This is a genomic window from Acidaminococcus timonensis, assembly GCF_900106585.1.
GTDB lineage: Bacteria > Bacillota > Negativicutes > Acidaminococcales > Acidaminococcaceae > Acidaminococcus > Acidaminococcus timonensis.
In genome coordinates this window covers 57,672-173,014 of record NZ_FNWH01000006.1, presented here as the reverse complement: position 1 = coordinate 173,014, position 115,343 = coordinate 57,672, and the positions used below count along the sequence as shown (strand labels likewise).

General features: G+C 54.4%; 95 protein-coding genes, 9 tRNA genes, 1 rRNA gene, 1 pseudogene, 1 riboswitch and 1 other annotated feature (1 of these 108 only partly in view). Of the genes and pseudogenes, 18 read left to right on the top strand and 88 right to left on the bottom strand.

Annotation, left to right across the window (positions count from 1 at the left end; genetic code table 11):
- Positions 1–35 precede the first annotated feature (35 nt).
- The 14 genes from BQ5462_RS04725 to uvrB all read right to left on the bottom strand — a co-directional run bounded on the left by BQ5462_RS04725 (position 36) and on the right by uvrB (position 15,834).
- Positions 36–111: transfer RNA gene (locus tag BQ5462_RS04725), tRNA-Ala, on the bottom strand.
- A 66-nt stretch (positions 112–177) separates the two neighbouring features.
- Positions 178–254 (bottom strand) — tRNA-Ile (locus BQ5462_RS04720).
- Between the two features lie 102 nt (positions 255–356).
- Positions 357–1,913: ribosomal RNA gene (locus BQ5462_RS04715) — 16S ribosomal RNA — on the bottom strand.
- A gap of 269 nt (positions 1,914–2,182) precedes the next feature.
- Complete coding sequence (gene scfB / locus BQ5462_RS04710) at positions 2,183–3,604, bottom strand: thioether cross-link-forming SCIFF peptide maturase (protein ID WP_083378073.1); 1,422 nt, start codon at positions 3,602–3,604, stop codon at positions 2,183–2,185.
- 78 nt (positions 3,605–3,682) lie between these two features.
- Positions 3,683–3,826 (bottom strand): six-cysteine ranthipeptide SCIFF, encoded by a 144-nt coding sequence (gene scfA / locus BQ5462_RS04705; RefSeq protein ID WP_071142269.1) that lies wholly within the window; start codon positions 3,824–3,826, stop codon positions 3,683–3,685.
- 94 nt (positions 3,827–3,920) lie between these two features.
- Positions 3,921–4,775, bottom strand: a complete 855-nt coding sequence (locus BQ5462_RS04700; protein WP_071142268.1) for a polysaccharide deacetylase family protein — start codon at positions 4,773–4,775, stop codon at positions 3,921–3,923.
- On the bottom strand, positions 4,772–5,701 hold the full coding sequence (gene whiA / locus BQ5462_RS04695; protein WP_071142267.1) for a DNA-binding protein WhiA: 930 nt from the start codon (positions 5,699–5,701) through the stop codon (positions 4,772–4,774). Before whiA ends, BQ5462_RS04700 begins: the two co-directional genes overlap by 4 nt.
- Before the next feature lie 2 nt (positions 5,702–5,703).
- Positions 5,704–7,077, bottom strand: coding sequence for a gluconeogenesis factor YvcK family protein (locus tag BQ5462_RS04690; protein WP_071142266.1), 1,374 nt, complete (start codon positions 7,075–7,077; stop codon positions 5,704–5,706).
- Positions 7,078–7,087: 10 nt separating this feature from the next.
- Complete coding sequence (gene rapZ, locus BQ5462_RS04685; protein ID WP_071142265.1) at positions 7,088–7,954, bottom strand: RNase adapter RapZ; 867 nt, start codon at positions 7,952–7,954, stop codon at positions 7,088–7,090.
- Between the two features lie 67 nt (positions 7,955–8,021).
- Positions 8,022–8,834: a Cof-type HAD-IIB family hydrolase gene (locus BQ5462_RS04680; RefSeq protein WP_071142264.1), complete on the bottom strand. Its 813-nt coding sequence runs from the start codon at positions 8,832–8,834 to the stop codon at positions 8,022–8,024.
- Between the two features lie 65 nt (positions 8,835–8,899).
- On the bottom strand, positions 8,900–9,061 hold the full coding sequence (rd, locus tag BQ5462_RS04675) for a rubredoxin (protein WP_071142263.1): 162 nt from the start codon (positions 9,059–9,061) through the stop codon (positions 8,900–8,902).
- 116 nt (positions 9,062–9,177) lie between these two features.
- Complete coding sequence (gene uvrC, locus BQ5462_RS04670) at positions 9,178–11,031, bottom strand: excinuclease ABC subunit UvrC (RefSeq protein WP_071142262.1); 1,854 nt, start codon at positions 11,029–11,031, stop codon at positions 9,178–9,180.
- Positions 11,028–13,847 (bottom strand): excinuclease ABC subunit UvrA, encoded by a 2,820-nt coding sequence (uvrA, locus tag BQ5462_RS04665; RefSeq protein WP_071142261.1) that lies wholly within the window; start codon positions 13,845–13,847, stop codon positions 11,028–11,030. Before uvrA ends, uvrC begins: the two co-directional genes overlap by 4 nt.
- Positions 13,840–15,834, bottom strand: a complete 1,995-nt coding sequence (gene uvrB, locus BQ5462_RS04660) for an excinuclease ABC subunit UvrB (protein WP_071142260.1) — start codon at positions 15,832–15,834, stop codon at positions 13,840–13,842. Before uvrB ends, uvrA begins: the two co-directional genes overlap by 8 nt.
- A 128-nt stretch (positions 15,835–15,962) precedes the next feature.
- Between uvrB and BQ5462_RS04655 the strand changes: the two genes are divergently transcribed.
- Complete coding sequence (locus BQ5462_RS04655; RefSeq protein WP_071142259.1) at positions 15,963–17,519, top strand: DUF4127 family protein; 1,557 nt, start codon at positions 15,963–15,965, stop codon at positions 17,517–17,519.
- Between the two features lie 128 nt (positions 17,520–17,647).
- Positions 17,648–18,139, top strand: a complete 492-nt coding sequence (locus tag BQ5462_RS04650) for a YajQ family cyclic di-GMP-binding protein (protein WP_071142258.1) — start codon at positions 17,648–17,650, stop codon at positions 18,137–18,139.
- A gap of 159 nt (positions 18,140–18,298) precedes the next feature.
- On the opposite strand, the gene BQ5462_RS04645 is transcribed toward BQ5462_RS04650, so the two are convergent.
- The gene (locus tag BQ5462_RS04645; RefSeq protein WP_071142257.1) at positions 18,299–18,949 is read right to left on the bottom strand and encodes a trimeric intracellular cation channel family protein; all 651 of its coding nucleotides are present in this window, start codon (positions 18,947–18,949) and stop codon (positions 18,299–18,301) included.
- 10 nt (positions 18,950–18,959) lie between these two features.
- Positions 18,960–20,192, bottom strand: a complete 1,233-nt coding sequence (locus tag BQ5462_RS04640; protein WP_071142256.1) for a GspE/PulE family protein — start codon at positions 20,190–20,192, stop codon at positions 18,960–18,962.
- Between the two features lie 143 nt (positions 20,193–20,335).
- Between BQ5462_RS04640 and BQ5462_RS04635 the strand changes: the two genes are divergently transcribed.
- Together BQ5462_RS04635 and BQ5462_RS04630 are read left to right on the top strand one after the other, a co-directional pair.
- Complete coding sequence (locus BQ5462_RS04635) at positions 20,336–20,845, top strand: hypothetical protein (protein ID WP_071142255.1); 510 nt, start codon at positions 20,336–20,338, stop codon at positions 20,843–20,845.
- Positions 20,842–22,086, top strand: a complete 1,245-nt coding sequence (locus BQ5462_RS04630; protein ID WP_083378072.1) for a type II secretion system protein GspD — start codon at positions 20,842–20,844, stop codon at positions 22,084–22,086. The genes BQ5462_RS04635 and BQ5462_RS04630 overlap by 4 nt, the downstream gene beginning before the upstream one ends.
- Here the strand turns inward: BQ5462_RS04630 and BQ5462_RS04625 are convergent.
- The 23 genes from BQ5462_RS04625 to nifJ all read right to left on the bottom strand — a co-directional run bounded on the left by BQ5462_RS04625 (position 22,013) and on the right by nifJ (position 49,605).
- On the bottom strand, positions 22,013–22,672 hold the full coding sequence (locus BQ5462_RS04625; protein WP_083378071.1) for an NUDIX hydrolase: 660 nt from the start codon (positions 22,670–22,672) through the stop codon (positions 22,013–22,015). The genes BQ5462_RS04630 and BQ5462_RS04625 overlap by 74 nt on opposite strands.
- Before the next feature lie 105 nt (positions 22,673–22,777).
- Positions 22,778–23,407: a ribosome biogenesis GTP-binding protein YihA/YsxC gene (yihA, locus tag BQ5462_RS04620; protein ID WP_071142254.1), complete on the bottom strand. Its 630-nt coding sequence runs from the start codon at positions 23,405–23,407 to the stop codon at positions 22,778–22,780.
- A gap of 1 nt (position 23,408) precedes the next feature.
- Positions 23,409–25,727: an endopeptidase La gene (gene lon, locus BQ5462_RS04615; protein WP_071142253.1), complete on the bottom strand. Its 2,319-nt coding sequence runs from the start codon at positions 25,725–25,727 to the stop codon at positions 23,409–23,411.
- A gap of 69 nt (positions 25,728–25,796) precedes the next feature.
- Complete coding sequence (gene clpX, locus BQ5462_RS04610) at positions 25,797–27,074, bottom strand: ATP-dependent Clp protease ATP-binding subunit ClpX (protein ID WP_071142252.1); 1,278 nt, start codon at positions 27,072–27,074, stop codon at positions 25,797–25,799.
- Between the two features lie 47 nt (positions 27,075–27,121).
- Positions 27,122–27,715: an ATP-dependent Clp endopeptidase proteolytic subunit ClpP gene (clpP, locus tag BQ5462_RS04605; protein ID WP_071142251.1), complete on the bottom strand. Its 594-nt coding sequence runs from the start codon at positions 27,713–27,715 to the stop codon at positions 27,122–27,124.
- A 21-nt stretch (positions 27,716–27,736) separates the two neighbouring features.
- Entirely contained in the window at positions 27,737–29,059 is a 1,323-nt protein-coding gene (gene tig / locus BQ5462_RS04600; RefSeq protein ID WP_071142250.1) for a trigger factor, read from the bottom strand.
- Positions 29,060–29,243: 184 nt separating this feature from the next.
- Positions 29,244–30,650: an alanine/glycine:cation symporter family protein gene (locus BQ5462_RS04595; RefSeq protein WP_071142249.1), complete on the bottom strand. Its 1,407-nt coding sequence runs from the start codon at positions 30,648–30,650 to the stop codon at positions 29,244–29,246.
- A gap of 135 nt (positions 30,651–30,785) precedes the next feature.
- The gene (locus BQ5462_RS04590; protein ID WP_071142248.1) at positions 30,786–31,619 is read right to left on the bottom strand and encodes a carbon-nitrogen hydrolase family protein; all 834 of its coding nucleotides are present in this window, start codon (positions 31,617–31,619) and stop codon (positions 30,786–30,788) included.
- Between the two features lie 143 nt (positions 31,620–31,762).
- Positions 31,763–32,761: an NAD-dependent epimerase gene (locus tag BQ5462_RS04585; RefSeq protein WP_071142247.1), complete on the bottom strand. Its 999-nt coding sequence runs from the start codon at positions 32,759–32,761 to the stop codon at positions 31,763–31,765.
- Between the two features lie 9 nt (positions 32,762–32,770).
- Positions 32,771–33,937: a nucleotide sugar dehydrogenase gene (locus BQ5462_RS04580; RefSeq protein WP_071142246.1), complete on the bottom strand. Its 1,167-nt coding sequence runs from the start codon at positions 33,935–33,937 to the stop codon at positions 32,771–32,773.
- 225 nt (positions 33,938–34,162) lie between these two features.
- Entirely contained in the window at positions 34,163–36,190 is a 2,028-nt protein-coding gene (locus BQ5462_RS04575) for an LTA synthase family protein (protein WP_071142245.1), read from the bottom strand.
- A gap of 117 nt (positions 36,191–36,307) precedes the next feature.
- On the bottom strand, positions 36,308–36,691 hold the full coding sequence (locus tag BQ5462_RS04570; RefSeq protein ID WP_071142244.1) for an HI0074 family nucleotidyltransferase substrate-binding subunit: 384 nt from the start codon (positions 36,689–36,691) through the stop codon (positions 36,308–36,310).
- Positions 36,646–36,972 (bottom strand): nucleotidyltransferase family protein, encoded by a 327-nt coding sequence (locus BQ5462_RS04565; protein WP_071142243.1) that lies wholly within the window; start codon positions 36,970–36,972, stop codon positions 36,646–36,648. Before BQ5462_RS04565 ends, BQ5462_RS04570 begins: the two co-directional genes overlap by 46 nt.
- A gap of 556 nt (positions 36,973–37,528) precedes the next feature.
- Complete coding sequence (locus BQ5462_RS04560; protein WP_071142242.1) at positions 37,529–38,524, bottom strand: glycosyltransferase family 8 protein; 996 nt, start codon at positions 38,522–38,524, stop codon at positions 37,529–37,531.
- Positions 38,521–39,594 (bottom strand): glycosyltransferase family 9 protein, encoded by a 1,074-nt coding sequence (locus tag BQ5462_RS04555; RefSeq protein WP_071142241.1) that lies wholly within the window; start codon positions 39,592–39,594, stop codon positions 38,521–38,523. Before BQ5462_RS04555 ends, BQ5462_RS04560 begins: the two co-directional genes overlap by 4 nt.
- The gene (locus tag BQ5462_RS04550) at positions 39,578–40,369 is read right to left on the bottom strand and encodes a glycosyltransferase family 25 protein (RefSeq protein WP_083378070.1); all 792 of its coding nucleotides are present in this window, start codon (positions 40,367–40,369) and stop codon (positions 39,578–39,580) included. The genes BQ5462_RS04555 and BQ5462_RS04550 overlap by 17 nt, the downstream gene beginning before the upstream one ends.
- 32 nt (positions 40,370–40,401) lie before the next feature.
- On the bottom strand, positions 40,402–41,391 hold the full coding sequence (locus tag BQ5462_RS04545) for an O-antigen ligase family protein (protein ID WP_159429673.1): 990 nt from the start codon (positions 41,389–41,391) through the stop codon (positions 40,402–40,404).
- 233 nt (positions 41,392–41,624) lie between these two features.
- Positions 41,625–42,554, bottom strand: a complete 930-nt coding sequence (locus BQ5462_RS04540; RefSeq protein ID WP_071142239.1) for a glycosyltransferase family 8 protein — start codon at positions 42,552–42,554, stop codon at positions 41,625–41,627.
- A 19-nt stretch (positions 42,555–42,573) separates the two neighbouring features.
- Positions 42,574–43,326 (bottom strand): glycosyltransferase family 2 protein, encoded by a 753-nt coding sequence (locus tag BQ5462_RS04535; RefSeq protein ID WP_071142238.1) that lies wholly within the window; start codon positions 43,324–43,326, stop codon positions 42,574–42,576.
- Positions 43,327–43,433: 107 nt separating this feature from the next.
- Positions 43,434–43,508 (bottom strand) — tRNA-Gly (locus tag BQ5462_RS04530).
- Positions 43,509–43,530: 22 nt separating this feature from the next.
- Entirely contained in the window at positions 43,531–44,079 is a 549-nt protein-coding gene (locus BQ5462_RS04525) for an LOG family protein (protein ID WP_071142237.1), read from the bottom strand.
- Between the two features lie 179 nt (positions 44,080–44,258).
- Positions 44,259–45,863, bottom strand: a complete 1,605-nt coding sequence (locus BQ5462_RS04520) for a Na/Pi cotransporter family protein (RefSeq protein ID WP_083378068.1) — start codon at positions 45,861–45,863, stop codon at positions 44,259–44,261.
- 220 nt (positions 45,864–46,083) lie between these two features.
- Complete coding sequence (nifJ, locus tag BQ5462_RS04515; protein WP_071142236.1) at positions 46,084–49,605, bottom strand: pyruvate:ferredoxin (flavodoxin) oxidoreductase; 3,522 nt, start codon at positions 49,603–49,605, stop codon at positions 46,084–46,086.
- A gap of 230 nt (positions 49,606–49,835) precedes the next feature.
- Positions 49,836–49,932: riboswitch (TPP riboswitch) on the top strand.
- Between the two features lie 72 nt (positions 49,933–50,004).
- Between nifJ and thiC the strand changes: the two genes are divergently transcribed.
- Positions 50,005–51,312, top strand: coding sequence for a phosphomethylpyrimidine synthase ThiC (gene thiC / locus BQ5462_RS04510; RefSeq protein ID WP_071142235.1), 1,308 nt, complete (start codon positions 50,005–50,007; stop codon positions 51,310–51,312).
- 132 nt (positions 51,313–51,444) lie between these two features.
- Here the strand turns inward: thiC and BQ5462_RS04505 are convergent, their stop codons facing one another.
- The 4 genes from BQ5462_RS04505 to BQ5462_RS04490 form a co-directional block, all read right to left on the bottom strand.
- Positions 51,445–51,900: a DUF340 domain-containing protein gene (locus BQ5462_RS04505; RefSeq protein WP_071142234.1), complete on the bottom strand. Its 456-nt coding sequence runs from the start codon at positions 51,898–51,900 to the stop codon at positions 51,445–51,447.
- Entirely contained in the window at positions 51,897–52,697 is an 801-nt protein-coding gene (locus tag BQ5462_RS04500; RefSeq protein ID WP_071142233.1) for a DUF3100 domain-containing protein, read from the bottom strand. The genes BQ5462_RS04505 and BQ5462_RS04500 overlap by 4 nt, the downstream gene beginning before the upstream one ends.
- Positions 52,694–53,977: an amidohydrolase gene (locus BQ5462_RS04495; RefSeq protein ID WP_071143305.1), complete on the bottom strand. Its 1,284-nt coding sequence runs from the start codon at positions 53,975–53,977 to the stop codon at positions 52,694–52,696. The genes BQ5462_RS04500 and BQ5462_RS04495 overlap by 4 nt, the downstream gene beginning before the upstream one ends.
- 214 nt (positions 53,978–54,191) lie before the next feature.
- Positions 54,192–55,427 carry a glycerate kinase type-2 family protein gene (locus tag BQ5462_RS04490; protein ID WP_071142232.1) on the bottom strand — a complete coding sequence of 412 codons (1,236 nt, stop codon included), beginning with the start codon at positions 55,425–55,427 and terminating at the stop codon, positions 54,192–54,194.
- A gap of 168 nt (positions 55,428–55,595) precedes the next feature.
- Here BQ5462_RS04490 and BQ5462_RS04485 point away from each other — a divergent pair, with 168 nt between their 5' ends.
- Complete coding sequence (locus tag BQ5462_RS04485) at positions 55,596–56,645, top strand: mechanosensitive ion channel family protein (protein ID WP_071142231.1); 1,050 nt, start codon at positions 55,596–55,598, stop codon at positions 56,643–56,645.
- Between the two features lie 87 nt (positions 56,646–56,732).
- Here the strand turns inward: BQ5462_RS04485 and BQ5462_RS04480 are convergent, their stop codons facing one another.
- From BQ5462_RS04480 to BQ5462_RS04440, 9 genes are all read right to left on the bottom strand, one after another.
- A complete protein-coding gene (locus tag BQ5462_RS04480; RefSeq protein ID WP_071142230.1) occupies positions 56,733–57,233 on the bottom strand; it encodes a shikimate kinase in 501 nt (166 codons plus the stop codon).
- Entirely contained in the window at positions 57,226–58,050 is an 825-nt protein-coding gene (locus BQ5462_RS04475) for a shikimate dehydrogenase family protein (protein ID WP_071142229.1), read from the bottom strand. The genes BQ5462_RS04480 and BQ5462_RS04475 overlap by 8 nt, the downstream gene beginning before the upstream one ends.
- Positions 58,047–58,898, bottom strand: a complete 852-nt coding sequence (pheA, locus tag BQ5462_RS04470) for a prephenate dehydratase (protein ID WP_071142228.1) — start codon at positions 58,896–58,898, stop codon at positions 58,047–58,049. Before pheA ends, BQ5462_RS04475 begins: the two co-directional genes overlap by 4 nt.
- A 4-nt stretch (positions 58,899–58,902) precedes the next feature.
- Entirely contained in the window at positions 58,903–59,991 is a 1,089-nt protein-coding gene (aroC, locus tag BQ5462_RS04465; RefSeq protein WP_071142227.1) for a chorismate synthase, read from the bottom strand.
- Positions 59,972–61,264 (bottom strand): 3-phosphoshikimate 1-carboxyvinyltransferase, encoded by a 1,293-nt coding sequence (gene aroA, locus BQ5462_RS04460; protein WP_071142226.1) that lies wholly within the window; start codon positions 61,262–61,264, stop codon positions 59,972–59,974. The genes aroC and aroA overlap by 20 nt, the downstream gene beginning before the upstream one ends.
- Before the next feature lie 4 nt (positions 61,265–61,268).
- Entirely contained in the window at positions 61,269–62,333 is a 1,065-nt protein-coding gene (gene aroB, locus BQ5462_RS04455) for a 3-dehydroquinate synthase (protein ID WP_071142225.1), read from the bottom strand.
- Positions 62,314–63,186, bottom strand: coding sequence for a prephenate dehydrogenase (locus BQ5462_RS04450; RefSeq protein WP_071142224.1), 873 nt, complete (start codon positions 63,184–63,186; stop codon positions 62,314–62,316). Before BQ5462_RS04450 ends, aroB begins: the two co-directional genes overlap by 20 nt.
- Positions 63,186–64,199, bottom strand: a complete 1,014-nt coding sequence (gene aroF / locus BQ5462_RS04445) for a 3-deoxy-7-phosphoheptulonate synthase (RefSeq protein WP_071142223.1) — start codon at positions 64,197–64,199, stop codon at positions 63,186–63,188. The genes BQ5462_RS04450 and aroF overlap by 1 nt, the downstream gene beginning before the upstream one ends.
- Positions 64,200–64,628: 429 nt before the next feature.
- The gene (locus BQ5462_RS04440) at positions 64,629–65,237 is read right to left on the bottom strand and encodes a hypothetical protein (RefSeq protein WP_071142222.1); all 609 of its coding nucleotides are present in this window, start codon (positions 65,235–65,237) and stop codon (positions 64,629–64,631) included.
- A 166-nt stretch (positions 65,238–65,403) separates the two neighbouring features.
- Between BQ5462_RS04440 and BQ5462_RS04435 the strand changes: the two genes are divergently transcribed.
- Entirely contained in the window at positions 65,404–66,252 is an 849-nt protein-coding gene (locus tag BQ5462_RS04435; RefSeq protein ID WP_071142221.1) for an Mrp/NBP35 family ATP-binding protein, read from the top strand.
- A gap of 195 nt (positions 66,253–66,447) precedes the next feature.
- On the opposite strand, the gene BQ5462_RS04430 is transcribed toward BQ5462_RS04435, so the two are convergent.
- From BQ5462_RS04430 to BQ5462_RS04415, 3 genes are all read right to left on the bottom strand, one after another.
- Positions 66,448–67,500: a PD-(D/E)XK nuclease family transposase gene (locus tag BQ5462_RS04430; protein WP_143038020.1), complete on the bottom strand. Its 1,053-nt coding sequence runs from the start codon at positions 67,498–67,500 to the stop codon at positions 66,448–66,450.
- A gap of 401 nt (positions 67,501–67,901) precedes the next feature.
- Positions 67,902–69,281 carry a citrate lyase holo-[acyl-carrier protein] synthase gene (gene citX / locus BQ5462_RS11495; protein ID WP_071142218.1) on the bottom strand — a complete coding sequence of 460 codons (1,380 nt, stop codon included), beginning with the start codon at positions 69,279–69,281 and terminating at the stop codon, positions 67,902–67,904.
- The gene (locus tag BQ5462_RS04415) at positions 69,278–70,201 is read right to left on the bottom strand and encodes a LysR family transcriptional regulator (protein ID WP_071142217.1); all 924 of its coding nucleotides are present in this window, start codon (positions 70,199–70,201) and stop codon (positions 69,278–69,280) included. Before BQ5462_RS04415 ends, citX begins: the two co-directional genes overlap by 4 nt.
- 248 nt (positions 70,202–70,449) lie before the next feature.
- Between BQ5462_RS04415 and citD the strand changes: the two genes are divergently transcribed.
- The 5 genes from citD to BQ5462_RS04390 all read left to right on the top strand — a co-directional run bounded on the left by citD (position 70,450) and on the right by BQ5462_RS04390 (position 76,591).
- Complete coding sequence (gene citD, locus BQ5462_RS04410) at positions 70,450–70,749, top strand: citrate lyase acyl carrier protein (RefSeq protein ID WP_071142216.1); 300 nt, start codon at positions 70,450–70,452, stop codon at positions 70,747–70,749.
- 1 nt (position 70,750) lies between these two features.
- Positions 70,751–71,665 (top strand): aldolase/citrate lyase family protein, encoded by a 915-nt coding sequence (locus BQ5462_RS04405; RefSeq protein WP_071142215.1) that lies wholly within the window; start codon positions 70,751–70,753, stop codon positions 71,663–71,665.
- Position 71,666: 1 nt separating this feature from the next.
- Entirely contained in the window at positions 71,667–73,229 is a 1,563-nt protein-coding gene (gene citF / locus BQ5462_RS04400) for a citrate lyase subunit alpha (RefSeq protein WP_071142214.1), read from the top strand.
- Positions 73,230–73,574: 345 nt separating this feature from the next.
- Complete coding sequence (locus BQ5462_RS04395) at positions 73,575–74,909, top strand: CitMHS family transporter (RefSeq protein WP_071142213.1); 1,335 nt, start codon at positions 73,575–73,577, stop codon at positions 74,907–74,909.
- A gap of 347 nt (positions 74,910–75,256) precedes the next feature.
- Positions 75,257–76,591: a CitMHS family transporter gene (locus tag BQ5462_RS04390; protein ID WP_071142212.1), complete on the top strand. Its 1,335-nt coding sequence runs from the start codon at positions 75,257–75,259 to the stop codon at positions 76,589–76,591.
- A gap of 52 nt (positions 76,592–76,643) precedes the next feature.
- Here BQ5462_RS04390 and BQ5462_RS04385 read toward each other — a convergent pair whose 3' ends face one another.
- From BQ5462_RS04385 to BQ5462_RS04320, 14 genes are all read right to left on the bottom strand, one after another.
- Positions 76,644–77,912 carry an O-antigen ligase family protein gene (locus BQ5462_RS04385; RefSeq protein ID WP_071142211.1) on the bottom strand — a complete coding sequence of 423 codons (1,269 nt, stop codon included), beginning with the start codon at positions 77,910–77,912 and terminating at the stop codon, positions 76,644–76,646.
- Between the two features lie 4 nt (positions 77,913–77,916).
- Positions 77,917–79,197 (bottom strand): bifunctional folylpolyglutamate synthase/dihydrofolate synthase, encoded by a 1,281-nt coding sequence (locus tag BQ5462_RS04380; RefSeq protein WP_071142210.1) that lies wholly within the window; start codon positions 79,195–79,197, stop codon positions 77,917–77,919.
- 19 nt (positions 79,198–79,216) lie between these two features.
- Positions 79,217–81,871 (bottom strand): valine--tRNA ligase, encoded by a 2,655-nt coding sequence (locus BQ5462_RS04375; RefSeq protein WP_071142209.1) that lies wholly within the window; start codon positions 81,869–81,871, stop codon positions 79,217–79,219.
- 35 nt (positions 81,872–81,906) lie between these two features.
- Positions 81,907–82,107: a binding site (T-box leader), on the bottom strand.
- A 54-nt stretch (positions 82,108–82,161) separates the two neighbouring features.
- Entirely contained in the window at positions 82,162–83,886 is a 1,725-nt protein-coding gene (locus BQ5462_RS04370; RefSeq protein ID WP_071142208.1) for a vWA domain-containing protein, read from the bottom strand.
- 6 nt (positions 83,887–83,892) lie between these two features.
- Complete coding sequence (locus BQ5462_RS04365; RefSeq protein WP_071142207.1) at positions 83,893–84,807, bottom strand: AAA family ATPase; 915 nt, start codon at positions 84,805–84,807, stop codon at positions 83,893–83,895.
- 119 nt (positions 84,808–84,926) lie between these two features.
- On the bottom strand, positions 84,927–85,397 hold the full coding sequence (locus BQ5462_RS04360; RefSeq protein WP_159429672.1) for a DUF805 domain-containing protein: 471 nt from the start codon (positions 85,395–85,397) through the stop codon (positions 84,927–84,929).
- 148 nt (positions 85,398–85,545) lie between these two features.
- Positions 85,546–86,079: a transcription repressor NadR gene (locus BQ5462_RS04355; RefSeq protein ID WP_071142205.1), complete on the bottom strand. Its 534-nt coding sequence runs from the start codon at positions 86,077–86,079 to the stop codon at positions 85,546–85,548.
- 442 nt (positions 86,080–86,521) lie between these two features.
- On the bottom strand, positions 86,522–86,941 hold the full coding sequence (locus BQ5462_RS04350) for a hypothetical protein (RefSeq protein WP_071142204.1): 420 nt from the start codon (positions 86,939–86,941) through the stop codon (positions 86,522–86,524).
- A 59-nt stretch (positions 86,942–87,000) separates the two neighbouring features.
- The gene (locus BQ5462_RS04345; RefSeq protein ID WP_143038019.1) at positions 87,001–87,669 is read right to left on the bottom strand and encodes a hypothetical protein; all 669 of its coding nucleotides are present in this window, start codon (positions 87,667–87,669) and stop codon (positions 87,001–87,003) included.
- A 78-nt stretch (positions 87,670–87,747) separates the two neighbouring features.
- Positions 87,748–88,830 (bottom strand): type ISP restriction/modification enzyme, encoded by a 1,083-nt coding sequence (locus tag BQ5462_RS11235; RefSeq protein ID WP_159429671.1) that lies wholly within the window; start codon positions 88,828–88,830, stop codon positions 87,748–87,750.
- Positions 88,831–88,933: 103 nt separating this feature from the next.
- Complete coding sequence (gene istB, locus BQ5462_RS04335; protein WP_071141678.1) at positions 88,934–89,689, bottom strand: IS21-like element helper ATPase IstB; 756 nt, start codon at positions 89,687–89,689, stop codon at positions 88,934–88,936.
- Positions 89,671–91,113, bottom strand: a complete 1,443-nt coding sequence (istA, locus tag BQ5462_RS04330; RefSeq protein ID WP_071141677.1) for an IS21 family transposase — start codon at positions 91,111–91,113, stop codon at positions 89,671–89,673. Before istA ends, istB begins: the two co-directional genes overlap by 19 nt.
- A 111-nt stretch (positions 91,114–91,224) precedes the next feature.
- Positions 91,225–95,016, bottom strand: a complete 3,792-nt coding sequence (locus tag BQ5462_RS04325) for a restriction endonuclease (protein ID WP_235819629.1) — start codon at positions 95,014–95,016, stop codon at positions 91,225–91,227.
- A 247-nt stretch (positions 95,017–95,263) separates the two neighbouring features.
- Complete coding sequence (locus BQ5462_RS04320) at positions 95,264–96,139, bottom strand: helix-turn-helix domain-containing protein (protein WP_071142200.1); 876 nt, start codon at positions 96,137–96,139, stop codon at positions 95,264–95,266.
- A gap of 155 nt (positions 96,140–96,294) precedes the next feature.
- Here BQ5462_RS04320 and BQ5462_RS04315 point away from each other — a divergent pair, with 155 nt between their 5' ends.
- The 6 genes and pseudogenes from BQ5462_RS04315 (at position 96,295) to BQ5462_RS11420 (ending at position 102,924) form a co-directional block, all read left to right on the top strand.
- Positions 96,295–96,504 (top strand): helix-turn-helix domain-containing protein, encoded by a 210-nt coding sequence (locus BQ5462_RS04315; protein WP_071142199.1) that lies wholly within the window; start codon positions 96,295–96,297, stop codon positions 96,502–96,504.
- Positions 96,505–96,955: 451 nt separating this feature from the next.
- Positions 96,956–97,243, top strand: coding sequence for a type II toxin-antitoxin system TacA family antitoxin (locus BQ5462_RS11145; protein ID WP_071142198.1), 288 nt, complete (start codon positions 96,956–96,958; stop codon positions 97,241–97,243).
- On the top strand, positions 97,236–99,098 hold the full coding sequence (locus BQ5462_RS04305; protein ID WP_071142197.1) for a type IV secretion system DNA-binding domain-containing protein: 1,863 nt from the start codon (positions 97,236–97,238) through the stop codon (positions 99,096–99,098). The genes BQ5462_RS11145 and BQ5462_RS04305 overlap by 8 nt, the downstream gene beginning before the upstream one ends.
- A gap of 3 nt (positions 99,099–99,101) precedes the next feature.
- Positions 99,102–101,735, top strand: coding sequence for a MobF family relaxase (gene mobF / locus BQ5462_RS04300; protein WP_071142196.1), 2,634 nt, complete (start codon positions 99,102–99,104; stop codon positions 101,733–101,735).
- Positions 101,689–102,084: pseudogene (locus tag BQ5462_RS11655) on the top strand (tyrosine-type recombinase/integrase); the annotation flags it as partial. The gene mobF and the pseudogene BQ5462_RS11655, both read left to right, overlap by 47 nt.
- A 117-nt stretch (positions 102,085–102,201) precedes the next feature.
- Entirely contained in the window at positions 102,202–102,924 is a 723-nt protein-coding gene (locus BQ5462_RS11420) for a site-specific integrase (RefSeq protein WP_235819573.1), read from the top strand.
- Between the two features lie 129 nt (positions 102,925–103,053).
- On the opposite strand, the gene BQ5462_RS04290 is transcribed toward BQ5462_RS11420, so the two are convergent.
- From BQ5462_RS04290 to BQ5462_RS04200, 19 genes are all read right to left on the bottom strand, one after another.
- Positions 103,054–103,130 (bottom strand) — tRNA-Arg (locus BQ5462_RS04290).
- Between the two features lie 8 nt (positions 103,131–103,138).
- Positions 103,139–103,212, bottom strand: a tRNA-Gly gene (locus BQ5462_RS04285).
- Positions 103,213–103,223: 11 nt separating this feature from the next.
- Positions 103,224–103,300 (bottom strand) — tRNA-Pro (locus BQ5462_RS04280).
- A 51-nt stretch (positions 103,301–103,351) separates the two neighbouring features.
- Positions 103,352–103,427: transfer RNA gene (locus BQ5462_RS04275), tRNA-Val, on the bottom strand.
- Positions 103,428–103,435: 8 nt separating this feature from the next.
- Positions 103,436–103,510 (bottom strand) — tRNA-Glu (locus tag BQ5462_RS04270).
- A 3-nt stretch (positions 103,511–103,513) separates the two neighbouring features.
- Positions 103,514–103,588, bottom strand: a tRNA-Asn gene (locus tag BQ5462_RS04265).
- 117 nt (positions 103,589–103,705) lie between these two features.
- Positions 103,706–104,176 (bottom strand): hypothetical protein, encoded by a 471-nt coding sequence (locus tag BQ5462_RS04260; protein ID WP_143038018.1) that lies wholly within the window; start codon positions 104,174–104,176, stop codon positions 103,706–103,708.
- A gap of 61 nt (positions 104,177–104,237) precedes the next feature.
- A complete protein-coding gene (locus BQ5462_RS04255) occupies positions 104,238–104,702 on the bottom strand; it encodes a MotA/TolQ/ExbB proton channel family protein (protein ID WP_235819572.1) in 465 nt (154 codons plus the stop codon).
- A gap of 152 nt (positions 104,703–104,854) precedes the next feature.
- Positions 104,855–105,130, bottom strand: a complete 276-nt coding sequence (locus BQ5462_RS04250) for an ATP-binding cassette domain-containing protein (RefSeq protein ID WP_143038017.1) — start codon at positions 105,128–105,130, stop codon at positions 104,855–104,857.
- A gap of 401 nt (positions 105,131–105,531) precedes the next feature.
- Positions 105,532–107,469, bottom strand: coding sequence for a TonB-dependent receptor plug domain-containing protein (locus BQ5462_RS04245; protein ID WP_071142192.1), 1,938 nt, complete (start codon positions 107,467–107,469; stop codon positions 105,532–105,534).
- Between the two features lie 4 nt (positions 107,470–107,473).
- Positions 107,474–107,938, bottom strand: coding sequence for a NanQ anomerase/TabA/YiaL family protein (locus BQ5462_RS04240; protein ID WP_071142191.1), 465 nt, complete (start codon positions 107,936–107,938; stop codon positions 107,474–107,476).
- On the bottom strand, positions 107,935–108,831 hold the full coding sequence (locus BQ5462_RS04235) for an amidohydrolase family protein (protein ID WP_071142190.1): 897 nt from the start codon (positions 108,829–108,831) through the stop codon (positions 107,935–107,937). Before BQ5462_RS04235 ends, BQ5462_RS04240 begins: the two co-directional genes overlap by 4 nt.
- Positions 108,818–110,239 (bottom strand): lipase family protein, encoded by a 1,422-nt coding sequence (locus tag BQ5462_RS04230; protein ID WP_071142189.1) that lies wholly within the window; start codon positions 110,237–110,239, stop codon positions 108,818–108,820. The genes BQ5462_RS04235 and BQ5462_RS04230 overlap by 14 nt, the downstream gene beginning before the upstream one ends.
- A 1-nt stretch (position 110,240) precedes the next feature.
- Positions 110,241–110,861, bottom strand: a complete 621-nt coding sequence (locus BQ5462_RS04225; protein ID WP_071142188.1) for a polysaccharide deacetylase family protein — start codon at positions 110,859–110,861, stop codon at positions 110,241–110,243.
- Positions 110,862–110,954: 93 nt separating this feature from the next.
- Entirely contained in the window at positions 110,955–112,082 is a 1,128-nt protein-coding gene (locus tag BQ5462_RS04220) for an NAD(P)/FAD-dependent oxidoreductase (protein ID WP_071142187.1), read from the bottom strand.
- Between the two features lie 87 nt (positions 112,083–112,169).
- Positions 112,170–112,871, bottom strand: coding sequence for a tRNA (N6-threonylcarbamoyladenosine(37)-N6)-methyltransferase TrmO (tsaA, locus tag BQ5462_RS04215; protein ID WP_071142186.1), 702 nt, complete (start codon positions 112,869–112,871; stop codon positions 112,170–112,172).
- Complete coding sequence (locus BQ5462_RS04210; RefSeq protein WP_071142185.1) at positions 112,871–113,515, bottom strand: YSC84-related protein; 645 nt, start codon at positions 113,513–113,515, stop codon at positions 112,871–112,873. The genes tsaA and BQ5462_RS04210 overlap by 1 nt, the downstream gene beginning before the upstream one ends.
- Before the next feature lie 160 nt (positions 113,516–113,675).
- Complete coding sequence (locus tag BQ5462_RS04205) at positions 113,676–115,145, bottom strand: hypothetical protein (RefSeq protein WP_071142184.1); 1,470 nt, start codon at positions 115,143–115,145, stop codon at positions 113,676–113,678.
- A gap of 152 nt (positions 115,146–115,297) precedes the next feature.
- Positions 115,298–115,343, bottom strand: partial view of an AMP-binding protein gene (locus BQ5462_RS04200; protein ID WP_071142183.1) — the 3' end only. The gene runs 1,268 nt beyond the window's last position; 46 of the gene's 1,314 nt are visible here — the last part of the coding sequence; the start codon falls outside the window, past its right edge; its stop codon occupies positions 115,298–115,300.

Below are 115,343 nucleotides of genomic sequence, written 5' to 3'. Positions count from 1 at the left end.
TGTCTCTTCTATGAAGTTTTCAAGGTTCATGAGGTTGGTGGAGACGAGGAGAATCGAACTCCTGACCCCCTGCTTGCAAGGCAGGTGCTCTCCCAGCTGAGCTACGCCCCCAGCCTGTATATTTCTACCATCTTTCGATGGAAGAAAACATATTGAACAATCCATTTCCACAAAAATTGGTGGGCCTAAGAGGACTCGGACCTCTGACCTCACGCTTATCAGGCGTGCGCTCTAACCAGCTGAGCTATAGGCCCATTGGATTGCTGAGGGAAAACCCTCAAAACCAAATATTGTTATGACAGATGTGCGTCGACGAGAATAGAAGCAAGCCCTCGGGCTCCTTCGGTTCTCCATAGAAAGGAGGTGATCCAGCCGCTCGTTCTCGAACGGCTACCTTGTTACGACTTCACCCCAATCGTCGGCCCCACCTTAGACAGCTGACTCCTAAAAGGTTATCTCACCGGCTTCGGGTGTTACCAACTTTCGTGGTGTGACGGGCGGTGTGTACAAGGCCCGGGAACGTATTCACCGCAGTATGCTGACCTGCGATTACTAGCGATTCCAACTTCACGCAGGCGGGTTGCAGCCTGCGATCCGAACTGGGGTCGGGTTTCTGGGATTTGCTCCACCTCGCGGCTTCGCTGCCCTTTGTTGCCGACCATTGTAGTACGTGTGTAGCCCAAGACATAAGGGGCATGATGACTTGACGTCATCCCCGCCTTCCTCCAGGTTATCCCTGGCAGTCTCCTATGAGTCCCCACCATTACGTGCTGGTAACATAGGATAAGGGTTGCGCTCGTTGCGGGACTTAACCCAACATCTCACGACACGAGCTGACGACAGCCATGCACCACCTGTTTTCGTGTCTCCGAAGAGAGGGACTTATCTCTAAGTCTTTCACTCAATGTCAAGCCTTGGTAAGGTTCTTCGCGTTGCGTCGAATTAAACCACATACTCCACCGCTTGTGCGGGCCCCCGTCAATTCCTTTGAGTTTCAATCTTGCGATCGTAGTCCCCAGGCGGGGTACTTATTGCGTTAACTCCGGCACAGAAGGGGTCGATACCTCCTACACCTAGTACCCATCGTTTACGGCCAGGACTACCGGGGTATCTAATCCCGTTTGCTTCCCTGGCTTTCGCATCTCAGCGTCAGACACAGTCCAGAAAGGCGCCTTCGCCACTGGTGTTCCTCCCAATATCTACGCATTTCACCGCTACACTGGGAATTCCCCTTTCCTCTCCTGCACTCAAGACTTCCAGTATCCAACGCCATACGGGGTTAAGCCCCGCATTTTCACGTCGGACTTAAAAGCCCGCCTACATGCTCTTTACGCCCAATAATTCCGGACAACGCTTGCCACCTACGTATTACCGCGGCTGCTGGCACGTAGTTAGCCGTGGCTTCCTCGTCAGGTACCGTCAATACCGAAGTGTATTGTAAATCAGTACATTCGTCCCTGACAACAGAGTTTTACAATCCGAAGACCTTCATCACTCACGCGGCGTTGCTCCGTCAGACTTTCGTCCATTGCGGAAGATTCCCCACTGCTGCCTCCCGTAGGAGTTTGGGCCGTGTCTCAGTCCCAATGTGGCCGTTCATCCTCTCAGACCGGCTACTGATCATCGCCTAGGTGAGCCGTTACCCCACCTACCAGCTAATCAGACGCAGGCCCATCTTCTGGCGATAGCTTACAAGTAGAGGCCATCTTTCCTCCCGCCTCCATGCGGAGGCGGGAGCACATTCGGTATTAGCATCCCTTTCGGAATGTTGTCCCCAACCAGAGGGCAGGTTGCCTACGCGTTACTCACCCGTTCGCCACTAAGAATTCACCGAAGCAAATTCTCCGTTCGACTTGCATGTGTTAAGCACGCCGCCAGCGTTCGTCCTGAGCCAGGATCAAACTCTCCAAAATAGATTATTTTGAAGAGCCGCTTGGCTCTCAAATACTAGTTTTGATTTTTTAACCTGGTTTTCATCCAGGTGACTCGATCTCATCACTAAAAGTGACTTGACCCGCACATCTGTCAACAATATTTAGTTTTCAAGGTTCACCCTTGCCGCCTCATCGGCGACTTGATTATAATAGCACGGGTTTTTGTTTTTGTCAACAACAAAATTAAAAAAGGTGGCGAAAAATTTTCGCCACCTTTTCACCTCTTGTCACTACCCACTACTCAATAATCACTTAGCAGGTGCCTGTTTCTCCACCTGGAATTTGAAATTGTCGATGACAGGACGGTGATCCGTGCCACCTTCTTTCACATCTTCGGTCAGCAGTGCCTGCACGATGATGGCCATCTCCAGCCGTTTCTTCTGGATCCTGCAGCCATAGGCATAGGGCTTCTCAATGGTCCCGTTCACCAGATCGGCGTTGGCATGGCAGCCACCGCTGCAGAAGAACCGTGCCCAGCAGGTACGGCAGTCTTCTTTCTTCATCACATGCATATGACGGAAGTACTGCACCATATCCTTTTTCACGATTCCCGTATCCAGGGTGCCCATTTTGTATTTCTCCCGTCCCACGAACTGGTGGCAGGGATAGATATCCCCTTCCGGTGTGATGGCGAAATATTCATGTCCCGCCCCGCAGCCGGCCAGCCGTTTGGCTACGCAGGGTCCGTTGTCCAGGGCCACGTTGAAGTGGAAGAAATCGAAGGGTTCCCCGGCCCGTTTCTTTGCCAGGTAGGCCCGGGCCAGTTTTTCATATTCCTTGTCCAGGATGGTCCAGTCTTCCTCCGTCAGTACCCAGGGTTCCGTAGTGCCCACCACCGGTTCCATGGAGATTTCGGAACCTACATCCAGCATGGCCAGTACGTCCTCACAGAAGTGAGGATTGTAATGGGTGTAGGTACCTCTCAGGTAGTAATTCTTTCCGTGACGGGATTCGATGACCTTCCGGAATCCTTTGACAGCTGCGTCATAGGAACCCACGTGGCCGGGATAAGGCCGCATATGGTCATGGGTCTTCTTGCTGCCGTCCAGGCTCAATACCAGCATCACCCGATTGTCGTTCAGGTACTTCACGATTTCGTCCGTGAGCAGGGTCCCGTTGGTGGTCAGGGTCAGTTTGATGTTCTTGCCAGTTTCTTTTTCCCGCTGCCGTACATAATCCACGATGTATTTCACCACGGGCATGTTCATCAGAGGTTCGCCGCCGAACAGGTCCAGCTCCAGGTTATGGCGCTGCTTGCTGCCTTTGATGGCGAATTCGATGGCCTTCCGGGCCACTTCCCTGCTCATGAGGGCACGATGGCCCCCGAAATCCCCGGTATCGGCAAAGCAGTAGCCGCACCGCAGGTTGCAGTCATGAGCCACATGCAGGCACAGGGATTTCAGAACCGGTTCATCCGAAAAGGTATCAGGCACCGGGAAATCCGGAGAAAACAGCAGCCCGGCCTTCTGCAGGTCCTGCAGTTCATCCATGGCTTCGTCCACATCCTTTTGAGGATATTTACCAGCAAAGTGTGCCTTGGTCTCCTCTACATTCTTGCCATCGTAAAAGCCCAACAAGTCATAAATCATGGCGTCGATGATGTGTACGGCGCCGCTGTTCACGTCCAGGACCACATAGTTGTCGTCCAGATGCATTCTATGGATCAGCAAAATTATCCGCCCTTCTGTTACAAGTTACAAGAAAATGGCTCCCCGCTCATGCAGGGAGCCTCCATTGCATAACCGAAATTATGCTTTTTCGCAAACCTGGTTGCCTACCGTGCAGGAAGTTTTGCAGGCAGATTGGCAGGATGCCGGGCATTCGCCGCAGCCGCCGGTTCTCAGAGTTTTCTTCAGCATTTCTTTATTCACAGTTTTGATTCTCTTAGCCATCATCGTTTCCTCCCTATCTCAAGTGTATAATTCATTTTATATGTTTTTGGCCCAGAACGCAAGTCTTTCTCCCGGATATTCTTTTTCTGTGCCTTCAGTTCAGGTGCAGTTTGGCCCGCAGCTTGTAATAATTCGTGATGATCCAGTTGGAATCGATTCCGGTCTGATCAATATAGCCCTGGATCTGGGCCCGTTTCAGATCATACTGGAAGCAGCCCAGATTTTCCGGTTTGTTCTGGAATACATTCACCCGGCGCAGCCGCATGAGCGGGGTCTTGTCGGTATTCACCCCTACCCGGCCGTCCACTCCGGCGATGTAACCGGCTTTCGCCACCTGGGCAGCAATGGCCTCGCTGGCAGAACCATTGGGGTAGGAGAAGGTCAGCCCTTCCGGCGGATTGTAGATTCCCCTCATGTGCTGCATGGAGGTGGTCAGTTCGTAATCCACCTGCTCCGGCGTCAGGCTTTCCAACGGTTTGTGGTTGAAAGTATGGGAGCCCAGGGCCCAACCATACTTCAGAAGTTCATGTTCCTGGTTCCAGTCCAGATACCCGGGCCAGCCTTCATATTTCACAGCCATGTACATATTGCCCACAAAGCCATATTTCTTCAGGATGGGAGCTGCATAGGTCAGGTTGTCCAGGTACCCGTCATCGAAGATCAGGACGCAGGTCTTATGGAATTTCTTCCCTTCCTTGCGGCCCTTTACATAGTCTGCCAGGGTAATGGTCTTCCAGCCTTCATCTTTCAGATATTTCATCTGTTCTTCAAATGCTTCCGGCGGCATGGTATAGGGGTCATCATGGCCCGGTTCCACCCGATGATAGGCGAAGATCGGGACCGATTCTTCACAGAAGCGAGGAAAGTCCGCTTTTACATATTCATACCCGCCATATCCGATTCCACACAGCACTGCCAGAATTGCCAACACGATGATCAGTTTTTTCATTGCTCCCCATCCTTCAATTTCTCTGCTATCTGTTCCAATTTTTTCAGCCGGTGGTTAAAACCGGATTTGCCCACATTGTCTTCCGTCAAAGCAGCCAGTTCCCCCACCGAAAGATCCTGGTGCTCCCGCCGGAGACGGGCCGCCTCCTGCAACGCCTCCGGCAGGGTGCTAAGCCCCACCGTATCTTCGATGACGCGGATGGCTCGCAGGGTCCGCACCGCCGCCTTCACCACCTTGTTCAAATTGGCGGTTTCACAGTTCACCTGCCGGTTCACCTGGTTGCGCATATCCTTCAATACCCGCACATTTTCGAACTCCAGATACGAATGCTGGGCTCCGATCAGCGACAGGAACGAGGCAATGGCATTGCCTTCTTTCAGATATACGATATACGAATTCTTACGATCCACGATCCGGGCCGGAAGGCTGAAGCCCTTCATGATTTTCTGGATGAACTGGCCCATGTCCATGCTGTCACAGATCAGCTCCAGATGATAATCGCTGATAGGCTTATTCACAGATCCCCCTGCCAGGAAGACTCCCCGCAGGAAAGACCGTTTCTCCCCTTCTTTCCGCAGCAGGACCCGGCCGGCCTCGTCCAACGGAGTCAGCAGGCGGAGCCGGCTGAGAGCGGTCCGGGCTTCGTCCGAAGGGATCACGTGGACCTGGTACCGGTTGTTCTTCTTCAACCGACGGCTCCGGGTGACAATCACCTCCGTCTGTACCGGAAAGTTATTTTTCAAAAGCCGCAGCACCCGCCGAGCCAGGGCTGCATTTTCTGTGGTGAAGTGGATGCCCACCTTGCGGCCGCTGAGAGAGACGGATCCGCTGATCCGCAGCAGGCCGAACAGTTCAGCCTGTTCGCAGCCATGATCTTCTCCCTCCAGCCGGGCCACCTCATTTTTCACATCATGGGAAAATGACATGGTCAACCCTCCTTATGGGCATGCTTCCGCAGTTCCTGCATGGTCTGCCGGGCAAAGAAATAGTCAAAGAACCGGATTCCCTTGCCGAACAGTTTCAGACGGTAGATCAGGGCGATGATGGCCTTGGCCAGCTTCAGGGGATTGTGCCGCACCAGGTCGCTGTCATTCAGCAGCTTGGCAGGCACACAATCGATGCCCAGCTTCTCGATTTTCTCCACATCCGGTGTCACCGGCATGGCTCCTTCTTTTTCGTATTTGGCCAGGGTGTCCGGCGCCGCTTTCTGTTCGTTGACGATTACATAATCCAGGCACTGACACCCCATATGCCGGATGATGGCCTGTACATGCTCGTAGGCTCCATACCCATCGGTTTCCCCGGGCTGGGTCATCACGTTGCACACATAAATCTTCACCGCTTTGGACTTGATCACAGCATCCCGGATCCCGGGCACGATCAGGCTGGCCAGCACACTGGTGTACAAGCTGCCCGGCCCCAGGATGATGGCATCCGCCTTCAGGATGGCATCCACCGCCCGTTGGGAAGCCCTTGGGTTTTCCGGTTCCGTCATCAGCTTCACGATTTTATGAGGGGAAGCCGTGATGGAGCTTTCCCCGACGACCGTACTGCCATCGTCCATCAGTGCCTTCAGCTGGATATTGTCCGTGGTGTTGGGCCACACATGGCCCCGCACTTTCAGGATTTCACAGGTGGCAGCAATGCCTTTTTCCATATCGCCACCTTCCACATCGCTCATAGCCGCAATGAACAGATTGCCCAGATTATGGCCGCTGAGGGCGCTGCTCTTGAACCGGTACTGCATCACTTTTTCCATCAGGGGTTCCGTATCGGACAGGGCCACCAGACAGTTCCGCATATCCCCGGGGGGCAGGATGCCCAGTTCTTTCCGCAGCCGGCCGGAAGAGCCCCCGTCATCGGCGGTGGTCACCACAGCCGTACAGTTGTTGGTGATCAGCTTGATGCCCCGAAGCAGCACGGAAAGACCGGTACCACCGCCGATGACCACCACGCTGGGCCCTTTATCCAGCTTCTGCTGGGTGAAGATCAGTTCCCGCAGAGATTCCTTTTCCCCGGGCATCACAGCGTTGATCACCGTCTTGATCACATGGGCGGACCCAAGTGCCATGCACACCAGACCCACGAACACACTGAAAGCCCCCAGCGCCGTAATGGTGGACCGGTAGTATTCTCCTCCGAAATAATTGATGAAATTCAGGACCAGCGTTTCCAGAAGACCCACGAACTGGTAGTTAAAGATTAAAGTGACCCCCACGCAAGCCAGCACCGTTCCCAGCGCAAAAAGAAACAACCAGCGCTTCAGGTTCAGCCCCGGGTATAACCACTTTATCCATTTCATATGCGTTCACCTATTTCTTGATCAAATCTCGATGGATGACCTGCGAACCGTACCCGCAGGATTCGATGAATTTCCCCAGCTGGTTGGCAATGAATACGCTCCGGTGCCGTCCGCCGGTACAGCCCACACCGATCATCAGCTGGCTCTTTCCTTCCTGTACGTATTGGGGCAGCAGGAACTGGATCAGCGCAAACAGCCGTTTTTCGAATTCTTCCGTCACGGGTTTTTCCTGGATGTAGTCCATGACCGGCTGGTCATTGCCGCACAGGTTCTTCAATTCCGGGATATAGAACGGATTGGGGAGGAACCGGACGTCAAAAACCATGTCGCAATCCAGGGGGATACCATATTTGAACCCGAAGGACTGGACCACGATGTTCATGGGAGGCAGTTCTCCTCCCTTGCCGAACAGCTGGATGATTTTGCTGCGCAACTGCTTGGTGGTGGTACGGGAGGTATCGATGATGGTGGTGGCCCGCTGCCGTACCTGGCTCAGGATATCCCGTTCTCTGGCGATATCAGCGCTGAGGCCGTTCTCCCCGGCCAGTGGATGCCGTCTCCGGGTCTCCTTATACCGCCGCACCAATGTTGCATCGTCCGCATCCAGAAAGACCAGTTCATAATGGATGCCGCCCTTGGTCAGTTGATCCAGCACCTTGCTGAAATCCTTGAAGAATTTCCCGCCCCGGATATCCACCACCAACGCCAGCTGTGCGTTCTGATTCTTGGTGGTGAGACACAACTCGATGAATTTCGGGATAAAGGTCGGGGGAAGATTGTCCACGCAAAAATAACCCAGATCTTCCAGCGTACGCATTACCTGCGTCTTCCCCGCGCCGGACATTCCTGTGATGAGTAAGGTTCTCGTCATTGGCATTCCACCCCCTGAAATCAAAAGATTGATACAAAATATTATACAATGATAAAAAACTGTATGTAAAGTTTTATTCTACGGGGACCTGTACCTGCCGGGTCAGGATGCTGTTCAGGATGACGGCCACCCCGTGGCGTTCGTTGGGAGCCGTCACCACCCGGGCTGCCCGGCAGACACTGTCTCTGGCGTTTCCCATGGCCACGCCCAGACCGGCGTGGGTAATCATGTCCAGATCATTGTCCGAATCCCCCACACACATGATTTCCTCGTCCGTAAATCCTTCTCTCCCGGCCAGCACCTGCAGGGCATGCCACTTGTTGGTGCCCGGTGCCGTGATTTCCAGGAACCCTTTGGAAGAGCTGACGATCTTGATCCGGCCGGCATACTTCTGTTCCAGTTCTGCCCGCAGTTCCTTCACCTGTTTCGAGATGACCAGCAGTTTGTGGGGTGCCTGGGGCAGATGATGGATGGCATCCCCCTTCACCTCATAAGGTACCCGGGAGAACCGGGAGTAGAACCTGACTTCCTCACAGTCTCTTTCCGTCCATAATGTATCGTCCACATAGGCCTGGATGTAGATACCCCGGCTCAGGCAATCATCCAATAGAGGCTGGGCCACTTCCAGTGGCAGCGGCCAGGCCCCCAGGACCTCTCCGCTCAGGGGATCTTTCAGCCAGGCCCCATTATAGACCACCAGAGGATGGGTCATGCCCAGCTCTTTGGCATAGGGCAGGGCTGACCGGTACATCCGACCGGTGGCCAATGTCACATAGTACCCGGCAGCAATGGCTTTTTTTACCGCTTCCGCATCCTCCGGAGCGATGTCCTTATTTTTGTCCAGCAGGGTATCGTCCAGATCCAGGGCGATGCATTTGATGCTCATGGAATTCCTCCTTCTCTCAACAAAAAAGAGCTGCCGCTTTCGTGCGACAGCTCCTTCCGGCACTATTACGCTTCTTCAGAGAATTGATCCTTGCCTACACCGCAGATGGGGCAAACCCAGTCTTCCGGCAGATCTTCGAATTTGGTGCCAGGAGCAATGTTGTGTTCCGGATCACCAGCAGCTTCATCGTACACATAACCGCAAACTTCGCAAACGTATTTTTTCATTATCTTTTCCCCCCTCAAGGTATTTGTTCTTTTGGTTAGGATTATACCAGAGTCATCTGCGGAGTGCAATAGGTTTTCCTGACTTTTTAGTAAAAGTTATTGAATAGGAATATTCATTATTTCTTATCCGGAGCAGCGGTTCCATTGACCAGCAATTCCTGTTTCTTCTGCAGATCTCCCTGAAGAAAGGTATGGACCCGTTCTGCCACCACCCGGTTCATGCCCTCCACGGCCGCCAGGTCGTCGATGCCGGCTGCCCGCATGGCATCCAGGGAGCCGAACCGTTTCCACAGAGCGGCCCTCCGTTTGGGCCCCATGCCTTCCAGATGGTCCAGCACGGATACCAGGTTCCGTTTGGCCAGCCGTTTCCGGTGGTAGGTGATGGCAAACCGGTGGGCCTCATCCCGGATATGCTGGATCAGATGCAGGGCCGGGGACATCTTATCCAGCAGGATGCTGGTATGGGCCCCTTCCTTGAAGATTTCTTCCTCCCGCTTGGCCAGGCCGATCACCGGCACCTCACTGATTCCCAGCCCCCGGATCACCTCCAGGGCCGAGCTCAGCTGTCCCTTGCCGCCGTCGATCACAATCAGACTGGGCAAATCCTCCAGGTCCTTATAGCGACGATACACCACTTCCTGCATGGATTTGAAGTCGTCCGGCTTCCCTTCCGTCGAACGGAGCTTGTACCGCCGGTAATCCTTTTTGCTGGGGCTGCCGTTGCGGAACACCACCATGGAGGCCACCGTTTCCCGTCCCTGATTGTGGGAGATATCGAAACAGTCCATCCTCTCCAGGGGGGTCGTAAGCCCCAGGGCCTTCTGCAGCTGTTCTGCCGCATCCAGATCCGTTTCCAGGGAGGCATGGCCGCGGCGCAGCCGTTCCTCCAGGTTCTTTCTGGCATTGTTCACAGCCATGAGCACCAGATCATGCTTCAGGCCCCGCTGAGGTACCAGCAGGTTCACCGTCTTTTCATTCAAGGTGCTCAGCCACCGGGAGAGCAGCGTCCGGTCGCTGTCTTCCAGCTCCTGGCTCACCAGGATTTCCCGGGGCGGCCGATGGTTCTCATGGTAGTACTGTTTCAGGAAATCCGCCAGGATCTCGCTGCCCGGTTCCCCCACTTCCTGGTCCAGGAAGAAGCTGTCCCGTCCCAGGATCTTGCCGCCCCGGATGAAGAACACCTGCACACAGACACCGCTGTCATCCATGGCCAGACCCACCACATCCCGGTCACCGCTTTCCGTGGTGGCCTTCTGTTTTTCGGCCAGTTTTTTCAGGTTCAGCAGGGAATCCCGGTACCGTGCCGCCGCTTCAAACTCCATGCGGTCTGAAGCCGCATACATCTTTTCCTTCAGGTCCTTTTCCAGCTGGCTCACCTTGCCATCCAGCAGCATCAGCACAGAATCCACCAGTTGCCGGTACTCGCTGACCGGTACTTTCCCCGTGCAGGGAGCCAGACACCGGTGGAGATGATACTGGAGGCAGGGCCGTTTGGCGTTCAGGTTCCGGCAGTGCCGCAGGGGAAACATGGTACGGATCAGCTTCATGGTGTCCCGCAGGGCACCGGCATCCGCAAAGGGGCCGTAGTATCGGGCCCCGTCCTTCAGCACCCGCCGGGTGAGCACCATCCGGGGATAGGCTTCCTGCACCGTGATTTTCAGGTATGGATAGGTCTTGTCATCTTTCAGGTCGATGTTATACCGGGGCCGGTATTTCTTGATCAGGTTGCACTCCAGGATCAGTGCTTCCATCTCGCTGGCGGTGACAATGGTCTCGATGGAAGCCACATGGGCGTTGATGGCCCGTACCTTGGGGGACACCTGACTGGCCGGACGGAAATAGCTCCGCACCCGGTTTTTCAGGATCACTGCCTTGCCCACATAGATGACCTTGCCCTCAGCATCATGCATGATATAGACCCCCGGCGCATTGGGCAAGACGGCCAGGGTCTCCTTGATGGCTTCGTTCATGACAGGACCTTCTTCACATACTGACCTGTATAGGATTCCGGCACCCGGGCCACTTCCTCCGGAGTCCCGGTGGCGATCACCGTACCACCCCGGTCGCCCCCCTCCGGTCCCAGGTCGATCAGGTAATCGGCACTTTTGATCACGTCCAGGTTGTGTTCGATGACCACCACCGTGCTGCCTGCATCCACAAGCCGCTGGAGCACTTCCAGCAGCTTGTGCACATCGGCCATGTGGAGCCCCGTAGTGGGTTCGTCCAAAATATATAGGGTCCGTCCCGTATTCACTTTGGCCAGTTCCGTAGCCAGTTTCACCCGCTGGGCTTCGCCGCCCGAAAGGGTGGTGGCTGCCTGGCCCAGTCGGATGTAGCCCAGTCCCACGTCCTCCAGCACCTGAAGTTTCCGCAGGATCCGCTGCTGGTTGCTGAAGAACTGGCAGGCCTCGCTGACAGTCATATCCAGGACCTGGGCGATGTTCCTGCCCTTATAGTGCACTTCCAGGGTCTCCCGGTTGTAGCGGGTGCCTTTGCACACCTCGCAGGGCACATAGACATCGGGCAGGAAGTTCATTTCGATTTTCAACAGTCCGTCCCCGCGGCAGGCCTCACAGCGGCCGCCCTTGACATTAAAGCTGAACCGGCCCGGTTTGTAGCCCCGCAGCTTGGCGTCATTGGTGGTGCTGAACAGGGTGCGGATCAGATCGAAGGTCCCTGTATAGGTGGCCGGGTTGGACCGGGGCGTACGCCCGATGGGGCTCTGGTCGATGTTGATGACCTTATCGATGTTCTGGATCCCCAGGATCCGGTCGTGAAGGGCCGGACGCTCCCGGGCCCCCATGAGTTTCTTGGCCAGGGCCTTGTACAGGATATCGTTCACCAGGGTACTCTTGCCGCTGCCGCTGACCCCGGTGACCACGGTCAGGGTCCCCAGAGGGATGGACACGTCGATGTCCTTCAGGTTGTTGGCGCGGGCCCCTTTGATGAGCAGCTTCTTGCCATTGCCCTTCCGCCTCTTTTCCGGCACCGGGATCTTCCTGGCGCCGCTCAGGTACTGGCCTGTGATGGATTCAGGCACCTGGCTGATTTCCTCCGCTGTGCCCTGGGCCACCACATAGCCCCCGTTTTCGCCGGCGCCGGGTCCGATGTCGATGATCTGGTCCGCAGCCCGCATGGTGTCCTCATCATGTTCCACCACGATCAGAGTGTTGCCCATATCCCGCAGGTTCTTCAAGGTTTCCAGCAGCTTGTCATTATCCCGCTGGTGCAGGCCGATGCTGGGTTCATCCAGGATGTAGAGGACCCCCACCAGGCCGGAGCCGATCTGGGTGGCCAGCCGGATCCTCTGGGCTTCACCGCCGGACAGGGTGGCCGCCGCCCGGTTCAGGGTCAGGTAGTCCAGCCCCACATTGTTCAAAAAACTGAGCCGGGCCCGGATCTCCTTCAAGATCTGTTTGGCAATGAACGCATCCCGGTCCGACAGCTGCAGGTTGTTGAAGAAATCCAGGCATTCCCGCACCGGCAGGTCACACACCTGACGGATATTCTGATCTCCCACGGTGATGCCCAGCACTTCCGGACGCAGCCGGGCCCCATGGCAAGTGGAACACTCAATGGCGGTCATGAAAGACTCGTAGTCCAGGCGCTGGCTTTCGCTCATGGCGTCCCGCAGCCGCCGTTTCAGCAGGGGGATGATGCCCTCAAAGGGCGTATGGTGCTCGTTGGTCTCTCCCATCATATTCTCGTAGGTGAAGGTGAACGTCTCGTCAGGGATGCCCTCCAGCAGCTCCCTCTGGAACTTCTTCGGCAGGTCCTTCCAGCAATTCTGCAGCGTGAACCCGCGGCTCTTCAGTACCGCGTCCAGTTGCCGCAGAAAATAGGATTTCACATTGGAGCTCACGGCTGCAATGCCCCCCTGGTCGAAAGGACGAGTCTTATCCGGGATGATCAGGTCCGGATCGAATTCCATGTGCTGTCCCAATCCCATGCAGTCCGGGCAGGCCCCATAGGGGGCATTGAACGAGAACAGCCGAGGTTCGATTTCCGGCAGGCTGATGCCGCATTCTGCACAGGCGAATTTTTCACTGTACACCTGGGTGGGACCGCCGACCTGCTCCACAGCCACAGTCCCCTCCCCCAGCTTCAGAGCCGTCTCCAGAGAGTCCGTCAGCCGGCTGCCCAGGTTGGGCCGGGCCACCAGACGGTCCACCACCACGGAGATGGAGTGCTTCTTCTTTTTGTCCAGTTCGATGTCCTCGTCCAGATTCAGGATCTGGTCATCCACCTTCACCCGCACGTAGCCGGCCCGGCGGATCCGTTCCAGCACATTCTTATGCTCACCCTTGCGGCCCCACACCACCGGGGCCAGGAGCATGAACCGGGTCCCCTCCGGCAGCTCAAGAACCTTGTCAGCGATCTGCTGGGGGCTCTGGCGTTCGATCACCTTCCCGCACCTGGGACAATGGGGCACCCCGATCCGGGCAAAGAGCAGCCGCAGGTAGTCGTAGATTTCCGTCACCGTCCCCACCGTGGAACGGGGGTTCCGGCTGGTAGTCTTCTGATCGATGGAAATTGCCGGAGACAGGCCCCCGATGTAATCCACATCCGGTTTGTCCATCTGGCCCAGGAACTGCCGGGCATAGGCCGACAGGCTCTCCACATACCGTCTCTGGCCCTCTGCATAGATGGTATCAAAAGCCAGGGAGGATTTGCCGCTGCCCGAAAGGCCGGTGATCACCACCAGCTTATTCCGGGGGATCTTCAAGGAAATATTTTTCAGGTTGTGCTGCCGCGCACCCTGGATCACAATGTAGTCTTCATTCATGAGCTTTCCGCTGCTCTCCTTTCAGCAAAATCAGCTGATCCCGGTATTCCGCTGCCAGTTCGAAGTCCAGCTCTCTGGCCGCTTCCTTCATTTTCTTTTCCAGCAGTTTGATCTGTTTGTCCCGATCCCTGGGCGTCAGTTTCTTCACGGATCTGGCCGTGTACCCTTTGGTAGCCGTATCGTCCTCTTCCACTTTGGTCAGCTTGATCAGGTCCACCACCTTCTTCTGGATGGTTTTGGGGATGATGCCATGGGCCTTGTTGAAAGCCTCCTGTTTTTCCCGCCGCCGGGCTGTCTCGCTGATGGCCCGTTCCATGGAACCGGTGATGGTATCCGCATACATGATGACCCGTCCGTGGGCATTCCGCGCCGCCCGTCCGATGGTCTGGACCATGGCGGTATCGCTGCGCAGAAAGCCTTCCTTATCAGCATCCAGGATGGCCACCAGGCTCACTTCCGGCATATCCAGTCCTTCCCGCAGCAGGTTGATGCCCACCAGCACGTCAAACTTGCCGGCCCGCAGGTCGTGGATGATTTCCGCCCGTTCGATGGTGGCAATGTCCGAATGGAGGTAGCGCACCCGCACCCCGGCAGTGGTCAGATATTCCGTCAGGTCTTCGGCCATTTTCTTCGTCAGGGTGGTGACCAGGACCCGTTCCTTCTGGGCCGTCACCTTATGGATTTCGCCCATCAGGTCGTCGATCTGTCCCTTGATGGGCCGCACTTCGATTTTGGGATCCAGAAGGCCCGTGGGCCGGATGATCTGCTCCACCACATTGTCCGTGGTCTCCATTTCGTAGGGACCGGGGGTGGCCGAAACGTAGATGATCTGCTTCCGCCGGGCCTGGAACTCATCAAAGGTCAGAGGCCGGTTGTCCAGCGCGGAAGGCAGACGGAACCCGTACTTCACCAGCTGCTGTTTCCGGCTCTGGTCCCCGGCGTACATGGCCCGCAGCTGGGGCAGTGTCACGTGGCTTTCGTCCACCACGGTCAGGAAATCCTCCGGAAAATAATCCACCAGGGTAAAGGGTGGTTCTCCAGGTTTCCGGCCCGTGAGGTGGCGGGAATAATTCTCGATGCCGCTGCAGTATCCCAGTTCCTGCATCATTTCCAGATCGTAGTTGGTCCGCTGTTCCAGCCGCTGGGCCTCCAGCAGCTTGTTCTCGCTTTTCAGGACCTTCAGCCGCTGGTTCAATTCCCTGCGGATGTCCTGGCGGGCCCGTTCCATGTTCTCGTCGCTGGTTACATAATGACTGGCCGGGAAGATGGCCACATGGGTCCGCCGGTCGATCACATCCCCGTTCAGGATGTCGATTTCGCTAATGGTGTCCACCTCATCCCCGAACAGCTCGATGCGGATGGCCTTTTCCCCATAGCTGGAGGGGACCACTTCGATCACATCCCCCCGGACCCGAAACTTGCCCCGTTCCAGCACCAGATCGTTGCGGTCGTAGCGGATCTTCACCAGTTTCTCCAGGATGGCGTCCCGGTCTACCTGCTGACCCACCCGCAGGGACAGCACGCTGTCGTAGTAGTCTTTCGGGGCCCCCAGGCCGTAGATACAGGAAACGGACGCCACCACGATCACATCCCGCCGCTCCATCAGGGCCGAGGTGGCCGAGTGGCGCAGTTTATCGATCTCATCGTTGATGGAAGAATCTTTTTCGATATAGGTATCCGTAGCCGGTATATAAGCTTCCGGCTGGTAAAAATCGTAGTAGGAAACGAAATATTCCACTGCATTGTCAGGGAAGAATTCCTTGAATTCACTGCACAGCTGGGCAGCCAGCGTCTTATTATGGGCGATGACCAGGGTGGGCTTCTGCACCTTCTGGATCACCTGGGCAATGGTATAGGTCTTGCCCGTCCCTGTAGCCCCCAGCAGGACCTGGGTATGGAGTCCCTTCTCCACCCCTCTGGCCAGGGCATCGATGGCTTCCGGCTGGTCCCCGGCAGGAGCAAAGGGCGCATGGATTGTAAATGGCATGATGTTTCTCCTTTGGTAATCGATTCAAATCCAATTATATCATATGAGAGAAGGCTGCTGACCGGAGAGTCTTTCTTTTCCATGGAGAGATAGTGTATAATAAAACGATACGAAAAAAGGAGGAAGACATGCATTTTTCATTAAAATCCCTTCTGACTGCCGGTTTTCTCTGTTTTGTGCTGGGATCCGGGGCAGAAGCTTCGCCCAAGATCCTGTATGTGCCCCTGGACAACCGTCCGGTCTGCCTGGAATATACAGTGGATACGGCCAGAGCGGCCGGCTATCCCCTGACGGTACCCCCGGAAAAGGATCTGTCAGACCAGAAAAGCGAGGGCAATAACGAAGCCCTGTGGAACTGGCTGGAACAGGAGGCCCCCCATGCAGAAGCAGCGGTCATTGCCACGGACAGCCTGAACTATGGCGGGCTGGTGGCCTCCCGAAAGCACCACCATCTGGAGAAATACCTGAAAGAGAAGATCCAGCGCCTGGAAAAGCTGAAGAAGGACAATCCGGGACTGAAGATGTACGCATTCAGCACCATCATGCGGACCCCCAAACAGAGCATCGGCAAAGTGGAACCGGGCTACTACCAGGAATACGGACCGAAAATCTTCCGGTTGTCCCAGCTGCAGGATAAGGAAGACCAGGACGGCTCCCTGACCTATGGGGAAAACCAGGAACGGCAGACCCTGCTGGCCCAGATTCCCAATTCGGTGATGCAGGACTGGAAGACACGCCGTCTGATGAATTTCCAGACCAACAAGCGGCTGATCCGTCTGTGCCAGAATGGCGTTTTCCACTACTTTGCCCTGGGCAAAGATGATGATGCGCCCCTGTCCCAGACCCATATGGAAGCCCGCCACCTGAAATACGTGGGCGATGGGATCACGGAGAACCGGTTCCAGATCCTGCCCGGTGTGGACCAGGTGGGTCTCCTGCTGGTGACCCGTGCCATCAACGAACTCCGGGGCGAAAAGCCCAGGGTCTATCCCCTGTTCGCACCGGGTGCAGGGGGCAGCACCATCCCCCTGTACTCGGATGAACGGGCGGAAGAGTCCGTGCGCAACCAGATCCTGGCCAGCGGCAGCACGGAAACCAGCCATCTGGAAAAGGCCGACCTGGTGCTGGCCGTGAATACCCCGGAAGACGGCAGCTGCCTGGACTCCACCGCCAACGACAACGCGCCCTATCCCAGCCGGGCCAACCGGGAATTCGCCAATGAACTGGCAGATCTGGAGGAAAAGAAGCCGGTGGCCCTGGCAGATATCTCCTTTGCCAACGGAGCGGACAACGGCTTCATGCAGGCCATGACCGAATCGGAAGCGCTGCTGGGCCTGACGGCCTATTCCGGCTGGAACACTGCCGACAACAGCATCGGGTTCGCCCTCAGCCAGGGCATCCTGAGCAAGCGGATGAAACCGACGGACCGGGAGCGGCTGCTGAAGACCCGGCTGCTGGACGACTGGATCTACCAGGCCAACGTGCGGTACCGGATCAGCCTGGGCATCGATCAGCACGATTTCATGTTGAAATATGACCTGGGAAAATATTATAATCGGATCCTGAGTGGGACCAACCGGTTGCTGCGGCAGTACGTGGAAGACGAACCCACCCTGAAGGGAACATCCTATACGGTGGAATTCCCCTGGAACCGGATGTTCGAGGTGGATGTGAGAGTCAAATAGCAGGAACTCTGCTGAGTCCCTGCGGCGGATCAGGCCCTGCGGCCCGGTCCCTGTAAACTGGTTACAGGCAGGCCTGCTTCACAGGCCTGCTCATTGATGAAAATAAGAAAAGCCTATAGGAGGAAAACATGGCAAAAAACAGCTCTTTCGACATTGTTTCCCAAATCGACATGCAGGAACTGGACAATGCATTGAACCAGACCCGGAAGGAAATCTCCCAGCGGTATGATTTCCGCGGGTCCAATGCCTCCCTGGAACTGAATGGCGACGAACTGAAACTGGCGGCCGAGGATGAATACAAACTGGGAGCCATCCTGGACATCCTGCGGCAGCGGATGGCCAAGCGCGGATTATCCCTGCGTGCCCTGGAACCGGGCAAGGTGGAACCGGCCGCCAAGGGCAGTGTCCGCCAGACAGTAAAACTGAAACAGGGTATCGACAAGGAAACAGCCAAGAAAATCACTGCTGCCATCAAAGCAGCCAAGATCAAGGTGACGGCCCAGGTGCAGGACAATCAAGTCCGGGTTTCCGGTCCGAAAAAGGACGACCTGCAGGCCGTGATCCAGTTGGTGAGAGGCCAGGATTTCGGCATCGATCTGCAGTTCATCAACTTGCGGTAAGCCACTAGTCTGCAGTCACTAGTCACTAGCGAAAGGAAAGAACCCGTCCTCACATGATGAGGACGGGTTCTTTTGATTATATGGACCAACAGCCACACAGATATATCTTTTCTGTCGCTGGCAGCTGGCTTCCTTTGGCTAGTGACTGTAAGCTAGTGACTAGTGACTGTTTTTTCTCTTTTCCATGGGATGCACCAGCTGCCAGCGATAGCGGATGGCGAAGAAACGGAGGGCGATCACCATGAAGGCTCCCAAAAAAGGTGCCAGGTCCTGGCTTTCGAAATGCCAGCACAGGCACATCACCAGGCTGCCGGCCAGGGATGCGGTGGCGTACACATCGGCCGTAAGCACACTGGGCACCCGCTGGGCCATCAGGTCCCGCATCACCCCGCCGCCCACGGCGGTGATCAGCCCCAGCAGCACCGGATACACGTAGGTGTGGAGGGTCCCCTGGGACAGTCCGGTCAGGGTTCCGGTCACCGTAAAGGAAGCCAGCCCCACCGTATCCGCAGCTACATAGAAAAACGTGACAATCTGCTTCTTGCGCCCAGCGATCCGATAGGAAGCGAACAGCCAGGACATGGCCAGGGCCGTCAATACGGACAATAACAGGTTCCCCGGGTTCTCCAGTGCCATGGGCGGCGTATACCCGGCCAGCACATCCCGGATCATGCCCCCGCCTACAGCGGTAAGGACAGCCAATACGGTGATGCCGAACACGTCCATATTCTTCACCATACCCACGATGGCACCGGAGACCGCAAAAGAAATGGTCCCGGCAATTTCAAACAGATTCCATAACTGAAGCATGAATTCCTCCTTAGCCCAATACCCGCAACAGTTCTGCGCAGCTGGTCATCCCCACCAGCACTTTCTCTTTCCCGTCTTCCCACAGAGGCCGCAGCCCCTCCTTACAGGCAATGGCGGTCAGTTCCCCTTCGCTCAGGCAACGGCAGATGCCCTGGCGCAGGGCATCTGTCACCAGCAGGACTTCCTGCAGAGGAAGGCGGCCGACGTACCCGGTATGGCGGCACTGCTCGCAGCCCGCAGCCTGATAAAGGGTATGGTTCCCTTCCAGCCCCAGATACCGGCTTTCCCAGTCTGATTCTCCCACTTCATAGGCTTTTTTGCAATGGGGACACAGCCGGCGCACCAAAAGCTGCCCGGCCACCGCCTGGAGAGCAGACGCTGCCAGATAGGGTTCCATCCCCATATCAAGCAGCCGGTTCACAGCCCCCACCGCTGTATTGGTATGGAGGGTGCTGAACACCCGATGCCCGGTGAGCGCCGCCTGGATGCTGATGGCTGCCGTCTCTCCATCCCGGATCTCTCCCACCATGATGGTATCCGGATCCTGCCGCAGGATGCTGCGCAGGCAGCGGGCAAAGGTCAGCCCCACCTTCGGTTTCACCGACACCTGGCTGATGCCTGCCATCTGATATTCCACCGGATCCTCCACGGTAATGATGTTCTGTCCCTTCCGGTCCAGGGACGCCAGGGCCGCATACAGGGTGGTGGATTTCCCGCTGCCTGTGGGCCCGGTTACCAGGAACAGCCCGTGAGGCTGGTGCAGGACCTGCTGCAGGGCATCCAGGTTGGCCTGGCTGAACCCCAGACCCTCCAGTTCCAGCTGGAGGGCTTCCCGGTCCAGCAGCCGCAGCACCAGTTTTTCGCCGAACAGAGTAGGCAGGGAGGACACCCGCACATCCACCGGACGTCCCTGCCAGCTGCCCTGGAAGCGGCCATCCTGGGGCAGCCGTTTTTCTCCGATATCCATACCGGCCAGGATCTTGAACCGGGACAACACCGGTTCCTGGAGATTTTTCGGGACAGGAGGCAGGGGCTGCAGGACCCCATCTACCCGGCAACGCACCCCCAGCTGCTCTTTGGCCGGTTCCAGGTGAATGTCACTGGCCCCCTGATCCAGGGCCGTCTCCAGAATCTGGTGGGTCCACCGTACCGCCGGTGCCCCGGCGTCCCCCTGGCAGCGCTGTCCGGAAAGAGACGAAAACTGGAAATAAGGCTGTGATTGATGGCTGATTGAATGGAACATCAAGAGGACTCCCTTCACACGATTGTCGATTTTGACCTTCTTTTTGCACTTGCTGCCGGTTGGGGTAGGAACACCGGCCGCTTTTCCCTATAATGGGATTGGAAAAGCAAGAATAACCTGATAATTCACAAAGGAGGTATCCCATGTTCTCTCTTTTTCCTGCCTTCCAATCTCTTTCCGCATCCCGCCGGTTCCTGGTGCTGCTGCCCCTTCCTCTGGCCCTGGCCGGTGCTCTGGCCTGGCCCGGGGAGGGAGAAGCTCCCCTCTTTCCTCCTGTCCCCACCCTGGCAGATCAGGATGGGGACAGGACTCCCGGAAAACAAGCCAAAGCCCGGAAACCGGTCCTGCCCCGGCGTGACCCTTTCCGGCCCCTGAACCATCCTGTCCACAAAAAGAAGCTCCCCGCTCCCGCAGCCGTTCCTCCAGCCGCCCCCGGGAAACCGGTCTCATCCTCGTCTCCGGCCTCTCCATACCGCCTGCTGGGCATCCTGACGGTCAACGGTGAAAGACGGGCACTGGTGGCCAGTCCCCGGGGAACGGTCCTGGCTGCCCTGGGGGAAGCCCTGCCGGGAAAAGGACCGGTCACGGCCTTCCACAGTTCCTCCCTGGAATGTGACGGACGAGAGCTGTCTGTAGGGGAGGTATGGCCATGAAAAGTTTCCTGTTGGCCTGCCTGTTCTGTCTCCTGAACCCGGTGCGCTGGGTACTGGCTGCCGACCCGGTGTCCCTTTCTGTAAAAGAAGCCCCTGTCCGGGATGTTCTCCAGAGCCTGGCCCAGCTGGCGGACCGGAACCTGGTGGTGGATCCGGACCTGTCCGGCACCATCTCCCTGGAACTGCGGGACATCCCCTTCCCCCAGGCCCTTTCCATCGTCACCCGCAGCCGCGGGCTGGAATGCCGGGAAGAAGGCAACATCCTCTGGGTCAGTACCCCGGAGAAGCTGGATGCCCGCTTCGGCCGGCTTTCCCTCCACCCCCTGGAATACATTTCCGCCAAAGAGGCAGCCGAGACACTGAAGCCCCTGTTCCACTCCCCCCTGGTCTGGGATCGGGAGAGCAACGCACTGCTGTTCCGTGGTACTGCCGGGGAAAGGGACCGGCTGAAAGAAGCCCTGTCCCTGCTGGACCGTCCCAGTCGCCAGGTCACCCTGGAAGCCCGAATCCTGTCCCTGAACGAGGAAGCTTCCCGGGAGCTGGGCCTGAAATGGAACTGGACCACCCTGCCGGCCTCCGGCGACCAGAGAGATCAAGGGGCCAGGATCCACCTGGGCCATGGGTATACTGCCGGTCTGACCGCCACACTCAGTGCCCTGTGCCAGCAGGGCAGGGCCAGTGTCCTGGCCACCCCCAGCATCATCACCCTGCCGGGCCGGGAAGCCAGCATCTTCATCGGAGACCACATCCCGGTGGTCACGGAGAAAGTGACCAACAGCACCACCACCCAGACCACGGAATACGTGGACGCCGGTATCCGGCTGTCCTATACTCCCTACCTGAGCCGGGATGGATTGATTACCGTCCGGGTCCACACCGAAGTCAGTACCCCCACCCTGATCACCGAGCTGAAGAATTATCGGATCACCAGCCGGACGGCCGATACCCAGGTGCGCCTGCGGGAAGGCCAGACCCTGGTCATCGGCGGCCTGATCAGCGAGCAGGAACAGCAAAAACTGGAGGCCGTGCCCCTGTTATCCAAGATTCCCCTTCTGGGAGAACTGTTCAAATTCCGTTCCAGGGCCAGGAACCGTACGGAAGTGTGCATGCTGCTGACCCCCTGCATCAGTGAGCCGGGGCACTCCCCGGCTCTCGGCCGCTTCTCCTTTACTCCGCCTTCCCGGGAAACTCTTTCAGGGTCCGCACCCGTTCCAGGAACTGGTGCAGTACCCGTGCCGTGATGCCCCAGATGATCCGCTCCTTCCAGGGGTAGAAGAACACCTCATAGGCCTTGCGCACATTCCAGCCTTCCTGAAATCCATAGGCCCACTGTCTGGGAAACCCCAGCTGCTGACGGGTACCCATATCCACCTTGCCCACCACCGGTGCCATGGCCAGCAGGTCTTTCAAGGGCACCCCGAACACTTCAGCCACTTCATTTTGATCGACCACCAGGGGCACCTTGTTGGACAGGATCCCTGCAAAGGGATAGACCAGGGGTCCGGAATACCCGTAAAAGTAATCCAGAGGCCCCAGCACCTGGATGTCCTGCTCCGGAATGCCCAGTTCCTCCCGGGTTTCCCGCAGGGCTGTGGCAAGAAGGGTGGCATCCGTCTCCTCCCGATGGCCCCCGGGAAAACAGATATCCCCCGGCTGCCAGTGCATTTTGGCGGAACGGACCTCGAACAGGATCTCCCACCCGTGTTTTGTCCAGCGCAGGGGCAGCAGGACAGCGCTCTCCCACAGCTTCAGGGTCCTGTCCACCCGTTGCCGCTGATCCGGCCAGAGAGACTGGAGCGCACTTCTTTGTTTCATTTCCTGTGTCATGGTAAGCCCCCTTGTTTTCATTTTGTATCGAACATGACAAAATTGTACAATATTTTTCAGAAACAGTAAAGCGAGGTCGTTGCCGTTGCAACGACCTCGCTTTTCTTATACCAGATATTCCATGATCCTGCCGATCAGGTCTTTTCTTGCATTGTGATTGGTAGAGCTGTAGGCGATGAGCCGGTTGTCATCCAGGCCAAAGGTCTTCTTGTACAGTGCCGTCTGACTGGCCACCGCTCCCCTGCTGAGCTTGTCACTCTTGGTCAGGATGATCAGGATGGGCAGCCCCAGGTTCAGCAGCCACTGGTAACAGTCGATATCACTGTCCATGGGCGCATGCCGGATATCCATAAGTACACAGACCAGTTTCAAATAGGGCGAATTCTCCATGTACTTGCAGATGAAGGCCGACCACTGCTCCTTATTCCCCTTGCTGGTCCGGGCGAATCCATAGCCGGGCAGGTCCACGGCATAGAACGTATGCCGGTCCACCTGCTCTTCCCGGGTCCGCTTCCCCTGGAAGGAATAGAAGTTGATGGTCTGGGTCTTGCCCGGCGAACTGCTCACCCGGGCCAGGCCTTTCCGCCGGGCCAGAGAGTTCAGCAGGGAAGATTTCCCCACATTGCTGCGGCCGATGAAGGCCACTTCGTCAATGGTATCCTGGGGATACTGGGTGGCCTTTACGGCCGAAGCCACATAGCTGGCGCCGATGATGTCCCACTGGTTCCCTGCCATATCAGTCCTCCAGGGCCAGTTTGGTCACCTGGTCCATGCTGTCCACCGGGATGAAGGTCATATCGTTCCGGACCTTCTCCGGGATTTCCTCCAGATCCTGCTGGTTCTGGCGGGGGATCAGCACCGTCTTCACCCGATACCGGTGGGCGGCCAGCACCTTTTCCTTCAGGCCGCCGATGGGCAGTACGTGGCCGGTGATGGTGATTTCGCCCGTCATAGCCAGATCCGCCTTCACCTTCCGTTTGGTCAGGGCACTTTCCATGGCCGTGGCCATGGTGATGCCGGCCGAGGGTCCATCCTTGGGAATGGCCCCTTCCGGTACGTGGATGTGGATATCCACCTTTTCGTTGAAGTCGGGAGCCAGGCCCAGTTCTTTGGCCCGGCTGCGGATGTAGGTAAAGGCCGCCTGGGCACTTTCCTTCATCACATCACCCAATTGCCCGGTAAGCACCAGTTTTCCCTTGCCTTCGCAGACCACCACTTCGATCTTCAGCAGTTCGCCCCCCACGCTGGTCCAGGCCAGCCCGGTGCAGACGCCCACTTCTGATTTGGCTCGCATATCGCTTTCCAGGAAGATGGCAGGCCCCAGGTATTCCTTCAGATGTGCCGGAGTCACAGAGACTTTGGCCACCCCGTCTTCCACAATCTTCCGGGCTGCTTTCCGGCAGATGGTGGCAATCTTCCGCTCCAGGTTCCGCACACCGGCCTCCCGGGTATAATCCCGGATGATGTGCTGGATGGAGGCGGCTCCCAGGCTCAGCTGCCTGCCGGTCAGGCCGTTGGCCTTCCGTTCCTTGGGAAGCAGATGCAGCTGGGCGATTTTCAGTTTTTCCTCATCGGTGTAGCTGGACAGCTCGATGACTTCCAGCCGGTCCAGCAGCGCCGGGGGAATGGTCTCCACCGTATTGGCTGTGACAATCCAGAACACATTGCTCATGTCGTAGGGGAATTCGATGTAATGATCGCTGAAATGGCTGTTCTGTTCCGGATCCAGCACCTCCAGCAGGGCCGATGCCGGGTCGCCCCGGAAGTCGGCACCCATCTTGTCCACTTCATCCAGCAGAAACACCGGGTTATCGCTGCCGCAGTCGATCATCCCGTTGATCAGACGGCCGGGCATGGCCCCGATATAGGTCCGCCGGTGGCCCCGGATTTCCGCTTCATCCCGAATTCCACCCAGAGAAATCCGGGTGAATTTCCGGTTCACAGCCCGGGCAATGCTCTGGGCCAGGCTGGTCTTGCCAACGCCCGGAGGTCCCACCAGGCAGATGATGGGTCCCCGGTTGCTCTTGGTCAGGGCCCGTACGGCCAGATAATCCAGGATCCGTTCCTTGACCTTCTTCAGGCCATAGTGATCCTTATCCAGCACTGCAGCGGCCTTCTTCAGGTCGTAGTTGTCCCGGGTCATTTTGCCCCAGGGCAGACTCAGTACTGTATCCAGGTAATTCCGGATCACCGCACTTTCGGCCATCATAGGAGGCATCTTATACAGCCGGTCCAGTTCCTTGTCCAGCTTTTCTTTCACCTCTTTGGGCAGCTTCAGCTTCTTCATCTTGTCCTGGTATTCCTTGACTTCGGTGCCCTTTTCGCCGCCTTCGTCCAGTTCCTTGTTGATGGCTTTCAGCTGTTCCCGCAGGTAGTATTCCCGCTGGTTCTGTTCGATCTGCTTCCTCACCTGCTGAGAAATGTCCTTCTCCAGGTTTACGATTTCCAGTTCCTTGCACAGGAACCCGTACAGCAGATTCAGCCGTTTCTTTACATCCACTGCCTCCAGGATCTTTTCCTTATCGGCAATGTCGATGGTCAGGTACCCGGCGATCATATCGGCGATTTTGCCCGGATCCGGCTGGTTCTTGAAGGTCAGCAGCACCTCCGTATTCACTTTCTTGCTGGCCACCACCCATTGTTCAAAGGTTTCCACCAGCATGCGCTTCAGGGCTTCCACTTCCGCGGTGTGGTCGTTGATATCTTCCCGTACGGCCACATAGGCTTCCATATTCATCCCCACAGCATCCACAACGGAGATCACTTCCACCCGGGAGAGACCTTCCACCAGGATCCGCATGGCCCCGTTGGGCAGCTTCAGCAGCTGTTTCACTTCGGCGATCACCCCGAAGTTGTACAGGCTGCTGGCTGTGGGGTCGTTCTCCTCTGCCTGTTTCTGGGTCACCAGGCAGATCCGTTTCGTCATATTCATGGCCGTTTCCACTGCCTTGATGGAGCGTTCCCTGCCTACATCCAGGTTGATGATCATACCCGGAAAGACCAGGGTACCCCGCAGAGGCAGGAGCGGCAGTCTCATGGTATTGGCTTCCAACATATCGTTTCACCGTCCTTATCGAGATAGAGAAAAAGGGAAAAGGGATGCCAGCACCCCTTTTCCTTTTCCCTAGGCCTTTTTTCTTGTATCAGTATTGTCTTGCTCTTTGAGCAGCAGCTTGGGGTCTTTGTGTTTGGTGACCACATCAGCTGTTACGATGCATTTCTGCACATTGTCCCGACTGGGCACCTCGTACATCACGTTTTTCATGATGCCTTCGATGATGGCCCGCAGCCCTCTGGCACCGGCGTTCCGAGCCAGGGCCTCATGGGCGATGGCTTTCAGTGCATCATCCTCGAAGTCCAGCTCTACGTGGTCCATGGCCAGCAGGTGTTCATACTGCTTGGTCAGGGCATTTTTCGGTTCCGTCAGGATCCGCACCAGAGCTTTTTCGTCCAGGTTGTCCAGGGTGACCACCACCGGCAACCGTCCAACGAATTCGGGAATCAGCCCGTACTTCACGAAATCCTCGGGAAGTACATGCCGGAACGGGTTCTCACTCTTCTTCTCGGCCTGGGTGGGGATTTCAGCCCCGAAGCCCATGCTCTTCTTACCGGTACGGGCGTTGATCACATTTTCCAGTCCGGCAAAAGCACCGCCGCAGATGAACAGGATGTTGGTGGTATCGATCTGGATCAGTTCCTGATGGGGATGCTTCCGTCCGCCCTGGGGCGGTACGTTGGCCACAGTCCCTTCCAGGATCTTCAGCAGGGCCTGCTGGACGCCCTCCCCGGAAACATCCCGGGTGATGGAGGGGTTTTCCGATTTCCGGGAGATCTTATCGATTTCATCGATATAGACGATGCCCCGTTCGGCCCGCTCGATATCATAGTCCGCATTCTGGATCAGCCGCAGCAGGATATTCTCCACGTCTTCACCCACATACCCGGCTTCTGTCAGGCTGGTGGCATCGGCAATGGCAAAGGGGACCTTCAGGATTTTGGCCAGTGTCTGGGCCAGCAGCGTCTTGCCGCTGCCGGTAGGCCCCAGCATCAGGATGTTGGACTTCTGCAGTTCCACATCGTCCCGGTGCTGCCCCTGTTCGTAGTTGATCCGTTTGTAGTGGTTATACACCGCTACTGCCAGGGTCTTCTTGGCCTCTTCCTGGCCGATTACATATTCGTCCAGGATGGCTTTGATTTCCTTGGGCTTGGGCAGATCGGTGATTTGTTCCTCCACCGGCCCTTTCAGGTCCTTTTCCAGCATTTCGTTGCACAGGGCAACACATTCATCACAAATAAAAACGTTATGGCCGGCGATCAGTTTCTTCACCTGGCTCTGCTTCTTGCCGCAGAAGGAACAGGTGTAATCTGGTCCGTCCAGATTGTTTTGATCATCGTATCCCATCTGGATCCCCTCCTCACAGTCAGGGCAAGATGGTTCGGTCTTACCCCTTATTTCTGGGTCTTGATCTGATGGACCACCTGGTCGATCAGACCGTATTGTTCGGCTTCCACCGCGGTCATGAAATGATCCCGTTCCGTATCCTTCCGGATCTGTTCCGGGGTCTGGCCGGTGTGGTGCGCCAGGATTTCGTTCATCTCTTCCCGGATGCGCAGGATTTCACGGGCATGGATCTCAATGTCCGTGGCCTGGCCCTGGGCACCTCCCAGAGGCTGATGGATCATCACTCTGGAATGAGGCAGGGCGAAGCGTTTTCCCTTCGTACCGGCAGCCAGCAGTACCGAAGCCATGGAGGCCGCCATCCCTACACAGATGGTGGACACATCCGGCCGGATGTACTGCATGGTGTCATAAATCGCCAGCCCGGCGCTGACACTGCCGCCGGGGCTGTTGATATAGAGATGGACATCCTTATCCGGATCCTCGGATTCCAGGAACAGCAGCTGGGCAATGATCAGGTTGGCCATATGATCTTCGATTTCACCGGTAACAAAGATGATCCGATCTTTCAGCAGCCGGGAATAGATATCATAGCTCCGCTCGCCCTTACTGGTCTGTTCCACCACAATAGGCACATAGCTCATGCCGTCCACCTCCAACAGGTTTTATTTTTCTTCTGCAGCAGCTTCTTCAGCCTTCGGAGCGTTCTTGGCGCTGTCGATGACCAGACGGGCTGCCTTCCGGCGGGCAATGTTGGCAACCAGCACAGCCAGGGAGCCATTTTCCTTGACGATCTTTTCGACCTGTCTCAGGGTAGCACCATGCATAGCGCCCAGTTGTTCCATTTCCTTGCGGATTTCGTCTTCAGTCACCTGGATCTTTTCCTGCAGAGCAATGGCATCCAGTACCAGATCGGTCTTGATGTTTTCCAGAGCTACCGGTTTCTGTTCATCCCGGTAAGTCTTTACATCCTTGCCCAGATATTGCAGGTACAGAGGCAGGCTCATCTTATGCTGTTCCAGGTTCAGGGCCAGTTCATCCATCATCTGGTTGGCTCTTTGGGTAACCATCACATCAGGGACTTCGAATTTGGCGTTGTCCACAGCCTTTTTGATCAGGTCAGCTTCGTAAGCGGACTGAGCGCGCTGGGCTTCGGCCTTCTTCATACGGTCCAGGGTCTTTTCACGGAATTCAGCCACGGTCTTGCTGTCGCTGTTGGCGGCGATCAGTTCATCGGTCACTTCCGGAACGTCTTTGACTTTGACATCCTGTACAGTCACTTTGAACACAGCCTTTTTACCGGCCAGTTCCTTGGCCATGTAATCTTCCGGGAAGGTTACGTTTACATCCGTGGAGTCGCCCTTTTTCAGGCCCACCAGCTGGTCTTCAAAGCCCGGGATGAAGCTGCCGCTGCCCACTTCCAGGGGATAGCCCTTGCCTTCGCCGCCGTCAAAAGCTTCGCCGTCGATGGTGCCGGCGAAATCGATGATGGCCAGATCGCCTTTTTCCAGGGCTTTGCCTTCCGGAGCTTCTACCATCTTGGTAGCCCGTTTCTGCAGATTTTCAACTTCTTTATCCACATCCGCGTCGGTGATTTCTTTTTCTTTCTTTTCCACATCCAGGCCCTTGTATTCGCCCAGTTCCGGTTCCGGACGCAGGGTGACCACCAGGGTCATTTCCATGGGTTTTCCTTCTTCGAAGGTGGAATCTTTGATTTCAGGATCGGAAACAGGCACCCAGGAGTTTTCTTTCAGGGCTTCTCTATATTGTTCATTGGCAGCGATTTCAAAGGCTTCTTCTTTGATGGCATCTTTACCAACGTGCAGTTCCAGGACCCGGCGGGGTGCTTTACCCTTACGGAAGCCAGGGATCGTCACTTGTTTATTGATCTTGGCAACTGCTTTTTCAAAGGCTTTTGCTACGTCTTCTACCGGCAAAGATACTTTCAGAGTTGCTTCATTACCTTTTCTTTCAACGGAAACGCTCATTTAAAAAAATCCTCCTCACATGCTGTCAGCCATTATTCCTATGGGATGCTTAACAGTCTGTCTGTAATAGCTTAAAAAACCGCTCATATAGCATAGCACAAAAGGTGGAAATAAGCAACAAAAAGACAGAAAAAGCCGCTTCCGTGAGGATCGGAAGCAGCTTTTTTCTTTGCCTTTTTACCGGTTATTTCCAGAATTCCAGATCGGAATCATCCAGTCCGATATTTTTGGCTTTGAACACCGGGTTCTCCACCCCGGCATCCAGCTGGCGGCCATAATCATCCATCACCGCGATGGCGGTTCCGTTCAGGGCCAGGATGGAAGGGATGTTGATCAGGCACATGAAGGCCATGCAGATATCCGCCACGGCCCAGGCATTGTCCATGGACATCCCGGCACCTACGAAGATCACCAGCACAGCCACGATCCTGAACAGTTTCATGAAACCCTTGCCGGGGGTCTTCTTGCCGTTCAGGTAGGCCAGGCAGTTGTCCACATAGAACAGGTTCCCGATCAGGGTGGTGAAGGCGAACAGCACCATGGCTACGGTGATCATGATGGGGCCAAAATTGCCAAAGTCCACCTGGGTGGCTTTCTGTACATAGGGAGCCCCGGCCAGGGCCTTGGTGGGGATCACCCCGGAGAACATGCACATGAGAGCCGTGGAGGTGCACAGCAGGGTATCGATGAAGACGGACAGCATCTGCACCAGACCCTGCTGGGCCGGATGGGAAACGTCGGCAGCGGCTGCCGCGTTGGGGGCAGACCCTACACCGGCTTCATTGGAATACAGGCCCCGTTTGATGCCATACATCATGCAGGAACCGCTGATGCCTCCCAGGATCTTCTGGAAGTCAAAGGCATCGGCGAACATGGCGCCCAGTACGGAAGGGATCATGTTCAGGTGCATGACGATGATCACCAGGCTGAGCAGCACATACAGGACTCCCATGAAAGGCACCAGGATTTCCGTCACCCGCATGATCCGTCTGCCGCCGCCCACCAGGCAGTAACCCACCAGCAGTGCCAGGATGGCTCCGATGATCCAGGGCGTGGTTCCCTTGTCATAAAAGCCATATACGCTGAATGTGGACTGGAGGTTGTAGGAAGCCAGGGCATTGAAACCGCCGGCATAGGTAATGATCAGGAAGAAAGCAAAGGCGCTGGCCAGCAGTTTGTTGTGCAGTGCGATTTCGATGTAATAGGCCGGTCCGCCATAGCTGTCGCCATTGGCATCCCGCCGTTTATACACCTGGGCCAGGGTACTTTCAATGAAAGCCGTGGCGCCGCCGATGATGGCGATGACCCACATCCAGAACACAGCACCGAAGCCGCCCAGGCACAGGGCTGTGGAGATGCCGATGATGTTGCCGGTCCCTACCCGGGAAGCGGTGGAAACCATCAGGGCCTGGAATGAAGAAACAGATCCCTCTTTGCTGGGCTTCTGCATCACGACGCGGATGCATTCCCGGAACCACCGAAACTGGATCAGACGGGTCCGAACTGTAAAGAACAGACCGGCCGCCAGCAGGACGATGATCAGGATGGGGTAATACAGGACGTCATCCATTGTGGTGAGTAGTTGTGACATTGATTGTTGTCCTCCCTTTCATGGGGTTTTTCCCTCCTCATCGGAAAAACCATATAATATGTACATATTATTATACACGATAACCACTGGAAATGCAGAAAATTATACAAATTACAGAAAAAAGGCTGTGAAAAATCACAGCCTTTTTTTGTTCAGTTCATACACATCCGGCCGCCGGTTGTCCAGGGTAAACGTACTCTGACGTATCCGAGTCACGTATTCCGGATCGATTTCCGCCAGGATGATCCCCGGCTTGTCGGAAGACCGGGCGATTACCGTACCCCAGGGGTCGATGATCATGGAATTGCCATAGGCTGTGAATCGGGGTTTCTTCCCCATCTGGTTGGCCGCCACCACATAACACTCGTTCTCAATGGCCCGGGCCCGCAGAAGAATCTCCCAATGGTCCTTCCCGGTGTTGACGGTGAAGTTGGCCGGTACCAGAAACAGCTTCGCCCCTTCCAGGGCCATGAGCCGGAACATTTCCGGGAATCGGATGTCGTAGCAGATGGCCATTCCCGTCCGAAGCCATTCCGTATCCACCGTGACCACGGCATGGCCGGGAGCCACCCGGTCGCTTTCCCGGCTGGTGACTCCATTGGGCAGCACCACATCGAAGGGATGGAGCTTGCTGTATTTGGCCACCATGAGGCCCTGGGGATCCACCAGGAAGGCGGTGTTGAAAGGCCGGTCCGGGTCTTCCGGATTGCGTTCATAGATGCTTCCGGCTTCCAGCCACAGGCCCAGTTCCCTGGCCAGGCTGGACAGTCGCTGGAACGTTGGACCTTCCGGAATGGATTCCGCTTCCTGGGCCATATTCCGGCCAATGTAGTTCATGGATTCCGGCAGGACCACCAGTTGGGCCCCTTCGGCAGCCGCCTCCCGGATATAGCCTTCGGCAGCAGCCAGGTTGGCCCTTTTGTCATCCTGGGAATCCATCTGGATGGCAGCAGCAATGAATGAAGTCATAGGGTTCTCCTTTCCGTGGAGCAAAGATATCCGCCCTTTTCAAGGGCGGGGGACCGGCCGTCAGGCTGGTGGTGGGCTCCTGTGCCATATATCCGCCCTTTTCAAGGGCGGGGGACCAGCCGTCAGGCTGGTGGTGGGTTCCATCACTTGATATGGTAATACTCCTTATACCACTTTGCGAACTTGCCCAGCCCCTCCTGGATGGTGGTCCCGGGTTTGAACCCGAAATCCCTTTCCAGTTCGCTTACATCCGCATAGGTCTGGTATACGTCCCCGGGCTGCATGGGCAGGAATTCCTTTTCTGCCTTTTTCCCGATGGCTTCCTCCAGGGTCTCGATAAAGGTCATCAGCTTTTCCGGATGGTTGTTGCCGATGTTATAGATTTTGTACCGGTCCCCTTCTCCGTTGGGTTTGGGCGGATTGCACAGCATATCCTGGATCCCGGTAACGATATCGTCCACATAGGTGAAGTCCCGGTACATATCTCCGTGATTGAAGATGGTGATGGGTTCACCGGCCATGATTTTATTGGTGAATTTGAAATAGGCCATATCGGGACGGCCGAAGGGTCCGTACACCGTAAAGAACCGGAGCCCGGTGGCGGGGATGCCGTACAGGTGGCAGTACGTGTAGGCCATCAGTTCGTCGGACTTCTTCGTGGCCGCGTACAGGCTGATGGGATGGTCTACATTGTCCGTGGTGGAAAAAGGTGTCTTCTTCTGGTTGCCGTACACGGACGAGCTGGAGGCGAACAGCAGGTGTTTCGGCCTATGGTGCCGGCAGGCCTCCAGAATGTTGAAGAAGCCAATGATGTTGGAATCGATGTATTCCCGGGGATGGTCGATGCTGTAGCGCACCCCGGCCTGGGCGGCCAGGTTCACCACAATGTCCGGCTGGAAATCCTCGAAGATCTGATTCACGGTTGCTGCGTCGGCCAGGTCCCCTTCCGTGAAGGAAAAGGCCGGATACAGCTGCAGCCGGGCAAGCCGATCCTTTTTCAGCTGCACATCGTAATAGGCATTCATGTTGTCCAGGCCGGCCACCCGGACCCCCAGGCTCAGCAGCCGTTTGGCCAGATGGTAGCCGATGAAGCCGGCAGCTCCGGTAATCAGGATTTTCTGGTTGGCGTCAAATGGTTCCATGGGTTCTCCTTAGTCCCGGTCGAACAGATCCCGGGTATAGACTTTGTCTTTCACATCCGCCAGGTCATCGGACCAGCGGTTGGCCACGATTACATCGCTCTGGGCCTTGAAGGCGGCCAGGTCGTTCACCACTTTGCTGTGGAAGAATTCCGGTTCGTGGAGCGTGGGTTCGTACACCACCACCGGAATTCCCTTGGCCTTGATCCGTTTCATGACCCCCTGGATGGCGGACGAGCGGAAATTGTCCGAGGCGCTCTTCATGGTCAGCCGGTACACCCCCACCACTTTCGGTCCCCGGGAGAGGATCTCGTCGGCGATATGGTCCTTGCGGGTGCGGTTGGCGTCCACGATGGCCGAAATCAGGTTCTGGGGCACATCCTGGTAGTTGGCCAGCAGCTGCTTCGTATCCTTGGGCAGGCAATAGCCCCCGTATCCGAAGGATGGATTGTTGTAGAAATCGCCAATCCGGGAATCCAGGCAGACCCCCTTGATGATCTGGGCAGTGGAAAGGCCCCGCATCTCCGCATAGGAATCCAGTTCATTGAAGTAGGCCACCCGCAATGCCAGATAGGTGTTGGCAAACAGCTTGATGGCTTCGGCTTCCGTGGAACCGGTGAACAGCATGGGGATATCCTTTTTATCGGCGCCTTCCGCCAGAAGGGACGCAAATTTCCGGGCCCGGGGCGAATCTTCCCCCACCACGATCCGGGAAGGATGGAGGTTGTCGTACAACGCTTTCCCTTCCCGCAGAAATTCCGGGGAGAAAATGATGTTATCCGTGTGGAACTGCTGCCGTATCTGTCGGGTATACCCCACCGGCACCGTGGATTTGATGACCATGACGGCGTCCGGGTTGATATCCAGAACTTCTTCGATGACCGTTTCCACGGAGGAAGTGTCGAAGAAGTTCTTGTGGGGATCGTAGTTCGTGGGGGTGGAGATGATGATATATGTTGCGCCGGTGAAGGCGTCCTTCGGGTCCAGGGTAGCCCGGAAACGGATGTCCTTCCGCTTCAAAAAGCGGGTAATGTCCGCATCTACCAGGGGCGACTTGCCTTCGTTCAGCATCCGTACTTTTTCCGGTACGATGTCCAGCGCCACCACTTCCTGGTGCTGGGCCAGCAGGAGCCCGTTGGAAAGGCCCACATACCCCGTACCTGCAATCGCGATTTTCATGAGTGGCAACTCCTTTCCTGCAATCATTTTATTATACCACAAAAGGCGCTGTGAAAAAATTCACAGCGCCTTGGGTCGCAGGCTTGGGCCGTGTCCCCCTGAAAGGGGGAAAGGACCCGCTTGCGGGTAGGGGTCTCACACCCGGTGTAAAACCCCACCACCATTGCGCCGATGCGTAACGGTCCCCCGCCCCTTTCAGGGGCGGACAAATAACAACAACCCCGCTCACCTGTTCACCAGTTCCGGATGGCGGACCAGGTAGCCGGTCAGATCCAGCCAGGCTTCCCGCTCCTCCATATAGGGCTTCGGCCCTTCCACCAGTTCCTCCGGTCCGTGGCCCCTGCCCAGGGGCTGGTAGAAGTCCTGTCCATAACTGCCATAGGCGTCTTTGCGCAGCCAGTGGTAGGGCGATACCACATGGTCGATGGGTTCCAGCAGGGACGGATACAGGGAATAATAGGTGAACCCTTTGGGGGCGATCAGTTCGAAGAGAGTAGGGGCGATGTTCATGTGGCTGCCGATGGTATTGCCGGCAAAACTGGATTTGTCCAGTTCCCGGTGGTTCATCAGCAGCACCGGGCTGTGCCGCTCCCGCAGGTTGCAATCCCGGTGCATCAGCGACGTCTTGCTGAGCACCGGGCTCATGTCGATGGAATGGTCCCCGGTAAGGATGAACAGGCAGTCCGGGTACGCCTTCCGCATGGTGCGGATGAATTTGCCCAGGGCCTGGTCCGAGAACCAGAACGTGCCCAGGTTCTTCTGGATTTCCTTATCCTTCCGCACATCCCGGGGCGCGTCGGGCATGACCTTCTCCGGGTCGTACCCATAGTCCGCCAAGGGGATCTTGAACGGTCCATGGTAGCTGGTGGTGTAAATAAAGTGGAACTGGTAAGGCCCGTTCTGCTGTTCCTGCTGCTGGATCAGCTCCGCCGCCTTTTCCAGGAACACGTTGTCGTACACCCCCACCCAGGTCTTGGGCGCATCAGGGCCGCAGAAGTCCGTGGCCGTCATCACCTGGTCGAATCCGCAGGCCGGAGCGAACTGGTTGAAGTTGCCGTAGGTCACGTTACCCCCATACCAGTACGTGGAATGGTACCCCAGCTTCTTCAGCTGCCGGGGCAGGGCCGTGGGCAGGTTGTTTTTCCAGAAGCTTTCCTTTTCGTTCAGCTCCAGGCCGGCGTCGAAGATGCCGCTCATGAGGCTGACGATGGACGGCCGGGAGATGATGCCCGCAGACAGGGCGCTGGTCACCCTGGCCGTATGGGGATCCTCCATCAGCTGCCTGCCGCCCGACACCAGGTTCAGACAGGCAAATTGGGGATCGAAGAACTGCTGCAGGTACGTTTCCCCCACAAACAGGAAGATGTGGGTGGGTTTCGTAATCTTCGGTCCTTTCGCCGTCCGCTTGAACCCGTAGGCCGGGTTGGGCAGCTGGGCGATAGGCGTCTTCTCCGTCAAAAAAGGCTGGATGGCCTTCAGATCCTGCTCATCCGTATGCTCATAGGCCGGATTCAGCTTATGCTTCAGCACCTGTTCCAGGGCCACCAGATCATCCACGGTGGCCTTGGCAAAGAAGATGTCTTTTTTCACCACGCTGGGGATGGTGTCCCATTCCGGCTTGTCATCATGCCAGAAGGTGCCTCCGTACCGGAACCAGTAGAAAGCTGCAATGCAACCCAGGAAGATCACCGTGTTATACCCGTAATGGAGGATGGGATTGAAGAAGTCCAGGTACTGGAAGCTGGGCAGCCCCAGCAGGGCCTGGATGCATTGGGCACACACCCACAGGTAGGGCAGGATGCCCAGCAGGACCCAGGCGCCGTGGTCCTGGTGGAAGAAGATGTCCGCCAGGTTGTGTTTTTCCGCCTTGGCCCCCAGCTTCATGGTCTGGTTGAAGATGTCGTGGAAGTGCTTGTAGAAGATCATCTTCCCGGCAAAGGCCAGGTACAGCACCAGGCTGTACACCAGGCCCCCCGCCAGCCGCAGGGTGTCCCCCCATTTGTGCCACACCGGGAAGAACGCCCCGGGCAGGGACAGGAGAACCAGAGGGATCAGGAACACATAGGCATTGAAATCCATGCCCCACCAGAACCCGTAGCGGAAGCAGTGCCAGATGACCTTGCCCTTCCCTTTCAGGCTGCGGTAGGGTTTGTACACTTTGATGAAAATCAGACGGAACACCGCACACAGGATGGGAAAGAACAGGAACAGCTTCGCATCCTGCTGCATGGATTCATAGAATATTTGAAACAAAGTCGAACCTCCTTTATGGGACTTCCTTTTCGTATCATTTTATTCTAACAACAAACGAAACGCAAATGCAACGAAAACTTTTGCGTTGCATTTGCGTTTGAAACGAAAAGGAATCAATTAGTGAAGTTTTTCCAGCCAGGTCTGCAGCAGGGGATCATACTCCCGGATCCGTTCCACCACTGCTTTGGCAAACGATTCATCATACGTATGGGTCGTCAAATTCCGATCATCCGCCATCTGCAAAGCCTGTACCGTCTGTTCCTCGTCCAGGATTCCCAGTTCCCGGCAATAGCGGATAACTTTCTTTGGAGAAGCGGCGTCGATACCTTCTTCTGTGTAGAGGTATTCTTTGGCACATTTCCAGAGGATTTCAAAAGAAAATTCAAAACGCTGGATCAAAGCATCCCGTTCCACATCATTCAATTCCGTTTTGGAAGCCAGTTCATGGAGTTTATTCAACGCTTTCTGGGCAAGTTCAAATCGTTCCTGAATTTTTTCCATAAGATTCCCTCCCTGCGGATTCTCTGCTTCAATATTTCACTGGCAAAGCCCATATCGACCACGTCAAAGCGAAAAGGAATGGTGGAATCTTCCAATTGCTCCCGTACTTTTCGTACAGACGCAGAAATATCCTCTTTCCCTTCAATAGCAATATCGATGTCTGAACTTCGTTTTTGCTCATGACGGGCCCAGGAACCAAAAAGATAAATCTGGACATCTTGATCACCCAATGCCTTAAGAACAATCTCTTTCGTTTTCTGCAAAGTTCCGGTGCCATCCATGATGTGCTCGCTCCTCTTTTCATATCATAAAGGGCAAATCTGATTTGTCATTATTATATCAATGCGTACGAAGGAAAAGCAAGGAACACATGCCTGGAAGCAGGCGGGCGTACCAATGGTACGCCCGCCCCCGCAATGGACACTGCGACCGTAACGCCCGGAGAGTATGACAGCATCGCCACACCGTAGGGGTCGATCGCTGTGATCGACCCGCCTGCACTATGCTTCGGAGATTGCCACCCAGGCAGGCCGGGGCGCCGGCCGACGACCATGGAGCCGAGCGTGAAGCAATTTCCCGTTTCGCTCATCCGCCGGGAGCCTCGTTCAAGCGAAGCGCGTTGGCGGGAGGCGGATTGGAACGGCGAGGCGGAAAATCGTAGCGAGGCGACGTTGTGTCGACGGACGGTGCCCCGGACTGCTTCGTCAGCAACGTTCCACCCCGACACCAAAACGCCCAATGCCGGTCGGCATTGGGCTTCCTGGGGCGGGCGGTTCACCGAACCGCCCCTACAACGTATGACAAAAAGAAGGGTTGCCCATTCGCAACCCTTCTTTTTTACAACTTGTATCTGATTTTCAAAATCGCATACCAGCCCATGCCCCACAGGTAATCGGTGAGGCTCTCTTTTTTCCGGTACTTGGCCCATTGCTTGAAGTCGTGGTAGTTCTCCGGCTTCTTGATGGGCAGCGTATTCGTAATGGTGTCCCAGGGCGACAGTTCGTTGTATTTCCGCCACTGGGCATCGAAGGGTGCCAGCACCATCTGCCAGGGCTTCCGCCGGCCGGTCCAGTGGATGATCACGCCCCGGCCCTGATCGTCCTCGCCCCCGCCGAACTCGTTGTACACCGGCGGCAGGAACAGATTCGTGCCGTCGAACGTCAGATTCAGCACGTCCTGGCTCTGGCCCAGGAACCGTTCCCTGGGTTCCTTCTGGAAAGAAAATGCTTTTTCCGTAATGCCCTGCTTTTCCCATTCCGGAATGTTGATGATCATGATTCCATCGTTGAAGTACTTCCCATTCTTTAGTTTCAGATAGCCGCCCCGATAGGCCGCATCTTTGGGCCGCTCGGAAACGGCCCCCATGGCCTTCCCCGTCATATCCAGGGAAAACAGTTTCTTAAGCGGCCGGATCACCATGGTATCCGCATCCAGATACAGGAACCGGTCCGTTTCCTTTTTCAGGACTTTGGCCATGTACAACCGGCCGTAGGTGATCCGGGAAAACCGGGCCACCTTCACGTGGAAATCCTGGAACGGTTCCATATTCAGTTCATACAATACGCAGCGGCAGTGCCATTTTTCCGCCAGTTGCCGCACTTTGTCCGCATTCTCCCGGCTGTAGCCATCGGTGAACAGATGGAACACCAAGGGCTGTCCCGGATTGTTTTCCAGGACGGATACCAGGGAAGCCCCCATGATCTGGAAGAAGGGATCATTCACATTGTAGGCCACATGCCAGGGCTCTTTTCCCCCTGTGGGCAGGAAATCAAAGGTTTCCTGTTTCTTGATGAAATTGTCCAAATCAAAAAAGCCGAGTTCAAATGTTTTCATTTTGTCTCCTGAAAGATCTTCTGAATGGCCCTCTGCACCATGGGCACAGTGACCACTTCTACACAATCATTTTTTGGACAGCGGCTGGGACCGATGCAGATATGCTTCCCTGAACAGGCCAGATGGCCACTGACTCCCTCGCAGTATTTTCCCGGTGGCCGATAAATCACCGGGGAATTGAACGTAAAGAGAGTCACCACCGGGCAGCCTGCCGCCGCACCGACGTGGGCTGTTCCTGTATCCAGGGACAGCAGCAGATCCATTTTTTCCAAAAGTCCCACCAGCTGGGTAAAGGTGGTGACTCCAATCAGATCCACCACCCTTTCCCCATGTTCCATGCCCTGCAGGATGGCCTTGCCCCGTTCCTCATGGGACGGGATCCCCGTAAGGAACAAGGTGGCGTCATAGGTTTCCACCAGCCAGTCACAAACGGCGCTGAACCGTTCCACCGGCCAGTCCTTGGTGCGGGATGTGGTCTGGATGCACAGGGCGATTTTCTTTCCCCGGGGCTGCTCCTTTTGCAGCAGCCGGGCAGCCCATTTCCGGTCTTCTGCCGGAGCCGGTTTCAGCCGCACCGGGTCAAAGGCCATCTCCGGATCGTGGAAGAAATCCCGCATGAGCCGCTGGAAGCTGGCTGCCATGGAATGTTCCTGATAGGACCATCCCCTGGGCAGCGCCAGATCCCGGGTATAGAACAGCCGTTCCCAGCCCAGTTTCCAGCCCAGGGCCTGTTCCAGGCTGATCCGTTCCGGAATGGCAGCAAACCATTTCATCAGGGTCACCCGTTCCCGGGGGTCCAGGGAAATTCCCAGGTCGAAGTGATGCTTGCCCAGTTTCTTTCCCAGACGGTACACATCCATATACCCGCCTTTGCTGTGGTAGCTGTAGGGGATCACTTCATCGGGCCCCTCCAGCAGATTGGCAACAAAGGCCAGATTGGCACTGCACAGATAAGAGATCCGGGCCTCTGGACAATGTTTCCGAATGACCGGAAACACGGAGGCGGTCATGATCATATCCCCCATATGCATGATGCCGTCGATAAATATATTTTTATAAGTTTTTTTCATTGTTCTCGTAATACAGTTCCTGAATATGACGGCAGATGCGTCTTTCAAAAAAGGCTATTTTTTCTGCTGTCGTCAGATGATTATACCAGTTTTTTATATGCCGGTCTTTGATTCGCTGTATTTTTCCCTGATCTCTCCCGCCCCGCTTCGAAATTTGATCGATGGTAGAAGCTTTTTCCAGTTCCCTGTCCAGACCTACCACATTTTGGTTCAGACAGTATAACCGAATGAATCCCAATTTCTGATAGATAGCCCAGGCATCCAGTTCGATTTTCACCGGAGTCTGGGCTTTCAACAGGTTCCGGGCCGCTGACCGATTCAGCACATAGGCATGGGCCCTTGTTCCCGCCAGACTTCGCATAATGGAAACTTTGGAATCGAGTTTCCGGCAGACTTTTTTCCGGCCATTGATGGTGTAAAGGAGCAGGACGGTGGGTTTCGTCTGCTCTTCCATGAATTGCTGGATTTTTGGCTGCAGTTCCATGAACGCATCCGTAAACTTTGCATCGTCTTCAAATACATACACACAAGGTTCCCGGCTCTCCAGCAGTTTCCGGTAGACCCCAAGATGGGACAGGGCACAGCCGATTTCCCCAAGGGTCAGCAAGCCCTCGGAAGCTGACAATTTCAGCAATTTTTCCTTTGATAGCTCATTCCCCATGATGGCATCAAAGAAATTCGGCTTCATTCCCCATTGGGCAAACTGTTCCATTATCCGTTCTTTTCTCTTACTCATCGGTTGGGCACTGATGACATAATGGAAAAAATACGCCACGTACAACAACTTCCCTTCGCATTGATTCTTTTCTATGCTTTCTTTGGGGGTAAAAATGCCGCCAAAGAAATTCCCCACATAGCAAAGTATAATCTTGTATTGAACCTGGCATATAAGCTGTTATCCACCATCCCATGGATAAAAAAAGCCAACCAGACCCACACCATCATCTTACCATAAATATTGTCACGCGTTTGATCAAGCTTACATAGTAAAACAGCAAGAGAACCAAAGGTGAAAAACAGATAGCCCAGGCCTCCCAACGTCCCCGTCCCGGAAAAAAAGTTGGCCACATTGTTGTGGGCCAGAGACAGGGTCGGTTCCTTGGCTCCCGGCAGGATGTATTTCGCCTGATAAACCCGATTCCACTGCTGGAATCCAACTCCGTAGAGCTTATGGTCCTCCCACATATGGTAAGCAGACTGGGCTAGAAGCAGCCGTTCCCCATCATAGGACCGCTGATTGAATGCGAGGGTTCCCCGGAAAACTCCCACGGCAACGACACCCAAGGCCACCACCAGGACAATCAGTCTCTTCTGCAGCGGCCAATCCTTCTTTTTTTGCAGCAGGGAAGCAATAACCACAGTCACCGCTCCCAGCAGAAAGCCGGCAATCCCACCCCGGGATTTGCTCAGGACCAGGGCCCCAGTCAACAGGAGACTGGTCAGTAGTGCGACCACAAACAGGACCTTTCCTCGGGCCGAATTCTTGTATTCCTTCCGGACTTGCAGGGTTTCCAGCCACAGCAGAGGCAGGATGGCTTCCAGACACATGGCAAAATTATTGGCAGACGCAAAGGAAGCATGGACCCGTCCATCCTTCAGCGGATGCAGGATATCCTGGCAGGTCAAAGCCAGCAGTACCCAGGAGCCGGTCAGCATCCCCCAGAACGTGCTCTGGAACAGGGAAGGGCTCTGCTGCAGAATCAGATACAATAACCAGAACGGAAGGGAATAGGATAAAAACTTAATGGACAGTTGGAAAGAAGCCTTATCCCCTGTCAGCCAGGAAGCAAGGACCACACTTCCCATAAAAAAAACATAGCATAAAAGGAATAAGGGGGAGTTCCAACATATTTTCTGTTTCTTCCACCCGTACATCACCAGAATCAGAACCCCCAAAAATCCGGCGCTGATGCTGGTTCCTGCGTTCCATTTTGTACTGCACAGAAAAAATAAATATAGGTTGGGAATCGTTAGAAGCATCCATTGCAACCAATTTCCTGAATTCATTTCTTAATATTCCCCCAACTTTCTCAAAACAACTTCTTCCACAATTCCGCCAGCTTCAGCCGGACTTCCTGCCGGGTAATGGATTTCCCCTTCATATCCTTTCCCGGTTGGGGCATCTTGGCCCCGGCAAACGCGGTCTGTGCCAGATACGTATAGTATTTTTCATTGAACCGTCCTCGGGGCGCAAATTCCCAAGGTTTGTACCGCCCCGCCCAATGGAAGATGGCTGGCCGTTCCAGGGCCTCCAGGGCCAGGTTCCGCCAGCGGGATTTCCGCAGGACTTTCACCGGCAGGGTAAACACCGGCGGGATCACATTCCAGCGCAGGGGCAATACCTGCCAGTTGTGGTAGAACACCTTGTTCAGCCCATCCTGGTCATGGTGGCGGAAATTTCCCTTTTCCACGCACTCCATCACCTGCCGGCCATATCCCCTGCTGCGCCAGGCAGCCACATCCATGACCATTACGCCGGAATTGAAATACAGTTCTCCCTCCGGGATTCCCAGGGTTTCTTCCTTCTGCCGTCGCATCCGGGAGGAAGCCAGGATCCCCAGATCCGGAACGGCCCCGATGGGTTTCCCCTGCAATTCCATCTCCCACAGTTCCTGGATTTCCCCCAGCACCACCAGGTCCGTGTCCAGGTAAATCACCCGATCCACCGTCTCAGGGACCAGTTTGGGGATCAGGAGGCGCAGATAGGCTGCCCGGTTCACATGACCGCTGGTATGAGCCTTGATGTCCAGTTTCCCGGTGGGAATGAACGTGATGCTTCCCTTCTGCCCGGTGACCGTCGCCGCAATGGCCGCTTCCTTCTTTTCGCTGATGCCGTCGCTGAAGAAATAAAAATGGACCGGCAATGGTTTCTTGTGGTTGGCCAGGATGGAGGCACAGGCCACGGCTCCATGCTGGGCATAGTTGTCATCGGCTGCCAGTACTACAGCGATTTCTTCCATACCAGCACCCCCTTTGGTTTTATTTTTTCTCCTGCTGTTTCTCCACCAGTTTCATATACTTCACCGCCGTATACAGACCGTGCTGCAGCATGGCGATGAAGCCTCTGCTTCCTTCCAGGAATCCGCCCTGGAGCAGATACACCTTTACCATGCCCCCCAGGGCATGGCGTACCGCGGCTCCGGCTGTGGCCCGTCTGCCCCGGGCCCAGGCTTCTTCAGCCCACAGGCTGGTATACTTTCCGGCCTTGTCCCACCACTCCTGATAGGAATCATAGGTCTCATGGAGCAGGGCTTCCGACAGCTCCTTCAACGGCAGCCGGCATTCAGGCCGTTCGTGGACCTTGCCCACCCATTCCACAGTATCCCGGGGGAACAGGCGTTTCACCCGATCCGGACCGAAAGCACCGAAATGGAACTGATGGCCAAAAGCCCGGTTGATCCGTTTGAAGGAATACTGATGGTCCAGGGCCCCGGCCTTGATTTTGTTCACTTCCCGGACCAGTTCCGGGGTCATCCGTTCATCTGCGTCCAGATAGAGAATCCAGTCACCGGCAGCCTGCTGCAGGGCAAAATTCCTCTGGGCCGCAAAATCATTGTCCCAGTCCCGAAACACCACGTCCGCCCCTGCTTCCCGGGCCAAAGGTACGGTGTGATCCGTACTGCCGGAATCCACCACCAGGATCTGCTCAGCGCAGGGTTTGGCAGACGCGATGGCATCCAGGATATGGTTTTCTTCGTTTTTCGTCAAAATGGCTACGGTACAGGTTCCCATGGTCGTCTCCTTTGCATATTCATTACTAGTTTATCGTAAAGATACAGGGATGGCAAGGAAAAGCAAAAGAAAAACGCTGTCACCGGGTGACAGCGTCAAGATTCAACTGGAGCGGAAAACGAGATTCGAACTCGCGACCCCCACCTTGGCAAGGTGATGCTCTACCACTGAGCTACTTCCGCATTGGATTACTTATATAGTATATTACAGTTTTGGAAATGTGTCAAGAATGAATTTTTCAACAGCCTGGACATCCGGCAGGAAGGGGACCTTGTCCGCCCATTCTTTCCACACAAACCCTTCGTCGGCCATGGTCTCCAGCAGGACTTTCAGGGGCTGGTAATAGCCTTCGAAATCCAAAAAGGCAAAGGGTTTGGACAGCAGCCCCATTTTTTCCCGGCTCATGACTTCGCTGATTTCTTCCAGGGTACCCACACCCCCGGGAAACGCCAGGAACACTTCCCCCAGCTCCAGCATTTTCGCTTTCCGCTGGCCCATGGTCTCGGTGACGATCAGTTCACTGATCCCTTCGTGCTGCAGTTCCTTTTCCACAAAGAAACGGGGTTCCACCCCGATGACCCGTCCTTTGGCTTCCAGTGCTCCATCGGCCATTTTACCCATAAGGCCGGTCCGGCTGCCACCATAAACCAAAGTATGGCCGTTCCGGCCGATCCACTGGCCCAGTTCATAGGCATACCGGGCATAGCAGGCCCGGTTTCCCGGGTTGGCACCCAGATAGACAGTGATGTTCATGATTGCCTCCTTTTTTGCAGTCACTAGTCTCTAGTCACTAGTCTGCAGCTTATGGAAAGGACCCGCCTCTAAAAGACAGGTCCTTTTGATGCTACAAAATCATTAAAATTTGCTTGCAAATTTTTACCATCGGCTAGTGACTAGTGACAGGATGTGAAAAAAGTATTTTTCACATCCTCTTAGAAATCTCCCAGTACCAGCTGAGAAATATTTTTGCTGTGGTCGCTGACCCGCTTCATGTTGATCAGCAGTTCCAGCATGACAAAGCCGGTTTCCGGCGTGCAGATTCCTTCATTCAGCCGTTCCACGTGGCTCTTGCGCATGGCCTTCTGCTTGATCTTCACCTGATGGGAGAAGTCCAGGGATTCCCGTGCCAGGTCCTTGTCCTCCAGTTCCAGGGCTTTCATTGCCTTACTGGCAGCTTCCACCACCAGCACTTCCAGTTCCTTCATTTCCCGGTTGGCTTCCGGCGAGAACGTAGTGCCATCCTCGTGCATGCTGCGCACCCGTTTGGCGATGGTTTCGGCATGGTCGCCGATGCGTTCGATGTCGTTGCAGGCATGGAGCAGACCCGTATGGAGATTACTCATCTCCTTGGTCATATTCTTTTCGCTCATCTTGGTCAGGTACACGGTAATGGCCTCTTCCAGGCTGTCGATCACCGGTTCATGTTCCAGGATGAATTCCACATCCTTTTTGTTATAGGCATCCACACAGTGGAAGGATTTCCGGATGTTTTCCAGGGCCAAGTCACCCATGCGCACCACTTCTTTGGTGGCAAGGCCCAGAGCTACAGCCGGCGTACCCAGCACGTTTTTGTCCAGGTACTTGGGCTGGTAGGAAATGTCGTTTTCTTCCCCGGGCATGATCTTTTTGATGAACCGGGTGAAGTACGGCGCCAGGGGCAGGAAGATACAGGTGTTCACCACGTTGAAAGTGGTATGGGCATTGGCGATCTGCCGTCCAATGTTCCCTGCCGGAGAAATGGAACGGACAAAATCGATGAAGAAAGGCAGCAGGCACAGAGCGATGATACTGCCGCACAGGTTGAACATCACATGGGAACAGGCCACCCGTTTGGCGTTCAGGCCACTCTGCAGGGTTGCGATGACGGCAGTGATGCAGGTACCGATGTTATCCCCCAAGATGACGGAGATGGCCCCTTCCAGGGGAATCAGCCCCTGGCTGGCCATGGCCATCAGGATCCCGATGGTGGCAGAAGAAGACTGAATCACCAGGGTCATACACAGACCGGTCAAGAGGCCCAGGATGGGATGGCTGGAGAACCGGCCCAGGTATTCCACAATCCGGGGATCGCTCCGCAGAGGCACCACCGCATTGCTCATCATGCTCATGCCCAGCATCAGGATCCCAAATCCCAGGAGCACATAGCCCAGGTTCTTCAGGGTCCGTTTCTTGCAGACGATCTGCATGACGAAGCCGATAGCGATAATCAGGGTGATGTAATCAGTCAGATTGAAGGCAATCAGCTGTGCGGTCATGGTGGTCCCGATATTGGCCCCCATGACGATGCCGAATGCCTGTTCCAGATTCATCAAGCCGGCATTGACCAGGCCTACGGTCATCACCGTGGTTGCGCTGGAAGACTGGAGCACGGCCGTGACCCCAGCCCCCAGAGCCACCCCGTAGATGGTCTTTTTGGTGAGCTGCCCCAGGATTTTCTGGAGTCTGGCACCGGCTGCCTGCTGCAGGCCGTCGCCCATGAGCTGCATGCCGTACAGGAAAAGTGAGATGCCGCCTAAAAACAAGAAAAGCTGAACCAAGATGATCTCCTCCGCGATAGCGCTATAAATCCTTTTCAATTATAGATAAAGAGAGTATGTATACTTTTAAATTTTACCACATCTATTTCCGTTACACCAGCAAAAAAGAGATATATGCAACATTCTGAACACTTTTGCAAAATCTATCATGGAATTTCAAAAAAGCATAAAAATAACGGGACTGTCTTTCGACAGCCCCGTTATGAAGGATCCCTGAAGATTATTTGTCTTCAGCGTCCAGTTTCACATAACCAGCCAGACGTTCTTCAGCGTCTTTCTTGGTCTTGGCATACAGGTCTTCAGCGATATCAGGGAAGCCCTTAGCCAGGGAAGCATACCGTACTTCGCCCTTCAGGAAGTTTTCGAATTCGTCGAAGTTCGGAGTCTTGGTGCTATCCAGGAAGAAGGACTTCTTGCCTTCCTTCTTCAGTTCAGGGTTGTACCGGTAGCAGGACCAGTAACCACAGTCAACAGCAGCCTTGGCTTCCAGGAAGGAGTGCTGCATGCCTCTCTTGATACCATGGTTGATGCAAGGAGAGTAGCAGATGATCAGGGAAGGACCATGATAAGCTTCTGCTTCTCTGATGGCTTTCAGAGCCTGGTTCTTGTCGGCACCCAGGTTGATTTGAGCAACATAGACATAACCATAGGTCATGGCCATCATGCCCAGATCCTTCTTCTTGGTTCTCTTACCGGAAGCAGCGAATTGAGCAACAGCAGCTTCAGGAGTAGATTTGGAGGATTGTCCGCCGGTGTTGGAGTAAACTTCGGTATCGAATACCATGATGTTTACATCGTCGCCGGAGGCCAGTACGTGGTCTACACCGCCGTAACCGATATCATAGGACCAGCCGTCGCCGCCGAAGATCCACTGGGAACGTTTCACGAAGAACTGTTTGTTTTCATACAGTTTTTCCAGTTCCGGTTTGCCGGCTTTTTCAGCTTCCAGCAGTTCAACCAGTTTTTCAGCGCGGGCACGAGAGCCTTCGCCTTCGTCCTTGTTGGCGATCCAGTCTTCCATAGCGGCCTTCAGGTCGTCGGAAGCAACAGCTTCAGCAGCCTTCATTTCATCAACCAGACGATCGCGGACAGCTTTTACGCCCAGGTACATACCCAGACCATATTCAGCGTTGTCTTCGAACAGGGAGTTAGCCCAGGCAGGACCATGGCCCTTGTGGTTGGTGGTGTACGGCATGGACGGAGCAGCAGCAGCCCAAATGGAGGAGCAGCCCGTAGCGTTGGCGATCATCATGCGGTCGCCGACCAGCTGGGTAACCAGTTTGGCATACGGAGTTTCGCCGCAACCAGCGCAGGCGCCGGAGAATTCCAGCAGCGGTTGTTCGAACTGAGAACCTTTGATGGTGGAAGTCTTCATCGGGTTTTGTTTCGGAGAAACTTCCTTCACGCAGTAATCCCAGATCGGAGCGCGGCCTTCCTGCGTAGCGAAAGGTTTCATGGCCAGAGCCTTGTTGCCTTTCATGCCCGGGCAGGCATCCACGCAGTTGGAGCAGCCTTGGCAGTCCATCGGGCTTACGGTGATGCAGAAGTTCAGGCCTTTTGCACCCAGAGCCGGTTTGGCTTTCAAGCCTTCCGGAGCATTCTTCAGTTCTTCGTCAGTCAGCAGGAACGGACGGATAGCTGCATGCGGGCACATCAGAGCGCACTGGTTGCACTGGATGCAGTTTTCAATGTTCCATTCAGGAACGTTGATGGCGATACCCCGTTTTTCAAAAGCAGCAGTACCGGACGGGAAGGTACCATCGGCCTGGCCCATCAGAGCGGATACCGGCAGGCTGTCGCCTTCCTGTTCCGTCATGGGGATCATGATGTTGTCATAGAAGTCGTCACCGATCTTCTTGTACAGCGGTTCATATTCGCAGTTAGCCCAGGAAGCAGGAACGTCAACTTTAACAATGGCATTTACGCCCTGATCCACAGCTGCGTTGTTCATGTCAACCACCTTCTGGCCTTTCTTGCCGTAGGAGGTGACAATGGATTCTTTCAGGTACTTCACAGCATCTTCCACAGGGATTACGTTAGCCAGTTTGAAGAAGGCTGCCTGCATGATCATGTTGATACGACCGCCCAGACCGATTTCAGAAGCGATCTTCACAGCATCGATGGTGTAGAATTGGATGTTGTTTTCAGCCAGGTATTTCTTCAATTGACCAGGCAGTTCCTTTTCCAGTTCTTCGCCTTTCCACGGGCAGTTCAGCAGGAATACGCCGCCTTTTTTCAGGCCGTTGGCTACGTTGTAACGATGTACATAAGAAGGATTGTGTACAGCTACATAGTCAGCGAAGTTGATCAGGAACGGCATATGGATCGGAGTGTCGCCGAAACGCAGGTGGGAAACGGTGATACCGCCGGATTTCTTGGAGTCATAAGCGAAGTAGCCCTGAGCGTATTTGTCAGTCTTATCGCCGATGATCTTGATGGCCATCTTGTTGGCACCAACGGTACCATCAGAGCCCAGGCCCCAGAACTTGCAGGATACAGTGCCTTTCGGAGTGATATCCAGGGTCTTTTCTTTCGGCAGAGAGGTGTTGGTCACATCATCAACGATGCCCACGGTGAAGTGATCTTTCGGTTCAGCAGCTTTCAGGTTATCGAAGATAGCCAGAACGTCGCCAGGATAGAATTCCTTGGAACCCAGACCATAACGGCCGCCAACGATCAGAGGACGGTCAGCCTTGTTGTAGTAGATGTCACGGACATCCAGGTACAGAGGTTCGCCATTGGAACCCGGTTCCTTGGTACGATCCATAACGGCAATGCGTTTTACAGTCTTAGGCATTGCTTCGAAGAAGTGTTTGGCGGAGAACGGACGATACAGGTGAACGTTCAGGACACCCACTTTTTCGCCCTGGCCAACCAGGATCTTAACAACTTCTTCTACAGTCTGTGCGCCGCTGCCCATGATGACCACAACGTTTTCTGCATCGGGAGCACCGGTGTAGTTGAACAGTTTGTAGTCACGGCCAGTCAGTTTGCTGATTTCTTTCATATAGCCTTCAACGATTTCCGGCAGAGCCAGATAATATTTGTTGACGGCTTCACGGGTCTGGAAGTCAATATCCGGGTTTTGGTTGGTACCACGGATTACAGGATGATCCGGGTTCAGCGCATGGTCACGGAATTTTTTCAGTTCATCGTAGTCAACCAGTTTTTTCAGGTCTTCATAGTCCAGCAGTTCGATCTTCTGGATTTCGTGAGAAGTACGGAACCCATCGAAGAAGTTCACGAAAGGCACATGGCCTTTGATGGCGGACAGATGAGCAACAGCAGTCAGGTCCATAACTTCCTGAACGCCGCTTTCTGCCAGCATGGCAAAACCGGTTTGACGGGTTGCCATAACGTCACTGTGGTCACCGAAGATGTTCAGAGAGCTGGTAGCAACGCAACGAGCAGCTACGTCGAAAACTGCAGGCAGCAGTTCGCCAGCGATCTTGTACATGTTCGGGATCATCAGCAGCAAGCCCTGAGATGCGGTGTAAGTCGTGGTCAGAGCACCGGAAGCCAGGGAACCGTGCACAGCACCGGAAGCACCTGCTTCAGACTGCATTTCCATGATTTGTACCGGACGACCAAAAATGTTCTTCTTGCCATGAGAAGCCCATTCATCACTGACTTCTGCCATCGGAGAAGAAGGAGTGATCGGGTAGATCGCCGCAACTTCCGTGAACGCATAAGAAGTATATGCGGCCGCGGTGTTGCCATCCATTGTCTTCATTTTTTTCATTTTCAAAAGCCCCTCTTTCTAAGAGATACTGACTACGATGAGTAAGACTTCCATAGTCCCCCTAGTCGTCTATCATTATATATCAAATTGAACAGAATCTCAAATAAATTTTTTCTTATTTGTAGACAATTTATTGTGAATTGTCTAACATCTTATGATGTGACTTATCCCTCACCGATCCCTGAAAATCCTGTTGCATTCTGGCGCGATTTTTGTTAAAGTTGAAATACAACAATCACTAGGGGCGCTATCGCTGAGAGACCTGACGGTCGACCCTTTGAACCTGATTCGGTTAATACCGACGAAGGAAAGTGGTGGGTTTGCCTGCAAGACCGCTTTCCTTATGATCTTATGAGGAAAGCGGTTTTTTGTTGTATGATAAAGGAGGAGTTTTGAATCATGATGACCCAGAGACAAGCGGCATTGAAAGGAATCATTACGGACCAGATGACGGCCGTAGCCGGACAGGAAGGGGTAACGCCTGAATTCATCCGGGATGGCATCGCCAAAGGTACCATTTGCATCCCTGCCAACATCAACCACAAAAATCTGGTTCCCCGGGGCGTGGGTGAAGGCCTTTCCACCAAGGTGAACGCCAACATCGGTACGTCTTCCGCTTTTCCGGATCCGGAACCGGAACTGAAGAAACTGCAGGCTGCCATCGACGCCGGTGCCGATGCCGTCATGGACCTGTCCACGGGCAACAACATCGATGCCTCCCGCCGGGCCACCATCGCTCACTCCACCATCATGGTGGGGACTGTGCCCATCTATCAGGCTACCGTGCAGGCCATCAAGGCCCATGGCAAGGTGACGGAAATGGATAAGGACGACATCCTGGCCACCGTGGAAAAACAGGCCAGGGATGGGGCCGACTTCATGACCATGCACTGCGGCCTGACCCGCCAATGCCTGCACAACCTGATCCACGAAGGCCGTGTGATGGACATCGTCAGCCGGGGCGGTTCCTTTATTTCCGGATGGATGCTGCACAACGGCAAGGAAAACCCCTTCTATGAATTCTATGATGAAATCGTGGATATCTGCGCCAAATATGATGTGACCATCAGCCTGGGTGACGGCTGCCGTCCCGGCTGCCTGGCCGATGCCACCGACCGGACCCAAATCCAGGAACTGCTGAACCTGGGTGAACTGACCCAGCGGGCCTGGGCCAAGGGTGTACAGGTCATGGTAGAAGGACCGGGCCACGTTCCCTACAACCAGATTGCCACCAACATGCAGCTGCAGAAACGGATCTGCCACGGAGCTCCCTTCTATGTGCTGGGGCCTCTGGTCACCGACATCGCTCCCGGCTACGATCACATCACTTCCGCCATCGGCGGGACCCTGGCGGCTGTCAGCGGTGCCAACTTCCTGTGCTATGTGACCCCGGCCGAACACCTGGGACTGCCCGACATCGATGATGTCAAGGAAGGCGTCATCGCAGCCCGAATCGCCGGCCATGCCGCTGACGTGGCCAAGGGCCTGCCCGCTGCTGTCGCCCAGGATCTGGCCATGGCCAAAGCCCGGAAGGTGCTGGACTGGAACAAACAGATGGAACTGGCCATCGATCCCGAAAGAGCTCGCAAGGTCCGCGCCGCCAAGAACAAGAGCAGCGAGGAATACTGCTCCATGTGCGGTGACTACTGTGCCGTGAAGATCATGAACGAGTACATGGAAGAAGTCAAGGCGAAGAAGAATCACTAAAAAAAGGTGCCCTCGGGGCACCTTTTTTTAGTGGGTAGTGTGTAAGTGATTAGTGGTTAAGTGGTTAAGTGGTTAAGTGAGTAAGTGATTGGTGAAGGAAAGCCGATGGCCTCGGGCCATCGGCTTTTTGATTTAGATTTGGCCCAGAACTTTCAGGATCACTTCCGCAATGGCAGCAGAACCTACGTAGGTCCCGATGAAGATCACGCAGGCCAGGACCACGATCCGCCAGCCGGTCTTCTTGAACGCATCCATTTCCTTGCCGATGGAGATACCGGCATAGGCCAGGATGGGCGTGCACAGAGCCAAAAAGCCCACTTTCTTCATATACATGCTGATGATTTCCGAACCGGGGAACCCGGGGAAGGTCAGGATGCAGCCCAGGGTGGTGATGTAGGCCACGGCCGGGATGCCTCCGGGGATAATCCGGGCGGCCACGATGCCGGCCAGGGAAATCAGGATCAGGATGACCATACCGGGCACGGCCTCCATGAACGTGAACTTGCTGGAAAGGGTGTTGGCCACCAGAGAAAGGATGGCCGTAATCACCAGGATCAGCGCAGTCTGCGGTAAGGTGTAGCTTTTCATTTTCCTTCCTCCTCCTTGGTCAGCACATGGCCGTATTTGATGATGCAGCATTTCTTATACAGCCATTCCGTCAGGGGCAGGGCCAGGAACACAGCCATATATACCCCGTCCAGGCCGGAGAGCATGTTGGACGCCGTGGCAAAAGCCGCCAGCTGGTCCGCCATTTCCGGATACATGACAGTCAGGGTTCCCAGAGAAGCGGACATCATGCTGGCACTCCCCACCCCGGAGGCCATGGCCAGGGAATAGGGATGGAAGATCTTCAGGGCCGCCAGGAAGGAGGCCATGATCCCGAAGAACACGGTGCCGCATACGGTACCGGCAATGTACACACTCATGACGCCCCGGCCTTCCGGAGTGTCCAGGCCGTACCGTTCACCGATCAGGGCCACATTGGGTTCACGGGCGATGGAATGGGCGGCGCCGATGGTCTCCCGCTTTAGCCCGAAGGCCACAGCCAGAGGGACCCCCAGGAACACCGTCCCCAGGTTGCCGAATTCCTGCAGGATCAGGGCCGGGCTGGCGCTGATGATTTTGGGCAGGGTGGGTCCTACCAGGGTACCATACCGGGCCATGAGCAGCATCAGGGTGACACCCACCAGGGAACCGGCATCTTCCATTTCTTTCTGTTTGGAGATCTTAAAGAAGTTAGGGGTGGTCAGGATGCCCAGGATCAGGGCATACAGCATGGGGACGAACACCACTTTCCCAGGCCCCAGATTGAAGGATTTCGTTCCGATCAGTTCGGCGATGACCACCAGGGCCATGGCCGTAATGTGTAATTTCCAGTTAATCATGGTTCCTCCCCGTTAAAATATCCATCCATTTTGGCAATGTACTGGTCCCTGGTCAGGGCCGGCTTGAAGTCTTTCAGGATGGCTCTGGCTTCTTTGGCATCGTCACTGAGCAGATCGATGACGACTCCGGCAAAGGCTTTGCCCGGCATCAGGGCTGCCGATTTGAAATCCACCACTTTGAAATCCGGTCCGTGAAGCAGTCCGTCCACGCCGCCGATGAAAGGATGGATGGCAGGCATCAGATGGGAAACATCCCCCATATCCGTGGAAGCGCTGAAGTGGCCTGCATCGGTGATCTTCACACCGGGAAAGGCATCCTTGGCGTTCTCCACGAACAGGTCATTCATTTCTTTGTTGCAGATGAGAGGCAGTTCCCCGGGCAGGGTGTCGATGTTCACCCTGGCACCGATGGCCATGCCCCCGGCTTTCAAGGCCGCATCCACCTTGGCGTTGGTGGAGTCGATGGCTTCCATGGTCTTGGCCCGTACGTAGGTTTCGATCCGCACGTCGTCAGGTACGTTGTTCACCAGGTCGCCGCCCTTGGTGATGATGGGATGGACCCGGACGGAATCCTGATCCCGGAAGGTTTCCCGCAGGGCGTTGATGCCCATAATCCCCAGCATGGCGGCATTCAGGGCGTTGATACCCTGATCCGGTGCGTCGGCCGCATGGGCGCTCTTCCCCACATACTGGATGGTCTTGCCGATGAAGCCGTTGCTGCTGGAGCCTACGGCCACCAGGGGTTCCGGAGATTTTTTCCGGGAGTGGATCATCATGGCCATATCGATGTCATCGAATTCGCCCTCGTAGATCAGCTCCCCCTTGCCGCACAGGAAGTGGATCTTGCCCTCTTTCCGCAGCTTTTTCCGATAGGCCAGCTGGATATATTCCTCCGCCGGTACCCCGAAGAACACCACATTGCCGCACAATTCCTTCATGACACCGCTTTTGGCCAGGCCGTAGGCAGCGGCCAGCATGGAGGACTGCTGCATATGGTGGCCACAGGCATGGGCTGCGCCTGTATCCGGATCCGCCTTGGGATGGTCCGGACAGCCGATGGCATCCAGCTCTCCCAGGATGGCTACCGTAGGCCCTGGTTGACCGCCCTTCAGGACACCCTTGACAGCCGTCACAGCCATCCCCTTGCGGTAAGGGATCCCCAGTTTGTCGAACTGGGCCGCCAGTTTGGCAGAGGTCTTGAATTCCTTGAAACCATATTCCGGTTCAGAAGCCACATCTGCCGCATAGGCACGCAACTCTGCCTCCGAATCGTCAATCATGGAAAATACTTTTTGTTTCAACGCCTCTTTATCCGTGATAACCACTCCCCCTAAATAAAATTTGTGTACGCCCTTATAATACGCTCTTTTCACAATTTTATCAACAATGTATTTTTATTTTACATATTTATTGTGTATTGTTACATTTTCTGTAAAAAGGAAGGAGCTGTGAACAGTCTTCACAGCCCCTTCTTTCCCCCTACGGGGATGGGATTCATTTTCCGGCAATCAGCAGCACACTCAGATCATTGACATTGGTCCCGGTGGCACCGGTAATCAGCAGTCCCTTTGTCTTTTCCAGGGCGTGGTAGGCGTCGTTCTGCTCCAGCACCTCAGAGATTTCCACACCGGCCCGGGCCAGTTCTTCTTTCGTATACCCGTCTGAAAACCCGCCGGCTGCATCGGTGGGACCGTCCGTCCCGTCGCTGCCAAAGGAGAATACCGCCACATTGTCCAGACCCGCAATGCCATCAGCCGCTGCCAGAGCGATTTCCTGGTTCCGTCCGCCCTTACCCCTGCCGTGGAGATGCACCACCGTTTCTCCTCCGGCCAGGACTGCCAGTTTCCTGCCGCTCCCGGCATACTGCCGCCCAATGGCCGCCAGGAAACTCCCGGCTTCCCGGGCCTGGCAGTTCAGGCTGGTGGTCAAAAGCACCGTTTCATAGCCCAGGGCTTCTGCCGCCTTCTGACCGGCAGCCGCCAGCTCCGTCACGCTGCCTGTAATCACCGTCTCCACATTGTCCAGCTGTTTGGGAGTCTCTTCCCGCAGGGCTTTTTCCGCATCCTTCGGCAGCATGATCTTGTATTTGCGGATCACGTCCAGGGCTTCCTCACAGGTGGAGGAATCCGGATACGCCGGACCGGAGGCGATCATATCCAGAGGGTCCCCGATGATATCGCTGAGAACAATGGCATAGACTTTCGCCGGAGCGCACAGTTTGGCGAACTTTCCGCCCTTGACGCTGCTCAGACGTTTCCGTACCGTATTCATGGAAACGATATCCGCTCCGCTGGCCAGCAGGTCCGAAGTGATGCCCTGAAGTTCCTTCAGTGAAATCAGGGGTTTCTCGAACAGAGCGGAGCCGCCGCCGCTGATCAGGAACAGGACGGTATCATCGGCCCCCAGCTCCTTCACCAGTTCGATGGCCCGTTCAGTGGCCTTCAGCGAGTTCTCATCAGGTACCGGGTGCCCGGCTTCCCAGATTTCCAGAGGGGCCAGTTCCCCCTTGCTGTGACCGTATTTGGTGATCACAATGCCTGCCGAGATCCGGCCGTCCAGGATGCCTGTTGCCGTTTTGGCCATCTGCCAGGCTGCCTTGCCGATGGCCACCACCACGATCTTTCCCCTGCCGAATCTTTTATGTTCCAAAGCCTTTGCCACAGCCGCATCCGGCAGAGAAGCCCGGATGGCACTGTTCATGATGGTTTCTGCATCTGCACGTAAAGACATTTCCATTTCCCCCTCAGACGAATTTACAAATTCGTCTCATTATACCATATTCTTGCACCCTCTGCGGCAGGAATGGTACAATGGAAACCAATAATAGTCACTAGTCTCGAGTCACTAGTCACTAGCCGAAGGAAGCCAGCTGACGCTGGCTAAAATAAAGGAGCAGCTATGACTTTATACAACGAATTCCTGGCCTGGTTGCCGGCACTTTTCATCCTGGCCTTTACCATCCTGTTCTACATCGGTTTCCGGATCGTAAGCATCCGGATCATCCGCTTCATTCTGGACAAACTGCCTTTTGCCGCAGACGAAAGTATCGCGGCAGCGGTGTACCGGCCCGGCAGGATGGCCATTGCCGTCTTCGGGGGCTATACCGCCCTGGCCAATTCTCCCTGGGAACGGCTGGCCCAGACCGCTTTCCTTTCCAACTCCATGTCCAGCCTGCTGGTCATCGCCTTTTACTGGATCCTGTACAATTTCAGTTCCACCACCAACGTCCTGTTCAGCCACTTCTTCACCAAGGCTGGCAGAAAGCTGGACCCGGCCATCAGCGGCCTGTTCTCCTCCTTTTTCCACGCCCTGATCATCTTCTTCGCCCTGGCCACCGTGCTCAGCACCTGGGGTTTCAACATCAGCGGCTTCATCGCCGGGCTGTCCATCGGCGGCCTGGCCGTATCTCTGGCGGCCAAGGATTCCCTGGCCAACATCTTCGCCTGCCTGGTGATTCTTATGGACCAGCCCTTCCACGTAGGGGACTGGATCATCTGCAATAACATCGAAGGCATTGTGGAATCCATTTCCTTCCGCAGCACCAATGTGCGGACCTTCACCCAGGCCCTGGTGTACATCCCCAATTCCCTGATCATCAGTACCCCCATCCAGAACTTCACCAATCGGGATATGCGCCGGCTGGAAATGACCCTGGGGGTCACCTACGATGCCACCAGAGAACAGCTGCAGGCCCTGGTGGAAAAGATCACCGCCTACCTGAAGTCTGACCCGGACATCCTGGACGAGGGCATCACCGTGGCCTTTTCCAACATGGGGGCCAGCAGCCTGGACATCAGCATCGTATGCTACTGTCGGCACACCAGCTACACCAAATACATGAAGAGCAAGGAAAAGATCAACCTGGAGCTGCTGAAGCTGCTGGAAGAGACAGGCACCAGTGCCGCCTACCCCAGCACCAGTGTGTATATTGAAAAAACGGGAGTGTGATAAGCACACTCCCGTTTTTTGGTGGTTGGTGGTTAGTGGTTAGTGGTTGGTGGTCGGCTGTACACCAATCCGAGGACTTCCAGTCTTTCAGATCCCCAGCTTCCTGATCAGGTCGATGATATACTTTGTGGTTTTGTCGAAATCTTCGTCCACAGGAATGGCATAATCACAATATTTCAGGTACAACGGCATCCGTTCCCTGTACAGCTGGGTCAACCGGTCTTCTGCAGAATTCAGCAGGGGCCGGCTCACTTTGTCCACGCACCCGGCGATGGCTGCCAGGTCCCGGTTCAGGAAGAAGATTTTCCCTGTTTCCTGGAGATAGGCCATGTTCTCCGGGCGCTTCACCACGCCACCCCCGCAGGAGATGATGATGCCATCTTTGGCGGCCAGGCTGCGGATGGCTGCCGTCTCTGCGTCCCGGAACACATCCTCTCCTTCCTGGAACAGGCTCTTGATGGTCCGTCCGGTCTGCTGCACCACCACATCGTCCGCGTCTATGACCGGACGCCCCAGCACCTTGCTGAGTTTCTTTCCAATGGTGGTCTTGCCCGCTCCGGGCATACCGATCAGTACAATATTAGCCATGAAATGAAGCCTCCAGTTGTTTCATGATTTCCGGTATCAGATCCGGATCCAGTTTCTTCTGCTGCCAGATTTCCTCCGAAGCCACAGCCTGGGCCACCAGCATGTACATTCCATTGCAGGTCTTCGCCCCGTTTTTGCGGGCGTCAGCCAGGAACTGGGTTTCCCTGGGATTGTAGATGATGTCCACTGCCGCTTCGGCTCCCGCCGTAAAGTCTGCCGGCACCGGGCTCACTCCCACTTTGGGGGACATACCCACCGGAGTGGTGTTGATGACCACCTGGCTGCCGGGCTGTGCATCGGCATAAAGCCGCACCTGGGCATCCGGCCGCTGGACCAGGAAATGCTGCAGGCTCTCTTTCGCCTGCTGAGGGTGGCGGGACAGGATCTGGACCGTCTCCGCCTTCCGGTCGGCCACCACCTGCAGCACGGCCTTGGCCGCACCTCCATTGCCCAGCACGGTCACCCGTTTCCCGGCAAGGGAGATACCAGCTGCCTGGAGCATCCGGTCGAAGCCCATATAGTCCGTATTGTAGCCTTTCACCCCTTCCGGCGTGAAAAACAGGGTATTCACCGCTCCGATCTTTTCTGCTTCCGGGGCAATGTCCGTCAGATGGGCAATGACTTTTTCTTTATACGGAATGGTCACATTGCTGCCGGTAAGCCCCTCCCGGTTTTCCCGTACAAAGGCTGCCACCTGGTCCGGCTCCCGTTCCAGCAGGGTATAGGTATCCTGGCTGTCCAGGGCCCGGAAGATGGCTGCATGGATCTGGGGCGACAGGCTGTGCCCCAGTACCCGTCCTAACAATCCGAATTTCATGATCTGGTTTCCTTTCCGTGATCCGCCCGATAATTCCCCAGGATCTTGCAGTCCGTGGTATCCTCCGGCAGGTCCGCCAGAGCATTCTGCACGGCCTGATCCGTCAGATGGCCGGTGATGTCCATGTGGAAATAATATTCCCAGGGCCGCCCGGGGATGGGGCGGGATTCAATGTTGGTCATGTTGATCTGATACCGGGCGAAATGGGACAGGACCCGGTACAGGGACCCGGGCTGGTGTTTCAGGCTGACGATCAGGGTAATCTTGTCCGCATCTGCGGCCAGTTCCTGCTGCCGGCTGATGATGATGAACCGGGTGTAGTTGCTCTGGTTGGTATTGATGCCCCGGGCCAGGATGGTAAGGCCATAGGGTCCGGCCGCCTGAGCCCCGGCCACAGCCGCCTTATGGATGTCCTTTTTCCGGGCCACCATTTCCGCCGCCTTGGCCGTATTGAAATAATTGAACTGCTGCATGGCCGGATGTGCTTTGAAAAAGGCCCGGCACTGGGAAAAGCCCTGGGGATGGGAATAGACTTCTGTAATATCCTCCAGCTTCGCTCCAGGCAGGCCCAGCAGGCAGTGTTCCACTTTCACGATTTTCTCGCCCACGATGCTGGCCCCATACCGGCGCACCAGGTCATAGACCTCCGTAATGCCGCCGGTGGAGGAATTCTCGATGGGCAGCACCCCATACCGGACAGTACCGTCCATGACTGCCGTCACCACATCTTCAAAAAGCATGAAGTTCCGGGCTTCCACCGGCTGACCAGAGAAGTACTGCTGCAGGGCCAGGTGGCCGTAGGCCCCCGGCACCCCCATATAGCCTACAGGGATGGATTCCTGTGTCATATGCCTACCCCCGTTCCGCCATATAGAACAGATCCAGCAGGGTCCAGGCCGTTACGGCCTCCACCACCGGGATGGCCCGGGGCAGGATGCAGGGATCATGACGACCGGTGACTTCCAGGGTGGTGTCTTCGCGGGTCACCACGTTCACCGTATGCTGGGTCTTGCCGATGGAAGGCGTGGGTTTGATCACCAGCGTAAAGACCAGAGGCATGCCGTTGGTGATTCCTCCGGTGACACCGCCGTTGTGGTTGGTGGTACACACCACCCTGTTGTCCCGGTACTCCATGGGATCATTGGATTCACTGCCCCGCATCTCCGCCAGGCCGAAACCATCCCCGAAGGCAATACCCTTCACCGCAGGTACGGAGAACAGGGCGTGGCTCAACCGGCTTTCCACAGAGTCGAAATAGGGTTCCCCCAACCCCACAGGCAGGCCGATGGCCATACATTCGATAAGCCCGCCCACGGAGTCTTTTTCCTTCTGGGCAGCAGTCACAGCCTGGGCCATGGTTTCCCGCACGTCTGGATTCAGCACCGGCAGGGTCTCTTCCCCCATGGAGCGCAGGGTCTCCGCCGTTTCTCCCAGGGGATTGAACCGGTCGTCCCTGATCCCGGCCAGGGCCGCCACATGGGCCCCCACGGTCACACCCTTTTTCGCCAGCAGCTGCTTGGCCACGGCGCCGGCAAACACCAGCGGTGCCGTCAGGCGGCCGGAAAAACTGCCGCCGCCCCGGTAATCGTTGCAACCGTGGAATTTCACATAGCCCGGGTAATCCCCGTGGCCCGGCCGCATGATTTCCTTCATTTTGCTGTAATCCCTGGAATGGGCATTGGTATTCACGATCCGGGCGCACAGGGCCATGCCCGTGGTCTTTCCGTTGAAGAACCCGCTTTCGATGGTGAAGCTGTCCGGTTCCTTCCGGGGCGTAGCCAGCTTGCTGCTGCCCGGTGCCCGCCGTTTCATTTCTTTCTCAATGGCCGCCAGATCCAGTTCCACCCCGGCCGGCAGACCGTCCATGACCACTCCGATGGAGGGGCCATGGGATTCTCCGAAAATGGTCAGCTTGACCCGCTCACCCATTACACTGCTCATACTGTCCTCCTAAGGTCTTGAAATCCTGCCAGAATTCCGGATAGGATTTGGAAACACATTCGGCCCCCACCAGGGTCAGAGGTTCCCGGCACAGGATGCTGGCCACCGCCAGGCTCATGGCGATACGATGGTCATTCCAGCAGTCCACGATGCCCCCGTTCAGTTCTTCCACTCCCTCGATGGAAAGGCCGTCCGGTTTTTCCGTAATGCGGGCGCCCAGCTTGTTCAGTTCCGTAGTCATGGCCTTCAGCCGGTCACACTCCTTCAACCGCAGCCGTTCCGCGTGGATGATTTCCGTATGGCCCTGGCTGAGGGCCGCTGCCACGGTAAGCACCGGGATGATATCCGGGCAGTCCGCGGCATCGATGGTGGTGCCCAGGGCCGTAACCGGCCGGCTGATCAGGGTATCCCCTTCAAAGACCACCTGCCCCCCCATCCGCTGCAGGATGGGGATGATGGCTTTGTCTCCCTGGAGAGACTCCGGATCCATGCCCAACAGGCCGATACTCCGCCCCAGCATGCCTGCCGTCAGCCAGAACGCTGCCTGGGAATAATCCCCCTCCACGGCTCCGGTACGGGGCTGGTACTGTTGATTCCCGGGGATCCGGTACGTCAGAAAATCCTGATGTTCGATGGTAATGCCGTACTTCTGCAGGGCAGACAGGGTCAGGGCGATGTAGCTCCGGCTTTCCAGTTTCCCGGTGATTTCCAGGGTGGAATCCCCCGGCAGCAGGGGCAGGGCGAACAGCAGACCGCTGATGAACTGGCTGCTCACATCCCCCGGCAGGGTAAAATGGCCGGGCTGGAGAGGTCCCTGTACCACCAGGGGGAAATTCTCTTCAGGACCGCCCTTTTCAAAGGTCAGGCCCTGCTCGGCAAAGATGGCTTCATAAGGGTCCAGGGGCCGGCTGCCCAGTTTGCCGGAACCGGTAAAGGTGAATTTTTCCCCGCTGAGGGCTGCCAGGGGGATCAGGAAACGCAGGGTGGACCCGGATTCTCCACAGTCCAGCAGGCTGCCCACCTGATGGGGTCGGCACCCTTCCACCGTAAAGCCGGTCCGTCCTCCGTCCTCCTCCAGCGGGCTGATCAGGGCCCCCAGGCGGCGCAGGCATTCACAGGTGGCCAGGATATCCCTGCTGACACTGACCTGCTCCACCTGGCTGGTACCCCGGGCCAGGGCGGCGCAGATCAGATCCCGGTGCCCCAGACTCTTTGAGGAGGGAACCCGGATCGTTCCTGTAAGAGACAGGGGTTCAATGCGTAGCGTAGTCATACTTTCATCCTTTCACATAGGGTTCCAGATCGGCGAAGGCCACTTTCTTCAGCAGGCTCTTCCCGATTTCCGGCACAATCACCAGGGTGATCTGATTGCCCCGTTTCTTCTTATCCATCTGGATGCCTTCCAGGATGGCAGAATCGGGAATGGGATCTTCCGTGGGGATGTGGTACCGGGCCAGCAGGCGCTGGATCCGATCCGCCGTCCCCGGCCGGGTCAGCCCCAGTTTTTCCGTGTTCCGGGTCAGGCGCACCATGCCGATGGCCACACCTTCCCCGTGGGTATATTTTTCATAATGGTAGTACCGTTCCACCGCATGGCCGATAGTGTGGCCGAAGTTCAGGACCATCCGGGCACCCACGTCCCGTTCGTCCTCCTCCACCACCTTGACTTTCAGCCGGCAGCAGGCGGCGCTGATCTCCGTCACATGGTGGAGAATGTCCTCATCAGTGCTCCACTGTTCCAGGGCGGCAAACAGGTCCGGATCCCCGAAGGCAGCGCATTTGATCACTTCTGCCAGACCATCATGGAGATACCGGGGATCCAGGCTGCGCAGCAATTCCGGATCCATGAGCACCCCTTTGGGCTGGTAGAAAGCCCCCACCAGATTCTTGCCCTCCGGCAGGTCTACGGCCACTTTGCCGCCCACACTGCTGTCTATCTGGGCCAGCAGGGTGGTGGGCACCTGGATGAAAGCGACGCCCCGCAGGAAGCTGGCCGCCACAAAGCCGCCCAGGTCGCCGGGCACGCCGCCCCCCAGGGTAATCACCAGGTCGCTGCGGGTCATGCCGAAATCGGCACAGGCCCGGACCATCCGGCCGAAGGTCTCCAGGTTCTTGTGGTCCTCCCCGGCCTCCATCACCAGCCGGCGTACGGAAAAGCCCTGGGTCTCCAGCTGCTGCTGAAGCTGCGGACCATACAGGGCATCCACAGTATGGTCCGTGATGATGGCCACTTTGTCCGCTTTGGACAGGGCCCGGATCTTTTGACCCATTTCCGGAAAGGAATGGACGGCGATTTCGATATCGTAGGATTTCTTTCCCAGATCAACGAAGATTTTTTCCATAGAACATATCCCTTCTTTTCTTTTTCGCCTGGTCCATCATGGTGACCAGTTCTTCCCGGTCGTCCTGCTGGAGTGCGTTCTTCCACCGTTCCAGCTGCTGTTCCATTTTGTTGATTTCTCCGATCACCGGTCCTTTGTTCAATAAAAACAGGTCGCTCCACAGGGTGGCGTTGATGTCAGCCACCCGGGTGGCATCCCGGAAGGAACCGGCTACAAAGTACTTGGTGTTTTCCTGCATGGAATCGCTGTTGATCAGGGAAACAGCCAGCACATGGGGCAGGTCGCTGGTATAGGCGATGATGCTGTCGTGTTCCTCCACCGTCAGCTCCACCACCCGGGCACAGCCCAGCTCATAGGCCATGTTCCGCAGCCACTGTTCATGTTCCGGTCTGTTGCTGTCCCGTTTGATCAGGATGAAGTTGGCCCCCTGGAAAATCTGGGAGGTGCTCTGGCTGTAGCCCTTTCCCTCCCGACCTGCCATGGGATGGGTGGACACGAAGTCCATTTCCGGTCCCAGCAGGGCATCGATCTGGTCGGGAATGGATCCCTTGATGCCCATCACATCCGTCAGCAGCACATCCGGTTTGAAATACTGCATGTTGGCTTTCACAAAGGGGACGAAGGCACTGGGATACATGCAGCAGATGATCACATCCGCCTCCCGGAGCAATTCCGGTTTGTCATCTGCCAGTTCGTCCACATATCCTTCATCCTTTGCCATCAGGGAAACGATGTGGTTCCGGTCCGAACCGATCACCCGCTTCACTTTCTGGGCCTTCAGGGCCTTGGCGTAAGAACCGCCGATCAGGCCCAGCCCGATGATGGCAACAACAGTATCCTGCAGTTTCTTCATTATAATTCCCTTCCTACGGCCGGAGCCAATACCTTCAGGTCTTTCATCAGTTTGGCGAATTCCGGCAGGGACAGGCTCTGGGCCCCGTCGCACCAGGCATGTTTGGGATCGTTATGGGTCTCGATGATCAGTCCGTCAGCCCCGGCAGCAATGGCCGCCTTGCTCATGGTGGGCACCATCCAGGCTTTGCCTGTGGCGTGGCTGGGATCTACGATCACCGGCAGATGGCTCAGCCGTTTCACTGCCTGCACGGCGGACAGATCCAGAGTGTTCCGGGTATAGGTTTCAAAGGTCCGGATGCCCCGTTCGCACAGGATTACGTTTTCATTCCCTTCGGACATGATGTATTCGGCACTCATGAGCCATTCCTCGATGGTGGCGGACATGCCCCGTTTCAGCAGGATGGGTTTGTCCAGCTTGCCCAGTTCCTTCAGCAGGGTGAAGTTCTGCATGTTCCGGGCCCCCACCTGGATCAGGTCCACTTTTTCCACGAATTCATCGATCTTGTCGGCGCTCATGATTTCTGTGACAATGGGCAGGTGGTTGGCCGTGCCGGCCTGGCGGATCATATCCAGACCCTTGTCTCCCAGTCCCTGGAAGGAGTAGGGAGAAGTACGGGGTTTGAAGGCCCCGCCCCGGAGCATGTCGGCCCCGGAGGCTTTCACCGAAGCCGCAATGGTGTCCATCTGATCCTGGCCTTCCACAGAACAGGGACCGGCGATGACCACCAGTTTCTTACCGCCCACCTTGACGCCATTTACATCGATGATGGAATCGTCTGGATGGAACATCCGGTTGGCCCGTTTGAAGGGTTCCTGCACCCGCAGGGCCTTTTCCACCCATTCATTGACCATGAAATCTTCCGGATCCAGCACACTGGTATCCCCTACGATGCCCAGGACTTCCTGGTTTTCACCGATACTGTCATGGATGGTAAAGCCACGGGCCTCCAAGCTCTTCTTCAGTTTCTCGCTTTCTTCTTTGGGTGCACCTTTCTTCAATACAATGATCATGTTTCTTTCCTCCCATTCTTCATTTCCTGCTTTTGTTTCCTACTTTGCTTCCTTGCTTCTTCTGCACAAAAAAAGCAGACTCGCAAGGAGTCTGCTAACGGTCTTATCAAGGTCGCTTTCCAGGAAATCCTGGAATCTCAGTCTCTCTTACCGGTGGAATTGCATGGAGTTTTGGAGCAGCTAAAGTACCCAAAGCCATAATAGAAGCTCTGGGTAAAATAGAAGCCATATGCAGTTCCCCAGGTCATACTGGACAAAGTCATGATGAAAACCGCCTTTACACATTGGAATGGTTTAATCATACTCCCTGAAGGAAAATTCGTCAACGGGGAGAGACAGATTGGGGAAGAAAAAGTCCAGAGTGTATCGGAAGTTACAGGTGGTAGTCAGCACAGGGGCGGATCAATGACCCGCCCGCTTTGGACCCCCTTACCGATCCAGCGCCACGTCCATATCGTCCAGGGCATGGCCTGTGGCATCGGAGAACCGGACCCTCAGATTGCCATATCGGGGCAGATCCTTTGCAGGCAGGGTGATCACATGTTCTTCGCTGAGGGCTTCGGAGCCGTCATCCTGGACCCCGGTGGGATCCTGGATGGCCACAGTCACATTCAGCAGCCGACCGAACAGCTCCGCCTTCACGATATCCAGCTTGCCGTTCTGTCCGCGGGTATCCATGGCCGCAAGCAGCACCAGCTTGTTGGCATAGTCCCCACCGGAATAATGGCGGCAAGCTGCCAGGATCTTTTCCTGTTTGGTGGTCAGTTTCTTCACACTGGCCAGTTCCGGCCCCACTTTCTCATCCTTCGACGGGATGAAAGCCGTGCACACCAGCCCCGGCACCTGTTTTTCCGGATCGTGTTCCCAGTCATCATGGAGATCCAGAGCCTTGTACAGCACCCTGCCATTCTTCACAATCCGTTCGTTCACGAACAATTCTCCATCGGCCAGTTTGGGTCGTTCTTCGGCATAGGCCGGTACTGCGCACACTGCGGCCAGAAGCGCCAGCACCGCCGTTTTTTTCCAGTTGGATTGCATACTGTTCACTCCTTATGGGGCTTGCCCCGTTGTATTTCTTTAGTATTATACACACTTTTTGACTTTATAGTCAGTTTTTAAAATGTAACTTATTTGCATTCAGTTGACTTTTTTCATATAATAGGATGGGTTACAATATTGTGGTTCAATTGAGGAGGTTTTATCAATGAGCGAATGTGATCATTGCGATCATTCTCACTGCTCCGGCTGCGCATCCAATCCGAAGCAGAATCCCCAGGACGTGGCCATTGCCGATTTCCTGGGCCATGTCAAACATAAAATCGTGGTCATGAGCGGCAAGGGCGGCGTGGGCAAAAGCACCGTCTCCGTGGACCTGGCCCTGCTGCTGAGCCAGCGCGGCTATCACGTGGGCTTGATGGACGTGGACCTGCATGGCCCCAGCGTAGCCGGTATGCTGGGTTTCATGGACAGACATGTCCAGGTGGAAAACGAAAAGCTGGTACCCTTCAAGTACAGCGACAACCTGGAATTCCTGTCCGCCCAGGGATTCCTGGCCCAGCAGGACGATGCCCTGATCTGGAGAGGCCCTCTGAAGGTGGGTGCCATCCGGCAGTTCATGAGCGACACCCAATGGGATCCTCTGGATTACCTGATCATCGACTGTCCCCCCGGCACCGGTGACGAACCTCTGACCGTGGTCCAGACCATCAAGGACGCAGAAGCCATCGTCGTCACCACCCCCCAGAAAGTGGCCCTGGCCGATGTGCGGAAATCCCTGAACTTCTGCAAGCTGGGCAACATCAAAGTCCGCGGCATCATCGAGAACATGAGCGGGTTCGTCTGCCCCCACTGCGGGCAGGAAGTGGACATTTTCAAAGCCGGCGGCGGCAAAGCCCTGGCCGAAGAAAAAGGGTTGCCCTTCCTGGGCCGGATTCCCATCGATCCCCAGGTGGTGGCTGCCGAAGATGCCGGCGATCCTCTGGAAAACCTCAGCGAAGCCAGCCGCAAGGCCCTGGATGCCATCGTGGACAAGGTGGTTGCTCAGGACAAGTAAGCAAAAAGGGGATGTGAAAAAATGATTTTCATATCCCCGTCACTAGTCTCTAGCCGATGGAAGCCAGCTTACGCAGGCAAATTTAAGGCGCTGTGAATGATTTTTTCACAGCGCCTTTTTTTGTCCTATGTCATAGGCTGTATACAAGGATAAGGGGCTGTGAAGAAATGAATCCTCATTTCTTCAGCCCTTTTCCTATTCCTGCAACACTCCGTTTGATTTTCCCAGTTCCCGGATCTGCTCCACCGATACTTTCGTGATGCGGGCAATGGTCTCCATGGGAATCTTTTCCCGCAGCATGCCGAGGATGTTATTCTTGCGTTCCTGCTGGATGCCTTTTTCCAGACCTTGTTCCAAGCCTTTTTCCAAGCCCTCTGCAATCCCCTTTTCCAGTCCCTCTGCAATTCCCTTTTCCAGCCCCTCTGCCAGTCCTTTTTCCGCATATTTCCTGGCAAGGCCTCTGCCATAATCGCACATATTTTCCACCTCCTTCTCCATCTCCACCGTCATGGGAATCCCGTATTCCTGTTCCAATATCTTTTTCTTCGTACCGGGACGGATTTCCGGGGATAACAGGACTCCCAGCAGCCGGAGAATATCCTTCTCCCTGCGCTCCGTTTCCCCCAAACAGACCATGATCACCGTTGCCATGTCATAATTCATTTTACCATATTCTGCATTTCCGACCAAATGCTCCGGTTCCATGGAAAACACGGTGATGGTATCCTGTTTCTTTTTGGGCGGTTCCAGACAAATCCAGATGGTGTAGACCTTTTGGAGTTTCCCGTAATCCGAGCCGGTAAACACCGTTCCCTTTTGCCGGGAAAGCATCCGGGCCGCATAGTAGGCGGCTCTTTTCGTCAAAGAATATCCTGGATTCCATTGATTCTGGCTTTCCACATTGATGATGACCTGGCTATTTTGTTTCCGTTTGGGAGAATAGGCAGAAAAAAGGATATCATACGCAATCGTTCCTTCCGTCTGGCTCTTGTCCACCGTAGTTTCACCCTTGATGCGCCCGGGGTCCGGGGCATCCTGATCCACTGCAGAGGATAGAATCGCAGGCTCCCCCTCCAAATATTTGTGCTCCAATTCTGCTGCGGAACAATCCTGGTATTCCTGGACCACAGCCTGAAGCAGCCGGGCCAGAATCACTTTGTTGGCAACAAGCCGGCAGCAGGCTTCATCCAGTTTCCGTTCCTCCTGCCAGGTGTCCAGATCCTGTGCCATGGTCGTTTGTGTATTCATTCCGTCACACCTTTCCTGTCAAATTTTGTAAGGGCTCCATACTGTCCCCCATTCGACAAGAAAAGAATCTTTCCTGCATGCCTGCAAAAAGAAGGTCATTATCTGCAATTTTCCCGTAATTTGGAGCATCCTGTCCAATCTGAGAGTTCGGCCTTACGGCTCTTTTTAGTGGCTAGTGGGTAGTGAATAGTGATTGAGACCGGATCAAATCCTTCCTGCAGGACGGATTTTTGAACGCAGGTCCGGTTCGGTGAACCGCCCGCTTACAGACCTGGGACCGGACGCCCCTGATGGGGCGTCCCTACTCATGTTACGTGCCTGGTCCTGCCCTGCCCCCTGCTCACTACCCACCAGCCACTGAAAAAGAGTGGGGCTGTGAAAAATCACAACCCCACTCTTTTTCATTCCACCAATCCTTCCATCTTCTCCATGAAGATGGCCAGGATCAATAAATCGGCACAGCCTCCCGGGCTGATGTTCTGCCTGATGAATTTTTCGTTCAGGTCCCACACGGCCTGGAGCCCTTCCGGGGTAAAGGCCCCGCCTTTTTCCAGCACGGCTTTCGCATCGGCCTGGGCCTGCTTCAACGTAGCGGCATCGCTGCGGCTCAAAATGTTCGTGTCCTCCACCTGGGAGAGCAGCAGCAGCAGGGTCTGGATGTAGGCCTCGTTGTCCGGCTTCCCTTCTTCCCGAAACTTCCGCAGGGCCGGCAGAGCGATATCGCCCACCGCCGGGAATCCGTCCATGGCTTCGCCCCGGATACCCCGGCACCCCTGCTCGAGGTACAGGACCTCCCCGTGGGTATGGGGATGGTAGGGGTCGATTTTGGCAAAGTCCCGTTCCAGGAGCGGTGTCACGGCCTCCGCAATGGTGGCCAGGGTCTTCTCGCTGTCCACGGTCCCGGTGCGGGCCAGCAGCCACATCGTGAAGCTGGTCACCAGGCCCAGGGAGAAGATGATGCCCTTGTGGGTGTTCACATTGCCCGTGGCCCGGAACATGGCCTTTTCCGCCGCAGCCCCCATGGGCCTCAGGGCTGCGAACAGCCCTTCCCCATTTCCTTCCCAGTCCCAGCCTTTTTCCGCCATCTGGCGCAGATGGGGAACGATGGCATCGGTGCTGGCCGCAAAAGTGTGCCAGTCCATGTCCTTGTGGGCCCCGGCATTGTCCCTGTCCACCAGTCCCGGTTTGGGGGTGGCATCCACTTCCCCCTGGAGCCCGGCCCGCAGGGCCTGCTCCACCCGGTCCAGCAGAAAGGTTTCCAGCACCCGGTGGACATTCCGCACCAGCACCGGTACGCTGTGCTTCCGGCTGCGGGCGCAGGCCTGAGCCGGCTGGGAGCATACCAGGCACAGCCGCCCGGGCAGCCCGATATCCGTCCGGGAAATCTTATGCCCGTCTTCCGCCAGCACGTCCATATCGTACAGCCGCCCCAGCCGGTCGCCGTTCTCGATGGCACAGGCGATCTTCTTGATGGCCAGAGCCTCTCCGTCCAGCACATAATATTTTTCGTAACCCGTCTTGTAGTCTATGGTTTTCTGATACAGGACAGGAATGCCGGCTTCCTCCAGGGCTTTCTCCAGCCGGCGGATCCCTTCCAGGAAGCCCAGGTGGATCAGGGCGGAGGTCTTCACCGGCCCGGGGATGTTCTGGGTAAAGAACAGCAGGGGTTTATGGAAATGGTCCAGCAGTTTCCGCTGGGCAGCCGCACGGCCATCCCGTGCCATCAGCATATCCGGCACTTCCACCCCGGGGCCTGCCAGACGGATCACAACATCTTTCATTTGCTATAAGGTTCCTTTCTTTTCTTGCCCAGCGTCCGGATCAGTTCAATGAAGGCCCGGGCATAGGGGCTGAGATAGGCGTCCTTGCGGCAGCAGATGTAGCAGTACCGTTTGTTGGCGACGCCCAATAAAGGATACAACACACACTTGTCCTGTGACAAGAAGTAATCGTCCAGATACACATCCGGGCAGATGAATACGGCTTCCATGGCAGAGACCAGCCGTTTGCCCACCTCGATGCTGGAAGTTTCCAGGATCACATTGGGCTTGATCTCGTACACGCTGAACAGGGTATCCTGCACCCGGCGCACATTGTGGCCCTCGGTAATGGAGACGAATTCCTCATTCCTGGCCTCAGTGATATGGATGGGGGTTCCTCCCTTGATGCGCTGGGCCAGGGTGGTCATCTTATTGGCCACCAGCACCACATCTTCCGTTTCCACCAGCTCATACTTCAGTTCGTCGTTGGTGGGAGTGGTGGTGAGCACAGCCAGATCCACACCGCCGTTCAGCACCTCATTTTCCGTGATGTTGCTGCCTGCTTCCATGATCTTCAGCTTGATGTGGGGATAGCGCTGCCGGAACACCGGCATTACGGAAGGAAGCATCTGCATGGCCCGCTGGATGGGAATCCCCAGCCGAAGGGTCCCATATCCTTCATACTGGATATCCGCCACTTCATGGAGCAGGTTGGAGCTGATGGTAATCACCTGCTTCACCGCAGCGATGTATTTTTTCCCCGCTTCCGTCAGTACGATGGGATTGGTATTCCGCAAAAAGATGGGCGCACCCAGATATTTTTCCACTGCTTTGATGGTCTGGCTCAGCGCCGGCTGTGAAACGTGCATGGTTTTGGACGCATTGGTGATGCTGCCCTGCTTGATGATTTCCATTATATATTGCGCGTGTTTCAGATTCATAGACCCCTCCAGTTTTTCGGTTCTTCCCTGATTGTCGCCGTTTATTAGAAGAAGTTTTAATTTCTTATATTTTGACACAATTTTTCAAGTCCCGGGAATCCGCATTCCACGGGGCTTCTTCCGCATTAATAAGGTTCAACTTATAAAGATTATATCATTATTTATATTCGATTTCCAATTTTTCCTGTGTTACTATCAAAGTGTACCAAACTGTATATTGTTTACTATTTCAGAAGGAGTGATTTTACATGGAATTGAAGAAGGCAGCCATGGCTGGCACTGTTGAGTCTTCCGATGCCCAGATCACCGTTGAACCCGGTACCAACGGCATCGAGCTCACCATTGAAAGCAGCGTCATCCATCAATATGGACGGCAGATCAAGGCTGTTGTCCTGGAAACCCTGAAGAAACTGGACGTAACCAACGCAAAGGTTTCTGTTGTTGACAAGGGCGCTTTGGACTGCACTTTAAAAGCACGCGTGGAAGGCGCTGTGTTCCGTTCTATCAACGAGGACCCCGATACGCCGAATCCCTGGGAGGTCTTATAACATGGAAGTAATCAATACGAATCCGAACTTCAAGCGTTTGAGAAGATCCATGATGTTCCTGAACGCACAAAAACCGAGCCTGGTAAAAGACCCGTATGTGTACAAACCCGATTCCATCATGCTGGACCTGGAAGACGCCGTAGCTGAAAACCAGAAGGATGCTGCCCGTTATTCCCTGTTCCATGCTCTGAAAGAAATCGATTATCATGGTTGTGAAAGAGTTGTCCGGATCAACGGTCTGGAAACTCCCCACTGGAAAGAAGATATCCGCGTTTCCGTCGCCGGCGGCTGCGATGCCATCCGTCTGGCCAAGACTGAATCCGGCAAGGACATCAAGACCGTGGAAGAACACATCCTGGCTGCTGAAAAAGAATTCCATCGTCCCATCGGCAGCACGCTGATCATGGCTGCCATCGAATCCACCAAAGGCATGCTGAACCTGTACGACATCTGCACTTCTTCTGATCGTCTGTTCGGTATCGCCCTGTCCGGCGGCGACTACACCCGTGACCTGCAGACCAGCATCTCCAAGAGCGGCGTGGAACTGATGGGTGCCCGTCAGCAAATGGTCATCACCGCCCGGGCTACCGGCCGGATGTGCTTCGATACCGTTTACACCGACCTGGACGACATGGAAGGCTTCCGCAAGGATGTGGAAATGATCAAACAAATGGGCTTCGATGGCAAATCCATCATCAACCCTCGTCAGATCCCTGTCTGCCATGACGTATTCACCCCGACCGAAAAACAGATCCGTTGGGCTGAAGCCGTTGTACGGGAAATCGACACCAAGAAAGCCATGGGTATCGGTGTATTCCAGCTGAACGGCAAGATGCTGGATATCGCCTTCTATGACGGCGCCAAGAGAACCATCGCTATGGCCAAGGCTGCCGGTGTCTATAAGGGGGATTTATAAGATGAAGAACGCAGTAGGTAGAGAGATTCCTGAAGAGATCCTGAAACTGACCGGGAAAGAACCTTTTTCCGGCAGCTATGCGAAACATCTGGTTGCCTATAAGGCCGCTACCCATACGGTAGCTCCTGTCATCGATCCGAACTACAGCAAAGTGGTAGATTCCATCGAAGACGTACTGAAGAAATGCGGCATCAAAGATGGTATGACCCTGTCCTTCCACCATCACTTCCGTGAAGGGGACTATGTGGTCAACATGGTCATGGAAGCTGTCCACAAAATGGGCATCAAAGATCTGACCATCTGCGCCACTTCCCTGGGCAAAGCCCAGACTCCGATTGTTCCCATGATCGAAGATGGCACCATCACCAACATCCAGGCTTCCGGCGTCCGGGGCAAAATCGGTGAAGCCATTTCCAATGGGAAACTGAAGGGCCTGGCCATCATGCGCGGTCACGGCGGCCGTGTCCGTGCCATCGAATCCGGCGAAACCCATATCGACATTGCCTTCATCGGCGCTCCCTGCGCTGACGACATGGGCAACTGCCGTGCTTTCGGCAGCCAGAATGGCAGCGACTGCGGCGTACTGGGGTATGCTGCTGTAGATGCCCAATATGCTGACAAAGTGGTGGTAATCACCGATACCCTGGTTCCCTTCCCCAACGTTCCGGCTTCCATCGACATGACCAACGTGGACTATGTGGTCAAAGTGGACGCCATCGGCGATCCCACCAAGATTGCCACCGGCGCTGCCAAACCCACCACGGACCAGCGGAAACTGCTGATGGCCAAATATGCAGCTGATTTCATGGTACATACCCCCTGGTATAAGGACGGCTTTGTGTACCAGACCGGTGTAGGCGGTGCTTCCATTGCTTCCACCAAATACCTGGCCGAACATCTGCGCAAGGATAACATCCACATCGGCGTTGCCATGGGTGGTATTGCCCAGGCCATCTGCGAACTGCAGCATGAATGCCTGATCGACAAGATTGCGGATACCCAGGATTTCGATATGGCTTCCATCGAAGACATCAAGACCAACCCCAACCATTACGAAATCACCACTTCCCAGTATGCCGATCCCTTCAACAAGGGCGCTTATGTCAATAAGCTGGACTACGTCATCCTGGGCGCACTGGAAGTGGATACCCACTTCAACGTCAACGTTGTGGTAGGCTCTGACGGCGTGATCACCGGTGCCCAGGGCGGCCATCCGGATACTGCTGCCGGTGCCAAATGCACCATCGTCATCGCTCCTCTGCTGCAGGGCCGTATCCCGGCCATCTGCACCGACTGCACCACCGTTACCACTCCGGGTGAAACGGTCGATGTGGTGGTAACGGATTATGGCATTGCCATCAACCCCCGTCGCCAGGATATCATCGATGCTGTGAAAGACACGGATCTGCCCATCTGCACCATCGAAGAACTGCGGGATACCGCCTACAAGATGGTGGGCAAACCGGATCCTGTACAATTCGGTGACCGGATCGTAGGCATCATCGAAGCACGGGATGGTTCTGTGATGGACGTGGTCCGTCAAGTGAAGAAAGCTGAATTCTAATCCGGCTTTCTGAACGGAACAGATCCTGGACCCCGAGAGTCGTATAACTCCCGGGGTCCTTTTTGTGTCTGAATGGCATCCACCGTTCCAAACCGTTTCAAATGAAATAAAAATTATTAAGTTATCTCTTTTGTAGGGAAAATGAGAAAATTTATATAAAGCCGCAGACCCGCATGTATCCTTGCTCTATGTATATATCATAAGTAAAAAATTATGTGATTCATACTGATTTTTCTATTCGTTTTCACTTTTGGGATGTGGTACTATAACCATACCGTACTTATATCTCGGTTCCCTGACTGCCCGTCAGGGACGCATCACTATCTTTAAGGAGGATATTGCATTATGTTTTTGGGCGTAGTTGGTTTCTTGATGGTTATCATCATCGTAGCCGCCCTGATCCGTGGGAAATCCAACCCGGTACCTCTGTTCGTCATGGTACCTGTGATCGCGGCGCTGATCTGCGGGTTCACCCCTGTCCAGATCTTTGATTTCGTAAAGGCCGGTGTTTCCAAGACCTGGTCTACCGCTGTACTGTTCATCTTCTCCATCGTATACTTCTCCATGATGGGTGATATGGGCCTGTTCGACCCCATGGTGAACTGGCTGGTGAAAAAAGCCGGTTCCAACATCATGATGGTTACCATCGCAACGGCCTGCATCGCCGTTATCTCCCACCTGGATGGCGCTCTGGCTTCCACCCTGCTGATCACCATCCCCGCCATGCTGCCGATCTACAAGAAGCTGCATATGCGTCCGGTGGTCCTGGTCTGCATCATCGGTGCTGCCATGTCCATCATGAACCTGCTGCCCTGGGGCGGTCCTGTGGCCCGTACCGGCGTGGTGCTGAACGCGGACGTAAACGAACTGTGGCAGGAACTGCTGCCTCTGCAGGGTGTGGGTCTGGTCATCCTGATGATTTTCGCCGGCTATATGGGCCTGCTGGAAAAACGCCGCGGCGCTGGCCTGGTTCCCACTGGCAAAGCTGCCCAGCTGCATGACGAGGACGATGAACAGTCCCACGACGATGACCTGTCCTCTGAAGATGCAGAATTCATGAAACGGCCCAAGATGATCTGGTTCAACGGCCTGCTGACCCTGTTCGTCATCGGCCTGCTGTGCTTCACCAAGATTCCTCTGTACGGCGCCTTCATGTTCGGTCTGGCTGTGGCCCTGATCGCCAACTTCCATTCCGCCAAAGACCAGGCTCGTGCCATTAAAATGCACGCTGCCACCGCTCTGACCATGCCCATGATCCTGCTGGCTTCCGGCGTGTTCCTGGGTGTGCTGTCCAAGACCGGCATGATGAAGGCCATGGCCCAGATGCTGATCGCCATCGTACCGGCCGCCCTGGGTCCCCATCTGCAGGATGTGTTCGGATTCTTCGCAGTGCCCATCGGCATGATGCTGGGCACCGACTCCTACTTCTTCGGCCTGCTGCCTCTGGCCATCGGTGTGGGGCAACAGTTCGGCGTTGACCCGCACAACATGGCCATGGCCATGCTGATCGGCAAGAACTACGGCGTTATGGTGACTCCGCATGCTGCCACCACCTTCCTGGCCTGCGGCCTGGCCGGCATCTCCCTGAAAGAAATGCTGACCTTCTGCGCACCGCGCCTGTGGGTCCTGTCCTGGATCTCTCTGGCCTGCGGTCTGATGCTGGGTCTGTTCCATCTCTGATCCAATCTCAAAAAAGACTGTCGCTTCGGCGACAGTCTTTTTTTATGGGCGCAGATGGGAAGCTCTCCGGGCCAGGGCTTCATTTGTGAACCATGTATGAAAAAATCTTTTGAGTTGTTTTAATTGAAGTTCAATTCAAATATCATCCGTACTCCCTCTGCAGCCGCATTCTGTCTGGAGTTACGCCTATTCTATAAGTTTTTTCTTATGTATTTTATGGGAACTTTTATATTCGTTTTCTGAATATTTCTATGGTACTATGTGTTTGTAAGTTCAAGGTCTTATCCTTTATCCTTCCGGTGGCTGGCCCGCCCCGGAAAAACAGACAAAAAAGGGGGAAATGCATTATGTTCTTGGGCATTGTTGGTTTCTTGATGGTTGTCATCATCGTAGCCGCCCTGATCCGTGGGAAATCCAACCCGGTACCTCTGTTCGTCATGGTACCTGTGATCGCGGCGCTGATCTGCGGGTTTACCCCTGTCCAGATCTTTGATTTCGTGAAGGCCGGTGTCTCCAAGACCTGGTCCACGGCTGTACTGTTCATCTTCTCCATCGTATACTTCTCCATGATGGGTGATATGGGGCTGTTCGACCCCATGGTAAACTGGCTGGTGAAAAAAGCCGGTTCCAACATCATGCTGGTCACCATCGCAACGGCCTGCATCGCCGTTATCTCCCACCTGGATGGCGCTCTGGCTTCCACCCTGCTGATCACCATCCCCGCCATGCTGCCGATCTACAAGAAGCTGCATATGCGTCCGGTGGTCCTGGTCTGCATCATCGGTGCTGCCATGTCCATCATGAACCTGCTGCCCTGGGGCGGTCCTGTGGCCCGTACCGGCGTGGTGCTGAACGCGGATGTAAACGCCCTGTGGCAGGAACTGATTCCCCTGCAGGGGGTAGGCCTGGTGATCCTGATGATCTTCGCCGGCTATATGGGCCTGGTGGAAAAACGCCGTGGCGCCGGCCTGGTCCCCACTGGCAAAGCTGCCCAGCTGCAGGATGATGATGAAGACAAATCCGCTGACGATGATCTGTCCTCTGAAGATGCAGAATTCATGAAACGGCCCAAGATGATCTGGTTCAACGGCCTGCTGACCCTGTTCGTCATCGGCCTGCTGTGCTTCACCAAGATTCCTCTGTACGGCGCCTTCATGTTCGGTCTGGCTGTGGCCCTGATTGCCAACTTCCATTCCGCCAAAGACCAGGCTCGTGCCATTAAGATGCACGCTGCCACCGCTCTGACCATGCCCATGATCCTGCTGGCTTCCGGCGTGTTCCTGGGTGTGCTGTCCAAGACCGGCATGATGAAGGCCATGGCCCAGATGCTGATCGCCATCGTACCGGCCGCCCTGGGTCCCCATCTGCAGGATGTGTTCGGATTCTTCGCAGTGCCCATCGGCATGATGCTGGGCACCGACTCCTACTTCTTCGGCCTGCTGCCTCTGGCCATCGGTGTGGGGCAACAGTTCGGCGTAGATCCTCACAACATGGCCATGGCCATGCTGATCGGCAAGAACTACGGCGTCATGGTGACTCCGCATGCTGCCACCACCTTCCTGGCCTGCGGCCTGGCCGGCATCTCCCTGAAAGAGCTGCTGACCTTCTGCGCACCGCGCCTGTGGGTCCTGTCCTGGATCTCTCTGGCCTGCGGTCTGATGCTGGGTCTGTTCCACCTCTGATTGGCTTCCATACGTAAAAAACAGGAGGCGCTGTGCATTTGCACAGTGCCTCCTATTTTTCGTTCTGAGCGTCTTTTTCTCTGGGCCTGCTCAACTGGTCCATGATCAGCACAATCGCGTTCCCAGCCCAAAACAGCATGCCCAGCTGGCTGTTGAACAGGGTATGATCCGTGAGGCCGCCAATGAAGATTCCCACCAGGGAGGCCATATAGCCGCAGGCCACACCCCGGATCCAGGGCCGGGTCCGTTTCCGGTGCCGGATCTCCCGGGCCAGCTTGAACATCTGAACCATCAGGAACAAAAACAGCAACAGCCCTTCAATCCCCAGTTCCGCCGTGATGTTCAGGAACAGGTTGTGGCTGTGGTACATGAACACATCTTCCGAAATGAAGAAGTTGTAATCGGGGAAGGCATAGCCGTAGCCATACCACCCCACCCCGAAAGGATGGTCTTCGATCATGTCCAGGGAACTCTGCAGATAGAAGAACCGCAGCTCCGCCGACGTATCATGGATGGAAAAGATGGACATGATCCGGGCAGCCAGCCGGCTCCAGCCTACGTACAGAACTCCCAGCCCCCCTCCGATGAAGGGCAGGAAGGCCTTGTGGTAGAAGGCCCCGGCAAACACGAACAGCACCCAGAAATAGGCCACCCAGTTTCCCCGGGAGAAGGTCAGGATCAGGCAGGCCGTGGCCAGCAGGAAAATGCCCACCAGGGCCCAGCGGGTCTTCCCCCCCTTCAGAGGGGCGAAGATCCCTTCACAGTAGGCCACAGTGGTCACCAGGAAGGCCCCCAGGAGGTTTGGATTCACCAGGGTGGATATGGCCCTCCTGGAAAGGTCCTTGAACGCCTCATGATCGATCCATTCGGCGTTCTGCAGGCTGGTACCGAAGAAGTACTGCCAGATGCCATAAGCCGCCACAATGCCCGCCGAGATCATAAACATTTTGATCAGGAACAGGGACCGCCGGCCGGTGCTGGCATAGCGCAGCACCAGGTAAAACAGCCCGGCCTCCTGCCCCACCACCCACAGCCAGTTCAGGCCGCAGGACAGAGGGTTCGGCGACCAGAGCACGCTGACGGCGCTGAGCAGGAACAGGGCCCACAAGGGCCGGCTGATGACCCTGGGAACCTGGATGGCTGGCCAGAATTGCCGGGTCCGCCAGCAGTTCACCAGGTTCATCAGGAAACAGATGCTGAATACGATGCCTGCCGCCAGCTGATTCAGGGGCAGGATGAAGAACAGGACACACAGCACCGCAAAGGTGCACTGGTTCAGGTTCCAGGATGTGGGAAGGCCCCAGTCTCTTGGTCGGTCCATGGCTCTACCGGTCCAGTCCCAGTTCCTTAAAGGTCCCCACCAGGTACAGAGAGCCGCAGACGATGACCACATCCTCCGGGCCGGCCTCACCGACCGCCTTTCTGTAGGCAGCCGTCAGGTCATCCATGGGAACCGCATTCTTGTGGAGCCGCTTCGCCAGCTTTTCCGGCGTTTCCGACCGGTCCCCCGCATGGGCCAGCACCGTGTAGATGGTGTCCTCCGGCCGGAACAGGATGTCCGACACCTGGCTCACGTCCTTATCCGCCATCATGCCGAATACGAAGTAACGGTGTGCCTTGGGATAATACTCGTCCAGTGCCTTCCGCAGCACGGTGACGCCAGAGGGATTGTGGGCCCCGTCCAGGATGATGTCCGGCTTCTGGTGGATCCGTTCCAATCGTCCCGGCCAGCGGGTCTCCTCCATCCCCTTCAGGATGGCAGCTTCCGTGATGGCCTTGTCCCTGGCGGCCAGCAGTTCGGCCACCTTCAGGGCCACGGCCCCGTTCAGCACCTGGTGTTCCCCGGGCAGATGGATGGTCACATCCAGTTCCTTTTCCCCGTCCCGGTACAGGAATTCCTGTGCGCCCATGGAACTGGACAGCACCTCCGCTGAAAATTGATTGCCCAGGATGTACAGTGCGGAATGATTGGCTTCCGCCGTATCCCGGATGACGGCAAGAGCCGCCCCCTCAGCCGCTGTCACCACCGGTACCCCAGGTTTGATGATCCCGGCCTTCTGGGCAGCGATGGCTTCGATGGTCTTGCCCAGCCGTTCCGTGTGCTCCAACGTCACATTGGTGATCACCGAAACTTCCGGCGTGATGATGTTGGTGGAGTCCCACAGACCTCCCATACCCACTTCGATTACAGCCAGGTCCACCTGTTTCTCGGCGAAGTACAGGAAAGCCATGGCCGTGAGGAATTCGAACTGGGTAGGCTGCTCACCCCCGCCGGCCAGCCACTTGTCCAGGGCGTCCTTTGTTTTTTCCGTGACAGCGGCGAAATCTTCATTGGAGATTTCCTGCCCATCCAGGCAGATCCGTTCATTGTAGCGGACAAAGTGGGGCGAGGTATAGGTCCCCACCCGTCTGCCGCTTTCCTTCAGGATGCTGGTCAAAAAAGCCGTTACACTGCCCTTGCCGTTGGTGCCGGTCACATGGACTGTCCGGATTTTCCGCTCCGGATGGTCCAGAAGGGCCGCCAGGCCCTGGATCCGCTCCATCCCCAGATGGATGCCGAATTTACCCAGACTTTCTACGTACGCTACCGCATCCGTATATTCCATCGCGTTACTCCTTTCCAGATCACAGTTTCCGGAGAGTCTCCATCCGTTCCTTCAGGCCATCGATCCGGGCCAGCACTTCGGTCTGTTTGGTCTTTTCTTTTTCCACCACTTCAGCCGGAGCCTTGGAGAGGAAGTTCTGGTTGCTCAGCTTGCCGGCAGCCCGTTTGGCCTCTTTTTCGGCCCCGTCCAGTTCTTTCTGGAGACGGGCCAGTTCCTTTTCCACATCAATCAGGCCCTTGAGAGGCAGATACACCTTGGCACCGTTGACCACAGCAGCCATGGCGTTTTCCGGAGCCACATCGTCCATGCCACCGATAGTCAGGCTGTCCACCGTACCCAGCTGCTGGATATAGGAAGCATGGGCCTTGAACACGTCCTTCAGGTCCTCGTCCACCAGCACCGTAGCCGGAGCCTTGTGACCCGGAGCGGCATTCACTTCTGCCCGCATGTTCCGGATGGACTTGATGGAATCCATGATGACGGTCATCTGTTTTTCCACCGTGTCGTCGATCAGGGCATCATCTGCCTTCGGCCAGGGAGCGATCATGATGCTCTTACCTTCATGGGGCAGGTGCTGCCAGATTTCTTCCGTGATGAAGGGCATATAGGGATGCAGCAGCTTCATGGCATCGCCCAGTACCCGGCACAGCACGCTCTGGGCCGTGGCCCGCTGGGCCGCATCCTCTTTGTTATACAGACGGGGTTTGGCCAGTTCGATGTACCAGTCGCATACTTCGCCCCAGATGAAATCGTAGATCAGACGGCCGGCTTCTCCCAGTTCGAATTTCTCCAGGTAATCGGATACGGCCTGGATGGTGTGCTGCAGCCGGGACAGGATCCATTGATCCGCCAGGGTCAGAGGCGCTTTTTCCGCGTTTTTATCGTAGCCGTCCAGGTTCATCAGGGCGAACCGGGAAGCGTTCCAGATCTTGTTGGCGAAATTCCGGGTGCTTTCGATCCGGTTCCAGTAAAACCGCATGTCATTGCCCGGGGTATTGCCGGTGATCAGCATGAACCGCAGGGTATCGGCGCCATATTTGCCGATTACGTCCAGGGGATCGATGCCGTTGCCCAGGGATTTGCTCATCTTGCGGCCCTGTTCGTCCCGCACCAGCCCGTGGATGAATACATGCTTGAAGGGTTCTTTGCCCATGAATTCCTCACCCATGGTGATCATCCGGGCCACCCAGAAGAAGATGATGTCATAGCCGGTAACCAGCACGCTGGTGGGATACCATTGTTCCAGTTCCGGAGTTTTGTCCGGCCAGCCGAAGGTGGAGAACGGCCACAGGCCAGAGCTGAACCAGGTATCCAGGGCATCTTCGTCCTGATGGATGTGGGTACTGCCGCATTTCGGGCAGGTGGTCAGATCCGTCCGGGAGGCGGACACGGCGCCGCAGTCATCACAGTACCAAACCGGGATCCGATGGCCCCACCAGATCTGCCGGGAAATGCACCAGTCATGGATGTTTTCCATCCATTGCAGATAGGTCTTGGTAAACCGGCTGGGCACGAACTGGGTATGGCCTTCGGTGACGCATTTGATGGCCGCTTCTGCCAGAGGTTTCATCTTGACGAACCACTGGGTGGAGACCATGGGTTCCACCACGTGGTGGCAGCGCTGACAGTGGCCCACCGCGTGGGGCGCATCTTCGATTTTCACCAGCAGGCCCATGTCCTTCAGATCCTGGACGATCTGCTTCCGGCATTCGTAGCGGTCCTGGCCTTCATACTTGCCAGCGGCTTTCGTCATCTTGCCGTCCAGGCCGATGACCACGATTTTTTCCAGATTGTGCCGTTCGCCCACTTCATAGTCGTTGGGATCGTGGGCCGGAGTAATCTTCACAGCGCCGGTACCGAATTCCAGGTCTACATACTCATCGGCGATGATGGGGATTTCCCGGTTGGTGGTGGGCAGCAGGATCTTCTTGCCCACCAGCTTGCCATACCGTTCATCTTTGGGGTTCACGGCTACGGCCGTATCCCCGGGGATGGTTTCCGGACGGCTGGTGGCAATGGTCAGATAGCTGTCCGTTTCGCCCACGATGGGGTATTTGATGTACCACAGGGCACCCGGGTCATCCTGGTGTTCCACTTCCACATCGGACAGGGCCGTACGGCAGTTCACGCACCAGTTGATCATCCGGGTCCCTTTGTAGATCAGGCCCTTTTCGTACAGGCTCACAAAAGCCTCCCGCACAGCACGGCTCAGCCCTTCGTCCATAGTGAAACGCTGGCGGTCCCAGTCGCAGGAAATGCCCAGGGATTTCAGCTGGGTAACGATGGTATCACCGTATTCTTCCTTCCATTTCCAGACCCGTTTCACAAATTCATCCCGGCCCAGGTCATACCGGGTCAGCCCTTCTTTTTTCTTCAGTTCCTCTTCCACCTTAATCTGGGTCGCCAGACCTGCATGGTCATAGCCGGGCAGCCAGCAGGTGTTGTCCCCCATCATCCGATGCCAGCGCACCAGGATATCCTGCAGGGTATTGTCCAGGGCATGGCCCATGTGGAGTTTCCCGGTAATGTTGGGAGGCGGGATCACCACGCTGAACGGTTTGCGGCTCTTGTCCACCGGTTGATGGAAGAACCCGTTCTCGATCCAGTATGCATACCATTTCTTTTCCACCGCGGCCGGATCATAGACCTTGGGGATGTTGTTTTCTTCTGCCATGTTCTGCCTCCTTAAAAAAATAAACTCGCCCTGTTTTATAGGACGAGTTGTTCGCGGTACCACCTACATTCTCAATTGCTTGAGCACCTTCAAAGACGTAACGTGCCTTCTCCGGGCAGGGCTCTCCACCCCGCCGGCTCCCGGACGACTTCCCATGCATTGCACAGATGCTTCCACCAGCCGCATCCTCTCTGCTGTGCAAGCGGCATTGTACTCCTTCCGTTCCCCGCCTTTGTCAGTTTGTAGCTGTATGGAGTCATTGTAACAAGGGGGACGGGAAAAGTCAATGGCTACAGCGCCTCAATATGCCGGCACAGGATCTTCCCCACGCTGTCGGCCATTTTGTCCAGGTCCCTGACCTCCACGCAATCCCTGCCGAAGATCTTCCGGGCATCGCTCATGATGTGCCTGTTTTCCCCATTGATCAGCCCAATGACCCGGATTCCCTCCCGGCGCAGGCTGGCAGCCTCGTCCGCCGTATTGGCCACTGCTTTTTCATCCCGGTATTCTGCAGAGCTGAACAATCCGTCTCCCATCAGGGGCTTGTCATCGTTGGGTTCCGCATCGGTGAGCATAATCAGGATCTTCCGGGTGTGGGTGAAATCCCCCATGAGCTGCCGGGCACCCCGCAGGGCAAGCCCGTCCCGGTTCCACCCGGTGGCCACATAGTTGAAGATGCTGGTGCAGCGTTTCTTGTCGCTGTACTCCTTGAACAGGGTCAATACCGTGTAATCCCGCAGGGTGCAGAACGAATACACCTGATAGGGAATGCCGCACTGGCGCAGGCTCTCGGCGATTACATAGGCCTGGGAGGCAATGACCTGCTGGTATTCCCCCCGGCTGGCCGAAGCATCCAGCATCAGGTCTATGGTAAAGTCCGGGGTGGACACGGTCTCATTTTCAAAGAACACCCTGTCGTCGTTCACCTTCAGGGCCCGCCACACCAGGCCGGGCACCAGTTCACCCTCTTTGGAGGGAATGGGCAGCCGGGTCCGGCTCATGCGCATGACGCTGCGCAGCTGTCCTGTAAGCCTGGCAATGCTCTTCCGGCACTGCTCCCCATGATCCTTGTAGTAGGCCAGATTCTTCACCCGCTGCTGATGGGCCCCTTCCAGCCAGCGGGAGGCTTCGCCCGTGGTCCCTTTGCTTCCCAGGCGCCCCCGGGTAAAATGCAGATGGCATCCTCTGTGAGGCCCGCTGCACCAGGCCTGGTCGATGTCCAGCATCTTCCTGGGCGGATAGATGCTGGCCCCGAAACAGTCCACGATATACTGGTAGTTCTCCGCCTGGGTCTGGCCGGTAATGATTTCCATCAGACTGTTGTGGGCCTTTTTCCCGGACAGGATGTCCAGTGCCTGCTTTTTGGAGTACAGGAAATTGAACACGCTTTCCTGCCTGCGGCTGATGTGGGGCAGCAGCCAGTCGATCAGATCGCCCAGACCCTTGCTGATGATGACCTTTTCCAGGCTTTCCCGCACCAGGAAATGGGACACGAAGTACTTTTTGGTCAGTTTCCGGAAATGATCACAGAGTTGCTGGGTAGTCCAGGCAGGGTCGAAGCATAGCCCTTCATACAGGCCCCTGGCCCAGGGGTCGTGCAGGTCCCGTTTCTCTCCCAGCACTTCGTGCCACCGGGCGGCCTGCATTTCGTGGGCCACCCCCTGCTTATCCAGCTTCGTCCCGTTGAAATAGGCCCTGGCGTGCTGTTCCCGCAGATACTTCAGCACCGGCCGTACAGGGATTTCCCTGGCATAGGTACAATATTCCAGCCCCAGCCAGAACAGATCCGTAAAGGTATCCACCAGGGCGCTGTTTTCCATTTCCTGGAACATCTGGTGGATGAGCGTTACATCGTAATATTTCCGGGTCAGGCCCACCACCGCATTCAGGTACAGATCCGGTACCCCATTTTCCCCGTAGGCCACAAAGTCCGGGTCAAAATGGTAGTCCCAGGAAACATCCCATACGATATTCAGTGCCCGCCGGCGCCTGGCATCGTATTTCAGTTTTGCCATGATCCATCATCCCTCAAAGATATCCTGCTTTTTGCAGTTGCCGGGGATGTGCAGGTTGATCACATCCCGGATCAGGCCCGGTTCGTATTCATCAAAGGACTTGTTCACAATGCCCATATCCAGGGCCTTGTGAGGATCCAGGCCGGCCTGCATCAGGTGGATGGCATCCAGCATCCCCCGCAGATCCAGCGCTTTTTCCGAAATCTCGCTTTCCGCACATTTCTTTTCCAGGTCTTTGAAGATCTGGCAGAAAGCCTTCATGGCATCCTGGCGGATGGTGGGGAATTCATCCTTCAGCAGCCGACCCAGGGACTCCGTGGAAATGGCAGGCAGCTGGATCACCACGAACCGGGAGGCCAGCGCTTCATTCAGTTCCCGGGTACCGGAATACCCGTAGTTCATGGTGGCAATGAACCGGCAGGCCTTGTGGGCATGGAGCCGGTCATAGCCTGGGATGTCCACCGTATGACGGAAATCCAGCAGAGAATGGAGTACGGCCATGGCTTCGTTCCGGGCCATGTTGATTTCATCGAACACTCCGAAGCCGCCATGGACGGCGCACTGGTACACCGGGCCCGGCCGGAATTCCACTTCCCCGTTCTTGAATGTATCCGTGCCCAGCATACCCGTCGCATCCATATTAATATGGAAAGAAACGTTCCACATGGGGCGGCCGAAGACACAGGCCAGATTTTCCGCCAGCACGTTCTTGCCGGTAGCCTTGTGCCCGGCCAGGAGCAGGTTCTGCCCGCACAGCAGGGCAGCGATGGCTTCCTCCCACACATCTTTCCCATAATAATGGAAATGGGGCTCCGGTACCCGGTCCGCCAGTTCCGGCGGCGTGGGGAATTCCTTCCGGTACCCTTCGATTCCCTTGATCAGTTCTTCACTGATTTGTTCTTTTTCCAAAAATTCCAGCATCACACGGCCCCCTCCAAGGACAATTTCACACTCTTTGAATCATGTTTATTATAGCACAAAAAAAGAGCGCCGCTTGCGCGACGCTCCCGCCAGATCATGGGCCGGACAACCGCCCCTCTTCACTCCGGAACAGCTCCGAAGCGGTTGTCTCCCTCTGTTCCCTTGCGGATCAGCAGATAGATATATACAGCCAGATGGACCACCGGGATGAAAAGCAGCAGAACCCACCAGCCGCTCCGGTCCATATCATGGAAACGGCGGACGAACAGAGAAATTCCACAGACCATCATCACCAGATAGGTCAGCATCCACAGTCCTAGCAGGGCAATGGCCCCCACTCCGCTTTCAAACAGGGTGAAGAGGCATACACAGCCCATGAGGAAAAAGGTCACCAAGCCGGTCCCTGCCAGAAGCAAGGCCCCCCGCAGAGCCATTTCCACCCGGCCCAGACGGCCGTGGAAATTCAGGTACAGTTCCAGCAGGGAAGCCCAGTCCCGGGGAATCTGCCGGGCAAAAAAATGACGCTCCATCCACTGATAGGGCGACAGCCTCTCGTTCTTCCCTGCATTCATTTGATCCAACAATGCCATACGGCCTCCTATTCTTTCAGCGTTCTCCTTCAACAGTCGAAAGATATTATATCTATTTTTGGCAGGAAAAGAAAGAGGAATTTCACAAAAAATGCGCATTTACGGTCATCGCTGTGAACGGTTCCCCCCATGCGCACCTCCCTGTTGTTTATTTTTCCGTCTCTTCTCCCTCTTCCGTCAGCACTCCAAGTTCCTTCAGGGCTTCCCGGATGGCTCCCAGTTCCTCCTGGGAATCGGCGGCAACCGTCAGGGTGTGATGCCCATGGGAAAGGGTGGCAATCAGCGGAATTTCGTATTTCTGGAAGCTTTCGATGTACTGCTTCACATCTCTCCGGTTCTTCAGGTTCAGGTAGGCCTGGATGGGACCACTGAAATCCGGCAGGATGGTCACACTGGAAACCATGCCGCCGTTGTCCACCACTGCATTCATTTCTTCCTGAGCGCTTTCCGGTGTCAGTTCTTTATATTGGCAGTCGAAGCTGGCCGTCAGGCTCCGTCCATTGATCTGATACCCTCTCCGGGTGGAGACGATGGCCGTACCGGCACTCCGCAGAAGGGCCATGTCCAGGACAATGACCTGGCGGGATACATTCAGATCTTTGGCCAGCTGGTCCCCTGTAATGGGTCCGGTTGAACTCCTCAGGATTTCTAATATTTTTTCTCTCCGCTGCTGATTCTTCATATATTGTTCCCCCCACACTGCAGGCCTTCTCCGCTCCTCTCCAGCCTGTTTTCTCTATCTATTCATAACTGCATTTTGTCAGAAGCAATTCATTTGTATTGTATCACATATAATTATGAATGTCTAAAAGAACTTCTATTGTAATCTAAAATTTTCGTTATTTCTATACCGTTCAACAAGGGGGGTAAATCAGGAACCAAAAAGAGGGTGTCGCACACAAGGTGCAACACCCTCAATCTTTTCAATTGGTGACCCCGGAGCGATTCGAACGCTCGACACACGGCTTAGAAGGAATGATTATTGCTTTTTCTCGGTTTTATTTGCTATATATAGTGTTTTTTGTTATTTGCCTTGCTATATATAGTATATAGTTTCCAGACTGTCAGCTAATTTTATCCAGTACTGCAACTTCAATTCCTTTAATAATAGTTTCCTTATTTATTCAGTGAACTCCATATTTGTTCACCAGATAGAAAATTACATCACCAAGTTCTTTTTCATTTTGCATAGATTGTACCCAATTAGTATTGGCCAGTGCTTGATCCATTATTGTCGTGCCTTTTTTTATTGCTTCTTCTTCTAGCACTATGCTTAACGTTCTCTTATGAGCTAAATTTCCTTCTACCATATAAACCAAGTATTGAATGTATTTATTTTTTTCCTTCATTTTAAAATAAAAGGCCACTGCAATGACTATACTTAAACTAGCCCAACCTTCCAGCACCCATACGCCAATAATTCTTTTTTCAAATAAAAGCCATGGAAGAAAGAATAGAGCCCCCGCACCAAAGTAAACGCCAAGAAAAGCGATAATTCCCAAAAAGCCTTGTATAAAACTTGGATAGTCTTCAAAATTTTTCATCCTTAGATTCTCCTAAATATGCCTCTTTATCCTTGCCAGATTATCCCATAAAACAGAATTTAGAGATAATACCCCAACCCACTTCTATTCATGTAAATCCTAAAATTATCGGCATCGTACATGTCTCCGATAACCGTTGTACTCCCACTTGTACGATAAAGAATTGCCATGATCCGATTATTGCTAGTCCCCACCATAAAATCAAGATGATGCCTGTTGCGATCAAAATAGGTAACGATATAGACTGGCTTCCAGCCACTTCTTGTTTGGATTTTATATGCACTGCTTTGTTGATAATAACCCATACGCGGTTGATTGTCGACAAAGTTAGCATCTGTAGTCGGATGCGCTGAGCCATAAGTTGCAATCAATGTTTTCACAGAATCCCCCACCTGTATGCCCAAATCTGTTTTGGGACCTGGTTTCAGGAAAATCAAATATTGCAGTACCCCAGGAGCCCAACCATAGACTATATTTCCGTTTGAAATAGCCATGAACGTAGTATTATCCTTAGTAATGTAATAGTCAGACCCGCTATCTTTATTAAAGAAGCGGTAGTTGTGAGAATTAATGTAATCCCACATAGGCTGTTGCCTGTCAGTATGGAAGTTATTCAACACCCCTGCATCTTCCACATAGGCATGGGCCGGTGTTACCCCAACGCCAGTACCCAGCAACAAACCTACGGATAAGAGTAATCCCATTGTTTTCTTTCCAAATTTCATCATAAACACTCCCTTTTTTCTTGCGTCAATAACAACGATCAACTTTCCCCAAAGATTCTAATTCTCCGTCCTCATCCCCCTTCATTCCTTCATGAACTGTATATCTGGAAGCTGCGCAACCAGCTCCTGGGTTTTGATGCTCACGGTCATGACGGACAGCAGAAGATCCAGGATATACCGGGGATTCCCCTGTTCCCGGCACCAGTCGTTGGGATCGTTCTTCAATTGAGAAGCCTTGTCCACTTTCACCTGGTACTGGTCCATGATCCATTCCACCGGGCTCCGCCCGTTGACCACATACCCATACACCTTTTCCGGAATGTTCCGGATGGTAATGGATTCGTTGTACTGGAGCACCGATTTATCGGCAGTTTTACTGTCTTTCTTGCCAAAACGGATTTTCTCCACGGTAAAGTTTCCCTTTTCCGCTCCTTCCACAACCACCCCTTCCGGCGGTTTCTGGGTTTCATAGTCCAAATGGAGCTTGGCCAGGGCACGGCCGATTTTCATGATCTGCACAAAATCTTCCCGTTTCTCCACAAAACTGATCCGGGGCAGGGATTTCTTCAAATCCGCAGCAAATTGCTTCCGATAATTGGGCAGATGCAGGAAGCCATATACATAGAAGAAAATGTCTTCCGCCGTAATGTCACTTCCATACCGGTTATGAGCCTCTTTCAGAGCAAAAGGTGTAATAGCGCTCTTCCGTTCCATTTTAGGAGCTTCCGGATCAAACAAGCTAGTCTCCAATTTATCTTTTTCCTGATAATAGTAAAGAGGAAAACATTGTCCCTTTTCAATCATATCAAGACATGGTATTTCATCAACAATAAATGGTCTAAAAGCTTTTGAATTTCCTATTCCCGGCACACAAATTAACAAATTCTTAGAATCTACTGTCGGAAATAACTTAGGCAGTTGATATGTTCTTTGATTGAGATTTGTATCAAAGAAAAGCCATTTTTTACTAAATGGACGATACATAGACATTCTAAAACTTCCATGGTTTTTTTGATAGACTTTTCCTTTTTTGGCATCTTGGATAGTGTCTGCGACCCAATTTATTTTCGAAGAATCCCTAAGGAAATCTGTTATTTTGCCTTCTTGATACAACCGGGTTTGTTGATTATAGAATTCTATCGTTGTATCAATATTTTTTTCCAAAGAATGTGAATGTCAACCAAAAAGTGAGCCACTTGCTCACGAATTTTTGAGCCACTCATGCTCATGAAAAAGTGAGCCACCTGCTCACGAATTTTTGAGCCACTTAAGCATTCGTCATCTTCTGTTTGCTGCTGTGCAAACGGTAAGACTGTCCATTCATATTTAAAACACTGGAGTGGTAGGTGAGCCGGTCGACCAATGCGGCAACCAGCGTCTCGCTGGCAAACATCTCCGTCCATTTGGAAAACTCCAGGTTTGTCGTAATCACTGTACTGGCTCTTTCACTCCTTTCGGCAATCACTTTGAACAACATTTCAGATTCTTCCTGGTTGAATCTTGCATAACTTAATTCATCTATGAGCAGCAGGTCTGCTCCGCTCAAAGTTTTTTCCATCTTGCGCAACTGGTAATCATCATGGGCTTCACATAGCTCAGTTGCCAGCGTTGTGGCATTGCAGAAAATGACCTTCCAGCCCAGCAGACAGGCTTTCACTCCAAGGGCTGTCATCAGATGTGTTTTCCCCGTCCCCGGATTACCGATCATCACCAGGTTCTCATGCCTCTTTATGAAATCGCAGCTTGCCAGCTGCTTCACATATTCAGGCCGAACATGTTCCAGCCTTGTGAGATCAAACTCTTCCAGGGTCTTGAGCATGGGAAAGTGCGCTCTCTTCAGCCTGCGTTGCTGCTGTTTTTCCTGACGGGATGCATATTCCCGCTTCATCAACCCGAGCACGAATTCTTCCAGGCTTTGTCCGGGGCGGAATTTTTCCGCTGGTTCACCGACGTCTTTGAAAGTGGGAAGTTTAAGCTGTTTCGCATAGAAACGGAGTGCTTCCTTTACACCTGCGTCCTGCACATAGTGCCTCCTTCCTGTAAAAGCTGGTCATACATTGAAAGATCTGTCTGCTGCACTTTTACCGGGTCGGTAAGGATATGCGCTTTCCTGTCGGAAACCATAAATTGCTCTTTGTGCTCCCAAAAAGCGTTCTCTCCGTCGGCAGCACATAGCCGCAGAATCTCAACCAGCTGTTCGCTGCTGAATGCATTGGTCTCCAGGAACTGTAGCAGGGCAGCACTGAGGTTCTGCCGTACCGGTTTTGCTTCCAGGATGCTGCGCGGCTTGTATTCCAGCAACGGCAGATAATGCGCAAGTTTCAGAATCTGCTGGTTTTGCCCATAGTTTCTGGCGTGTTCAGCAATCAGTTCCCCCTTGGCAAAGATCCGAATCTGTTCAGCATAGGCTCGCACCGTGACCTCCTGTCCCACATATTTCACGGGCACAGAATAATCGTTAGCGACGAATCGGACAACAGAAAAGGGTGTTACTCGGCAGACTGCTGCTCTGCTTGCATCAAAAGGGCTGCCCGGCAGTGGGCAGAGACGTTTCTGGTCTTCCAGGAGCAGATCCTTTACAGGGTTCTCCCGTCCAGGGATTTTATGCGTATTCGCATACACCTTGCATTTATCCAGCAGGAGTCTGTTCAATTCGTCCAGCGCATCTACTCTGGGTACAGGGACAAAGACATTCCGGCGGACCCAGCCTACGAGATTCTCCACCAGTCCTTTTTCATTTCCACTCCGGACATTGCAGAAAACGGTATGGAAGCAATAATGGGCTGCAAATGCTTCATACTTTTCCTGGGCAATGGCTTCTTTGCCACCTTTTTCCTTAACGGCTACCCGGTCATTGTCAAAAATGACCTTAGCAGGGACGCCCCCAAAGAATTCCAGAGCTTTTCTCAATGCTTCAAGTAAAGCTTCCGTATTCTTCCTGCGGAAACAGACCACGAAAGGAGCACAGCTGTAGCAAAGGCGGGCACAAAAGAAATTGACTTTAGTACGCACTCCTTTGAGGTAAACCACAGCTTCACCCCAATCAATCTGCATCGCATCACCTGGAAGGTGAGCCAAAGGGACGAAGGCTTCCTGAAGATTGCCACGTAACAGATGAACGCAGCGCCGGACTGTGCTTGCACCTCCTGTAAATCCAGTTTCTTCTACCAGGCGGTCATAAATCCGCTTGGCTGTGTGGTGCTGCTTCTTATTGGGTTCTTTCGCATCTTCATCCAGACAGCTCTGGATGAATCGAGTCACCTCCTCTGTAATCACTGCAGATGTCCGATGATATTCGCAGCGGATGCCCGGGAGTGCATTTCCTTTGCAATACTTGGCCACAGTATTACGGGAGATATGCATTTCTCTGGCAATCTGGCGGATAGATTTTCCATCGCGAATGTACATCTGGCGAATTTGACCATAATCTTTCATAGTGATGACCATCCTAACATCAATCCCCTTAGAATCAAATTACTGACTCTAGTATAGGGGAACTTGTTTCAGAGTGGCTCACTTTTTCATGAGCATTTAGATCTTAAATGGCTCACTTTTATATTAGCATTCACACAAAGAATTTCGGGAAAAATTGAAGCACCAAACATCCCTATTGGTTTTAACTCCATTCGTATAAAAATTACAAAATACTGTTTGATCTATAGTTTTATTTTTTTTGTCACCCAACACGATTAAATCTTGAAAAACATTGCTTCTCTTATTTAACCAATCATGTTTTTCATTAGGATGAATGGCTGTCCATGTCATTTTAGGATTGGACACTTTTCCAAACTGATTAATGATATCCAGTTTGTCTTCCCGGGAGAGGTAATCCCCAATATCATGATAGAAGATATCAGCTTTCACATTTTTTGCATTGGGATTTTTCACCAAAAGAGTAATGGCAACAGGAGTGCGGGTTCCTTGTCCAAAAACATTATCCCTCTCTTTTCTTCTGATTTCTCCCTGTGTACGTGCATTTCCCCGAAGATTGAAAACATAAATACTGGAAAATTCTTCTTCCAGGCATTTCCGCATCCCGTCCATGGCACTTCCATCCAACCAACCAGCATTGGATACAAAACCAATAATACCGCCTTGCTTTCCCAAACGGTCACTGGCCCATCGAAAAGCTTTGATATAACTATCATAAAGAGCAGTTTTTAATGTAGCTTTCGTATTAGCTGCGTAAGTATCCGCAATTCTTTCCTCCAAAAGAGGATATGTTTCGTTCTGTGCATTATCATTGGCAGACTTTTGCCCCACCGAATATGGAGGATTGCCAATGATGACCCGTATGGGCAGCTGCATTTGGTGTTCCACCCGCTTGGAATTCACCGGGAATTCTTCCGTAAACATGGTGCTGCTGCCGTTTTCGCCCAACTGGAAGGTATCTGTTAGACAGATTCCTTGAAAAGGCGTATAGGGCTCCTGAGGAGCCAGGGCATGATAGGTACTTTCAATGTTGATGCTGGCAATGTAATAGGCCAGCAGGACGATTTCATTGGCATGGATTTCATCCCGATATTTCCGCAGCAAATCTTCCGGAGAAATCAGTCCCAGCTGCAGCAGCCGGACGATGAACGTCCCGGTTCCCGTAAATGGATCCAAAATATGGATGTTCTTATCCGTCAGATGACAATAGAATTCTTTCCCCAGCAAAGCATCCACACTGCGTAGGATGAAATCCACCACCGGAATGGGCGTGTAAACGATACCCAGTTTTTCCACAGTGGTTTTGGCAGCCACTTTGAAGAACGTCTCATACAGGTCGGTAATGATTTTCTGCCGGCCTTTGTCATTATCAATACCTTCACAGCCCTGCCGGATTTCATCATAAAAGCCCTGGAGGGTTTTCCGGTCTGCTTCGTTGCTGTCCTTCACATCATCCAATACCCCCAGGATTTTTTCCATGGACCGGGACACCGGGTTCTGTTCAATGAATTTGGCATCCTTGAACAAAGCATCAAACACAGGCCGGGTAATGATATGCTGGGCCAGCATATTGATGGCATCCTCCTGTTGGATGGAGGGATTCAGATTTTTCCGCAGTCCGGCTACGAATTTATCGAAAGGCTGCCTGTACTTTTTATCGCCCTGGACCAGTTCCCGGATCCGTTCCACATGACGCCGGGCAATATCCGCCACTTCTTTCCCCCAGGTTTCCCAATACCGGCGGGTTCCTACCTTTTCCACCATGCGGGCATAGATAGCCTGCTGGAGATTGCCAAAATCCATGGTCAGCTGTTGATACGTAACTGGAAGGTGATTTTCTTTGATTTGAGAATCAAGTCCTTCATATGCGCCGTCATAAGTAACTGGAGCCGTGGTCACAATAATCCGATCGGATGGTTTATCATTCAGATTCAATTGATTCACATGGGCATTGAACCGGTCATCGTGGGCACGGAGAGCGTTGAGTACGGACCAGACAATATTGAAATCTTTGCTCTTATTCAAGGCCTCTTCCGGTTTGACCCCAGAAGGAACCACCACCGGTATGATGATATAGCCGAACTTCTTCCCTTTATCCTTGGCGGTCCGCATAACACGGCCCACTGATTGGACCACATCCACTTCAGAATTCCGGGAAGAAAGGAAAATAACGGCATCTAGGGCAGGTACATCCACCCCTTCTGACAGGCACCGCACATTGCACAGGATATGGCAGTCGGATCCATTGGTATCCGTTTCTTTCAGCCATTCCAGTTTCTTTTCCCGCAGGGAAGCCGGCATGGATCCATCCACATGATCTGCCTGGACATGGACGACTTCTTCCTTTTGAGCATCCGTCAGGCTTTCGTAATAGTCATCGGAGTATTCGTTAAAAATCTGGGCAATTTTCTTGCTGGCACTGATTTTGGAGCAGAACGCCAACGCCGTATGCATGAAATTGGGGTCTACTTCTTTTAAGATCTGGGACGTTTCGTCATCGATCATCCGTTTGGAAAGGGCATTGATACAGCCGATGAGTTTGGCTGCATCATCGGTTTCAATGGCTTCCTGGTTATTCTTGACGGCAATCTGCATGGCAGCCGAAATCTGGTCTTCCCCAATGGAGAACACCAATACTTTATAGTCTGCCAGCAATCCCTTTTCCACGGCTTTCCCAAAACCGATATGATAGATTTCCTGCCCGTAGAGCTTTTCATCATCCATGGAACAGAGGACCGCATACCCCTGATCCGCTTTACTCTTGGCCGCCTCCGTATACAGTTTCGGGGTGGCCGTCATATAAAGACGGCGCCGGGAAGGCAGGAAACCATTGTCATGGACTTTGATGAAAGGAGATTGTTTTTTCCCCTTCACCACATATCCGGCCGTCCGATGGGCTTCATCACATACAATGATATCAAAAGGCGGTTCCTGATTATTTTCTTCCGGCTGCTGGTTCCGTTCCAGGAACAAATCATCCCCTTCCGGATCATTTTTGGTCGTGTGGAAAATCACATGGTGAACCACGTCGATGGATTGATAAGTGGAAAAGATCACCACAATCCCGCCGTTCTTTTTCTGTTGTTCGAAACGCTGGTGCAGGATGCGCCGGGCTTTCTCCACATCCGTAGTCGCCGGAAAAGGCAAATCAACTGTAGAAGCATCTTCGGCATCCGCTTCCACTCTTTTCCGTTTCTGAGCCGGTGTTTCACTGGCACTGGGATCAGAACAGATGCAAACCGGATAAATGGTAGTCGTGGTGTCATTCATCCATTCCCGCAAGGTTTGGGACAAAAGGGCAATGGAAGGCACCAAAAACAGCGCAAACCCGTTTTTCTGGGTTTCCGTTTCCATGATGTTCAGTGCTGTATAGGTTTTACCAGTACCACAAGCCATGATCAGCTTGCCACGGTCATGATTCTTGAAATAGGCATGGGCCGCCTGGATGGCTTCCACCTGATGTTCCCGGGGACTCTTCTTGGCAGACGGTCTAGCTTCTGCCCCTTCCAATCCGTCCGCCAGGGCATCCCAATCTACTTCTGCATCCCGCAGGTCATAATAGCCCAGCCGCTGGAAAGGAATGCTTTGGTTCCTGGTGACTTTTTCTGCATTCCGGCTCCAGCTGCTTTTGGTATCAATCCAAAGCATCAGAGAAAAATGCCGTGTCATCCCTTGTTCATCCTGGAAGCTCCGGCTGGAATTGGTTACAAAATTGCTGACAGCCGCTTCCTGGATGGTGGTATTTTCCTGATAGAATTTACATTGGATGGACCAATAGTCTCCTGCATAGGTTTTGGCCACCAGATCAATCCCCAAATCCGTTCCTCCAAAGTCTTTTCTGAACGGGAATTCGTTCCACAGCCATACTTCTTCTATATCCTGTTTGTAAAGCGGCGCTGTTTTCAGGAAATGCTTCATTAGTATTTCAAACCGCTGTCCTTTTTCCCGTTCATTCCGGGACATTTTGCGATAGGATTCAAGGATTGATGCAAAAGACATGATATTCCCCCATAATATAAATAAATGGAACTCTGGTTCCCATGGATTTTATGTGTTTCTTATTTTATCATTTATTGATTCCTAGAGGCAGAGAAAATTCGGAATGAAAATACAATAGCCTCTGGAAGTCATCAATTTCCAAAGGCTTTTGTTGCGTTATACCATTTTATTTGAAAAATGCCGGTGCAATGCCAGGCAAATTCCCATAATCTCTAATGTAATTCATCAAGAAAGCTTTCTTTTCTTCTTCAGAAAAAGACAACCATTGTTCCACAACACCCGTTACAGGTCCTCCACACACACTGATTTTGGGCTTATTACAATTGAGGGTATTGTCTTCCGGTTCTACTGCAAAATATTTTTCTTTTTTTTGAGTGGAAAGCAGGCAATCCGTTGGCAGCTCCTTACAGGAAGATATGATCAACCGGGTGGCAAATGCATTATATTCATTGAGAAACGGACTTCTCATCCCCACAAATTGAACACCCAGATAGGCAGATACCTGAAGAAGGAAACAGGCATATTTGATACCACCGTTTAAAAAATATCGTAATAAAGTCTGGTCATCATCAGATTCACCAAAATAGAAACAGAGAAATGGCTGTGTCCCTTTATGATCACGGAAGTCCTGAATATCCACAACATTCATTCCGAAAGAATATCGCAATTTTCCGGTCAACAGTCCATTTTTTGTGTTTTCTTCACTATTTGGCCGTTTTATGGAATATGGGAATTCCCCTTCCGGGTAATAAAAAACAAAATGTTCCCGTTTCATAGGCCAGGGATCCCGTCCCAACAGATAATCAAGCTTTACATGGAAGTAATCGGCAATGTCACAAAGAACCGGTATAGATGGCAGCCCCTTCCCTTTCAAATAATTACCGATGCCAGCCGATTTAATTCCCAACACATTGGCAAACTCTACCTTTGTCATGCCAGTCTGAGCAAAAAGATTGCCAAACCGTTCTACAAAAGCATTGATGGTTTCCTGAGAATTGGTTCTTGCATTGGGTTCAGATTTACTTTTGGGTAAAAAATTCATGATAATCTCCTTTAAAATGCTATTGATTTTAGAGATTCTATGTGATACACTATGCCTAGAAATTAAATTTGGAATTTAAGTTAAATTAATTTCGATTTATATTATCTGTTCCTTATTGCTTTAATTTTACCATTCTAAAAGGAGGTTGTCGAGATATGATTGAGCAAAAACTGTTTTCGGTGCAGCAGGCCGCCAGAGAATACTTTGGTGGAAAAATTAGCCGTGCCAAAATCTATCAGCTTGTTCAACAAAACCAGATTGAGAGCATTCACGTTGGAAAAAGGATTCTCATTCCAGAGAGTTCCTTGGATAGTTTTTGCCAGTTGAACAGCACCGTAAATAGTCGTGAAAAGGAAGTGGTTTGATGAAATTTCTGGAAAGGGAAAAGCGAAAATATTTTCCCGTCAAAATGCCAAACGGAAAAATCAAGTACATAAGAGATCGAATTTCTTTCCGCCAGGCAAAAACAAAAAGTAAATAGGACATTGTCTGTGCAGCGTGAGGCGCCAGATCGAAGCCCATATGGGCATCGGTTTGGTGCCTTTTCTGTTGAAAGGAGGTCATCACAATAGGGATATGGGAGCAGGAACATGGCAAAAGCCATTAAATCCGTCTTCGACTCTGTCCCCATCCCTCCCCCATCTTTCCAAATATCCCTACTATTCATTTATCCTGTCCCTGTTTCAGATTCCCATCTTTCCAAGAGTTTTGATTACCGGCAGGGATACACCACCGGTGAGACAGCGTATGGACGGAAAAGGTTTGTTTCCGTCCTAGCAATTTTTATTCTACTGTTCAATGAAAGGAGTAACCAAAATGACGACATCAAAAGAGGAAATCAAACTGTACTGCACAACCGAATGGAAGCAGAAAATTTCCCGTCTGGCAGCCCTGGAAGGGAAATCCGTTTCCGCTTTCATTCAGGACGCTGTGGAAGCGGGACTCTCCGCCAAAAATTCTGGAATATCCACGAACGACTTTCGTCATCTCTACTTTGTGGAAGCCCTCCTGCTTTGGCAGGCTCATCAGCTGCTTGATGATGAAAACGAATTCAAGGCCGTCGTGGGACAATGCAAAAGAAAGGCAGGCATCCAACATGATTAATTCCCAATCCCAGCTTCGAAAAATCTATCAGGAACGGCAGCGGACTGCTCTATGGGAATACTATCGTTGCTATCTGAAAGAGTATGCTCAAAAGCTTTTCGTTTTAGGTTCTGCCGAAGGACTCCTTTCCGTCTGGATTACCATCCAGCGGATTACTCGTCAGGCAACCATCCAGGGTGACCATCTGCCCAGCGCAGTTGCCTGGAACTTCATCAATCCGTTTATCCCTTCTAACCATAATATGACACTGGGAAATGCCCTGGCAAAATATTTTACGGATGTATCTCCGGCTCTCCAGATTCCCAAAAGCGTCTATGACAACTGTGTCAATTTGGTGCTGGATGGACAGGCCTCCTCCATCGCTGCCCAGGGAAAAGCGCTGTTTTGGTTCTTCTTTCTGGGAACGGCTATCTTTCTCGGGAAAAACATCTATCAAAAATACCGAAAAGAACAACAAGATACTGGGTTTATCCGTGGTTCCCGGCTGCTGCCCACAAAAGAAGTAGCCTTGTCCACCGGAAAGAAGAAAGCAATCATGCACATCGGCCCCGTCCGTATCCCCACGGAACTGGAAAGCCGTCACATCCTGGTGTACGGTGCCAGCGGTTCCGGGAAATCTACCCTGCTGGCCCAGATGCTCCATTCCATCAATGCTTATGTGACAAAGACAAAAGAACCCCGCCCTTACGTCCTTATCGATGTGAAGCCAGAATTCATCGGGAAGTTCTATCGAAAAGGGGATATCATCTTCTGCCCCTTCGACAAACGAGGCGTGGCCTGGAACCCCTTCAACGACATCAACGACATGACGGATTACGATTCATTTGCACGTTCCCTTTTCTTCTTCAAGGGAAAGGATCCCTTCTGGGAAGAAGCTGCTGCCCGTATCCTGGGCGACATTCTGAAGGCATTGCAGCTGCAAGACAAAGCAACTCTAGAGAATCTTCGTTCAACGCTGCACATGGACGTGGATGAACTTCGCGGCACTTTGGCAGCTCTTCCTCTGGAACAGTTCAAATCCAATTCCCTTTTGGATAGTCCGGACAACACCATTCAATCCATCCTGGCCACCTTAAACGTCAATACAGCCGTTTTTGACTATCTCACCTCAGATCCCAATGAATCCTTCTCCTTCCGGAAGTACATCCAAGGAGAATATCGCCGACCGGACGGCACCATCCCCAACCTTTACATTTTAAGTCCTGCCAACAAAAGCGAACTGATGACGCCACTCATCACCCTGGCCACCAACATCATGATGACGGCCACTCTGTCCCTGTCCCCAGATCCAACAAGACGGATTTATTTCTTCCTGGACGAACTGGGCAACATGAATAAAATCCAGATGCTGCCGGACCTGATCACCAAAGGACGCAGCTACGGCGCGTCCATCATCGCTATGAGCCAGGACAGCGGCCGTATCAAAGAAAAATACGGCCCCGAAGTGACCCAGTCCATGACTAATAACTTTAGTACGTTCTTGTCCCTTCGGATCAACGAAGCAACATCCGCCGCGGATATCGCTAAAAACTTCGGGGAAGGAGAATTCCGGGAAACTCACGTCAGTTCCCAGACTACAAAAAACGAGGGCCCAACAACAACGTATTCCCAAGACCGTAAGACGTATCCCGTGGTCACCCCCAGTGAACTGCTGAACCTGCCCCAGTTCCACGGATTTCTGAAAATGACAGAATACGGAATCTGCCCAGTCACCGTCCCCAACATCCACTATCCGGATCGGGTTCCCAATTTCGATCCAGTTCCAGCAGAGACCATCATCGATCAACTGAGACCTATGAAATCAAGAAAAGAAGATTTCGTTGCGCATTTCCGGAAAACAAAAAAGGAGGAATAAAGCATGGTCACACTGACTGCCATTTCGCCCCGTCAAACCAACGATTATTACCGGAAGGACGATTACTATGCCCGGACCATCAGCAATGAGGACTTCTGGGTGGGCTCTGCGCTCACCCAGGAAGACGCCGCCCATATCGCCACTCCCGTAATAAATGGAACAGCTCCTTTGAAAATGGAAGACTATCTCAACACTGTGGCTTCCATACGGGGCGATATGCCTTACGACTCTACGAAACTGGCTCTTGACCTAACTTTCTCTCCGCCTAAATCCATTTCCCTGGCTGCCCTGGATCCGGCTTTCCAACAGGACCTGATCCAGGCTCATAACATTGCCATGAAAAAGGTCCTGCATCGGGTGGAAGCAGAGTGCATGATCTGGCGTGAACACAAAGGGAAAAAGACCAGTTATATCAATACCCACCATATGCTGGCAGCTTGTATCCAACACCGGGTTTCCCGGGAACTGGATCCACAGCTCCATACCCATGTAATCATTTTCCGAAAAATCAAGACGCCTAACGGCTATGGGACCATGGAGGACAAATTTCTGTACAATCGACGTTATCTGTACTCCCTGCTTTATGATAACGAGCTGGCCAACCAACTGATGAAGCAAGGCTACGACCTAGAAACAGTCAAAAAGAATCCCCGTGCCCGCTATGAATCCTTTGAGCTGAAAGGCGTTTCTCCTGAGTTGATCCAGTTCTATTCCAAAAGAGAACAGCAACTGAGAAGTTACCAAACCAAGAATGAGATTGCAGATAGCTGGCTGGGTTCCCATTATGCAGCCAAAGCCTCCCGGCAGGCGAAACCGGAAATCAATCTTCCCCTGCTGGAAGAGGCCTGGCGCAAGGAAATCCAGGAAAAAGGCGGTATACAGGTATCCCGTGATCCTTTAAAAAGACGAACCCGTTATCTTGAGAAACTGGATTCTCTTTTTATGGAAGCCATCCATGACTTGGAAGTTCAGAATTTTTCTTTTACCAAAGAAGATATGCAGGTGGCTTTCTTCGAAAAGACCATCCCTCTGGGGGCCACTGGAGAAGATTTCAATCTTCTATACAAAGAAAATCTTTATCGCCTTTTCCAGCCAATGGGGCACCTGTCCCACAACCTGACGGAAAATTTCACAACCAAAAACAACCTGGAAAAAGCAAAAGAAATCGACCGTATTTTGTTGAATCAAATGGATTTTTCCTACAACAGCTATACTCCGGAAGAGGCCCAAAAATCCATTGACAAAGAAAATCAAAAGCTGAAAGACAAGGCTGGCTGGGAGTTGACCAAAGGACAGAAGGATGCTATTTATTCCATACTGACCAGCAAAGAAAAATACATTGCCATTGAAGGGATTGCCGGAGCCGGGAAAACCACCGCTTTAAAATATGTATCAGACCTTCTGGAAGCAAAAGATGTTACTGTAAAGGGAATGGCATTCACCGGAAAAGCAGCTGAATCTATGGAAACAGAAGCCCAGGTGGATTCCACCACCATCCATAAATTTTTCACAGCCCTGACCAATCAGCCGCAAAAGAATTTGAAGGATCCTCACTGGGATTTTTCCCGGGTAAAAAAAGCAGAAAAACCAGAAGTATGGATAGTGGATGAATCGTCCATGCTGAATGACCGACTGACGGCCGCAATATTAGAAGCGGCGGAACAAAAGAAAAGCAAAGTGGTATTCCTAGGAGATACCAATCAGTTGCTGCCCATCGGCACAGGAAATGCCTTTCAACGAATGGTCAGGGAAAACAAGTTGCCCGTAATCTGTATGAAGGAAATCACCCGACAGGAAAAAGATTCAGAACTGCGAAAAGCCGTAGAAGCTCTTTCCGGAAAATTCCCCAAAGGGGAAAAACATCCCATCGAAAAATACCTCAACGATAAAATCATAGAAAACCATATGCGAAAATCCCTGTTCAACAGTATCGTTCGTGATTATTGCTCTTATTCCAAAGAGGAACAAAAAAAGGCTATCATCCTGGTAGCCCAAAATAAAGACAAAGACGATTTAAATAATAAAGTACGGAAACGGCTTCTTTCCCAGGAAAAACTCCGTCCGGGCACAGCTGTCCAGGTCATCAATCATTACGGAGATAAAGTGGAAAAGGAATTTTCCGCTGGGGATAAAATCATTTTTGAGCAAAACGATTATAAAAGCCGGGATTTTCAGGGCAAAAGCTGTCCCGTCAAAAATGGACAGCTGGGACAAGTGGTGGAAACCTCTTCCCAGGGAATCATGGTGGAAAGCAATGGTCATCTGTTCTCCATTCCCAAAGACAGTGCTGTCCACATGGATTACGCCTATGCTCTGACGTCCCATAAGGCCCAGGGGATTACTATGGATTATGCGCTGATCTATCATGATGCAGAACAAAAACGCCTGAACAGCCGAAATAAATTCTATGTGGACGTCAGCCGGGCAAAGAAAGATGTGAAGATTTATACGAATGACAAAGAGGCCCTAATCCGTCAGACCAAGTCCTTCCAGAAAAAATACTCCTACGAAGATTTCATCAAAGGCAAGAAAAAAGAGCCTCCAAAATCAAGTTTAGAGCAGAAAAAAGTAAAGACAGGGGGAATGAGTCATGGAAGAAGAAAAAAGCGTCCTGACGGGAAAGAAAGGTCACTGTAGACGTGGGAACGGTGAAGGATTCACCATCAAAAGAGGAAATACCTGGTATGGACAATTCAGTATAACCCAAAACCACAAACTGATCCGGAAAGGCTTCACCGCTGACACTAAACTGGAACTGTTGGAAAAAGGCCGGGAATGGATGAAATGTGTCGTACAGTCTTCTCTTCCCCTTACACCGGGAAAAGCTACCTTTGGCCAATTTATCCGCTATTGGCTTGTCCAACACAAAAAGATGAGTGTAAAGCCAAAGACCTATCAGAAATATGTCACCACATTTTCCACTTACCTGCTGCCAGTTTGGAACGATGAAAATCTTGCCAAAATTTCTTCCGTGGACGTGCAGAACCTGATCAATGATTACAGTTCTGGGCAAAGGACTGGTTCCAAAGGGAAGCCTCTTTCTTCCAGCACAGTACGGTGCATCCGCCGATATCTTTCGGAAGCCTTTCGATATGCGGTCCAGGTGAATCTTCTGACCAAAAATCCTGTGGAACTGACTAAAGCCCCTCTTCTGGAAGTAAAAGAAATCCATGTCCTGTCCATCGAAGAACTCCATTGCCTGCTTCAGGCCATGAAATCCCAGGCCATGGACCATTTAGGAGATCCCCATGAAATGCTTTATTATTCTTCCTTTATCGCTGTTCAACTGGCTGCCAGTACGGGGATGCGTCTGGGAGAAGTCTTCGGTCTTTGCTGGGACTGCGTAGATTTGGAAGATGGTTCCATTTCTGTCCGAAGGTCCATCCAGACCGGTGGTAAGCTCAACGTTTTCCAGACCACAAAGACCAAACATTCCCGGCGATTAATCCGGATCAGTACTGACTTGGCAACAGAGCTAAAAGAGTACCGTTCTTTCCAGGAACAGTATGCAGCCCGCCTGGGAGACCATTGGCACAATGTCAGGAATGCATTGATTACCGGCCTGTTTGGCAACATCCTGTCCACCAGCAATTTCAAAGCCCGTTACTTCCTGCCAGTCCTGGCAAAACTGGGTATCCATGATTTTTCCTTCCATGACCTGCGCCATACCCATGCCACCCTGTTACTGGCCAAAGGAGTCAATCCGAAGATTGTGCAGGAACGGCTTGGCCATTCCACCATCACCTTGACCCTGGACACCTATTCCCACCTTGTCCCTGATATCCAGAAGGCTGCTGTCAGGGCATTGGATGACCTTGGAATTTAAAATCGAAAGGACCATGGAATCAACTTGTATTCCATGGTCCTTTTCTCGTTCAAAATAAAAACTACTAGAAAAACTACTAAAAATGGCAAACAAAAAGCCTTCCCGAACTCGGGAAGGCTGATATTACCTTGGTGACCCCGGAGCGATTCGAACGCTCGACACACGGCTTAGAAGGCCGTTGCTCTATCCAGCTGAGCTACGGGGCCAAATAAAATGGAGCGGGTGATGGGAATCGAACCCACGTAACTAGCTTGGAAGGCTAGGGCTCTACCATTGAGCTACACCCGCAAAGTAAACATTGGTCGGAGCGACAGGATTTGAACCTACGACCCCCTGCTCCCAAGGCAGGTGCTCTACCAAACTGAGCTACGCCCCGTCGCACATACAGGCCAACCTGATCATAAACAAAAAAAAGATAAAAAAAATATGGTGGGCGCTAACAGGATCGAACTGCTGACATTCTGCTTGTAAGGCAGACGCTCTCCCAGCTGAGCTAAGCGCCCAAAAGAAGTGGTGACCGGAGAGGGAATCGAACCCTCGATACCGCCGTGAAAGGGCGGTGTCTTAACCGCTTGACCATCCGGCCACTTGGCTCCCCGAGTAAGACTCGAACTTACAACAACTCGATTAACAGTCGAGTGCTCTACCATTGAGCTATCGGGGAATTCTGCGACGCTCATGCGCTGCGAGTGTTATTATATTAAATCTGCTACAAAATGTCAACAGGGAAATGGAATTTTTTTTAAAAATCCCATTTCCCTGTTGTCCGCCCTAAGGAGTTTCATCCCTGTTGGGCAATTTTGTCATCCACAATGCCGTTTTTTCCGCTGAGCAGGTATTCCACACATTCCAGAAGGGTCTGGGTCATGTTCACCTGCCAGAACTGCCCGGCTTCCGTCAGCTGGTAGACCCAGCCATTGTCCTGCCACAGCCCGTAGTCTTCCCACAGCCTGCCCAGCCATGCCAGGGCTGCCAATTTGGGATATTCCTGTCCCAGGCCGGCAATATCCAGCCGGCACTGGTTCATCTGGGCCTGGATCCGGTCCGCGATCCGGGCCATGGTATTGTACAGGCTCCGCTTCCGGTTGTTCCGGGCCCAGTGGCAGAAGCTCAGCCGCTTGTACCCCAGGGCATCCAGGTATTTCTTCCCGAAGGCGAACATGGCGGTCTGCTTCTTTGTGGTAGCTGCCGGTGACAGATTCCCCCGCTTCTTCAGCTTGATCATGCCCGCCTCCGTTCCGGATGGCAGCATACGCTGCAGATTTCCTTCTTGCGGACGGCTTCCAGCAGGGTATTGCCCATTTCCTCGATGTTCAGGTGATGATCTTCATCCGCCGTTCAAAGTATCCATGGAAGCACACGGCCACAATGGAAATGCACAGCCCGAATACGGTGGTAATCAGGGCTTCGGCCAGGCCAGATGTGACCCCCATGGGATTTTCCATCCGCTGGGTGATGTGGTTGAAGGCTCCCATCATCCCGGTGACCGTGCCCAGAAGTCCCAGTACCGGTGCCAGGGTCACAATGATATTCAAATAGGGCAGGTTCTGTTCAAATTTGTCCAGGGCCCGCTCTGCCCGGTAGCTGATGAAGTTTTCCAGGAACTCATAATTTCCATGGCGTTCCATGACAATGGTGGCCAGTTTGGCAATTTCTCCCCGGGTGGTATCCGCCAGCTGTTTGGCCGCATCCCAGTTGTTTTCTTCGATATATGTACAGAACTTCTTGGTGAATCCCCGTCCGCTGTCCGTTTTCCGGAAGTACAGGGTCCGTTCCACCCCAATGGCCAGTGCAGCGATGGAGCAGACCAGCAGGGGCTACATGACCCAGTCCCCTTTGATGAAATAATCGATTCCTGCTGCAAACAGATTCATAGACGTCGTTCCTCCTGTATTTTTAACGTTAGTTTTAGCTAACCAATAGGTACCATTTACAGGATTTCTCCATACACCAGGACAGGTCGTTTCCGTCCCGGCAGTTTGACCACATCACAGTCCACCTGGTAGACTTCCTTCATCATCCGGGGCGTGATAATTTCTTCCGGTGGCCCTTCCGCATACTTTTTCCCGTCCTTGATGACTACGATCCGGTCGCTGACTTCCATGGCCCAGTCCACCACCCGGTCATCTTCCTCCGTATTGCCCCCGTGCCAGTTCTGGTAGGGTACACGTCCAAAGCTCACCAGATCCCGTACAGTGAAATCCAAGTGCTGCCCAGGCCCAGGGCCAGCAGGCAGAGCGCCCCCAATACCATCCATTTTTTACCCATAAATTAATTTCTCCTAACTATACAGTAGCATAATCTAGTGGCTTATTCATTCGTCATTATCTATAAGTTAGTATAATCTAACTAAATATGATATAACTATACCATCACATAGAAAAAATATCAAAAAAAATATGACCCTCCGGGTGACCTGGCGACGGTCTCCCCTTACGGGTAGACCCTACGCATGATTTTGCGAATTCCGTTTTTATGCGTAGGAACGTCCGAATCCAGGTATCCCGGAGGGTATATTCTGTTAAAATTTGCCCCGGCAAATTTATCCTTCGGCGTATAACCTATGACGTATGACAGGGGTGTGGAACTTCCACACCCCTGTTTTCCTTACCATTTCAGCTCGATTCCGGCTTCCCAGGTGCGGCCGTACAGCCCCATCAGGTCCTCCCGTCCGAACTTCTTGTCGAACAGGTTGTCCACCCCCAGCTGCAGGGTGGTCCGGTGCCCCAGGTCCTTCACGGCGTGGAACCCGGTCAGGCTGTACGTATACTGCCTGCCGTCGTCGTTCAGGTAATCCCGGTACCACCGGTTGTCCAGGATCAGGGTCCAGGGATGGGCCCCGCCGTCCTTCCAGGAAAGTTCCACATTGCCGCTGGTGCGGGCGTCCCCCGTCAGCCGGCTGTGGTCCTTCCGGTTCCGCGCATCCAGATACGTGTACCCGGCCCCCAGGCTCCAGTGGCGGTCGAAGGCGTACTTCCCCTCGGCCTCCATCCCCTGGGTCTGTGCCTTGTCGATATTTTCGTACTGATACCGCAGCCGGCCGCCGTAGAACCCCAGCAGATGGGTCCGGATCATATCGTCGATTTTATTGTGGAAATACCGCACGCTGCCGCTGCTCTTGCCCCGCTGCATCTCCAGGGCGAAATCGAAGTCCCGGGATTTTTCCGGCCGCAGGTCCGGATTGCCATCCACCTCGTATACCATGCCCATGGCCCGTTCCATACGGGCGTACAGCTCGAAGATGGTGGGCGCCCGGTAGCCCCAGCCGTAATTGGTCTTCACGGACAGGCCCGGTGTCACCTTCCAGGTGAGCCCGGCCCTGGGCGACCAGCGGCCACCGAAGCTCTGATAATGGTCGTACCGGAGCCCGGGCACGAAATACACATTGCCGCCCAGGTCCCACTCATCCTGCAGGTAGGCCCCGCTGGTCTCCACCTGGGCCGAAGACCAGGGCTTGGCCTGGCCGCCGGACCATTCCAGCCGGTAGTCCCCGGTGCCCCGGCCCATGCGGGTGCCCCCGGCCTTTTCCTTCCTGTATTCCGCCCCGTAGGTCAGGGTGTGCCGGTCACTGGCCGTATAGGCATTTTTGAATTCCGCACCCCAGGTCCGGTATTCACTGTGGTCGAAATCCCGTCCCAGCAGGGGCGTGGCCGTGTGGGACTCCTTTCCCAGCCGGTTGGTGTACAACAGTACATTGTAATCATTCCGGGCATCGCTACCGCTGTAGCGCAGGTGGTAGTCCTGCCGGTTGTTGTCATTCCATTCCCGGCTGGCCACGGAGCTGTAGCCGTGCATGGGCAACTTTCCCGCCGCCGTATCCTGGCGCAACTGCTCCCGCAGGTACGAAGCCCCGAATTCCAGGCTGCGACTGCTGTCGAACCGATACGTCCCCGTAATGTCCAGGAACCGCCGGGGTCCGTAGAAATTGGAATAACCCCCGTTGGTCATTTTCCGCAGGTCCTGGAGCTTGGCGTCGACGGAAAGGTCCAGCTTGCCCACCTTGCCCGTGGACACGCCACCGTACACCGTTTTTTCCCGGGTACCGATCCGGGTGCCGGCATAGCCCCCCGCCCGGCCGGGTTTCCGGGTGAAAATCTGGATGACGCCACCCATGGCATCACTGCCGTACAGGGCTGAAGCCGCACCCCGCACCACTTCGATGCGTCGCACCCGATCCAGGTTCAGCCGGTTCAGTTCGTACACATTCATGGTCTGTGGCGAATCTTCGCCGGCCAGTCGCCGTCCGTCCACCAGGATCAGGGTACTGCCATTGCCCATACCCCGCAGGGACACCTTGTTGCCGGTCATGCCCCCTTCCACCACGTTCAGGCCCGGAACCCGCTCCAGGGCATCCCGTACCGTCAGGGCCCCGGTCTTTTCCCAGTCTTTTGGCGTCAGCACCGTCACCCCGGCCGGCACCCGGTCCTCCCCGGTGGCGTTCCGGGTGGCCGTGATCACGATTTCCTGAGGTGCCGCCTGGACCGCCGTACAAACCAGCAGCACCAGAGCGGGGACCCCTCCCCACAGCAGCTTCCTTTTCCGCATCAACTTACGCCTGTACCTTCACCACGATCTTCTTCACCGTTTCCGGTCCCTCTCCAAACCAGCAGTTGGGCCGATGGACTTCCCAGGGGAAGAAAATGGCGAAATCTCCTTTCTCCAGCTTCACAAAGTTCTCTTTTCGGATGCTGCCATAGAACACCACATCGTCCTTTTCCCGGCGGTCCTCCGTCAGGTCGCTGGCGTTTTCCACATCCGTGTACCCGATGGATTCCCGGCCGGCGCCCAGGATCTGGATATCGATGTACCTGAAATGCTTTTCCGGCCGCCGGTCCGCCACAGGCTCCGTCTGGTAGGTATTCACGCTGGCGAAGACAGCCTCTCCGTCCAGCGGGGTCTTTCCATTGGGCAGGGAGATCACATCCACTTCTTTCAGAAGTTCCAGGGCTTTCTTCACGTTGCCTGCCACCTGGGGCAGCAGACGATCCAGTTGTGCCAGGTTTCCAGTAATCATTTGGTTTCCTCCTCTTGGGGCAGCAGCGCCTGCAGTTTGCTGTACACCCGCAGGGCATTGTCATAGAAGAATTCCTGATGGTGTTCTGCCGGCACCACCAGCTTCATGGTATCGATATAGCTGCGGATGTTGATCAGGGGCCAGTCGGTGCCATACAGCACTTTGTCGTACCGGTCCACATAATCCAGCCACATGCGCAGGTAGCGGAAATAGTCCCGATGTTTCTCATAGAACTGGGCCCCGTCGAACTTGCCTTCCAGAAGGCCCGACAGATCCACATACACATTGGGGTTCTTGGCCACCACTTCCATGGCGTCCAGGATCCAGGGATTGCCGCAGTGGGCGATGACGAACTTCACCCGGGGGAACTGGCTGGCCACCTCGTCGATGGTCAGGGGATGGGCATATTTCAGCATCCCATGGCCCCCGGCCGTATCCCCCGTATGGAATACCACCGGTACATCGTAGGCTTCCGCCAGTTCATACAAGGGAAAATGGACCGGGTCATAGGCATACACCTGACAGTACCCGGTGTAGATCTTAATGCCCACGCACTGGGGTGTCTTCAGCAGCTGTTCGAATTCCAGGGCCGTCTGCTGGCAGTTTCCGTCATTCAGGGCTTCGCTTTCCACCCCGGCGCAATATGCGATCTCTTTGGGCTGGTTGTATTCCGTCAGGGAAAAATCCCCGGCCAGATCCGGTACCCGGGGGGTCACACCCCCAAAAAACGACGGCCAGATCGGTGCATTCCCCATGGCCACGCTCATGACCACATTGTTTTCCTTACAGGACTTCAGATAGTTCTCCACCGTATTTTCATGGCCTGCGGCCCTGGCATCTTCGTCAAACGACGCACAGCGGAAGAAATGCATATGGGCATCAATGATCTTCATTTGCGTTCCCCTCTTCTCGTAAAAATATCCATAAAGGCTCCTGTCGGCTCTCCTCCGGCAGCACCTTCTGCAGAATCTTTTTCTGTTCCTCCCACAGGGACAGGGTGCTCTGCAGGATTCCCTGCTGGAACCGCACTCGGGTACTGCCGGCGCCCACCACACGGATACCACCGGGATGGAGCCCCACTATATCCTGGGCCAGCTGAATGGACCATTTGTCCGTCTGCCCCACCCGTTGCCGGTCGATCTGCGTCACCACCAGCAGGTCGGCGCCGGCCTGCCGGGCCTTCTGCCTTAGCTCCTCCTGAGGCCAGGGTGCATTGCCCTCCGCCCGATGCTGGTAGTCCAATACCACATACCGGGGCAGCAGGCTGCGGTATTCATCCAGCAGGAATTTCCCCAGGTCCGGGGAATACCGGGTATCGGCCCCATGGTCCTGACTGATCAGCACCAGGGCCACCAGCGGACCCTTGCCTTCCCGTTTTTCCAAGGGCACCGGCTGCCAGATCCCGTTTTTCTCTGCCTGTTCCCGTTCTGCATAATAATCCTTCACCGCCAGATCCAGATAATAGGAGATGGGGTGCTGGTAATCGGTGTAGGTTCCGGAAAGCGCGTATTCCTTTTGCCGGCCGAACTGTTCGTACCCTTTGTAGAAGGTCTGGAGCGCGCCGGGTACCGGATCCAGGGAAGTGACCACCCGTTCCAGCTGCAGCCGGCTGCCCACCTGCCGGGCAAAGGCTCCGTTTCCCACAGCCGGAGCCCCGAAGGTGATCACAGGCAGCTGGGATGGATCTACTCCCCGCTCCACCAGTTCGCTGCCCAGCAGGGTTGCACCGGCCCCGCCCAGGCTGTGGCCGGTGAGCAGCAGTTTTTCTTTGGGATGGCTTTGATAAAAGGCCACCAGGTCCTCCGGTCTTCCGTCCCCGTCTACATCCACTGGCTGGGAAAGGACCGCCCGGGCATACCGGAGAAATCCCTGGTGGACCGCCGGTCCTGAGGTCTCTTTGTTGTCCGCCAGGGGCTTTCCCCCGGGGAAAGTGACCTTCCGGGTCTTCAGGTTCAGCTGCCAGTCCTTTTTGGAGGCACTGCCCCGCAGGGCCAGCACCGTCCAGTTCTTCCCATGGAGAGGCCGGTCACTGCGGGCCAGGGTAAAATGGACTTCTGTATCCCCGTCCTTCACCGTATAGGGAGTTATCTTCCAGCCGTAATCGGCCAGATACCGGCTTTCCAGGCTGCTGTCCGGACTGTAGCTGCCGGCACAGACCGCGGCAGCCATAGCCGTCATGGAAGCCCGTTTCACAGGCTGGTCCGCTCCGGCCCCCAGACACAAACGGGGCACTGCCAGTAAGACCAGGAGCAGGCCCTGCCGGAACCTGTACCCCTTTGGGAGAGCCTTGCCCAAACCCATCTCAGGCTCTGGGGTTCCGGGCATTCAGTTCCCGAAGATCCGACTGGCTCAGGCGGATGTACACCGGGCCATCCAGCAGGCCGCCCACTTCGCTGGTCTGGAACAGGATGGAGATGCTGCCGTCCGGATTCAGGAAAAAGTCTTCCGGCACCCGGGTGACCTGCTTATCCGGATGGATCTTCACATCACTGCTGTTGTAGCACTGGCTGGCCAGATAGCCGTTCAGGTCGGCCACCGTCACCCGCACAAAGGCAGACAGGGGCAGCCGGGAACCGGTATCCAGTTCATAGACCACACCCCGGGTCCTGACTTTATTTTCATTGCCTTCCGAACGCAGGTCACTGAGGACCAGAGAGACCAGCTGGTTGTCCTCATATTTGGTTTCATACCAGGTGCGTCCGGAGGTGAATTTCCGATCCACAAAACCGGCACGGAAGTCATCCATGAAGGATTTGATGTCTTTATTGATCAGGCCGTCTGCCTTTTTGTTTTTGGTTTCCACCACGGGCCAGGTCATTTCCAGATCGGCGATCCGGGCCTGTTCGCTTTCTACTTTGGCAAAAGCCGGTACGGAAAGGCTCAGGCAAAAGGCCAGAGCCGCCAGCATTGTTTTTTTCAACATGGGTCACACGCTCCTTTTTCACTGCAGGATTACGGGTATAGTATAACACAAAGAGGGAGCTGCCGCATATGCGACCGCTCCCTCTTCCCGCTTTCAGTCCTTCACCTGATCCACTGCATACGATGCAATGGCCAGGCTGGCTGTGAGCCCCGGGGATTCGATGCCCACCAGATCGATCAGGTTGGGCAGGCCCCGCCGGGCTTCATTGGTGATGACAAAATCCGTCCACTTTCCCCCGGGTTTCATGGTCTTGGGCCGGATCCCGGCCATATCTGGATTCAGGTCTTCCCGTTCTACAAAGGGCAGATAGCTGTGGGCCGCCTGGTAGAACTGTTCCAGATGGGACGGGTCCACATTGTAGTCGGTCCTGCTGTCCACATATTCCGCACTGGGACCCATCTTGCCCATACCATCCAGGCTCTTGGTCATGTGGATCCCCAGGCCCTTCAAATTCTGTGCCGGCGGCGGATAGACCAGATGCTGGATCAGCCGGGCCTTGCCCGGCGCCAGGGAGAAGTATTCCCCCTTGCAGGGATAGATCCGGTAGCCGGCGGCATCGATGTCGATGCCCAGCTGTTCCGGGATGGCATCGCTGTACAGACCGGCACAGTTGAACAGCACCTTCGTCTCCAGATCGCCCTCCCCTTCCGGGTTCCGGTAATGGACCGCATACCCATGGGCGCTTTTCTTCACCTGCAGGACTTCATGGGCATAGCACTGCAGCACCCCCTGGGCTTCCGCCATACCTTCCAGCCGGGCCATGAGCTGGTGGGAATCGATGATGCCGGTGGTTTCCGAAAACAGGCCGCCGGTGGCTTCGATGGCCGGTTCCAGCTGATGGACTTCTGCTCCATCCAGCCAGCGCAGGCCCGGCACCCCGTTGGCCTGGCCCTGTTCATAGATTTTCCTCACCGCTGCTTCCTCATCGCTGTTGCGGGTAATGATGATCTTTCCCAGCTTCTTGTGGGGCACCCGGTGGGCTGCACAGAACTGGTACAGCATCCGATTGCCCTCCACACACATTTTCGCCTTCAGGGAACCGGTGGGATAGTACATGCCCCCGTGGATGACTTCGCTGTTCCGGCTGGAAGTTTCCTGGCCGAACCGGCCATATTTCTCCACCAGCAGGATTTCCCGATCCGGGTAGCGGCGGCTCATTTCCACGGCTACGGCCAGCCCCACCACGCCAGCCCCGACAATGACAACATCCGTTTGATCCATGGATCAGCCCTCTCTTTTCTTATAGAATCCATAATGTTTTCATTATAGCATAAATTACGAAAAAGGGGATGCCGCAAAGCATCCCCTTTATAAAAGCTCGATAGCGACCACGTAGACAGTATCATCTTCCACCTGGAATTTCACGTTCCAGTGGTCAAAGGTCAGGCCGTAGACCCGTTTGGGATCCTTCTGGTAATGGGGACGGGGATCCTGGCTCAAAATGCCGATCAGCGCCTCCCTTTTCTCCTCCGGCAGTTTCTCCCCTTCCCCGGCAGGCATCTGCACCTCCAGGGTCCGGTCCGCTCCCTGGGCAAAACCGCTCCGGGCCTCCGGCCGGGCATCTGCATAGGGCACATAGGGTTTGATGTCATAGATGGGGGTCCCATCCATCAGATCCGCCCCCTTCACCCACAGGGTGGGTCCCTGGGGTCCCTCCCATTCAATATGGTCCAGCTCCACCAGGGACAGGCCCAGAGGGTTGGGCCGAAAAGGCGACCGGGTGGCAAACACCCCCAGCCGGGTATTTCCTCCCAGCCGGGGCGGTCGTACCGTAGGGGACCAGGTGTGGTTCCGGGAAAAGCCCCAGACCAGCCACACATGGGAAAAGCCTTCCAGCCCCCGCAGCATTTCCGGACGGCGGAAGCCTGCTGCCATTTCCACATGGCCCTGCAACTGGGGAACCAGACCGCTCTGCCGGGGCAGACCGAACTTGTCCGGCAGGTCGCCCCGGTACCAGGCCACCGGTTCCAGGATCAGCTGCCCGTTTTCTGACTGATTGGGATTGTCCATCACCGGTTGACCACCGTGTTCACGTTCAGGTCCTTATCCACGTAGAACCGGGTACCTTTCACGGACAATTCTGCCGCCAGGCCTTTGGTGGTCACCTGGTACATCCACATGCCCGGTGCCACCTGGAAAGATCCCTCCAGGGAATCCCCATGGACCCCGTCTTCCGCCGCAGCCACGGCCTGACCGCCGAAGGTCCAGCCCCTGGTGATGAAAGAATTGAAGGCATCTTCGTTCCCGAATACGAAGATGATGTTGGACTGGCGTACGCCCAGTCCCAGGCCCAGTTTCATTTCTCCCATCTTCATGAACACTTCCCGGCCGCTGTGCTGGTTGATGGCCCGGCCCCTTCCGTGGCCCCCGCCCAGGATGCCGGCGCTGTAGCTGGTATCCACGAACACTGCATACCCAAACGCATTCTGGATGGCCTTACGGGATTTGGGATTCCGTTTGTACAGATCCAGCAGGGCCCGGTAGGTCTTGGTCCGCAGTTCCGCCCGTTCCCTGTCCTCTTTGGTCACCGTGGCCGCCGCTGCCGGCTGCGTCCCGGAAGCCGCCTGCACCACCGCCGGTACCGCCCCCAAAGACGCAACGCTCAAGGTGAGTGTCGCCAGCAGCGTCGCTGCCATCGTTTTTGCTTTTTTCATAGAGATCACCTCATCCTGGTAAGATGTCAGACCGTCCTGACAGGCTTAAAGATGTCAGAAGCCAGCTTGTTCCAGAAAACCGACCGTCTGACTTTCTGTCAACTCGCTGACATCTGACATCTCAAAGGCCACAGCGTGGCCGCTCTGACTTCTTATTGAATTATTGATTCGGCTTCAGATACCCGCCGTTCTGCAGCTCATAGGTCTTGCCACCCAGCCAGCTGTTGGCGGGCGCTGCTGCATTGTAATAAATGGTATGGCCATTGCCCTTCACATTGGTCATGGACGGAGTTCCGTCCGTAAATGCATCCAGGTAGCAGTCGGCTGTCACAGACCAGCTGGAGGAAGCATCCAGGTTCACATCGGCTTTTTTTGCCGTCCGATCCGTATTGATGGCCCCGGACCAGTGGCTGCCGTTCTGCAGATCCATCAGGATGGTGCTGGCCCCGTCCACGGACACATTGCCGTACAGGCCCTGATTGTTGGCCATAAAGGTCAGATCGCCGCCGTTATTGGCCACATCTCCGATCTGACCGCCTTCCACCCGGATCAGGGTACCGCCCAGATACTGCATGGTGGTCATTTCCGAATAGATCCGGGCCGCCGTATTGGTCACATAGAACAGAGGCCCTTCTTTCAGGCTCCGGAGGGCAGAACCCTTGACGGAGAACCTGCCCAGAGCCTTTCCGTCGGTGCCGTTGTCCCGGGTCTTGTTCTGGTACAGCATCACCCCGTGGGTCCCGTTGCCGCTCAGGTCCACATATTCCAGATGGATGGCATTGTTGCCTTCCACCACGGCAATTTCACTGGCGGCCGCCGTGCCCTTTGCCTCGCTCAGTTTGATGCTGCCTTTGGAGTAAATCAGCGGACTGCCTTCGCCGGAGGTGTTGAGGGTGCTCTTGCTGACGGTAACACTGGCTCCCTCCGGTTCCGTGGCCAGGGCCGCAGACCGTACGCCGGTGGTCCCCACGTTGATGTTGTCAGCCGTAATGCTGCCGCCCTCCGTGGCATCCAGGCCCCGGGAATTGGTACCGGTGGTACGGATGTTGGAATCGTGGAGTTTGATGGTCCCCTTGCTGCCGGTGGCAAACACGGCATTGGCCCCATCGGCTTCTGTACGGATGGTGCATCCGTCCATGGCAAGAGCCCCGTCAGCTGCCAGCACGGCCGCATTCAGGCCGTGGAACTTGCTGCCCAGCACGTCGGTGGAAGCACCGCTTTTGGTGATGCCCCCGTGGGACAGGGTCACCTCCGCCCCATCCTTGACCAACAGGGCGTTTTCATCCGGTTTCAGGGACGCATAGCTGTCGGCCAGGGCTGTCTTGGGACCGCCGCTCACCAGTTTGGCGGCACTGTAGCTGTCCGCAGGCAGGGGTTCCGCAGCCGTGGCAGTTTCCGCGCCGGTGGTGACAGCCTTTTCCGATTGTTCCGCGGCCGTGGATGTGACCGCTTTGGCTTTCGTTTCAACTTTGGCGGCTTTCGCCGGTTTCACTTTTTTATGGGGTACCGTTTCCGTTTGGGCAGGGGCCGCTTTGGCAGCAGCTGCCTCCGTCTTCTGGGCTGCCCACGCATAGGGAGTGGACAACAGAGAGGCCATGACGGCCAGGGTTAAGATTTTAGAACTTTTCATGAAAATCCCTACTTTCGTGTGTAGACTTACTACATAGTATATCGCAAAAAGGGGGTGGGCCGCAAATGAACAGTCTGGGAAGTCACGAGTCTATAGTCACCAGTCGGCAGCCAAAGGAAGCCAGCTTCGCTGGCAAAAAAACAGCCCGTGGCTCATGGCTTGCGGCCCATGAAAAGTTCTTCCACTCTCCGCTGGTCC

Bases quoted from the DNA above. Each gene is read 5' to 3' on its own strand.
- scfA (WP_071142269.1), bottom strand. From the start codon at position 3,826: ATGGCTAAGAGAATCAAAACTGTGAATAAAGAAATGCTGAAGAAAACT.
- BQ5462_RS04700 (WP_071142268.1), bottom strand. From the start codon at position 4,775: ATGAAAAAACTGATCATCGTGTTGGCAATTCTGGCAGTGCTGTGTGGA.
- whiA (WP_071142267.1), bottom strand. From the start codon at position 5,701: ATGTCATTTTCCCATGATGTGAAAAATGAGGTGGCCCGGCTGGAGGGA.
- BQ5462_RS04690 (WP_071142266.1), bottom strand. From the start codon at position 7,077: ATGAAATGGATAAAGTGGTTATACCCGGGGCTGAACCTGAAGCGCTGG.
- rapZ (WP_071142265.1), bottom strand. From the start codon at position 7,954: ATGCCAATGACGAGAACCTTACTCATCACAGGAATGTCCGGCGCGGGG.
- BQ5462_RS04680 (WP_071142264.1), bottom strand. From the start codon at position 8,834: ATGAGCATCAAATGCATCGCCCTGGATCTGGACGATACCCTGCTGGAC.
- rd (WP_071142263.1), bottom strand. From the start codon at position 9,061: ATGAAAAAATACGTTTGCGAAGTTTGCGGTTATGTGTACGATGAAGCT.
- uvrC (WP_071142262.1), bottom strand. From the start codon at position 11,031: ATGAACGAAGCCATCAAGGAGACCCTGGCCGTCTTGCCCAATGCGCCG.
- uvrA (WP_071142261.1), bottom strand. From the start codon at position 13,847: ATGAATGAAGACTACATTGTGATCCAGGGTGCGCGGCAGCACAACCTG.
- uvrB (WP_071142260.1), bottom strand. From the start codon at position 15,834: ATGCCATTTACAATCCATGCGCCCTTTGCTCCTGCCGGGGACCAGCCG.
- BQ5462_RS04655 (WP_071142259.1), top strand. From the start codon at position 15,963: ATGCATTTTTCATTAAAATCCCTTCTGACTGCCGGTTTTCTCTGTTTT.
- BQ5462_RS04650 (WP_071142258.1), top strand. From the start codon at position 17,648: ATGGCAAAAAACAGCTCTTTCGACATTGTTTCCCAAATCGACATGCAG.
- BQ5462_RS04645 (WP_071142257.1), bottom strand. From the start codon at position 18,949: ATGCTTCAGTTATGGAATCTGTTTGAAATTGCCGGGACCATTTCTTTT.
- BQ5462_RS04640 (WP_071142256.1), bottom strand. From the start codon at position 20,192: ATGTTCCATTCAATCAGCCATCAATCACAGCCTTATTTCCAGTTTTCG.
- BQ5462_RS04635 (WP_071142255.1), top strand. From the start codon at position 20,336: ATGTTCTCTCTTTTTCCTGCCTTCCAATCTCTTTCCGCATCCCGCCGG.
- BQ5462_RS04630 (WP_083378072.1), top strand. From the start codon at position 20,842: ATGAAAAGTTTCCTGTTGGCCTGCCTGTTCTGTCTCCTGAACCCGGTG.
- BQ5462_RS04625 (WP_083378071.1), bottom strand. From the start codon at position 22,672: ATGACACAGGAAATGAAACAAAGAAGTGCGCTCCAGTCTCTCTGGCCG.
- yihA (WP_071142254.1), bottom strand. From the start codon at position 23,407: ATGGCAGGGAACCAGTGGGACATCATCGGCGCCAGCTATGTGGCTTCG.
- lon (WP_071142253.1), bottom strand. From the start codon at position 25,727: ATGTTGGAAGCCAATACCATGAGACTGCCGCTCCTGCCTCTGCGGGGT.
- clpX (WP_071142252.1), bottom strand. From the start codon at position 27,074: ATGGGATACGATGATCAAAACAATCTGGACGGACCAGATTACACCTGT.
- clpP (WP_071142251.1), bottom strand. From the start codon at position 27,715: ATGAGCTATGTGCCTATTGTGGTGGAACAGACCAGTAAGGGCGAGCGG.
- tig (WP_071142250.1), bottom strand. From the start codon at position 29,059: ATGAGCGTTTCCGTTGAAAGAAAAGGTAATGAAGCAACTCTGAAAGTA.
- BQ5462_RS04595 (WP_071142249.1), bottom strand. From the start codon at position 30,650: ATGTCACAACTACTCACCACAATGGATGACGTCCTGTATTACCCCATC.
- BQ5462_RS04590 (WP_071142248.1), bottom strand. From the start codon at position 31,619: ATGACTTCATTCATTGCTGCTGCCATCCAGATGGATTCCCAGGATGAC.
- BQ5462_RS04585 (WP_071142247.1), bottom strand. From the start codon at position 32,761: ATGGAACCATTTGACGCCAACCAGAAAATCCTGATTACCGGAGCTGCC.
- BQ5462_RS04580 (WP_071142246.1), bottom strand. From the start codon at position 33,937: ATGAAAATCGCGATTGCAGGTACGGGGTATGTGGGCCTTTCCAACGGG.
- BQ5462_RS04570 (WP_071142244.1), bottom strand. From the start codon at position 36,691: ATGGAAAAAATTCAGGAACGATTTGAACTTGCCCAGAAAGCGTTGAAT.
- BQ5462_RS04565 (WP_071142243.1), bottom strand. From the start codon at position 36,972: ATGGATGGCACCGGAACTTTGCAGAAAACGAAAGAGATTGTTCTTAAG.
- BQ5462_RS04560 (WP_071142242.1), bottom strand. From the start codon at position 38,524: ATGAAAACATTTGAACTCGGCTTTTTTGATTTGGACAATTTCATCAAG.
- BQ5462_RS04555 (WP_071142241.1), bottom strand. From the start codon at position 39,594: ATGAAAAAAACTTATAAAAATATATTTATCGACGGCATCATGCATATG.
- BQ5462_RS04540 (WP_071142239.1), bottom strand. From the start codon at position 42,554: ATGGAAGAAATCGCTGTAGTACTGGCAGCCGATGACAACTATGCCCAG.
- BQ5462_RS04535 (WP_071142238.1), bottom strand. From the start codon at position 43,326: ATGGGAACCTGTACCGTAGCCATTTTGACGAAAAACGAAGAAAACCAT.
- BQ5462_RS04525 (WP_071142237.1), bottom strand. From the start codon at position 44,079: ATGAACATCACTGTCTATCTGGGTGCCAACCCGGGAAACCGGGCCTGC.
- nifJ (WP_071142236.1), bottom strand. From the start codon at position 49,605: ATGAAAAAAATGAAGACAATGGATGGCAACACCGCGGCCGCATATACT.
- thiC (WP_071142235.1), top strand. From the start codon at position 50,005: ATGATGACCCAGAGACAAGCGGCATTGAAAGGAATCATTACGGACCAG.
- BQ5462_RS04505 (WP_071142234.1), bottom strand. From the start codon at position 51,900: ATGAAAAGCTACACCTTACCGCAGACTGCGCTGATCCTGGTGATTACG.
- BQ5462_RS04500 (WP_071142233.1), bottom strand. From the start codon at position 52,697: ATGATTAACTGGAAATTACACATTACGGCCATGGCCCTGGTGGTCATC.
- BQ5462_RS04495 (WP_071143305.1), bottom strand. From the start codon at position 53,977: ATGATTGACGATTCGGAGGCAGAGTTGCGTGCCTATGCGGCAGATGTG.
- BQ5462_RS04490 (WP_071142232.1), bottom strand. From the start codon at position 55,427: ATGTCTTTACGTGCAGATGCAGAAACCATCATGAACAGTGCCATCCGG.
- BQ5462_RS04485 (WP_071142231.1), top strand. From the start codon at position 55,596: ATGACTTTATACAACGAATTCCTGGCCTGGTTGCCGGCACTTTTCATC.
- BQ5462_RS04480 (WP_071142230.1), bottom strand. From the start codon at position 57,233: ATGGCTAATATTGTACTGATCGGTATGCCCGGAGCGGGCAAGACCACC.
- BQ5462_RS04475 (WP_071142229.1), bottom strand. From the start codon at position 58,050: ATGAAATTCGGATTGTTAGGACGGGTACTGGGGCACAGCCTGTCGCCC.
- pheA (WP_071142228.1), bottom strand. From the start codon at position 58,898: ATGACACAGGAATCCATCCCTGTAGGCTATATGGGGGTGCCGGGGGCC.
- aroC (WP_071142227.1), bottom strand. From the start codon at position 59,991: ATGAGCAGTGTAATGGGTGAGCGGGTCAAGCTGACCATTTTCGGAGAA.
- aroA (WP_071142226.1), bottom strand. From the start codon at position 61,264: ATGACTACGCTACGCATTGAACCCCTGTCTCTTACAGGAACGATCCGG.
- aroB (WP_071142225.1), bottom strand. From the start codon at position 62,333: ATGGAAAAAATCTTCGTTGATCTGGGAAAGAAATCCTACGATATCGAA.
- BQ5462_RS04450 (WP_071142224.1), bottom strand. From the start codon at position 63,186: ATGAAGAAACTGCAGGATACTGTTGTTGCCATCATCGGGCTGGGCCTG.
- aroF (WP_071142223.1), bottom strand. From the start codon at position 64,199: ATGATCATTGTATTGAAGAAAGGTGCACCCAAAGAAGAAAGCGAGAAA.
- BQ5462_RS04440 (WP_071142222.1), bottom strand. From the start codon at position 65,237: ATGCAATCCAACTGGAAAAAAACGGCGGTGCTGGCGCTTCTGGCCGCA.
- BQ5462_RS04435 (WP_071142221.1), top strand. From the start codon at position 65,404: ATGAGCGAATGTGATCATTGCGATCATTCTCACTGCTCCGGCTGCGCA.
- BQ5462_RS04430 (WP_143038020.1), bottom strand. From the start codon at position 67,500: ATGAATACACAAACGACCATGGCACAGGATCTGGACACCTGGCAGGAG.
- citX (WP_071142218.1), bottom strand. From the start codon at position 69,281: ATGAAAGATGTTGTGATCCGTCTGGCAGGCCCCGGGGTGGAAGTGCCG.
- BQ5462_RS04415 (WP_071142217.1), bottom strand. From the start codon at position 70,201: ATGAATCTGAAACACGCGCAATATATAATGGAAATCATCAAGCAGGGC.
- citD (WP_071142216.1), top strand. From the start codon at position 70,450: ATGGAATTGAAGAAGGCAGCCATGGCTGGCACTGTTGAGTCTTCCGAT.
- BQ5462_RS04405 (WP_071142215.1), top strand. From the start codon at position 70,751: ATGGAAGTAATCAATACGAATCCGAACTTCAAGCGTTTGAGAAGATCC.
- citF (WP_071142214.1), top strand. From the start codon at position 71,667: ATGAAGAACGCAGTAGGTAGAGAGATTCCTGAAGAGATCCTGAAACTG.
- BQ5462_RS04395 (WP_071142213.1), top strand. From the start codon at position 73,575: ATGTTTTTGGGCGTAGTTGGTTTCTTGATGGTTATCATCATCGTAGCC.
- BQ5462_RS04390 (WP_071142212.1), top strand. From the start codon at position 75,257: ATGTTCTTGGGCATTGTTGGTTTCTTGATGGTTGTCATCATCGTAGCC.
- BQ5462_RS04385 (WP_071142211.1), bottom strand. From the start codon at position 77,912: ATGGACCGACCAAGAGACTGGGGCCTTCCCACATCCTGGAACCTGAAC.
- BQ5462_RS04380 (WP_071142210.1), bottom strand. From the start codon at position 79,197: ATGGAATATACGGATGCGGTAGCGTACGTAGAAAGTCTGGGTAAATTC.
- BQ5462_RS04375 (WP_071142209.1), bottom strand. From the start codon at position 81,871: ATGGCAGAAGAAAACAACATCCCCAAGGTCTATGATCCGGCCGCGGTG.
- BQ5462_RS04370 (WP_071142208.1), bottom strand. From the start codon at position 83,886: ATGGCAAAACTGAAATACGATGCCAGGCGCCGGCGGGCACTGAATATC.
- BQ5462_RS04365 (WP_071142207.1), bottom strand. From the start codon at position 84,807: ATGCTGGAATTTTTGGAAAAAGAACAAATCAGTGAAGAACTGATCAAG.
- BQ5462_RS04360 (WP_159429672.1), bottom strand. From the start codon at position 85,397: ATGGCATTGTTGGATCAAATGAATGCAGGGAAGAACGAGAGGCTGTCG.
- BQ5462_RS04355 (WP_071142205.1), bottom strand. From the start codon at position 86,079: ATGAAGAATCAGCAGCGGAGAGAAAAAATATTAGAAATCCTGAGGAGT.
- BQ5462_RS04350 (WP_071142204.1), bottom strand. From the start codon at position 86,941: ATGAAAAATTTTGAAGACTATCCAAGTTTTATACAAGGCTTTTTGGGA.
- BQ5462_RS04345 (WP_143038019.1), bottom strand. From the start codon at position 87,669: ATGATGAAATTTGGAAAGAAAACAATGGGATTACTCTTATCCGTAGGT.
- istA (WP_071141677.1), bottom strand. From the start codon at position 91,113: ATGGTCATCACTATGAAAGATTATGGTCAAATTCGCCAGATGTACATT.
- BQ5462_RS04325 (WP_235819629.1), bottom strand. From the start codon at position 95,016: ATGAAGCATTTCCTGAAAACAGCGCCGCTTTACAAACAGGATATAGAA.
- BQ5462_RS04320 (WP_071142200.1), bottom strand. From the start codon at position 96,139: ATGAATTTTTTACCCAAAAGTAAATCTGAACCCAATGCAAGAACCAAT.
- BQ5462_RS04315 (WP_071142199.1), top strand. From the start codon at position 96,295: ATGATTGAGCAAAAACTGTTTTCGGTGCAGCAGGCCGCCAGAGAATAC.
- BQ5462_RS11145 (WP_071142198.1), top strand. From the start codon at position 96,956: ATGACGACATCAAAAGAGGAAATCAAACTGTACTGCACAACCGAATGG.
- BQ5462_RS04305 (WP_071142197.1), top strand. From the start codon at position 97,236: ATGATTAATTCCCAATCCCAGCTTCGAAAAATCTATCAGGAACGGCAG.
- mobF (WP_071142196.1), top strand. From the start codon at position 99,102: ATGGTCACACTGACTGCCATTTCGCCCCGTCAAACCAACGATTATTAC.
- BQ5462_RS04260 (WP_143038018.1), bottom strand. From the start codon at position 104,176: ATGCTGCCATCCGGAACGGAGGCGGGCATGATCAAGCTGAAGAAGCGG.
- BQ5462_RS04245 (WP_071142192.1), bottom strand. From the start codon at position 107,469: ATGCGGAAAAGGAAGCTGCTGTGGGGAGGGGTCCCCGCTCTGGTGCTG.
- BQ5462_RS04240 (WP_071142191.1), bottom strand. From the start codon at position 107,938: ATGATTACTGGAAACCTGGCACAACTGGATCGTCTGCTGCCCCAGGTG.
- BQ5462_RS04235 (WP_071142190.1), bottom strand. From the start codon at position 108,831: ATGAAGATCATTGATGCCCATATGCATTTCTTCCGCTGTGCGTCGTTT.
- BQ5462_RS04230 (WP_071142189.1), bottom strand. From the start codon at position 110,239: ATGGGTTTGGGCAAGGCTCTCCCAAAGGGGTACAGGTTCCGGCAGGGC.
- BQ5462_RS04225 (WP_071142188.1), bottom strand. From the start codon at position 110,861: ATGTTGAAAAAAACAATGCTGGCGGCTCTGGCCTTTTGCCTGAGCCTT.
- BQ5462_RS04220 (WP_071142187.1), bottom strand. From the start codon at position 112,082: ATGGATCAAACGGATGTTGTCATTGTCGGGGCTGGCGTGGTGGGGCTG.
- tsaA (WP_071142186.1), bottom strand. From the start codon at position 112,871: ATGGACAATCCCAATCAGTCAGAAAACGGGCAGCTGATCCTGGAACCG.
- BQ5462_RS04210 (WP_071142185.1), bottom strand. From the start codon at position 113,515: ATGAAAAAAGCAAAAACGATGGCAGCGACGCTGCTGGCGACACTCACC.
- BQ5462_RS04205 (WP_071142184.1), bottom strand. From the start codon at position 115,145: ATGAAAAGTTCTAAAATCTTAACCCTGGCCGTCATGGCCTCTCTGTTG.